Genomic DNA, 113,488 nt, shown 5'->3' on the forward strand with positions numbered 1-113,488 from the left:
TGCTCGTTTAGCAGGTGCAGTGAACACGCTTTGGATGCGCGACGGAAAAATTTACGGCGATAACACTGATGGTGCAGGTTTAGTGCGCGATCTGTTGGCGCAAGGTATTGCACTTGAGCAGGCACGTATTTTGCTGATTGGTGCTGGCGGAGCCGCGCGTGGTGTTATTGGACCTTTGCTAGAACAGTCTCCAAAATGTTTAGTCATCGCAAATCGTTCCAGCGCAAAAGCAGATGAATTAGTCAAATTGTTTGCTAACCTTGCGGCTAGCCAAGAGGTTGCCTTGGAGTCGCGCACGTTGGCTGATTTGGAGGATGTCAGCAAAACGCCTTATCCATTTGACGTGGTGATTAATGCAACTGCTGCTGGCTTGTCAGGGGAGTCTCCTTTGACCACAAAAGCGGTGAGCAATATTTTCACACCAAGTTCATTTGCTTATGACATGGTTTACGGAAAGACCACGGTCTTTATGCAGCAGGCATTGCAACGTGGTGCGCGTATCAGCGATGGTCTTGGCATGCTGGTTGAGCAGGCGGCAGATGCATTTTTGCTTTGGCGTGGCGCAAAGCTCGCATCTTGCATTGATCCCCGCGCTGTACTGGCTAAATTACGCAGTTAATTGACGAGATCCTGTAGATGCGTTGGCTTCTATATCCCCTGAAGTGTTTCTTATGTGGGATTGTGGTTATGCAGCTCTACTTTGCTATTCAGATTGCTTTGTGGATTAGCCTAGATCCCAGTAGCACGGCATTTCAGCGGGCTGAGCATTGGCGTCTTTGTAGTTGGCATTGGTCCTGTGCAGTGGAATCCTCGTGGACGCCTTATAGCAAAATTTCCAATAACCTCAAGCGCGCTGTTCTTGTTAGCGAGGACGATATTTTCTTTCAGCATAAAGGCGTGCGGGTAGAGGATATGCAAAAGGCTTGGGAAAAGAATCAACAAAAACTACAATCGAGTGGTAAGCCCAAAACAGCATTGCGAGGTGGCTCAACCATTACCCAGCAATTGGCGAAGAATTTATTTTTATCCTCCGAGCAAAATTATTTTCGCAAAGGGCAAGAGCTCATCATTACTGGTCTTCTAGAGCTCATCCTATCTAAGCAAAGACTCTATGAGATTTATCTCAATTCAGTAGAGTGGGGCGAGGGCATTTTCGGAATTGGAGCAGCAGCAAATCATTACTATGCGACCAGTCCTGCAAACTTAGACCGAGATCAAGCCGCTGCCTTGGCTTCCGCTTTACCTGCGCCCAAGTGCTTTGATAAGCAACACTATTGTTTAAGAGGTAGTATTAATTACACCGCGCGCCAAGAATTTATTTTGGACAATATGGAGCGCGTCGCTTTAGCGCCCATACCCAACCCAAGCAAGAAATCTAAATAGCGGCCCTCAGGGCATCGCGTGTAGTTTGGGTAACTGCTCTAGCGGCTTGCGCGAAATCATTGCCGGAGCTGGCATACAAAATCGCGCGAGAAGAGTTGATGATCATGCCGGTGCCTGGTTTTCCCGGAACACTGCCAGCTTTCACTGTGGCCTCGATATCTCCACCTTGAGCCCCGATGCCAGGAATCAATAGAGGCATCTCACCCACAATTGCTCGCACCTTGGCAATTTCCTCTGGAAAGGTTGCTCCCACCACAAGCCCAATTTGACTGGATGCATTCCATTGGGTAGCTGCCAGTTTCGCAACATGTAAGTAGAGCGGTTCGCCACTTGGAGCAATATTGAGAAATTGCAAATCCGAGCCGCCAGGATTAGAGGTGCGACAGAGAACAATGACGCCTTTACCTGAATGTTTGAGGTAAGGCTCAATGGTATCAAAGCCCATATAGGGATTGACGGTAATAGCATCCGCACCATAGCGTTCAAAAGCCTCTAGAGCGTAGTGGTCGGCTGTGCTGCCGATGTCCCCCCGCTTGGAATCGAGGATGACCGGGATATGGGGATACCGATCTTTGAGGTGACGGATCAATTTCTCCAGTTGGGCTTCGGCTCTTTGTGAGGCAAAGTAGGCGAACTGGGGTTTAAAGGCGCAAACCAAATCCGCAGTGGCATCAGCGATATCACGGCAGAATTCAAAGATTCCTTCAGGCCTACCTTGTAGGGGTGTGGGTAGACGCTGAGGATCTGGGTCAAATCCTACGCACAGCATGCTGCCTTGGGAAGCCCATGCAGACTGGAGTTGCTGGTTAAAGGTATTTGAGCGTGAGTTCATTGGATTTGGCTTATTTTAGTGAAACTGACATGTTCTATAGGATAAACTAGCGCACATTCCTAAGGAGTTCACCATGATCAACTTGTTCGTCCTGCAAAATGGCCGCCTCTCTCAAGAGCAAGTAGAAGATCGCAATGAATTATTGCAATACGCCAATCCTATCTGGATTGACGTAGTTGATCCAGAGGAAGAAGAGCTTATTTGGATTAAAGAGGCGTTTGGCGTGCTTTTGCCCGAGTTGGATGACTTGGGTGACCTAGAAGCTTCCGCGCGTTATTTTGAGGCCGATGATGGCCACCTCCATATTCGTACTGATTTCTTATTGGATGAGGAAGAAACCTCTCGTAACGTACGAGTTGCATTTGTGCTCACCAAGCAAGTCTTGTTTTCGATCCATGACGAAGATTTACCAGTATTCCGTTTGGTGCGCTTGCGGGCGCGCTTGCGTCCGGGATCAGTCAGTAATGCAAAAGATGTGTTGCTCGATTTGTATTCAACCGACGCTGAATATTCTGCTGATGCTTTGGAAGAGGTTTATGAAAACCTGGAGCAGGCTGGAAAACGTGTTTTGCAAGACGACATTAATGATGCTGATGCTGAGCAAGTGCTCGAGACAATTGCAAAAGAGGAAGACACGAATGGGCGTATTCGTCGCAATGTGATGGATACCCGCCGAGCCTTATCTTTCCTGATGCGTAGCAAGCTCTTGTCGGATGAGCAACAAGAAGAGGCGCGTCAAATTTTGCGCGATATTGATTCTCTAGAAAACCATACTGCATTCCTGTTTGATAAGATCAACTTCTTAATGGATGCAACGGTCGGTTTTATTAATTTGAATCAGTCCAAAATTATTAAGATCTTCTCGGTGGTATCTGTCGCCTTAATGCCGCCAACCTTGCTGGCAAGCGTATGGGGCATGAACTATAAACACATGCCAGAGCTAGATGCGACTTGGGGTTATCCAATGGCCATCATTGCGATGGTGATTTCCGCCATCATCCCGCTGTGGTACTTCCATCACAAAGGCTGGATGAAATAATTTAGTCTTCGAGAAGCTTTGCCAATTCAGACAGTACGTATTGGCAAGCCTGCTCGCGAATCGCTTGGCGATCTCCTACAAAGTGCATTGTTTTGCTGAGTACTCTGTTTTCGCCCGCATCATTTTGAATAGCCCAAGCAAAACAGACGGTACCCACCGGTTTTTCTGCTGACCCACCGCTTGGGCCAGCAATGCCCGTGATGGAAATGGCCGCATTCACCCCGGCATTGAGTTGAGCCCCTTTAGCCATGGCTTGGGCTACTTGCTCGCTAACAGCCCCAACAGATTCAATCAGCTCGACTGGTACGCCCAAACTATCTGCTTTGGCTTCGTTGCTGTAGGTGATAAAGCCACGCTCAAACCAATCGCTTGATCCCGGTAGTTCAGTGAGTGCTGCGCAGACTAGTCCACCGGTACAGGATTCAGCTGCTGCCATCTGCCAATGTTTAGCGCGCAGAATTTCCGCTAAGGTTTTGACGGTATCCATAGAAGTCATCATGCGCCCCAACCCAGTTGTTGCATCAGCACTTGCGCGATCGCGATGAGCAAGAGCGTGAAAAATGCTGCCGCAAGATCGTCAACCACTATGCCAAATCCACGCCACAGTATTTGGAGCAGACTCGATGGGGTATTGGCACCCTCTTGTTTTTTAAAATGGCGATCAATTATGCCAATCGGGCCTGGCTTTAGAGCATCAAAAAAACGAAAGAGCAAAAAGGCAGAGACTTGCAACCAAATGCTGGATGGTGTGATGAAGACAAGTACTAGCCAAAATGCAACCATCTCGTCCCAAACAATGCCACCAAAATCTTTTTTCCCCAATTCTTCACTGACATGTCCGCAGATCCAGCAGCCCAAGAAAATGCCGCCGCCGATGATCCACACAAAATCTTCCGTACTTAAAAAATATTCGCCAATCAAAAATGCTGCCCAGGCCCAGAGGGTACCAGCTGTACCAGGTGCGACGGGGCTTAGACCACTACCAAAGCCAAACGCCAGGGTACGGCTGGCTGTTTGAAACATCCACTTTAGGTTTGGCTGGGTTTCGATAGGGGCGTTGGTAGTCATTTTGCAAAGTGATCAAATGATTTCATGAGGGCAGCTGTCTCAGATTCGCTTAAGTAATGATCGTCATTCTTCATGAGGCGCACCTGAGGCAGATGATGTCGTTTTGGGGTAATGCTACCAATACAAGTGAGTGCAAGATGGATGGATTGACTAATTGCGAGGATGGCGCCCCGTTGATTTTTGGGTGCAGTAAAACACAGCTCATAATCATCACCACCGCTAGCAGCAAACAAATCTTGAATGGCAACACTTTGTTTTTGTAAAACACTCGATTTGGGGAGAAGGTCTAAAGCGATTTCTGCATCGACTTGAGATTGATCTAGGACGTGTTGCAGATCACCCAAGAGACCATCGGAAATATCTAAAGCAGCCGTGGCGATTCCTCTGAGCTGGAGCCCAAGTTCAATCCGCGGAGTGGGTTGATGCATGCGGTGACCAATGTCTTGTAGATCGTTTTCTGACAAAGAAAGTTCATGACGCAGTGCAGCAAGAGTGAGCCTGGCATCCCCTAATGAACCGGAGACCCAAACATCATCTTCGGGTTTTGCCCCTGATCTGCGAATGGATTTTCCACTCGGTACCGAGCCAATCGCGGTAATAGAGAGTGTGAGTGGGCCGGCGGTAGTATCGCCACCAATAAGGGGGCATGAATACTGATTTGCAAGGCTAAATAAGCCCTTGGAGAAGCTTTCTAGCCACTGGGTATCAGTTTGAGGAAGTGCAATTGCTAAGGTGAATCCGAGCGGTTTGGCCCCCATGGCAGCTAAGTCTGAAAGATTGACTGCTAGGGCTTTACGGCCTAGTGCTTCGGGATCTGTGCCAGCGAAAAAATGCCTGCCTTCCACCAACATATCGGTGGTGATGGCCATTTCTTCGCCAGGATTTGGATTTAGGAGTGCACAGTCATCTCCTATCCCCAGGCTAATCGCTGGATTGGGGTGAGAGCCTGTTTTGAAAAAACGTTCAATCAGGTCAAATTCGCCTAGAGGGTTGCTGTGAGATTGCATACCCCATTTTATGGCTCTTGGGATCCCAATGTCTGAGAGGAATAGAATAAATGTCTTATAAGTCTTAGATAAAACGAATTAGCGAGCGAGTGAATGAGCAAAGAGAATAGTAAAGAACAGCAAATTGCAGCCCTCAGAGAGGCCGCCCTTCAGTATCACGAGTTTCCTGTTCCTGGAAAAATCGAAATTGCGCCAACTAAGCAATTAACAAACCAGCGCGATTTAGCGCTTGCTTATACCCCCGGTGTTGCAGCGCCTTGCGAAGAGATTGTTAAAGATCCAGCTAACGCATTTAAGTACACTGCTCGTGGAAATTTAGTCGGTGTGATTACAAACGGCACTGCTGTGCTCGGTTTAGGAAATATTGGTCCATTGGCAAGTAAGCCGGTGATGGAAGGTAAGGCAGTTCTCTTTAAGAAATTTGCAGGCATTGATGTTTTCGATATTGAAGTCAATGAAAACGATCCCGATAAATTAGTGGAAATTATTGCCGCACTTGAACCCACTTTTGGCGGTATTAATTTAGAAGATATTAAAGCGCCAGACTGTTTCGTTGTAGAGCGTAAGTTGCAAGCGCGCATGAAGATTCCAGTCTTTCATGATGATCAACACGGTACAGCGATTGTGGTTGCAGCCGCCATCCTTAATGGTTTAAAGGTCGTTGGTAAAGAGGTTGGTGATGTAAAGCTGGTGACCTCTGGTGCTGGTGCAGCTGCTTTAGCTTGCTTGGATTTATTAGTCGATTTAGGTATTGCGCGTAAAAATATCTGGGTAACAGATTTAGCTGGTGTTGCCTATAAGGGCCGCAAAGAATTGATGGATCCCGAGAAAGAGCCATTCTGTCAGGAAACCGATTTGCGCACTTTGGATGAGGTGATTGCAGGAGCCGATATTTTCTTGGGCTTATCTGCTGGCGGCGTCTTGAAGCAAGACATGGTGAAAAAAATGGCAGACAAGCCATTGATCTACGCCTTGGCAAATCCCACTCCAGAAATTTTGCCGGAAGAGGTCAAAGCAGTTCGCCCAGATGCGGTGATGGCTACGGGCCGCACTGATTATCCAAATCAAGTGAACAACGTTTTGTGTTTCCCATTTATTTTCCGTGGTGCTCTAGATGTTGGTGCTACGACCATCACGCGTGGCATGGAAGTCGCTGCCGTGAAGGCGGTTGCGGAGCTGGCGCAAGCAGAGCAAAGCGAAGTAGTGACTTCAGTCTATGGAATAGAAAACCTATCCTTTGGCCCTGAATACTTGATTCCAAAGCCGTTTGATCCTCGTTTAATTACCGTGATTGCTCCGGCTGTTGCAAAAGCAGCAATGGATGATGGTGTTGCTTCTCGCCCAATTAAAGATTTCGATGCCTATCGCAATCAATTGCAACAATTTGTGTACCACTCTGGTACTTTGATGAAGCCACTCTTCAGTATTGCGAAGAGAGTCCCTGCAAATCAAAAACGCATTGTGTTTGCTGAAGGCGAAGATGAGCGCGTCTTGCGTGCGGTCCAGATCATTCTTGATGAACATCTAGCAACCCCAATTCTGATTGGCCGCCCAGCAGTGATTGAGCATCGCATTGAAAAATTTGGCCTGCGTATGAAAGCGGGTGATGACTTTGAGATCGTTAATCCCGAGAACGATTCTCGCTTCCGTGACTTCTGGCAAACCTACCTCGGACTCACAGAGCGTAAGGGCGTCACCCAATCATTCGCTAAGCTGGAAGTACGTCGCCGCAATAGTTTGATCGGCAGCCTCTTGATTCAAAAGGGCATGGCTGATGGCATGATTTCTGGCACGGTAGGCAATTTAGCTACGCACCTCAAGTATGTCGATGAAGTGATTGGCCGTGAGCCGGGTGCTAATGTTTATGGCGCAATGTCTGGTTTGATTCTTCCAGGTCGCCAAGTGTTCTTAGTCGACACTCACATCAACATTGATCCAACTGCAGAGCAATTGGCCGAGTTAACTTTGATGGCTGCTAGCGAAATGCGTAAATTGGGACTCGTTCCTAAAGTTGCGCTCTTATCGCACTCAAACTTTGGCTCAAGTAATGCCCCATCGGCAGTCAAGATGCGTGAAGTGTTGGCTTTATTGAAAAATACCGATCCAACCCTCGAGGTGGATGGTGAGATGCATGGTGATAGCGCATTGGACGCAAGTATTCGTGAAGGTGCCGTATCTTCATCCTCCCTGAAGGGTGATGCCAACTTATTGGTATTGCCGAATATTGATGCGGCCAACATTTCCTACAACTTGTTAAAAACTGCTGCAGGAAATGGAATTGCGATTGGGCCACTCCTTTTGGGCGTTGCTAAACCAATTCATATTTTGACTCCGGCTGCGACTGTTCGCCGGATTGTGAATGTGACGACTTTGGCCGTTGTTGAGGCTGCAAGCAACGCCAGAGGCATTTCTTAAGTCCTGTTAATTTCTGTAAGTTAGTAATAACTTACAGAAATTATTCCTATATAAATCAATGATTTATATAAAATGCACTGTATTTGGGCTTGATTTGATGGCGTGTTAAGGGTAACCTAGCACCCATCATGAATAATCGCTCTGAAAACACCAATACAGCCAGCTTCGATGAACATAGCCGCGCTGAAAGTTGGGACAGCAATGATCGTCTAGAAACCGAATCTTCCGCTGCCAACGTTTACGCTCAGGGCGGTTTATCTCGTTTACAAACCTATGCAGCAAATCAAGTTTCGGGGAAAAAAGTGACAGCTTCTTGGCGTGCCGCTTTGGCCGTTCGCGATGCCGGACCGCCGGCTATGTTGCGCAGTGTGCGCACGAACATCGTGCAATCAATCCGTGCTTTCCGTACTCCAGACTTACAGGAGGCGGCTACTGAGCTAGGTCAGCATTTTATTTATGCCAATTGCGTGAATGCAACGACTAAGGGCGAGGTTTTGGAGGCGATTGCGATTGCTTACTCCTTTACTAAGCAGCAAGCTAAAAACTTTGATCCACTTTTAGATGCCCTCACAACTACTACTGATAAGGCGGGTCAACAGCCTGGATTTGTTGTTGTGCTCGAAGGTTTGCCTTGCACTCAGAAGTTTGACAAGGAAGCACGCGAAACATTGTTGGATGTTTTCCGTGATGCTGTAGATTACTGGGCTGAGCGTCGCACACCCTATCGTGTGTTCTACTCTTTTGCTTAAGTCTTAAGACTCGCAGTCCCTCTAAATCGCCTCTATCTGAGGCGATTTTGCATTTCAGGATTCCAGATGCTGTGTACTGCTGTAATGGCGACCACGCCAGCAGTTTCAGTGCGCAGCACTCTCTCCCCGAGGGACACCAGTTGGTAGCCAGCAGCCTGTGCTTGCGCCTCTTCTTCGGGTGAATGGCCGCCTTCGGGTCCAATCATCAGAACGATGTCTTGAGGATCGGATTGGATTAATACTGAATACATACTTTTTGTAGCATCTGGACTGAGGAGTAGTTTGAGTCCTGGTTTGGTGGTTTCTTTGAGGTAGGCCTCAAAAGTTTGAATCGGTTCCAATTTAGCCAGAACAGTTCGATCACATTGTTCGCACGCTGCCTGAATAATTCCTTCCCAGTGCGCAAGTCGTTTTTGCGCTCGTTCCTGGTCGCTGGAGCGGGTTAATTTCAGAATAGAGCGTTCGCACTGCATCGGTGCAATGATTTGAGCGCCGGTTTCCACAGCTTTTTCCACAATCCAATCCATTTTGTCGCCGCCAGCAAGTCCTTGAGCCAAAGTGATTGCATAAGGGGTCTCTCGATGGATATCTGTGCGGATATTGCTCAGTTGGGCCAAACCGCTTTTTCCGCTCAAAGAGAGGAGCTCGGCATGGGCAACCTGGCCTTTTCCATCAAATACGGGGAATGATTCCCCGGCTTGAATACGCCTAACGCGCAAATGATGGGCTACCTCGGGAGTGAGGGCTGTTGGCTTTTGGGACTCCCATGGTCCGGGAAGATAAAATTGAGGCATTACTGAAATATAGTCAATTAATTTTCCAGAGACCACTTTTACGATGTCAAACCTTCAAATTCGTATGGCCAATGCCATTCGTGCCTTATCCATGGATGCTGTTCAGCAGGCAAATTCAGGTCACCCTGGTATGCCAATGGGCATGGCAGATATTGCTGTTGGATTATGGAATGAACATTTAAAACACAACCCCACCGATCCACATTGGATCGATCGTGATCGTTTTGTTTTGTCCAATGGTCATGGTTCGATGTTGCTGTATTCCTTATTGCATCTTTCTGGCTATGACTTGCCGATTGAGGAATTAAAAAATTTCCGTCAACTGCATAGCAAGACTCCAGGACATCCTGAATATGGAATCACGCCTGGCGTTGAAACCACAACAGGCCCACTTGGTCAGGGAATTTCGAATGCCGTAGGTATGGCATTGGCAGAAAAACTACTTGCCGAAGAATTTAATCGCCCTGGCCATAACATTATCGATCACTACACCTATGTTTTTCTAGGTGATGGTTGTTTGATGGAAGGCATTAGTCATGAAGTATGTTCTTTGGCTGGAACACTCAAGCTCAACAAGTTGATTGCACTCTGGGATGACAATGGCATCTCCATCGATGGCAAAGTGGTTTCTTGGTTTAATGAAGATACGCCAAAGCGTTTTGAGGCCTATGGTTGGAACGTCATTCGTGCAGTAGATGGACACGATGCAGAGGCGGTATCGGCTGCGATTACAAAAGCGAAGAAGAGCGATAAGCCAACCCTAATCTGCTGTAAGACCGCGATTGGCCAAGGCTCGCCCAATATGGCTGGTAGCGATAAGGTTCATGGTTCACCACTAGGTGCTGCTGAAATTGCTGCTACCCGTGTCGCTTTAAATTGGCCGTATGCGCCATTTGAAATTCCAAAAGATATTTATGCGGCTTGGGACTTTAAAAAGCGTGGTCAAGCAGCTGAGCATGATTGGAATAAAGAGTTCCAGAAATACAAAAATAAATTTCCGCAGCTCGCTTCTGAGTTGCAACGCCGTATGCAGGGCGACTTGTCAGAAGATTTTTCAAGCACGCTCAATGCCTATCTCAAAACTTGCCAATCAAAAGCAGAAACAGTGGCAACTCGTAAAGCCAGTCAAAATGCGATTGAGGCACTGGCCCCAGCATTGCCAGAATTTATGGGCGGCTCTGCAGACTTAACGGGTTCTAACTTAACCAATTGGTCAGCATGTAAGGCGGTTCGAGCAGACCAATGGGGTAACCATATTAATTATGGTGTGCGTGAGTTCGGTATGAGCGCCATCATGAATGGCATTGCGTTGCATGGTGGTTACATTCCATTTGGCGGCACTTTCCTAACTTTCTCTGATTACAGTCGCAATGCAATTCGCATGGCCGCTTTGATGAAGTTACGCAGCATTTTTGTCTTTACCCATGACTCTATTGGTTTGGGTGAGGATGGTCCAACCCACCAATCTATCGAGCATGTGGCCAGCCTGCGCTTGATTCCTAATCTGATGGTCTGGCGCCCGTGTGACACCACGGAGAGCGCTGTAGCCTGGGGCGCGGCGATTGAGCGTAAGAATGGCCCAAGCGCCTTAATCTTTAGTCGTCAAAATTGTCCATTTGTTCCTCGCAATAGCCAGCAAATCAAAGATATTGCCCGTGGTGCTTATGTATTGCGCGAGCCTGCGTCTGGTAAGTTCAATGCAGTGATCATGGCAACCGGCTCTGAAATTGCTTTGGCATTGCAAACTGCTGAACGTCTGGAGAAAGAAAGTTCAGGCAAGGTTGGTATTCGCGTTGTCTCCATGCCATCAACAACGGTTTTTGATCAGCAAGATGCTGCTTATAAAGCAAAAGTATTGCCACCCAATATTCCGCGCATTGCAGTTGAAGCGGGTGTGACCGATTTCTGGTGGAAGTATGGTTGCGCTGCGGTACATGGTGTGGATACCTTTGGTGAGTCCGCGCCTGCAGGGGTGTTGTATGACCACTTTGGTTTAACGGTTGATGGCATTGCTAAAACGGTTCAGAAATGCATCGCGCAGAAATAAATTCAATATTAGTAAGGGGAAATAAATGACAATTCGTGTCGCAATTAATGGTTATGGACGTATTGGCCGCATGGTATTGCGCGCCTTGTATGAAGATCAAGTCAATGGCAAGCCACGCCGTGATATCAAGATTGTCGCGATTAATGCGATGGGTGATATCGCCATCAATGCGCATCTGACGCAGTATGACTCTGCGCATGGTCGCTTTCCTGCAGAGGTTTCTGTAGACGGCGATTGCATGGTAGTAAATGGCGATCGCATCAAAATGTTCTGCACTCGTAATCCAGCGGAAACCCCATGGGGTGAGTTGGGCGTTGATTTGGTTTTGGAGTGTACTGGTAAGTTCACTTCAAAAGAAAAGGCGATGATTCATATTCAGCAGGGCGCAAAGAAGGTATTGATTTCTGCTCCTGGTGAAAAAGATGTGGATGCCACTATTGTGTATGGCGTCAATCAAAATGTATTGAAGCCAAGCGATGTAGTGGTATCAAATGCAAGTTGCACCACAAACTGTTTGGCGCCATTGGTAAAACCATTGCTCGAAAAGATTGGTATTGAGTCTGGATTAATGACTACCATCCATGCGTTTACAAACGATCAAGTATTAACGGATGTGTATCACAAGGACATGCGTCGTGCGCGTTCTGCTGTAACCAGCATGATTCCTACTAAGACTGGTGCTGCTAAGGCGGTAGGTTTGGTATTGCCAGCATTGGCAGGGCGCTTTGATGGCTTTGCAATGCGCGTACCCGTGATTAACGTTTCTGTAGTGGATCTCACATTTGCAGCTAGTCGTGCTACCAGCGTAGATGAAGTGAATGCGATTTTGAAGACAGCCAGCGAAGGTGAGCTTAAAGGTATCTTGGGATTCAATACTCTCCCGCTCGTGTCAATCGACTTTAACCACGATCCTCGCCCAAGTATTTATGACGCCTCACAGACCCGCGTTTCTGCTGATGGCAAACTAGTCAAAGTATTGGCTTGGTATGACAACGAATGGGGCTATTCAGTGCAAATGCTCAACGCAGCAGAAGCATTAATGGCTGTAAAGTGAGTAAAAGTTGTTAAAAGTGGCTAAATGTCACTAAAAAGTAAAAAAGACCTCAATTTGAGGTCTTTTTTATTGCTCTGCAAAGATCAATATTCACTAAATTACTCTAAAAAGCGATAACTGCGCTTATTTTTGTTTATTTCGACAGTTTTTCTTCTGGCAATGGCCGTACATCGCTAAAGCATGCTCTTGGAGCTTAAATCCTAGGGATTTAGCGATATCTCGCTGCCTTTTCTCAATGGCTTCATCCACAAACTCCTCCACATGGCCACAATCAAGGCATACCAAGTGGTCATGGTGCCGACCCTCGTTTAGTTCGTAGATTGCCCTGCCATCGCCCTTGCTTGACTCAAAATGGCTGCGCAGGAGAAGTCCAGCCTGTTCAAACTGGGTAAGGACTCGGTAGACAGTTGCCAGGCCAATCTCTTGGTCATCCTTGGCCAGGGCCATAAAGACATCCTCAGCGCTAAAGTGAGTGCCCCCGTTTTGATGAAAAAAATCCAGGATTTTCATACGAGGACCGGTAGCCTTGAGGCCAATATCGCGCAAATTTTCAGGAGTGGGGTTTTGGTTCGTATTCATGGCTTTGGGAGCTAAAATCAATGTCTTAATGATACGGCCAGCCATGCAAAATTGCCTTGAACTTTTTAGTCGTTTTTTTCGCCCGCTTTTGAAGGGGGTCTTGACTCCTTCCAGGGGTGGAATACTGGCCATTGTGGCGTTTGGCTTATTGGGCCTTAGTGCCTGCTCTACCGCTGTTGACAATACGCAGCGCGCCTGGATGAACAAAATCTTTAGACCTTATGTTCCAGATGTAGTGCAAGGCAACTTCATCTCAAGTGAGCAATACGCAAAATTAGAGTTGGGTATGACTCGTGAGCAGGTACGTCAAATTTTGGGCACACCCTTATTGGCTAGTTATTTCCACGCCAATCGTTGGGACTATGTATTTGAATTTAAACGCTCTGGCCAAAGAGTGGGCAAAGAGCGTCATGTCACCGTTTATTTTGACGGCGATAAATTGGTGAAGTTTGAGGGCGATGCTCTCCCAACAGAAGTGGAGTTGGTTGCTGAGATTGATAACTACTCCAAAACCAAGCGTTCATTCTGGGATGTTGTAACCGGCTCCAATAAGCCGCCAGAGACCCCGCCTTTGCAACAGCCAGAGTTAATGGTGCCAAGCAAAACAGATAATTTGCCGGCAGGAGCGCCAGTGCCTCCAGTGCCAGCTGCAAGCAAAAGTTCCTTTTGGGACTTCTTTAGTTTTTCGAATAAATCGTCCGATGGCGTACCCACTCCTCAAGCAGAGACTCTGGGGCCTGGTGCTTTGAATGTCCCACCGGCTAGCGAGACTAAGCAGTAATAGTGATTTTGGTGCTGATGTCTAAAGAAGTTCTAGGCATCTCAAGTAAATTTAATTTGAAGCGAAGAAATACATGATGAAAATTGCAATTGCTGGCGCTACTGGCCGTATGGGTAAGATGTTGATTGAGACGGTACTCAATACGTCCGACGCACAATTAGTGGGTGCGCTTGAGCATTCCGCTTGCCCTCAGTTGGGTGAAGATGCAGGCGCATTCTTGGGTAAGAAAACAGGCGTATTGATCTCTGCTGATGTCGCTGCAGTATTGGCGCAAGCAGAATTTCTGATCGATTTCACAAGGCCTGAAGGAACCATGGCGCATTTAGCGGTGGCAGAAAAAACCGGTACCAAAATGATTATTGGTACTACTGGCTTAAGCCCTGAGCAAATTGCTAGCCTCAAAAAAGCTTCAGCTTCATTAGCGATTGTTTTTGCGCCAAATATGAGTGTTGGCGTAAATGCGACCTTTAAGTTGCTAGAAATTGCCGCCAAGATGTTGAACCAAGGTTATGACATCGAAATTATTGAAGCGCATCACAAACATAAGGTAGATGCACCTTCCGGTACCGCACTCAAGATGGGTGAAGTCATTGCCCAAGCGTTGGGTGAGAAGTTGGATGATGTAGCAGTCTATGCCCGCGAAGGCCATACAGGTGAGCGCAAAGAGGGCTCTATTGGTTTTGCAACGATTCGTGGTGGCGATATTGTGGGTGACCACACTGTCTTATTTGCAGGCGATGGCGAGCGTATTGAAATTAGCCATAAATCCTCGAGCCGTCAGTCATATGCGCAGGGATCTTTGCGCGCAGCCCGTTTTTTACAGCAACAAGCGTCTGGCCTTTTTGACATGCAAGATGTTCTTGGCTTACGCAAATAATCATTTTGCTTTCAATCACAGAAATAGAAGAAAAGAGTTGTCTTGGATGAGTAAGGATTACGACTACCGCGGTATTGAAGCGGCAGCGCAAGCTGATTGGGAAAGTGCGCAAGTCTATCGCGTAACAGAAAATACAGTCGATGCTGCGGGCAAGAAAAAACCCAAGTACTACGCCTGCTCTATGTTGCCTTACCCTTCAGGTAAGTTGCATATGGGGCATGTTCGTAACTACACGATTAACGATGTGATGGCACGTCAGTTGCGAATGCAAGGTTATAACGTACTGATGCCAATGGGCTGGGATGCTTTTGGTATGCCTGCCGAAAACGCAGCGATTCAGAATAAAGTGCCACCAGCAAAGTGGACTTACGACAACATCGCTTACATGAAAAAGCAGATGGCGGCGATGGGCTTGGCGATTGACTGGTCACGCGAAGTCGCTACATGTAGTCCTGATTACTATCGTTGGAATCAATGGTTGTTTTTAAAGATGCTAGAAAAAGGGATTGCGTATCGCAAGACCCAAGTAGTGAACTGGGATCCGATTGATCAGACCGTGCTAGCAAATGAGCAGGTGATTGATGGCCGAGGTTGGCGCTCTGGTGCTTTAGTTGAAAAGCGCGAGATTCCTGGCTACTACTTCAACATTACCGCTTATGCAGAGCAATTGCTCTCTGGTTTGGATGGTTTGGGTTGGCCTGAACGCGTTAAAACCATGCAGCAAAATTGGATTGGTAAAAGTCGTGGCGTACGTTTTGCTTTTAAGCATGAGATTGCAGATGCGCAGGGTAAATTTATTCAAGATGGTTTCTTATATGTTTTCACTACTCGTGCCGATACCATTATGGGTGTTACTTTTTGCGCAGTAGCGGCTGAACATCCATTGGCAAGTAAGGCTGCTGAAAACAATCCAGCATTGGCCGCTTTTATTGAAAAATGTAAAACCGGTAGCGTGATTGAGGCGGATTTAGCGACCCAAGAAAAAGAGGGTATGTTTACCGGCCTCTATGTGACCCATCCACTAACGCATGAACCGGTCCCCGTTTGGGTTGGTAATTATGTTTTGATGTCTTATGGCGATGGCGCTGTCATGGGCGTGCCTGCGCATGATGAGCGTGATTTTGCCTTTGCTCTTAAATACGATTTACCGATCAAACAAGTAATTGCCCTCAAAGGCGAGTCTCCCATGTTTAATGCGACCCATTGGGAAGATTGGTACGCGCAAAAAGAAGATGTCGTTTGTTTCAATAGCGCTCAATACGATGGCCTATCGCATGATGAGGCCGTCAGTGCGGTTGCAAAAGATCTAGAGAAGCTCGGTATCGGTGAAATTAAGACGACCTATCGTTTGCGTGACTGGGGTATCTCTCGTCAGCGTTATTGGGGCACGCCGATTCCGATTATTCATTGTGGCGATGAAAATCACCCGGGTTGCGGTGCCGTCCCGGTTCCTGAAGCCGATCTTCCAGTGGTGCTGCCAGAGGATTGCGTACCAGACGGTAGTGGCAATCCATTAAATAAGCGTGTTGACTTTTTAAACGTGAAGTGTCCGAAGTGTGGCAAGCCTGCGCGTCGTGAAACTGACACGATGGATACTTTCGTAGATTCTTCTTGGTACTTCATGCGCTATACAGGTCCCAATGCCAAGACTATGGTGGACGAGCGTAATGAATATTGGATGCCAATGGATCAATACATTGGCGGCATTGAGCATGCGATCTTGCATCTGCTCTATGCGCGCTTCTGGACTAAGGTGATGCGTGATCTCAATTTGATCAAGTTTGATGAGCCTTTCCAAAACTTGCTTACGCAAGGCATGGTGCTCAATGAAACGTATTACACCGAAGAAGCCTCAGGCAAAAAAACCTGGCTCAATCCATTGGATGTCGAATTAGATTTAGATGAAAAAGGTCGCCCTCAAGGCGCCAAGCTCAAAGGGGATGCTTCTGGTGCGCCAGTCATGATTGGCGGCGTAGAGAAGATGTCCAAGAGTAAAAACAATGGCGTTGATCCCCAGGCGTTGATTGATCAATACGGTGCTGATACTGCGCGTTTATTTGTGATGTTTGCTGCTCCTCCTGAACAGCAATTGGAATGGTCTGGTGCTGGGGTTGACGGCGCTTCGCGTTTCTTGCGTCGCGTATGGATGTATTCCAGCAGTCAAGCAAATGCGATTCGTGAGGCGCAAGATACATTGCCTGGCAATCTGAATGAGGCCGAGCAAGAATTGCGCCGCGAGGTACATACGATTTTGAAGCAGGCCAATTTCGATTACCAGCGTCGTCAATACAATACCGTTGTCTCTGCCGCGATGAAGATGCTCAATGTGCTTGAGCCAATCAAATTGGATCAAGGTGCCGCTATTAGCGCACCGGTCTTACGTGAGTGTCTGAGTATTTTGCTACGCGTTTTGTATCCAGTAGTGCCTCATTTAACCCATGTACTTTGGAAGGACATGGGTTATGCCAAGCGCTTTGGTCCTTTATTGGATGCGCCTTGGCCGCAAGTGGATGAAGCTGCATTGGTGCAGACAGAAATCACTTTGATGCTACAAATCAATGGCAAGTTGCGTGGCGATATTAAGGTTCCTGCAGAAGCCAATAAGGAGCAAGTTGAAGCCTTAGCCTTACAGAGCGAACCAGCAATGAAGGCTTTGAATGGCGGCACACCTAAAAAGGTGATTGTTGTTCCTGGTCGTTTAGTGAACATCGTTGCTTAGTTAACAGAGATCATCACGATATGAGCGTAAATTCACTGCGACGTACCCTTCTAGGCTTCATGGTCAGTGCGCCATTGAGTGGTTTACTCGCCTGTGGCTATCGCATGCGTGGCATGGTGGACTTACCATTTAAGGCAATTGCAATTACCGGCAGCCCATCGCCTCCACTGCGTGCAGATATTCAAACGGCTATCTTGACTGGTACAGATGTAAAAGTGGCAATTAATCCTAAAGATGCTGACTTAATCCTAGAGGTCACCAATGATTTAAGTGGTCGAGAAATCTTGGCATACAACTCCGCCGGTCAGGTATCAGCGTATCGTTTGAATATCCGGGTTGGATTCAGGGCTTACGATACTTCCGGCGCAGAAATTGTTCCTGATAGTGAAATCTACATGACGCGCGACATGGACTTCTCCAATACCACTGTTTTGGCAACCGATGTTCAGCAGCAACAATTCGTATCCTTGATGCGCAAAGATTTGGCTGTACAAATTTTGCGTCGTGTTTCTGCGGCTGCAAGAGCCCCACAAACCAAAGCGTTCTAAAAAGAGATCTAGACTCGCATGGTTAAAGTAGATGCCCTGCAAGCGCACCTCAAATCCTTAAGCTCTGGCAATGCAATGTCACCCCTCTATGTATTTAGTGGGGATGAACCTCTTTTAATGATGGAGGCCATGGATCAGTTACGTTTAGCAGCCAAGAAGCAGGGATTTACTGAGCGCGAGGTCTTATTGCAAGAGCGCGGATTCGATTGGAGCGCCCTGCTTAATGCAGGTCAAACCATGTCTTTGTTTGGTGATAAGCGCTGGGTTGAGTTGCGTATTCCGACTGGTAAACCTGGGCGTGATGGTGCAGATGCTCTAAAACAATTTGCAGCTCAAGTCGCCTCTCAAATGAGTGGACCTGATGGTCCTGATACTGTCGTGTGTATTGTCTTGCCGCGCCTAGATGGCAAAACTAAAACTTCTGCTTGGTTTAGCGCTTTGGATGAGGCGGGTATGGCGATTCAGATTGATTCTTTGGACCGTAGCCACTTGCCCCATTGGATTGCTGCGCGCCTAAAAAAACAAAACCAAGAAGTTGAAGCGGGGCCGGGTCATCAGCGCGCTCTGGAATTTATGGCAGACCAAGTAGAGGGCAATTTGATTGCGGCTCACCAAGAAATTTTGAAGCTGGGTCTGCTGTATCCCACTGGTGTGTTGACTGAAGAGCAAATTCGCACCTCAATTTTGAAGGTGGCTCGCTATAACGTATTTGAGTTAACCGAGGCGATGCTTGCCGGTGATTTGCCACGATTAAATCGAATGCTCGATGGCTTGAAGGGCGAAGGTGAGCCTTTGGTCTTAATTCTCTGGAGCGTGACAGAGGAGCTTAGGCTACTATCTAAATTAAAGGCCGCCAGTGATGCGGGTGAGTCTGTGCAGCAGTTGATGCGTGCCAATCGCATATGGGGCAATAAGGAACGGCTGTATCCAAATGCTCTAAGGCGTGTACAGCCTCTGAAATTGCGTAGAGCTATCCAGGTAGCCGCAGGCTTGGATCGCCAAGTCAAAGGCTTATCGGCCGCTGAATTACCTGCAGACCCATGGGATGGCCTGCGTTTAGTTGGAAATTTATTGCGTTAAGAACACAATAGTGAATTAGAGAACCAAAAAATGAGTACAGAGATTCAGAAAATGATGCAAGACATTGGCCAGCGAGCGCGCAGCGCATCGCGCGCAATGGCGCGGGCATCTAGCGAGCAGAAAAATCAAGCGCTATTACATATAGCTAAAGCCGTACGTCAACAAGCAGCGCAAATCCAAGCAGTGAATCAAATTGATGTAGAGCGTGCAAAAGCCAATGGTCAAGATGCCGCCTTTGTTGATCGCTTAACGATGACTCCTAAAACCATTGAAACGATAGCATTAGGTTTAGAGCAAATTGTGAGCCTAGAAGATCCTATTGGGAAAATAACGCCTCTACAAAAACAAGCCTCTGGTATTGAGCTCGGGCAAATGCGTGTGCCATTGGGTGTGATAGGTATCATTTATGAATCTCGTCCAAACGTCACGATTGATGCAGCAGCGCTTTGCTTGAAATCAGGCAATGCTGTTATTTTGCGTGGTGGTTCAGAAGCGATTGATTCCAATACTATGTTGGCCAAAATTATTCAGGAAGGGCTGGCTGCTGCTGGCTTGCCTCAGGATGCAGTACAAGTGGTTACCACTACAGACCGAAGTGCTGTCGGAGAAATGATCACCATGACGCAATATATTGATGTGATTGTTCCTCGTGGTGGTAAAAGCTTAATTGCCCGTCTAATGGCAGAGGCTCGGGTACCAATGATTAAGCATTTGGATGGCATCTGCCACACCTATATTGATGCGGATGCAGATGTTGCTATGGCAATCAAGGTGTGTGATAACGCCAAGACCCAACGCTATGCACCTTGTAATGCGATGGAAACCTTATTGGTCAATCAGGCAATTGCAGCTCAGGTATTGCCAAGCCTGTGCCAAATTTATCAAGACAAAGGTGTAGAGCTTCGTGTAGATGCATTAACGCGCGCTACGCTCGAGGCCAATGGCTTTAAAAACTTGGTTGATGCAACCGAGGAAGATTGGCAAACGGAGTACCTTGCCCCAATCCTATCAATTAAGACGGTTGCCGATATTAATGAAGCAATGGACCATATCGAGCGCTACGGTAGTAAGCATACCGATGCCATCATTACAAATAACACGTTACAAGCCAATCGTTTCTTGCGTGAAGTGGATAGCGCTAGTGTGATGGTGAACGCCAGTACACGGTTTGCCGATGGTTTTGAATACGGTCTTGGCGCAGAAATTGGTATTTCAAACGACAAGTTGCATGCGCGTGGCCCAGTTGGCCTTGATGGCTTAACTTCTTTGAAGTATGTGGTGATGGGTCACGGCGAGATTCGTACTTAAACAATGATCATGGTATCTAAGGCAAACAATTGATGACGAACGCTTACCTTTGGGTAAAAACCTTTCACATTGTGTTCATTACCTCCTGGTTTGCGGGCTTGTTTTATCTGCCTCGCATCTTTGTGAACTTGGCCGATGAAAAGCATCCCGAGGCTTTAGTGCGATTACTCGGTATGGCCGATCGCCTGTTTCGATTTATGACGATTCTGGCGGTACCTGCAATCTTGCTTGGCCTAACACTCTGGCAAGTTTTTGGTGTTGGCGCCGGAGACATCTGGATGCACGCCAAATTATTCTTAGTGGTGCTAGTGATCGGTTATCACCATGCATGCTGGAGCTTGCTCAAGAAGTTTCGTGCTGGTGTCAATACCAAATCCGGTGTTTGGTATCGCTGGTTCAATGAGGTTCCTGTTATTTTGTTGATCGCTATTGTTGCTTTGGTGATTTTGAAGCCATAGGCCTCGCTGATTTATTCCCCCTTTCCCTTTTAAGACTGTTAGCCCCATGAGATTTTTTGTTGTTTGCCCAGGCGGTTTAGAGATTCCGCTCGCACAGGAGCTCGCAGAGATTGCTGGGCGCCCAGACGCTAAGGCGCTAGGTACTTGGGTCATTGATCCTACTCCTACTAGCCCTACAGGCGGCGTTGGATTAGCAGGACCATTGTCTGCTGCAATGGCGCTCAATCTCCACTCGAGAACGGCTAGTCGCGTCTTATTGCAAATGGCCCAGGGACCTTATCGTCAAGAAGATGACTTATATAAGCTCGCCAGTGGTCTCGCATGGGAAGATTGGTTTACCTCAAAGCAAACCTTGCGCGTCGATGTAACTGCACATCGCTCACCGTTAAAAAGTTTAAATTTCGCTACCCTCAAAATTAAGGATGCGATTGTCGACCGCTTACGTGATGTGACTGGCGATCGTCCTAGTATTGATACCGCATTTCCAGATGTCCGGGTACAGGCGCATTTAACTGCAACCCAAGTCACCATTTATTTGGATACCTCCGGTGAAGCCTTATTTAAACGGGGCTGGCGCGATGAAAAAGGTGATGCTCCTCTAAAAGAAAACTTAGCTGCTGGTATTTTGTCGATTACAGGCTGGAAGCCGGGGCAGACTTTATTTGACCCGATGTGTGGCAGCGGTACATTTTTAATTGAGGCTGCCCAGAAACTCTTGGCAATTCCTCCGGGGGCCATTCGCGCAGGCATGTATGGCGATGATGCAAAGCCCAGTAGATTGGCCTACCGCCCATTAGTGACCTCAGCACATGGCTTTGGTTTTCAAAGGCTCAAGCCATTTAATGAAGCGGCCGAACAAAAACGTTGGGCTGCACTAAAAGAGTCCTCGCTCAATGAGATTCTAGAAAAGCGTAAGCGCTATCCCAATGTCGAGGCGTTGGAGATTAGTGGCGGTGATATTAATGAAAAACTAGTCTCGATGTGTAAAGGTAACTGGCAGCGGGCGCAGTTGCCTGACCAGCCAGCAGTTCGTCAGATTGATGCCTTGGCTAGTAAGCCGCCTGCTAATACCAAAGAGGGCGTAATGTTATTAAACCCCCCTTACGGAGAGCGCTTGGTCATTAAAGGTGGACGGGGGCAAGATCGCTCCTCACGGGATTCGAACGATGCTAGCTATGAAACAGAAGAGCCTGAAAATCGCTTTGAGCTCAATTTAGAAACGGGACGCCAAAGCGCCAAACGCTCTAGCCGTGAGTCTCTTAAAAAGCTACAGGCTCAAGAAGAGCAAGATCCAAAATTTATCGAGTTCTTACGGCAGTTTGGTCAGCATTTGAAAGATACGTTCGGTGGTTGGAACGTTTTTGTTTTGACGGCAGACATGGCTTTACCTGGGCAACTCAGAATTAAAGAATCCAAGCGCACACCTTTATTTAATGGCCCCTTAGAGTGTCGTTTATTTAAGTTTGAGATCCATGCAAAACGTGCGCCCGAGAATGAGTCGAAAAACCCATAAGCGTTTTAAAATGAACCCATGAGTTCAATGTAGCAATACAGCGGAGAATCAAGCAATGGAATTTAAAACCTATATGTGTCTAATTTGCGGTTGGGTGTATGACGAGGCCGCTGGCTTGCCCGATGAGGGTATTGCACCCGGAACACTGTGGAAGGATGTCCCAATGAATTGGACATGTCCTGAGTGTGGTGCTCGTAAAGATGATTTTGAAATGATGGCAATTTAAAAGACGATTGAGGCAAAAGTGAATCAAAACGACGTTTTATTTGAGCGTGCACAAAAGACAATTCCCGGAGGTGTGAACTCTCCAGTACGCGCATTTCGTCAAGTAGGCGGGACGCCTCGTTTTGTTACTAAAGCTAAAGGCCCATATTTCTGGGATGCTCAGAATCAGCGTTATATCGACTTAATTATGTCGTGGGGCCCTATGATTGTTGGGCATGCCCATCCAGAGGTAGTGGAGGCCGTCCAAAAAGCTGCCGAAACCAGTTTTAGTTATGGCGCCCCTACAGAAGGTGAAATTGAGTTAGCTGAGCGCATTTGCGCTTTGATGCCTAGTGTTGAGCAAGTGCGTATGGTCTCGAGTGGTACTGAGGCAACCATGAGTGCTTTACGTTTAGCGCGTGGCTATACCGGCCGCGATCTGATTATTAAGTTTGAGGGTTGTTATCACGGCCATGCGGATAGTTTGCTGGTTAAAGCAGGCTCTGGCTTGCTCACATTTGCAGACTCAACGCAAAACGCACCCTCTTCTGGCGGAGTTCCTCAGGATTTAGTGAAGCACACCTTAGTGTTGCCCTATAACGATGTGGCTGCTATTGAAGCCGTGTTTCAGCAGCAGGGTGATCAAATTGCTGCTGTGATTCTGGAACCTATTGCAGGCAATATGAACTTGATTCAACCGTCCAAAGCATTCTTAAGTGCGATACGCCAGCTGACTACTCAATATGGAAGTGTATTGATTTACGACGAAGTAATGACGGGTTTTAGAGTCGCTCTAGGCGGCGCACAATCATTACAAGGTATTACCCCAGATTTAACGTGCTTAGGTAAGGTGATGGGTGGCGGTATGCCGATGGCTGCATTTGGTGGCAAAAAAGAAATCATGTCTAAATTGGCTCCCCTGGGTAATGTCTATCAGGCGGGAACTTTGTCTGGTAATCCGGTAGCGGTGGCTGCTGGCTTAAAAACCTTAGAGATTATTTCTAGGGAAGGCTTCTATGACTGCCTTACGAAACAAACTCAAAAGTTGATGGCTGGTTTACAGCAGGCTGCAGATAAAGCAGGCGTTCCATTTGCAGTCGATAGTGTTGGCGGGATGTTTGGTTTTTATTTTGCCAATGCTGTTCCGACCTCTTTTGAAGCCGTAACCAAAACAGATATCGAGGCGTTCAAGAAATTCTTTCACCTCATGTTGGATCAAGGCGTGTATCTTGCGCCGTCAGCGTACGAGGCAGGCTTTACTTCCATTGCACACGATGATGAAGTACTTCAGGCAATTATTGCTGCTGCAGAAAAATCATTTCAGCAATTAAAGTAAACAAAAACCAATAGAGTTTTTTACATTCTCAGTGGGTGGTCATAACCATCCACCTGAATAATCTCTAACTTATTGGAGTCTTTATTCGTTTCGGAGACTTCCATTGCAGTGAGTTTTCCGCCCCAGACGCAACCAGTATCAAGGCTAATGACGTTTTGCTCTCTCAGTAAGCCCAAAGTGGACCAATGCCCAAAGTAGATTAAAGTGTCGCGGGTTTTGCGCTTAGTCACTTTAAACCAGGGAATATAGCCTTTAGGACCATCCTGCAAACCCTCTTTACTTTCAAATTCCATACGCCCGCCTGGAGTGCAAAAACGCAATCTGGTGAGCGCATTTGTAATCACTCGAAGACGCTCATACCCTTTTAGCGTATTACTCCATTGGTTGGGAGTATTGCCATACATGTTGCCTAAAAATTCTTTATACGATTTTTTGCGCAGTGCTTTTTCTACTTCCTGGGCGCATTCAATGGTTTGTTGTAAATCCCACTGAGGCAGTACGCCAGCATGCACTGTTAATACTTTGCCATTACTTAAGGCGAGTGGGCGATGACGCAGCCAGTCAATTAATTCGGCACGGTCCGGGGCCTTCAAGATATCTTGAACAGTATCGAGCCCTTTTGTTTTTCGAATGCCTGCATCAATGGCGAGTAGGTGAAGATCATGGTTGCCCAAAATACATTCAGCACGTCCAGACTCTTGCAGTTTTTTGAGTTGCCTTAGGGCGCCAAGCGAGTTTGGTCCGCGATTGACGAGATCTCCCAAAAAAATCATCTTCGATTCTTTCGGAAGCTTCTTGACGAGGTTTTTCAGTGAGGGCGCACATCCTTGAACGTCCCCTACAGCGTAGATCTTGCTCATGCCCTATCTTAAAACGGATTGTTGGTAGATAAGCCTGGTCTAAGCGATTTTTTTAACAACGCTGTAACGCACTAAGGTTTTCTTGCGGGCTTCATCATGATCTACGATTGGCAGGGGGTAGTCCTTGCCGAGGGTGATGCCTGCTGCCTCAAGCTCAATATGCCCCGCCGTCCAAGGGGCGTGAATGGTTTTTTTGGAGAGCTTTTCTAATTGGGGTAAATAACGTCGGATAAATTTACCTTCGGAATCAAATTTTTCCGACTGGGTGATGGGATTAAAGATGCGGAAATAGGGCTGTGCATCGCAGCCAGAAGAAGAGGCCCATTGCCAGCCGCCATTATTTGATGAAAGCTCAAAGTCATTGAGATGCTCAGCAAAGTAGGCTTCGCCCCAGCGCCAGTCAATTCCTAAATCTTTCGTTAAAAAGCTCGCTACGACCATCCGTAGGCGATTATGCATATAGCCACTTTGATTGAGTTGATGCATGGCTGCATCGACAAGTGGGTAACCCGTTTTACCTTCGCACCAAGCGGTAAATAATTTTTTGGCTTGGGCACCACTTTCCCAAGCAATATTGTCATAGTCAGGCTTGAAGGAGACGCCATCTGCTAAGCGAGGATGGTTTGACAAAATCATGAAGTAAAAATCACGCCAGATGAGCTCGCTTAACCAAATGGTTGCGCCCATACTGCCTGCCAACATGCGTCGATGTGCTTCTCGTACCAAACCTCGAATTGACAACATGCCAAAGCGTAGGTGGGTTGATAAATAGCTGACACCTTTGATGGCTGGAAAGTCCCGCCCAATTTGGTATTGATCAATGCGCGCCAGAAAGTCCTCTAAAAAAGCTTGACCACCCTCAGAGCCTGGTGGGAGGTAGCTTTCAATACCGGTAGAGCAAAAACCCATGGAATCCAATGAAGGAAATGCTAAATCCAGCTTCTTGGGAATTGGAGTAAATTGCCCTGGTTTAGCAGTGCACTCGTATGCAGCAAGATCCTTTTCTTGAAGTGTTTTGAGCCAGTTATTTTTATAAGGGGTGAAGATCGAGAAGACGGTATTGGAATTGGTGAGAATTTCTTTTTTCTCAAAAATCACTTGGTCTTTAAAGCTTTCAAATGCAATGCCTAATTTTTCAAGTGCATTGCTCACTTTTTGATCTCGTGCAATCGCTGAAGGTTCGTAGTCATGATTGGTCAATACCGCCTCTGCACCCAGCTCTTGAGCAATCTTCGGAATGCATTCAATAGGTTTTCCAAAGCGCACGATCAGGCCACCGCCTTGTTGGCGCAGGGATTGATCAATCTGAGCTAGACCTTGCCAAATAAAATCGACTCGGCGATCATGTTTTAAGCCATTTGCATCGAGTTCACCCTTCAATAAAGGCTTAAGGATATCGGTATCAAAAACAAAGGCAAGCCAGACTTGCTTGCTCTCTTTGAGGGCGTGGGAGAGTGCCGCTTGGTCATAGAGGCGGAGGTCACGACGGAGCCAAACAAGTGCTTTTTGCATAGGCCCTATATTAAGGTCAATTGCAAGATTATGTTGAAGGCGCTTGGCACAAACCGGTTAAGATCTTGACTCATGACCGATACGATCTTTTTTATTCTTTCGAAGTTCATGCAGTTCTGCATTGAGCCCCTCAATTGGGTGATCATATTTGTAGTATTTAGCCTTTTATTTTTGTCTCTGCGCAAGCCAGCACTGTGCAAGCGCTTTTTAATTCTGGCGTTGATTGATCTCTTGGTGGTCGGATGGTTACCCACATCCCAAGTGGTGTTGAGGGTCATGGAAGAGGCTGTCCCTAAAACCAGTATTGCTACGATTCCAGAGGGCGAGCTTGGCGGCATCATTATTTTGGGCGGTGCGATTGAAGGTGGGCAGATTTCAGTTGATAGAGCTGAAGTTTCGCTTAGATCCTCTGCGGAGAGAGTCACCAAAGCGTTCGAATTAATACGCAAGTACCCAGATTTACCATTTATTTTTAGCGGTTACTCAGGCCGCATTAATCCCAAGGGGATTTCAGAAGCGGATGCATTTAAGCAATTGCTGATCGAGCAAGGCTTTGATGAAAAAGCGCAGCTACTAGCGCATTATGAAAACCAGTCGCGCAATACTTATGAAAATGTTCTGTATATGAAGCCGATGATTGCAGAATACGGCCTGAAATCCGATGCAGGAGCGCAAAAGCCATGGTTGCTCATTACCTCCGCTAGTCATATGTATCGCTCTGTGAAAATCTTCCAAAAGCAGGGTGTTGAGGTAATAGCGGTGCCGGTGGACTATCAGACAGGCCATCACTTGCAGTGGACCTCGTTTGATCTAGAAGATGGGGCTTACAACTGGAATCGTTTGGTCCATGAGCTAGTTGGCTTGCTGGCATATTGGATTACCGGAAAAATCTAGATATTCGGTAAAATGGGGTGATATGACTACGGCCAATAAAGCCCCCCATGATTCAGACTCCGGGTCTTTGATTTCCTATTCCGCCGATCATTTAGCAAATCAATTTCTCATTGCCATGCCAGGCATGGTAGATCCTAATTTTGCTGGTTCAGTCATCTATTTGTTTGAGCACAATGAGCGCGGGGCAATGGGCCTCGTCATCAATAAGCCTACTGAAGTTAATCTCGGTAAATTATTTGAAAAGATTGATCTCAAGCTGGAGATTGCGCCATTGTTAGATCAGCAAGTCTATTTTGGCGGCCCAGTGCAGATTGAGCGTGGGTTTGTTTTGCACGAATCTAACTCCCAACTTTCTTATAGCTCCTCTTTGATTATTCCTGGCGGCCTGACGATGACGACCTCCAAAGATGTGCTCGAAGCGGTAGCGATTGGTAATGGCCCCAGAAAGTTCTTAATGACGCTGGGCTATGCGGGCTGGGGTGCTGGCCAGCTCGAGGAAGAGATCACCTTAAATGGTTGGATGAATGTTCCCATGTCGCGCGAACAAATGATGGAGATCATTTTTAATACGCCCTCTAGTCAGCGCTATGAGAGGACGATGCGGCATTTGGGTTTTGATTTATCGGATTTATCGGGAGAGGCGGGGCATGCCTAGTTCAAGCCCGATATCTGGTGAGCGATCCATTACGGTAATGGCTTTTGACTATGGAACGCGTCGCATAGGCGTGGCTGTTGGTAATTCAGTGAGTAGATCAGGACAAGCATTAAAGACTATTGCTGCCCCCAATCTCGACATGCTCTTTCAGGAGATTGCGGCTTTAATACAGGAATGGCAGCCCGATCAGTTGGTGGTGGGGCGTCCGCTACACCCCGATGGTACCGAGCATGATATGACTGCAAAAGCGACCCGATTTGGCAATCAACTTCATGGACGCTTGCATTTGCCGGTCGCATGGGTAGATGAGCGTTATTCCTCGGTGGTTTTGGAGGGTGATGCCAAGATGCACGACAATCTAGATGCGCATTCTGCAGCCCTGATTTTGGAGCAATTTTTTGCAGAACTCGCATCACCAAAATCAGATGCAACAAGAATGTAATGAAGTGTTGGAACTAAATCATGAATGCTGAATTGTTATACGGAAAATTGCTAGAAGCCTTGCGCAAAAGAGTGCAAGAAGGCAGCTTTGAGCTTGCGGGCTTGGCTATGGGTGGCGCGTGGATCGCCGAGCGTTTAGCGCATGATTTGAATCTTCCGCACTATGGTGTGATTAACGTTGCCTTTCATCGTGATGATTACGCTGAAAAAGGCATGACGGCTTTGCGAACTGCAAGCACGATGACTACACATTTACCTTTTGAGGTAAATGGAGCCAATATTATTTTGATTGATGATGTTCTATTAACCGGTAGAACCGTGCGCGCAGCGTTAAATGAGTTATTTGATTTTGGTCGTCCCGCACAAGTGGAGTTAATGGTGTTGGCCGATCGTGGTAACCGCGAGTTACCGGTTGCCGCTAACTTTGTAGGTGAGCAAGTCCAAGTTCCGGATGACCAGGTGCTGGTCTTAGAAAAAGATGCCGCTGGAAAATTCAGTTTTCAGCTTGAGGAGCGTGAATAATGAGTTCTGGAGCAAATGTAGTGAACCAATTTAATGCTGCCGGCGAGCTAACGCATTTATTGACTCTGGAAGGCCTTCCTAAAGAGCAGATTTTGCATATTCTCGATACTGCGCAGCAATTTGTCAGCGTGACTGATCCCGCAAGAGAGGTTAAAAAAGTTCCTTTATTGCGGGGTAAGAGTGTTTTTAATCTCTTCTTTGAAAACTCTACCCGCACTCGAACGACTTTTGAGATTGCTGCTAAGCGTTTATCTGCAGATGTGATCAATTTAGATATTTCTACCTCCTCTACTGCTAAAGGCGAGAGCTTGCTAGATACGATTGATAATCTGGTCGCCATGCAAGCGGATATTTTTGTGGTGCGCCATAGCGTTTCTAGGGCGCCAATCGAGATTGCTAATCATGTTCCCGCACACGTACACGTAGTAAATGCGGGCGATGGTAGTCATCAGCATCCCACGCAAGGTTTACTAGACATGTACACCATGCGTCACTTCAAACAACACTTTAAAGGCTTAAAAGTGGCGATTGTTGGTGATATTGTGCATAGTCGAGTTGCAAAATCCAATATTCATGCCTTGACGACTTTAGGTTGCGAAGATATTCGTGCAATTGGTCCAGAAAGCTTGTTACCGAGCGATCTGGATATGTTGGGTGTCAAAGTATTCCACAGCATGGAAGAGGGCTTAAAAGATGTAGATGTTGTGATGACCTTGCGCATACAAAAAGAGCGCATGGAAGCCGGACAGGTTCCAGAAGGTGATGCATTCTTTAAGCAATATGGCCTAACGCCATCACGTTTAGCCTTAGCAAAATCAGATGCGATTGTGATGCACCCAGGCCCCATGAACCGAGGGGTAGAGATTGATTCAATCGTTGCCGATGGACCGCAATCAGTCATCTTGAATCAGGTAACCTTTGGCATCGCAGTGCGTATGGCAGTGATGTCGATTGTTGCTGGTAATTAACTGAGCCTATTGGATTTCTGAGTGAGCATCGATATTCCCAAGGTAGCGGATAAGAAGCGTTGGTTGATCATTTCACACGCTTTTAATATGGATGGTCGTGCTGCTAGTCTGACAATTACCGACAAGATTCCTTATTTCCTCGAGGCTGGGGTTGAGCCTATCGTATTTAGTGCGATTACTGGTCTAAAAGACCAGCGTTTTCCACATTACCAATTTATTGCCTGGGGCCCATCTGGATTTCGATTTGATTTCCGGCATTGGATTGCCAACAAATATGGTCGTGGCTGGTTTTACAAAGTCACTACGCGTTCTGTTTCAATCCTGTTGGCTCCGCTGATTGCTATTGAAAAATTGTGCCTGGGTTATTCCAGTCAATGGTCATGGGCGTTACCTGCTTTTTTGCACGGCTACCGAATGATTCGTGCGGGCAAGGTCGATGTCGTACTATCGGTCGGAAGTGCATGGTCGGCACACTTGGCGGGTGTATGGCTCAAGCGCGCCACAGGAATCGAATTGATCTCAGAAGTGCATGATCCTCTGGTGATTCGTAAGGACCCCAATGATCAAGGATTTGAGAAGCCGAAAAATCGGGATGCGCGTTTCAGACACTATTTAGAAAATCAACTGACTCGTTACTCTGACAAAGTATGGTGGTTTACAGATGGTGCTTTGCATTACGCTAAGGTGCGCAATCCTAATCTCAACACTCCAGACAATGCCCATGGTTTTGTAGTGACCCCAGGCGCTCACCCGCCAGGGAGTTTGGGTGCCAATCGGGCGCATCAATATACGAATCAATTAAATCTATGTCACTTCGGCTCCTTGGCTAATGATCGTTCACTCTCTACGATCTTAAAAGCCTTAGTGCCGCTGTTTAAAAAGTATCCACAGGCGCGCGAATTGATTCGTGTTCATGCTTATGGTGCGCCATTGGATTCTTTGTCGCTAGAAGCTATTGAGAAGCTCGGATTTGCCGATGTACTCTTGGCGCATGGACGCCTGGAGATTGATCTAGTCACTGGAAAATCCGGTCGCCAACGTGTCGCAGAAAAAATGCAAGAGGCAGACGTATTGATTCTGCTGCATGGTAACGATGAATGGTGCGCTGAATACATTCCCTCCAAGTTTTACGATTATCTTTGGACAGGCAGGCCTATTTGGGGCATTACCCATCGCAATCCGCAATTGGATCAAATGCTACTTGACCGAGGAGCCTACTTAAGCGCAGAGGGCGATTCTGAGGGGATTGCCATGGCCTTAGAGAGAATTTGGTTAGACTGGCAGTCAAAGCGGCTGATTGAGCCTATTTGGAAGCCAATTGGCGTGGACCAGGCAGTAAATACGATATTGACTCAAGTGCAGGCGCGCACAAAGTAATTACAGGAATTCATTTGAAAGATTTTGTTCTCTATTGCAAATCCTACTCCAGGGATTTTTTGCGCCTCAAGCGCCTACTAGAGTCCATTCGTCAATTCAATGTCGACCAACTCGATTTTTATATTTCCACTCCCGCATCAGAAAAGACGCTGCTGATCGAAGTCTTGGGGGGTGAAGGCTATCGTTGGGTTGCAGATGAGGATATTGTGGCTGCTAACCCTCGTGCAAATGTAGTTCAATACCAAGCGATGCCCGGTGGTTTGTCTCAACAAATCATTAAGTCAGAATTTTGGCGTCTTGGAATTGCAGAAAATTATTTGTGCCTTGATTCCGATACCCTCTTTATTCGCAAGTTCTTTAAGTCCGATTTCCTGATGTCTGATGGTGTGCCTTATACGGTTCTCCATCAAAATAAAGAATTATTTCAGTTAGCCATTGATCGTGGCCATGAAAAATTCGTACATGAATTAAAAGCTGAGTCTGAGCGCGTGAAAGCCGTCTTTGGTCGTCAGGGGCCTAATTTTTATTGTGCCCCGGCACCATTTATCTGGTCAGCGAAGGTCTGGCAGTCTTTGGATACGCAGTATTTGCAGCCTCAAGGCATCAGTTTGTGGGACCTTATTAGCCCAACACTGCCTGAGACTTTGATTTACGGTGAGGCGCTCCTAAAATACCGCGCTATCCCTTTAATAGCGATTGAACCCTTGTTCCGGACCTATCATTACGACTGGCAGTATTTCTTGATGAAACGCTTAGGTGAGACTGAGCCCAAGGTGGCGCAAAACTATTTAGGCATTATTTATCAGTCAGCTTGGGAGTCGGAGCTCACTCTCGGTCAATCTCATAAATCGATCCCCTCACAATTGCTAAAACGTTTGAAGCGCTTTGGTCGTTACTTGCAAAGCTTTATTTGATGACTCAGATTGCATCAAGCCTTGCAGTTAATTCTATGACCAAGCCTCTCATTAGCGTCTTAATGCCCGCCTTCAATGTTGAAAAATACATTGCTGCTGCGATGGATAGTATTCTGAATCAAAGCTATAGCAATTTTGAATTCATTGTTTTAGATGATGGTTCTGCCGATGGAACTGCACAAATTATCGAGGGGTATTCAGACCCGCGTCTTAAGAAAGTGATGTTGTCTGAGAACAAGGGTCTAGTCAGCGCCAGAAATACTCTGGTGGGGATGGCACAAGGGGAGTACATTGCCTTTTTAGATTCGGACGACTTGGCGGATCCAAGGCGTCTAGAGCTCCAACTCCAGTACTTACAAGCAAATGGCTTGGACCTTTGTGGAACCGACCATTGGGTATTGCATCAGAGCTCTGGCAAACGGAAACGCTCGAAGCAGCGTCATTCTGATGCGGATATTCGAGCGATGATTTCAGTATGTAGCCCGTTATGCAATCCCTCAGTCATGGGGCGTACAGCAGTATTTCAAAAGGTTCCCTATCTACCGGGTAATGATGGCGCAGAAGATTATGTGATGTGGGTGAATCTCGCAATTGCAGGGTGTAAATTTGGCAACGTTCCGCAGAACTTAATTACTTATCGCGTCCATGACAGTCAAATTAGCCAAGTACAAAACTCAAAAGTAAATCATATCTTTGATGAGCGTAGGGCAATGTATCTGATTGCACTGGGAATCGATAGCACCCTCATCCCGAGAAGACTGGGGTGGATACAAAGACTGAAAATAGGTAGCGATTTTTTATTGACCCTGAATAAAAAGATCCCCGGTATTTCGGTCGGAGCCAACTATCAAATCTATTCGCGTTTTCAGTTTCGCGGCAATGGAATTTGGACGCCGCTAACACGTCTGGAGCGCTTGTTGATGGCGATATTCGCCTCCCTGCGCGGTCAATTCGCTCGTTAAATTCTTTGCCATTGGGGCGGCAGCAGATCATCCCAGGATTTATCGCGATCATTGGTCCAGTTCTGGGGCGCAATCACCTGGGGGTTGGAGCTCTTGCTGAGCCATGCCCCCCACCAGCTTAATGAGCTATTGGCAATCAGGTGCTTTTGACATTGCGACATTAAAAAGAGTTCCTGTACCGGTGCACTCTTCTCGCTAGCGCTTTCGATAAAGCAGATTCTTTCAGGGTAGGGGAGATTAGCCTTGGCCCACTCAAGATCGTCTGAGAAAACATAAAATCGAATGTCTGGATTTGTTTCTAGGAGCAAACGCATGCCCTGTTGGTAATACTCTAGACCTAAAAAGCCATGCACTTTAGCGGCAACGGGTAGATGTACATAATCCCCTCGGCGTACGTGCACCATGGCAGAGACGTTGTTCTGAATCTGATGGAGGTAGTCTTGATAGTGAGCGGATATCAGAGTCTTGGGTTTGATTTCATTGAGTAATTCAGTACGAATGGCATCAAGGTAACGATAGGATTGCCAATAACCCATTAAATAAACGTCTTGACTGGCATAAGGCGTGAATTGATTGAGTTGAGCATTAAAGCGAAATGGCCTATCACTAAGGATGTAGGGGTTTAAGGGTAGAAGTGCTTGCGCGATACGACGCCAACGCTTAGGAGATTTCGTTATTGGAGCATTTGCGCTGACTTGGTAGTGAAGAGCAAGCTCAGGCAATAAAAAGTGTCTTGGTGTGACGTCTTCCCAGCCGTGATTAAACCAGTCGATATCCAGCTCTAACGACCCTTTTAGGCGAGCGCTAAGGGCTTTTCCAGTGGCGTATTGGAAAAGTTGATTTCCGAGGCCGCCTTGGATTTGGGTCGTAATCTTCATATCCCTATAATTAAAGCATTAGATGGGAAATCACTCCCAATTTGTGTGAAGAGTCCAGCATCTGGACCTTACCAAGCTTTGCTGAATGGGTAATTTATGCTGACTGGCAGTATTTATGGGTGGGAGAACGGCAAGGACGATATTTTTAATCCGCTGAGCCTTCGCAACCGTGATGATTGCTTGGAGCCTATGCGATTAATGGAGGTCCTTGGGCGACAGCATGGCATCGCACTACATACTGCCGATGTCAATGAAGATCAACATGTAAAGCCCGATTTCTCTTTGTACGTTGAATCGATTGACTTTGTACCCAGTGGCGCCCAAAAAAATTACCTCATCCTATACGAGACCCCCTTAACTGTTCCAAGAAATCTAGATCTAAGTTACTTAGCGTATTTCGATACGATCTTCACTTGGAATACAGAATATGTTGAGCATGGTCTAACGGATGCACAAGGCAAGCATCTTTCTGCAGGCCACTTTACTAAAATTTGGTACCCCAATCCTATTCCCCAGGAGTGCGGCGCTGCTTTTCAAAGCCCGACTTTTGATCGGCGACCAGATAGGGTGTGTTTAATTGGCAGCAATCGTCATGCCAATGTATTTGATGGTCGTGAGCTGTACTCAGAGCGAGTCAAAGCCATTCGCTGGTTTGAAGCGCATGCGCCACAGGACTTCAAGCTCTATGGCAATGGTTGGAAAGTGCCGCAAAAACGTTTGGGCTCACTCGGCAAACTCCGTTACCGTCTTGAAAAGATCTTACCCTGGATCTTAGGTAAGCCAGTGTTTACAAGTTATCAAGGGCCTGCAAAAACGAAATATGAAGTTTTGAGTAAAACCCAGTTTTGCATTTGTTTTGAAAACGCACGCGATATTCCAGGCTACATCACTGAGAAAATCTTCGATTGTTTTTTTGCAGGATGTATACCCATTTATTGGGGGGATGCCGATATTGCGCAATCTATTCCGGCAGAATGCTTTATAGACTTTCGCCAATTTGCTTCCTATGAAAAATTGCATCAATACCTATCGTCACTGACTGCGGAACAATTTGCAGCTTATCAAGCGGCAGCGCGTCAGTTCTTAATGGGCCCCCAGTTTGCCCCATATAGCTCTCAGAACTTTGCTGCTACGGTAGTGCAGAAAATTTCTCGTGATTTTGGCTTAGCTTAGCCATTGTTTGAGCGAAAGTTCCGTGTAAGATGTCTGTATGTCCTTAATTAATATACTAAAAAAGTCCAGAAAGCCAATTGCTGACTCAAGCGTTTTATTGGCGGGACCTGTTCGAAATGCCTCTGCGCAAATCGAAAATGACTTTGGCAAGCTGCTAGCAAGCTTGGATCAGTTTAAGCAAGTGCATTGCTTGGTGATCGAGAGTGACTCTAGTGACGATACCCTCCTCAGGCTCGAGAAATTCTCTCAACAGTTTCCGAATTTTTCATATGTGAGCGTGGGGCAACTGAGTAAAACGATGCATAAGCGGACTGATCGGATTGCGTATTGCCGAAATCTGATTATTGATGCAGTAGCTAATGATCCAAAGTATCGAGATGTTGATTACATCGCGATGGCTGATATGGACGGCATGAATGGACTTGTAACGCGTGAAAAAATTGCCCAGTGCTGGGAATTGAAAGAGCCTTGGGATGTGGTGACTGCCAATCAACTGGGTGAGTACTACGATGTATGGGCATTGAGTCATCCCTACTGGAATCCGATTGACTGCTGGGAGCAAAAGCGTCAATTGGAAAACATCTTGGGCGATAAGACGGCGCAAAATATTGCTGTAGGTTGCAAGCAAGCAGCCATTGATCCCCGCGCAGATTTGATCGAGGTGGATTCTGCTTTTGGCGGCCTTGGAATCTATGCCCGCGAAGCTTTTTTAGCCGGTAGGTATGCAGGCACCGATGATCAGGCTGGCGGTATTGATGTGGCCGACCATATTCCATTTCATCGAGACCTACGTCAAAAGGGCTACCGTATTTTTATTAACCCAGCGTTGATTAATTGCGATAAAACTCCTGGCGGCACTGTGGAAGAGGCGCCACTGCCTAAGCCTAGGGGTGCGCTAAAATTAGTACAAAAATTTGGAATCTTTTTATTCGGTAAAAAGCGCTTCAATAAATATCTTCAATTAATGCAAACGCCCTAATTACTTGGGTGTAATAGAAAACGATAGAACAATGATCTTGGTAACTGGTGGCGCAGGCTTTATTGGAGCCAATTTTGTATTAAATTGGCTCGCCGACTCTGGCGCAGAAGGGATTGTGAATATCGATAAGTTGACCTATGCAGGCAACTTAGCCAATCTACAAACATTACAAAATGACGCTAGGCATATTTTTGTGCATGGCGATATTGGTGACAAGGCGCTGATTGCAAAAATATTGGTTGAATACCGTCCGCGTGCCATTGTGAACTTTGCAGCGGAGAGTCACGTAGACCGCTCGATTCATGGTCCGGCAGAGTTTATTCAAACCAATATTGTGGGCACCTTTAATTTATTGGAATGTGCTCGTGAGTACTGGGGTGCTTTGCAGGGCGGTGATAAAGAGCGGTTTCGCTTTCATCATGTCTCTACTGATGAGGTCTACGGCTCACTGTCTTTAGCGGATCCCGCGTTTACGGAAACCAATCCCTATGAGCCCAATAGTCCTTATTCGGCGTCTAAGGCAGCTTCAGACCATTTGGTCCGCGCTTGGTTTCACACTTATGGGTTCCCGGTAGTCACCACCAATTGCTCTAACAATTATGGTCCTTACCATTTCCCGGAAAAGTTGATTCCATTGGTGATTTTGAATGCACTCAATGGCAAGCCATTACCAGTCTATGGCGATGGTCAACAGATTCGGGATTGGTTATATGTTGGCGATCATTGCTCGGCCATTCGTGAAGTATTGGATAAGGGGCGCCTCGGCGAGACATACAACATTGGCGGTTGGAATGAAAAAGCAAATCTGGATGTCGTGAAAACGATTTGCGGTATTTTGGATGAGCTCAGACCGCGGGCCGATGGCAAACCATATGCAGAGCAAATTACATTTGTTACGGATCGCCCTGGTCACGATCGCCGCTATGCCATTGATGCCAGCAAAATTGAAAAAGAGTTGGGTTGGCGTCCTGCAGAAACGTTTGATACGGGTATTCGTAAGACGGTGCAGTGGTATCTCGATCAACCAGAGTGGGTTGAGGGCGTCGTCACCGGTTCTTATCGTGACTGGCTTGAAAAACAATACCGTCATTGATTCGAGACTAATTAATCTATGAATATTCTGGTCTTTGGAAAAGATGGTCAACTTGGCCGTGCGTTTCAGGATCAGCTTCTGTGCGCACCTTTTCAGAATGGCAACACCATTACTTTTGTTGGGCGCAATGAATGTGATTTGAGTAATGCAGAGCAGCTGCGCGATATCTTAAAAGTACATTCCCCCAAGCTGATTATTAATGCTGCTGCATATACTGCCGTCGATCAGGCGGAATCTGAGGCAGACTTGGCATTAGCTATTAATGCCACCGCCCCAGAATTAATGGCCCAGTACGCTGTCGCACAAGGCGCAACTTTGCTACATTTTTCTACCGATTATGTTTTTGATGGCAGTAAGCAAGGCATCTATCAAGAGAGTGACACTTGCAATCCATTGGGTATCTACGGCAAAACGAAGGAAGCGGGGGAGCGCGCCATTACCCAAGCGTTCGCAAATAGTATGGATGCTCGTTATGCTATTTTAAGGACGAGCTGGGTCTATGGCGAAGGCGCTAACTTCATCCGCACAATTTTGCGATTAGCCAAAGAGCGTCCCACTTTGCGAGTGATTGCCGATCAATATGGTGTGCCTACTAGTGCGAATTGGTTAGCAGAGCTAGGCCTGCAATTGGTTTTGGATGGTACCCAGTTGCGCCCCTTGACTTCAGGTATTTACAACGCAGTGCCCCGTGGTGAGACCACTTGGTATGGTCTGGCCTCTTTAGCTGTGCAGGCAGCTGTTGATTCGGGTGCAGTGTTGCAGGTTGATCCCAATGCCATCACCCCCATCTCCGCAGCCGAATACCCTTTACCGGCCCCAAGGCCAATGAATTCCCGTTTATCGACTCAAAAGCTGCAATTTGAGCTTGAGCGTTTGGGTCTTGTGTCAAAATTGCCCCATTGGAATACGCCATGGGATGAGCAAGTGATTGCTTACGTTAAGCGCCTGACAGCAAGTTAAGGTTTCGCTGCATCCCGTTAAATAAGGGTAAAGATGGCAAATAGTCTTACAAAAAATCGCAAAGGCATTATTTTGGCTGGCGGGTCTGGTACTCGTTTGTATCCAGTCACCCAAGCGGTTTCTAAACAACTCATGCCGGTATATGACAAACCGATGGTCTACTATCCATTAACGACCTTAATGTTGGCCGGTATTCGGGATATTTTGTTGATCTCCACTCCCCATGACACACCGCGCTTTACGGAGTTGTTGGGTGATGGTTCACAGTGGGGTCTTAATATTGAGTATTGCGTACAACCTTCGCCTGATGGTTTGGCGCAAGCATTTACTTTGGGCAAAAACTTCATCAATGGCCATCCAAGCGCCCTGGTATTGGGCGACAATATTTTCTATGGCCATGAGTTGGTAGCCAATTTAGAAAGTGCCGATGAGCGCGCTAGTGGCGCAACCGTATTTGCGTATCACGTTACCGATCCAGAGCGCTATGGCGTTGTAGAGTTTGATAAAAATTACAAAGCAGTATCGATTGAAGAAAAGCCGCTTCAGCCTAGAAGTAGTTATGCGGTTACGGGCTTATATTTTTATGACAATCAAGTGTGCGATATTGCAAGCGCAATCAAACCTAGCGCGCGAGGCGAGCTCGAGATTACCGATGTTAATCGCATCTATCTTGAAAAAGACCAACTCAGTGTCGAGATCATGGGTCGTGGCTTTGCCTGGTTAGACACTGGTACGCATGATTCTTTATTGGATGCTGCTGGCTTTATTGCTACCTTGCAAAAGCGCCAGGGCTTGATGGTAGCGTGCCCAGAAGAAATTGCTTATCGGCAAGGTTGGATCGGTGCTGAGGCTGTGCAAAAAGTAGCGGCTCAGCTTTCTAAGAACAGCTATGGCCAGTACTTAAATAAAATTCTCAATGAGATGAAGACAGGTTCACAGCCGATTTCTTTGTCATCTAAGAAGGCGGGTTAATGTCTAGTTTAAAACCGCACCCAAAACTCACTGTAACGCCTACAGCAGTTAGTGGTGTTTTGATTGTTGAGCCTAAAGTCTTTGGTGATGAGCGCGGCTGGTTTACCGAAACCTTTAATGCACAAGATTTTGCTCAAGCGACTAGTTTGGATGTGCGGTTTGTACAAGATAACCATTCATTTTCACGTCAAGCCACTTTGCGCGGCATGCATTATCAGTTAGAAAAAACACAGGGTAAGTTAGTGCGCGTAGTTGCTGGCAGCGTATTTGATGTAGCGGTAGATTTGCGCAAAGATTCTTCGACTTATGGCAAATGGGTTGGCGTGGAGCTGAGTGCAGAAAATCACAAGCAATTGTGGATCCCTGCAGGAATGGCCCATGGATTTTTAGTGCTCACGCCAACCGCAGAATTTTTATATAAAACTACTGATTACTATCATCCTCAAAGTGAGGTTTGTTTGGCTTGGAATGACCCAGTCGTGGGAATTGAGTGGCCTTTGGGATCTGGTGTCACTCCCAATCTCAATGCAAAAGATGCTGCAGGTCTATCTTGGGAACAAGCCCCAAAGTTTTGATGTCGAATACCAACGCAACCCCCAAAATACTCTTAGTAAAACTCTCCTCCTTGGGAGATGTGCTGCACAACTTACCGATTGTTTGGGATATTCGCGCACGTTTGCCCGAGGCACAGATTGATTGGGTGGTTGAAGAGGGCTATGTCCACCTACTCAAGCCCTTGCTGAGTAGAGAGGGTTTTCGGGGAATCGATCGCATTATTCCATTTGGCTTGCGTCGTTGGAAAAAATCCTTATTTGGTAGTCAGACTTGGACTGAGTTTTTTCAATTTAAGAAAGATCTTCAGCAAGTTTCTTACGATGTCATCATTGAGACCCAAGGTCTATTGAAGTCCGCATTGGTTTGTGCTCTTGCTAAAAAGAGTTCTGATGCAGTGGTAGCTGGACTGGCTAATGCGACCGAATACTCTGGTTATGAACCTGCAGCGCGATCGTTTTATAACCAGTCAGTTCAGGTTCCATTCCATTGCCATGCAGTGGATCGCTCGCGCTATGTCACCTCTTCCGCCCTAGATTGGCCTTTGATTGCACGATCTGAAGGTTTGCAGTTTTATCCGGCTTCCTATGTCAATTCAATTGCTGCTCCTAGTGTTGCTGGCTTAAACAATCCCTATATTGTTTTCTTCCACTCCACTGCGCGCGAAGCCAAACGTTGGCCTAAGGCCGATTGGGTCAGCTTAGGCGTGTCCTTAGCAAGTCATGGGTATCAGATTGTGCTTCCCTGGGGAAGCGCTGCAGAGAAGGCGATTAGTCAAGAGTTGGCGACGCAGATTCCGGGAGCGCTGGTCCCGGCGGCATTTAGCATTGAAGAGGCATTTTCAGTCGTAGCCCATGCCGCCTTGATAGTCGGTGTGGATACCGGACTTACCCATTTGGCAGCCGTGCTCAATCAGCCTACCGTGGAAATCTATTGCGATTCCCCGCGTTGGAAGACTGAGGGGTATTGGTCAGAGCGTATTCGTAACGTCGGTGATATTCAGGCTTCGCCTACTACAGCCCAAGTGCTGGGTGCCGCTACTGAATTACTTAACGCAATAAAGAATTAATCGCAAGCAAGTCTTCGTCTGATAAAGACGCAGCGTGTGCTTTCAGTTTGATGGCGTTTAGGATGGTGTTGTAACGCGCCTGCTGCAATTGAGAGCGGGTAGTGATTAAAGTATCCAAGGCAATCAACACATCAATATTAATTAAGGTGCCTACCTGAAAACCAAGTTTGCTTGATTCGAGTGCAGAATTTGATGAACGTTCAGCCGCCTCAAATGCTTTGACGCTAGCAAGTCCACCATAAAAACCAGTAAAGGCAGCGCGGGTGTTCTGTGCTGCGGTACGACGCGCATTGTCGTAGTTGGCTTTGGCTTGATCAACCAAGGCAGCATTTTGACGAATGACTGAGCTATTGAAGCCGCCTGACACTAACGGGATGGAGAGCTGCAAAGCAACAGTATTGTTATAAACGTTGGTATTTGCTGGCTGATAGCTATTTGGCGTGCCATTGGAAGTGTTATAGCCACTGGTGCCAATAAAATTTAATGAAGGATAGTTTAGGGCTTGGGCAGCACGATAGGTGCTCTCTGCAAGACTGACGGTTAGCTGCCCAGCAAGCACATTAAAGTTTGCTGCTTCTGCTTGGTTAATCCAGTCCTCCAAGGTTTGCCCTGGGGGCAATTGGGGGTTCACGCTGTCTGCAATCGGATTGCCCTTAGCATCTTTGGTCTTGGTGCGCGGATCTTTTAAAACACCATCAATCTTGGCTTCTTTGACGAGGGGACGCAATGGACCAACCGGGCGGCCAACCAATTGTTCCAAAACGCCACGTTTCACAACGAGATCGGCTTGGGCTCCAATTTCTTGTGAGTTAGCCAAATCCAGCGCTGCTTGAGCGGTATTCACATCCACAATCGTAGCTAGACCAGCATCAAATTTAGCTTGGGCAGCATCGAGTTGTTGCTTGATCAAGCCTTTTTTATTGCGATAGAGCTCAACGTTATCTTGGCTAGTCAGTGCATCAAAGTAGGCTTGTGAGACTCGAATAATTAAATCTTGTTGCGCTAAGTAAAAGCGCATATCCGCAATTTTGGTATTGAGATCACCTTGTTTGAACGCTTCGAAAGCACCCACATTAAATACTGGCTGGGTCAAAGTCACGGTGTAATTCTTTTGATCAAAGACACGTGAGTTACCAGGACCCGCCGCGACAACTGTTTGGCCAACGCCGTGCTGGTAGTAGCGAGTACCTCCAGGTGTAGCATTAGCCTGAGGAAGCAGGAGGGAGAGACCTTGCCAATAGAGCTCTTTGCTGGCTTGGTAATTAAAGCGCGCTGCATTGAGCACGGGATCACTAAAGGCTGCTTCTTGGTAAAGCTGGAGCAAATCAGTCAATTGAGCTTTTTGATCATTAGCGCTGCCGTTCACGCTCGAAGGTGCGGCGGTGCTCGGCAGGGCTTGCTTGACTGGTAGTGGGGCAATTTGCGGCGGCTGATCCAGCCCTGTCAGTGATGAAGGGCTAACGGGGGTAGGCAAGGCAGGCTTTGCGCCGTTCGGGCTCTGGGCAAAAGCATCCGAATGCCATGAATTGAGGCCGAGCGCCTGCCCAAGGACCAAACCCAGGATGGTCAGTCGTGACAGGCGAAAACGGGCTGGATTCATCAAATTCATCTATTTTTTAAGTGCATGAAGTTTAAGGCCAAATTCCATTTGAGGGGAATTTGAGTTCAATTTTGCCAAATAAGCTCCCAGGCTTCAGAAGCCTATAAAATTTGCCCCATGGATCTTATATTGTTGCTAAAAGCAGTCATTCTGGGCGTAGTGGAGGGCTTAACCGAGTTTTTGCCAATCTCCAGTACGGGGCACCTGATCTTGGTTGGGGATTTGCTCGATTTCAACGATGATCGAGGCAAAGCCTTTGAAGTCATTATTCAGTTTGGCGCTATCTTGGCCGTTTGTTGGGAGTTCCGCGCCAAGCTGCTTAAGGTGGTCTGCTCTCTAACTGCCAGCGCCAGCTCGCGACGCTTTGTTCTCAATCTCATCATCGCCTCGATTCCCGCAATGGGTTTGGGCTTTGTATTTGGCAAACACATTAAAGCGGTCTTGTTCTCGCCGATTCCAGTTGCTAGTGCGTTCATTGTGGGCGCTCTGATTATTTTTTGGGCAGAGCGACGTCAAGAAAAAGCCAGTACTGTAAATACGCGTATTCATTCCGTAGATGACCTTTCTTATCTGGATGCCTTGAAGGTTGGTATAGCGCAGTGTGCTGCTTTGATTCCGGGCACCTCTCGTTCAGGTGCCACCATCATTGGCGGTATGTTGTTTGGTTTGCCGCGTGCTGTGGCAACGGAGTTTTCTTTTTTCCTGGCGATCCCTGTGATTGGAGGTGCAACCGCTTATGAGTTACTCAAGCTTTGGAAAAACCCCGTCACGATTTCAGGAGAATTTAGTCTTGCTATTGTGATCGGCTTTATCGCTGCTTTCATTTCTGCTTTTATTTGTGTGCGCTGGTTGATTCACTATGTGGCGCATCATAACTTCGTGCCTTTTGCCTGGTATCGGATTGTTTTTGGCCTGTTAGTGCTGATCACTTCCTATAGCGGTTTAATAGCCTGGTCACATTAATTCTTTAAAAGATTTAGGAAGCTGCATATGGATGTCTCAATCGACGCGATTACTAACAACATTCAGTTGGCGTTGGCCCCCGTCTTTTTACTCACGGCAGTTGCCACCTTGATTAATGCGATTTCTGGGCGCTTGGCGAGAACAGTCGATCGCATGCGCTCGATTCAGAAGGCGTTGTATGAGGGCGGAGTCAAAGATGAAGAAGCACTCCAGCACATGCAAATCGAGGCCAATGAAGCCATGATTCGGGGTCGTTTGTGTACGGCCGCCATCTTTTTTGACGTACTGAGTGGGGTATTTATTTCCTTAACGGTACTAGAACTCTTTTTCTTTCAGGCGGGAGCGGTCCGCTCTCTACAAACAACTTATGTTATTTGGACCTTTGTATTGGGTCTGATATCCTTCATGACATCTTTATCTATTGTTCTAGCCGAAGTGGTTTATGCCTATCGATCAGCCGGCTGGAGAGCCCCTAGAAATTACTAATACATCTACATTTTCAATCTAAAAATATGAACAAAATCCTCATTACTGGTGGCGCTGGTTTCTTAGGTTCACACCTGACCGAAAAGCTGCTCAAAGAAGGCAATGATGTATTGGTAGTCGATAACTACTTTACGGGCTCTAAAGCAAATTTGGCGCACTTATTGCCTAATCCTAACTTAGAGTTAATGCGTCACGATGTGACCTTCCCGCTCTATGTAGAGACCAACCAGATTTATAACTTGGCTTGCCCAGCATCTCCAGTGCACTATCAATATGATCCGGTGCAAACCACCAAGACTAGCGTTCATGGTGCGATCAATATGCTCGGTCTTGCCAAAAGAACACGTGCCCGTATTTTGCAAGCCTCTACTAGTGAGGTGTATGGTGATCCAGAAGTGCATCCTCAGCCTGAAGAGTATTGGGGTAAGGTCAATCCTATCGGCATTCGCTCTTGCTATGACGAAGGTAAGCGTTGTGCAGAAACCCTCTTTTTTGACTACAACCGTCAACACAATCTCGATATCAAAGTAGTGCGCATCTTTAATACCTATGGCCCCCGTATGCACCCGAATGATGGACGCGTAGTGAGCAACTTTATAGTGCAGGCACTGCAAGGCAAAGACATCACGATTTATGGTGATGGCCAGCAAACCCGTAGCTTTTGCTATGTGGATGATCTGATTGATGCGATGGTGCGGATGATGAATTCTGAAGCAGGCTTTACTGGACCAGTCAATATTGGCAATCCAGGCGAGTTCACCATGCTCCAGTTAGCAGAGACTATTCTTAAACTGTCTGGTAGCAAATCGAAAATTATTCACCAGGCTTTGCCGTCGGATGATCCAAAACAACGTCAACCGAATATTGAATTGGCTAAAGCAAAATTAGGTTGGCAGCCTAAAGTCAACTTGGAGGATGGTCTTAAAGAGACTATCGCTTATTTTAAAAAGGTTGTAGCTTAAGTTGTCTGTGCAGGGCGAGCAAACTGGCAAGAGCGAAAAGCGTTTTGAGCGCATTCGCTCTTTTGTCTTAAGGGCCGGCAGAACCACTGCAGGGCAGCAGCGTGCGATCGATGAGTTAGGCCCGCGCTTTCTGATTCCTTACCAAGCTAAAACGCTTGATCTTGTAGAGGCATTTGGAGGCTCCAAGCAGCCGAAGATTTTGGAGATCGGCTTTGGGATGGGCGAGACCACTGCCAAGATTGCTGCCTTAAGACCTGCCGATGATTTTTTGGCCATTGAAGTGCATCCCCCTGGAGTGGGTGCTTTATTAAAGCTCATCGGGGAGAATCAGCTTACTAACTTGCGCCTCATGCGACATGATGCAGTAGAAGTTTTAGAAAACATGTTGCCAGCCAATAGTCTTGACGGTATTCATATTTATTTTGCTGATCCTTGGCACAAGAAGCGCCACCATAAGCGTCGTTTAATTCAGGCGCAATTTGTAAAGCTACTGGTCTCGCGTTTAAAGTCGGGTGGATATTTGCATTTGGCAACCGATTGGCATAACTATGCTGAGCAAATGCTCTTAGTCCTCAACGCTGAAGAGTCTCTGAAAAATACCTCTACCAACTTTGTGAAGGTAGAGACCTTTACTGCAGAAGATGTTGCCAAGCCTGAAGCACTTGCAAAAGATTTAAATGAATTCAAACCCAGTCTTGCGCAACTCAGTGCAGAGCATCCGGGTTATGTAGATCGCCCAGTCTATCGTCCAATTACTAAATTTGAGAACCGTGGTGTCAAACTAGGCCACGGTGTGTGGGATTTGGTTTATCAAAAGCGCTAGCTGTATGCCTGGGGATACTAGGCATACAGGTTTGTTTTATAAACCTACGCAGACATATTTCATCTCTAGGTATTCATCCATACCGTAGACGCTACCTTCACGGCCAAGGCCGGATTGTTTAATACCGCCAAATGGCGCCACTTCATTGGTGATCAGACCGGTATTGACCCCGACCATGCCATAGTCCAAAGCTTCTGCTACTTTCCAGATGCGGCCAATATCGCGGCTATAAAAGTAAGACGCTAAGCCAAATGGGCTGTTATTGGCCATCTGCACGACTTCCTCATCACTATCAAACGGAATCACTGGTGCAACGGGGCCAAAAGTTTCCTCTTGGGTAATGAGCATTTGGCTAGTGACATTTGCTAGGATGGTTGGCTCATAAAAGTTTTTTCCTGCAATTGTTGGCTTGCCACCAGCGACCAATGTGGCACCTTTACTGAGAGCGTCAGCCACATGTTTTTCTGCTTTTATAAGAGCGGCAGTTTCGATCAGGGGGCCTTGAGTAACCCCAGCCTCCATACCATTGCCGACTTTAATTTTAGTGATGGCCTTGGCAAACTTTTCTACAAATACATCATGCACTTTTTTGTGGACATAAAAACGGTTAGCGCAAACACAGGTCTGACCTGAGTTTCTAAATTTGGACGCTAGTGCACCGCTCACGGCTGCATCAATATCGGCATCCTCAAACACAATAAAAGGTGCATGGCCGCCAAGCTCAAGTGCCAGTTTTTTCACAGTTGGGGCGCATTGCGCCATTAGGATGCGCCCAACCTCAGTAGATCCAGTGAAGGAGAGATGACGTACTACGGGTGAAGCGCACAAAGTTTTACCAATCGCGATCGATTGTTCGGAGTCAGCCGTTAAGACATTGATCACTCCAGCGGGAATGCCAGCGCGAATAGCCAATTCCGCTAACGCTAAAGCGGAAAGTGGCGTGAGTTCAGCAGGTTTAATCACGATGGTGCAACCTGCAGCTAGTGCAGGGGCAATCTTGCGAGTAATCATCGCGATTGGAAAGTTCCAAGGGGTAATCGCTACGCAAACACCGATGGGCTGCTTGAGCACCATCATGCGTTTATCTCCCCAGGTGGTGGCTGGAATGGCACCAGCTACCCGTTTAGCTTCTTCTGCAAACCATTCAACAAAGGAGGCTCCATAAATCACTTCCCCGGTAGCTTCAGCAAGGGGCTTGCCTTGCTCTAGTGTCATTAAGGTAGCAAGGTCAGTAGTGTTCTCGGTAATGAGGTCAAACCATTGGCGCAGAATGTGCGCACGCTCTTTGCCGGTTTTATTGCGCCATGCTGGCAGGGCGGCTTCAGCGACTGCAATCGCTAGCTCTGCTTCGGCGCTTCCAAGATTGCTAACCGTCGCAATGAGTTCATCCGTGGCAGGATTGTTTACGGAAAACTGCTTATCTGAGGCAATCCATTTTCCATTGATGAGGGCCTGCTCTTGGAAGAGCTTGCTATCTTTTAAGAGACCGCGAATATCGATTTTTTGCATAAGAAACGTTACCAATCAGAAAAATGGAATTCAATAGGAATTCAGGGATAGCGCAATGACTATCAAAATGATTTTATCCCCGGAAAGCAAAAAGCCCCAGAGCGTTGTAACTTTGGGGCTTTCAAGCAAAAGGGAAGGTAAAGGCTAAGGCCTAGGGATTAGTTTGCCTGAGTCTCTGTAGTTCTGAGTTTTTGCGCCAACAGGTCTAGAACGCCGTTCACGTATTTATGGCCATCGGTACCACCAAAGGTTTTAGCAAGTTCTACAGCCTCGTTAATGGCAACCTTGTAAGGTACGGACGGGTCTGCAGCCAATTCATAGGTGCCGATTAATAAAGCAGCGTGCTCAACGGGTGACAACTCATTAATGGGGCGATCTAAGGCTGGGGTAATCAGCGCCTCTAGTTCATCAGTGCGCTCTAGAACACCTGCAAAGATTCCCTGAAATAAATCCAACTGGCAGCGCTTAAATGCCGGATCCTCGGCCAATTGTTTTGCAATGGCAGCAGCATTCGGTAAGCTGCCAGCACGACGCACTACCAGGCTTTGATACACGCCTTGTAACGCGTACTCACGGGCGCGACGTCGCGGTGTGAGTGAACGTTTTGGCGCAGCCGCTTTTGCTTCGCCTTCTTTGGCTGTACCGGTGTTGTTTGGAGGGCTAGATTTAGACATGGTGTGAATTCTTTATTCTTTGCTAGCGTTGTATTCGATATCAATATCAGGTGTCAGGGCTAAAGCCAGATTAGCCATTTCGACCACGGCTTTGGCGCAGTCAGCACCTTTAACCTCTACGCGAACTTGGGCTTGCTCGTCAGTGTCGCAAGTCAGAACGCCGTTGGCGATCGGTAATCCAGAATCAATGGAGATGCGGGTAATGCCAGCAGCAGATTCGTTGGAAACCAATTCAAAGTGATAGGTTTCACCGCGGATCACGGCGCCCAAAGCGACGAGGCCGTCAAACTCGCCAGTCTCAGCAAGCTTTTGCAATGCAAATGGAATTTCGAGTGCGCCTGGTACGGTCACCAATTTAATATCTGCTTGAGAAACACCCAAAGCCAATAATTCAGTGATGCAGGCATTAGTCAGTGCAACACAGTGATCTTCATTAAAGCGTGCTTGCACAATACCGATGCGTAAATCTTGGCCATTAAGGTCTGCTTCTAATACGCCTACGAAGTCATTATTGGAGTTGCTCATGATGTTTTCAAATGAAGGAGGTAATTAGGTTGCTTGATAAGGAGTGTAGCCAGTTACTTCTAACTTGTAGCCAGACAAACTTGGTACAGGGCTAGGATTGGCTAATAGGCGCATCTTACCTACGCCGATATCTTTCAGGATCTGCGCGCCAATGCCGTAGCTTCTAAAGTCAGTTTTGCGAGCTAAAGGCTTTTTAGCCTCTTCCTGAGATTGATTAAGTTTTTGAAATTGCGCTAACCAGTCAGCATCATTGGGGGCTGCAATACCAGCTGCATTGAGCAAGACGGCAACACCGGCTGGAGCTGCTGCAATTTTCTGCAAGGCTTGTGCGAGTGGCCAGGAATGCGTGCTGACATTAGAGTCTAAGAAATCGAGCACTGTGACAGGCTCATGTACACGTACCAAGGTTTCTTGTGCCTCAGAGGGCTTACCGTGAATAAGCGCAATGTGAATACAGGAGCTTGGTGTATCACGATAAATAATGCCTTCGAACTTGCCCCAGGGCGTAACAAATTCACGTGTACCTTCGCGCACCACAATACTTTCGTGTTGGCTGCGATATTGAATAAGGTCAGCAATGCTGCCAATTTTGAGTTGATGGGTTTTGGCAAACTCGAGCAAGTCTGGCAAGCGCGCCATGCTGCCATCGTCTTTCATGATTTCACAAATCACGGCGGTGGGAGAGCAACCTGCCATCGCGGCAAGATCGCAGCCTGCTTCGGTATGGCCTGAGCGAATGAGGACGCCACCGGGTTGTGCCATTAACGGGAAGATGTGACCTGGTTGGACTAGATCGCTGGGTTTAGCGTTTGGTGCAACAGCAGTTTGAATCGTCAGCGCGCGATCGGCCGCTGAAATACCGGTCGTCACTCCAGTTGCAGCTTCAATCGACACCGTAAAGTTGGTTCCCATGGAGGTACCGTTATCTCGCACCATGAGTGGCAGGTTGAGTTGCTGGCAACGTTCACGGGTAAGCGTCAGGCAAATGAGACCCCGACCATGCTTGGCCATAAAGTTCACTGCCTCAGCAGTAACGTGGTCAGCTGCGAGAACGAGATCACCCTCGTTTTCACGATCTTCTTCGTCGACAAGAATCACCATCTTGCCGGCGCGCATGTCAGCAATGATTTCTTCGGTAGAGGCAAGCGTATTTGGCATAGCCCTCTATTTTAAGCTGAGGAGGCCAATATCGTGCCTTGCCTTCAGCAATATTCCGCCTTTCTGACAGCAAGAGCCTTGGCGCTGTGTTTTCAGTCTCGCAAGAGGCCCGGAAAATGCTGTATGCGACCCTTAAACCCCAATGGATTCATTTTGCTAGAGGTATTGGTGGCCATGAGCCTCATTTTGGGCGCCTGGATGGCTTCGCTCGCTAGTTATCAGGGCATCGCTCTGCGCCACGGTCAGCAAGCGAGTAAACGACAGATCTTGCGCTTGCAATGGGATCGGCATGAATTACAAGAACAAGCTCGATCCCAGGGTTCACTAAGGCAGGTTCCCAATCAATCCCATGTTGTCAATAAAGGTAAGAAGAATGAGTCTGCTCGAATGCCTGGTCGGAATCGCCCTGTGCGTGCTATTGCTCAATCCGCTATTGCACACCAGCGCTAATTTGGTGAAACAACAAATTGCGTATGAAAAAACCCAATTGCTAGAGTCAGAGGCAGAGCGTGCTTTGGAATTAATGGCGCGCGCGATTCGCATGGCAGGATATCGCAAAGTACAGAACATGCAAGCGCATTTACAGCAAACTGCTCATCAAAATAAACGGCCACTAGAGATTCATCAAAAATCGGGCTACCGCGGATCAGATGGTTTGACAGTGCGCTATGCTTTATCAGGTGAAACCGATTTTGATTGTCTTGGAAATCACTTAACGAGCGAGCGTACAAATCATCACTTAGCACTACAAGGTTTTTCAGTAGATAGACAGGCAAGTGCGCCTAAGGGTGCGAGAGTCAATGGAGGTTCTCTCATCTGCCATTCGCTTGATCGCCAAGGGCGCATCCAGAAAACTTCCTTGATGAATGGCGTCAATGGCTTGTGGATTGAAGAGTTGAAGGCGCCGTTGAGCCAGAGCCAACGAGCCTTCCAGCTGCGCCTCGAGATGACCGATGGGGCTTACATTCAAAAGGAGTTCTCGCGTACTGTGAGCACGAGGAATCTTTTGTGATTTTGGCTTGGGTAATTTCTTTATTGTTGTTGTGCACTTCTTTAGTAATGTATTTAGAGCGCTTAACCGTGCTAGGCATCATTGAGGCCAACACAATTGAACTCGCGCAAAATCGTTTTATAGAAGCAGAGCATTCTGTCTTGGAGTGTGAACATCATCTGACAAATTTAAGTGCGCTTGAATCACCCAATTGCAACATTCAATCTGTTGGTAAAAATTACTGGCGCATTACCAGTAAAACGAAGCCTGCTATTGAGGTGCATGTATCGGTTGATGAAAAGACAGGTTTGATAAAACGAATCAATTGGCGACAAGCATTTGAATAAATGTCACGATTCACAAATCGGGGCAAGTTTGTTAGAACTCATGGCAGTATTGTTGATGATTGCCATTCTGGCGACGATCACCATGCCGCTATTGCAAGAGCAAATCGCCATTCGAGAAATCGATACCCTGGCAAGACGCTTTATTGCCCACGCCCATTTTGCTCGGCAGCAAGCACTGCATTTAGGGGGGTCAGTACGAATGATCCCTAATCAGGATCACAGTTGGGATGATGGCTGGATAGTTGTCAGTGGTCAGCAAAATAAGCCTTGGATTTCTCAGGGCAAGATAGAGCCCCTATTCTTTCGGGGTGGCGGTAGGCAATTAATTGATCCACATACCAAAAAGTTAGGCCTGGGCTTTAACGCTGCCGGCGCAGCCAAGAGTGCTCAGGGCGGGTTTATTGCTAACCGGATGATCTTGGGTCACAGCAGGGTTCTTGGTCTTGAACGCCAGTTAATTTTGGGTAGCGGTGGTCGATGGCGGATCTGCGACCCTGCTAGAGATGCCAAGCGTTGCCATTGAATGGTTTAATAGACCCATGTACACCGCGGTTGATCACCACTGGATGGGCGAGGCACTAGCCGAAGCTCAAAAAGCACTCTATTTAGCCAACCCAAATCCCCGGGTGGGATGTGTCATTGTTAAAGATGGGAAATTGATTGGGCGCGGCCATACTCAGCAAGTGGGTGGACCTCATGCAGAGATTCAGGCATTGGCGGATGCTAAGGCCACCGGTCAAGATTGCGCAGGCGCCACAATCTATGTCACCCTAGAGCCTTGTAGCCATACTGGCAGAACGCCGCCATGCGTAGATGCTCTGATTGCGGCCAAACCCGCCAAAGTCATCGCGGCGATGTCAGATCCCAATCCATTGGTTGCTGGCAAAGGCCTAGAAAAATTAAGGGCAGCTGGTATTGAAGTCTTGTGTGGACTTATGTCTTCTGAAGCTCATGCTATCAATCGGGGTTTTATCTCGAGAATGACGCGGGGCTTACCTTGGGTGCGCCTCAAGATCGCAGCCAGTCTGGATGGCAAGACAGCATTGCCCAATGGGCAAAGTCAATGGATTACAGGCCCTTTAGCTCGGGCTGATGGCCACCATTGGCGTGCTCAAGCCTGTGCCATTGTGACGGGCGTTGGCACTGTTAAAGAAGATGACCCTACACTCAATGTGCGTGAGGTACAAACTCAGCGCCAACCTTGGCGCATTATTGTGGACTCTAAATTAGAGACGCCTAGCAATGCCAAAATCTTGAATGATGTTGATCAATCTGGGGTCATCATTGTTTGTGCTCATCTCAATGATCCAGTTCAGCAGGAAAAAGCCAAGGCCTTTGAAGCCCGCGGCATAGAAGTGCTCGCCCTAGCTAACCCGTCCGGAAAAGTAGACTTACCTAAACTGTTTTCTTATTTGGCAACCGAGCGTGAGATGAATGAAATCCATGTCGAGTCTGGCTTTAAGCTCAATGGTTCAATGCTGAGAGAAGGCTGCGTGGATGAGCTCTTGCTCTACTACGCCCCCTTCTTAATGGGGAATGGCATTGGGATGGCCAATGTGTCTGATCTAGCCTCCTTGCAGGCTCGGCAAGATTGGCAAATCATTGATCAGGGTTTGATTGGTGGCGATTTACGCTTACGGCTCATCAAGCACTAAAATCACACGATGTTTACAGGAATCATTACTGCCGTAGGTCAGATTAAAAGCGTTCAAGCGAAGGGCGATGGTCTGCATTTAATTGTTGAGGTGCCCGCAGGCTATCTCGATGATGTGGCCTTGGGCGATAGCATTGCTATCCAGGGAGCTTGCATGACGGCCACCCAGTTGGATGGCAATACCTTTGCCTTGGATATTTCGCGCGAGTCTCTAAATAAGACGGTAGGTCTTGATCAAGTGGGCCCAGTGAATTTAGAAAAGGCCTTGCGACTCAATGATCGACTTGGCGGTCATTTGGTTAGTGGTCACGTGGATGGTGTTGGCAAGGTTGCGCACTTTGCACAAATTGCGCAAGATGCTTATGGCTCTTGGTTGCTCAGAATCGAGGCGCCCAAATCCTTGGCTCCATTTTTGGCCTACAAGGGTTCGATTGTGGTCAATGGCGTATCACTGACCGTCAATAACACTGAAGACACTGCTCATGCATGTGTTGTCGATATCAATTTGATTCCGCATACGCTGCAAAGTACTACCCTTGGCAGTCTGAAGCAGGGTAATCCTGTGAATTTAGAGATTGATTTAATTGCGCGTTATGTTGCGCGGATGCTCGAGACCCAAGCAAAAACTCACTAAATCAGATTGATTCAGTTTGATGAAGATTTGCGATAGCGGGTTGGGTCGCTGATCTTAGCTTGTGCAAAGCCAGCTTTTCGGAGGCGACACGATTCACATTCACCACACGCTTCACCTAAATCATTGGCTTGATAGCAAGACACAGTTTGTGAGTAATCTACACCTAGCGTGCTACCCAGTTCAATAATTTGTGCTTTCGTGAGGTTGATGATGGGGGCATGCACTCGGAAGCGATTTTCATTATTGACTGCTTCAACCCCTGCTTTGGTTGCAAGGTTAGCCATGGTTTCAAAGGACTGCACATACTCTGGGCGGCAGTCAGGGTAGCCGGAATAGTCTACGGAGTTTGCGCCATAAAAAATATCGAGACCACCCAGTGCTTCTGCCCAGCCTAGGGCGAGCGATAGCAAAATGGTGTTACGCGCAGGCACATAGGTCACCGGAATTTCTGCTTCTGTACCTGGCGCAGTCGGTACGGCAATAGAGGAATCCGTTAAAGCCGAGCCGCCAAAGCGCGTGAGATCGAGATTGACAACTTCGTGACGAATGACGCCAATTTGCTTAGCAATGTGTTTTGCTGCTGCCAATTCAGAAGAGTGGCGCTGACCATAACCGACAGAAAGTGCGTAGGGTGTGTAGCCTAAGTCTTTGGCCAGTGCGAGCACTGTGGTGGAGTCCAGGCCGCCAGAAAAAAGAATGACAGCAGGCGCGCCTGGGGTACGCGGAGCGAGATTCTGAAATGCTGCAGACAAGAAAGACATCGATTACTTCGTCGCAGCGATCAGTTGCTGGGCATCTTTAGCAGCTTCAGTATCGGGATATTTAGCAATAATTTCACTGAAGGTTTTCTTGGCTGCTGCTTTGTTGCCGCTCTCTAGTTGAGAGTTACCCAAGGTCACCATTGCCGCGGCAACACGGGGATGATTCGGATACTTGCTAATTAGACTTTGGAGTTGCTTGATCGCGCCAGCGTAGTCCTTGTTAGCGTATTTACTGTTACCACCCCAATACAGCGCAAGCGGTAGGTATGGGCTCTTAGGATATTTTGCTGCGAAAGCAGAAAATCCCTCATCGGCTTTTTTCAGATTACCCGCCTGAAATGCCTTCAAGGCATCGTCGTACGCTTTTTTCTCGCCCGGTTGAACGGTGCCACTAACGCCTTCAATCGTCGTAGTGCGGGGCTCAAAATTTCCTAAGCGAGTATCTAAATCTTGGTAGTAGGTTTTCTGACTATTGGAAATGTCTTCACCTTGCTTTTCCAAGTTCTCAATTTTGCCGCGTAACTCGGCATTGTCAGATTTGAGCTTGTCGATCTCCCCTTGAAGCTCGAGCTGTGTGGTAGCCAAAGACTTGCGCAGATCCAAAATAGCCTTGCGGGCCTCATCATCTGAGAACAACGCCCAGGCGCTATTAGAGGCCCCTAGGCAAACTAGGAAAGTACTTAAACAAAACGCTCGTGAGAGCGTTTGTTTAACAGCGTGAGAAGAGATCTTCATTTAGTTTGTGATGTAAACAATGTCAGCGCGGCGATTTTCTGCCCAAGCTGCTTCAGTATCGCCCTCAGCTTTAGGTTTTTCTTTGCCAAAGCTGACTGCTTCCATCTGATCATCAGAAACACCCATCAAATTCAAAGATTTACGCACTGCATCAGAACGACGTTGGCCTAAAGCCAAGTTGTATTCAGCGGTGCCGCGATCATCCGTATTGCCTTGAATAATGATCTTCTGTTTTGGATTGGCTTTTAAGTAGCTGGCGTGTGCAGACAACATCTTTTGATATTTAGTTTGAACGGTGTACTCATCAAAACCAAAGTAAACACTTTTCTCAAAGAGCGGGCTCTTTGGGTCGTTCCAGGGTTGTGAACCGAAGTTGCCGCTACCACCGCTACCATTAGCGCCATCAACATCATCCAATTTCACGCTGGAGCAGGCGGCCATCAAAAACGCTGTTGCGCCAATAAGGGCCAATGTAGCAGCACGACGTGCGATAGAAACTTTCATGTTTTTTCCTTTTCCCTGCGAACTCAATAAGCTATCGATTTGGCAAAGTGCCAATAGCAATATTATGCCCCTAAGAGCATCAAAAGTGCGTATTTCAATCCGAAAAAGGGGTGTTTAGTCCATGAAAGGACCCCAGGATGGCTGACGTACATCAGACCCTGGGATGCTCAGCACCTGCTTCGAGTTGCCGTCTACAGAAACTGCAGCCAAGACGCGCTTACCGCCCACTTTTGTGGAGTAGAGCACGTAGCGACCATTGGCCGCAAAAGAAGGGGACTCGTCACTACTGCCATCGGTGAGTGCCTGCGCATCACCAGTAGCCAGATTCAAAATGTAAAGGCGATATGCGCCCCCAACGTTGGCAATGTAAGCCAAATATTTACCATCGGGAGAAATGCGTGGCGAAGTTACAAAACCTTGTTTGAAAGTAACGCGTTTGGCGCCTTCCACTTGTTCGCCATCAGCACTCATGCGATAAATCTGGGGATTGCCACCACGATCGCTTGTGAAATAAATATAGCGACCATCGGCGGAGTATTGGGGCTCTGTATCAATCGTGCTGCCGCGGGTTAAGCGATGCAAACCAGTGCCATCGGCATTGATGCCATAGATTTGGGTATTGCCATCTTTAGATAAAGAGATCGCCAATTTTTTTCCATCAGGTGACCAGGCCGGTGCGCTGTTATTGCCCTTTTGATTTGAGAGTGAAATACGACGCCCTGTAGCCAACTCATGAACATAAATGACAGGCTTGCGATCTTCAAAGGAAACGTAAGCCACCTTCTTGCCATCAGGCGACCATGAAGGAGAAATAATCGGCTCGGCACTGTTCATTGCGTTGCGAATGTTTTGGCCATCTGCATCAGAGATCACGAGGCGATAACGCTTGCCTTCTTTGATGACATAGGACAGGCGGGTAGAGAATACGCCGCGCTCACCAAGGAGTTTGAAGATAATGTCATCAGCAATCTTGTGGGCTACAGCGCGTAAGTTATCCGCGCTAGAGTCGAGCTTGAGACCGCCTAAACTTTCGGATTTCCGAATATCAAACAATTTGTAGGTAATCGTAAATTGACCATTACCAGTTTGCACTACCGAGCCAACCGCAAGTGCATCTGCACCCCGCGCTGCCCAAGATTTGTAATTTGGTGTGCCTTCATCGCTTTCAACAGCATTACCGTTTTCAGTATTCTTAAAGTAACCACTGCGTGCTAAATCTTGACGAATAATTTCAGTAACGCTAGTGGGTAATTTGTTTTCATCTTTAAAGCGCATGACTGCGATCGGATAGAGAGACTGGCCAACGCCGGTAATCTCAATATTCATTTGCGCAAGTGCGGGGGTTGCAAGACTGATACAGAAAGCAATCAGCACCAATTGAAAAGCCTTGAGTGTTGATACCATTTTTCTTGCTTGTTGCAACATGCATTAATCCTTGGGTTTAAAGGTCAGTTTGACTTCGCGTTGAGGAATTTTGCCATTGTCATCCTTTGGTAGACTTTCTGCGCGTGAGAGTGCAAGCAGCACCGCACGATCCCAGCCGGTATTCCCGCTGGATGACAAAATGCTGGTGCTCAATATGGCTCCATCAGGTGCTAAGCTCACCTGAATGACGGCAGCCGGATTGCTACTAATGGATTCAGGGTTAAACACAATGAGTGGCTTAACCTTTTTCACAACTTTATCCGTCCAACCTGGAGGAGCGTTGCCACCACCGCCTACGCCGCTTCCAACTGTGCCACCACTACCGCCTTCGGCACCAGCCGCTGCCCGCAGACGCGCGAGCTGATCCGCGCGCACTTTTTCTGCGGCAGAATTCGCTTTGGTTTCTGCTGGAGCCTGGGCTTTAGGTGCTTCTGCTTTCTTAGGCTTCTCTTTTTCCTTCTCTTTCGGTGGCGGCGGTTTAACTGCCTTTGGCGTTTCTTTCACCACCTCTTTTTTAGGAGGCTCTTTTTCAACTTTCTTTTTCTTTACAGCGATATCCGCAGCCTCTTCTTTGACTACGGTTTTGAGTTCAGGTTCTGGGGTGGTGTCAACTTGCGGAGTCGAATCCCAAAGCTCCACTTCAACGCCAGCGGGAGTGTGGTTATTCCAACTGATACCAATCACTAAAAAAGCAAATAAGCCTAAATGCGCAATTAAGGAGAACGTAAAGGCGCGTTTGGTGCTCTCTTCTTTAGTGAGACGACCTCGCTTAAAAGGAGTTAGTGGAGATTGAAAAGTCGATGCGCTATTCATGAGCAAATAGATGCGTGCGTCTTTACCTTATTGGCTCTTGACTGCAAGACCAACACGCTTCACGCCATTCTCTTTGAGTTTGGACATGACATTCATGACGGTTTCGTATTTGATCGATTTGTCTGCTGCAAGCACTACCGGTTGGTCTGCAGACTTTTCTGCTTGGGTGCGCGCAAAGGCACCAAGCTCAAAGGGGGTGAGGGTTTGGACGGGCTCACCATCTTTGCGAACGATGACATTCTCGTTCGCGTCAATCGTTAAAAATACTGGTGGCAGTGATTGCACTTTTGCGCCGCCCACGGTCGGCAAATTCACTACACCGGGATTGACCATGGGTGCTGTGACCATAAAGATCACTAGTAATACCAACATCACGTCGATATACGGAACGACGTTAATGTCGGCCATTGCCCGACGTTTTGATTTGCGTAATGAAGAAGCGGCCATATTGTATTGCTCCGATTAACGGCCTGCAGTTTGACGTTGCAAGATATTAGTAAATTCTTCAATGAAGGTTTCAAAGCGAATCGCCAAGCGATCCACATCAGTTGCTGCGCGGTTATAGGCAACCACTGCCGGAATCGCAGCAAACAAACCAATTGCAGTGGCAATCAATGCTTCAGCAATACCCGGGGCAACCGCGGAGAGTGTGGCGTTTTGAACGTTTGCTAAACCGCGGAAGGAGTGCATGATGCCCCAGACGGTTCCAAAAAGACCGATATAGGGAGAGACAGAGCCTACTGAGGCTAAAAAAGGCAAGTTAGCTTCGAGGGCATCCATTTCACGCTGGTAGGTGGCTTTCATGGCGCGACGGGCAGCATCGATTTCTCGCACTTTCATGAACTCCTGCATGCCAGCCTCAAAGATGTGTTCTAGGACGGCGTCGCTGCGGGTATTGCGCTGGGCGGCCTCCAGAAGGGTATTGAGGTCGCCGCCAGACCAAAAGTCCCGCTCAAAGCGCTCGGTATCTTGTCTGACACCCCGTAAAACAGCGGTTTTTTTGAAAATAATGGTCCAGGAGGCAATGGACATCCCCAGTAATAACAACATTACCAACTGTACTAATAGGCTGGCATTGAGGACTAGGGAGAGGAAGGAGAGGTCTTGTGTAGTGGTCATGGTGGATTTTGTATGATGTAGGTTGATTTTACTAAGTTAATCAACTCAGCAATCCAACTTTTTCAGGATTATTACCATGTTTGACCGTCAGAACACTTTAGCCAAAACCGACCCCCAATTATGGGAAGCCATTCAGAACGAAAATCAGCGTCAAGAAGACCATATTGAGCTGATTGCTTCCGAGAACTACACCTCACCAGCGGTGATGGCTGCGCAGGGCTCTCAATTGACCAATAAGTACGCTGAAGGTTATCCAGGCAAGCGCTACTACGGTGGCTGTGAATTCGTAGACGTTGCTGAGCAATTGGCCATTGATCGTGTGAAGGCTTTGTTTGGTGCAGAAGCAGCAAACGTACAACCGCATTGTGGAGCCTCTGCTAACCAAGCAGTTTTCTTAGCCTTCTTAAAACCCGGTGATACCTTCATGGGAATGAGCTTGGCTGAAGGCGGTCACTTGACCCATGGTATGGCATTGAATATGAGCGGTAAATGGTTTAATCCAATCGCTTATGGGTTAGATAAGAACGAAGAAATTGATTACGAGCAAATGGAACGTTTGGCGCGTGAGCACAAACCTAAACTCATCATTGCGGGTGCCTCTGCTTACTCCAAGAAAATTGATTTTGAGCGCATCGGTAAATTAGCCAAAGAAGTGGGCGCGATTTTCATGGTGGACATGGCGCACTATGCCGGCTTAGTTGCTGCTGGTGTTTATCCAAACCCAGTGCCACACGCAGATATCGTTACCTCCACAACCCACAAGAGTTTGCGCGGCCCACGTGGTGGCATCATCTTGATGAAGGCTGAGCATGAGAAAGCCATTAACTCTGCAGTCTTCCCAGGCTTACAGGGCGGTCCTTTGATGCATGTAATTGCAGCTAAAGCGGTTGCGTTTAAGGAGGCTGCAGAACCTAGTTTCAAGGATTATCAAAAGCAAGTAGTAGCCAACGCCAAAGCATTGGCTGAGACATTAATTTCTCGTGGCTTGCGCATTGTTTCTGGCGGTACAGATTCGCATGTGATGTTGGTAGATTTGCGTGCAAAGAAAATGACTGGCAAAGAAGCGGAGCGCGTCCTTGGTGAAGCACATATCACTTGCAACAAAAATGGTATCCCGAACGATCCAGAAAAACCGATGGTGACTAGTGGCATTCGTTTGGGTTCACCTGCGATGACAACGCGTGGTTTTAAAGAAGCGGAAGCACGTCAAGTCGGTAATTTCATTGCGGATGTTTTAGATAACCCTAATGATGCTGAGAATATTGCTAAGGTGCGTGCACAAGTAGCGGAACTCACCAAGCGTTTCCCGGTTTACGGTTAACTCGCTCCGCAGAAAAGAGAACGGATTGCGCTGCCCTTTTTGCCATAACGACGATACCCAGGTACTCGATACCCGGGTATCGGACGAGGGCGATACGATTCGCCGTCGTCGCCGTTGTGCCAAATGCGATAAACGCTTTACAACTTACGAGCGGGTTGAGCTGGCGCTTCCGGCGATCGTCAAAAAGAATGGTAGTCGGGTGGAGTACAGCCACGATAAGCTCGCTAGCTCCCTGAAATTGGCCCTCAGGAAGCGCCCCGTGTCCTCGGATTCAGTGGATGAGTCAATTGCCCGCATTGAAGAAAAACTCCTGAGCCTAGGCGAAAAAGAGATCCCGAGTGAGCGCGTAGGGGAGTTGGTGATGCGAGAGCTCAAACGCCTCGATAAAGTCGCCTACATTCGTTTTGCTTCTGTTTATCGAAGCTTTGCCGACATTGAATCTTTTGAAAGCGCTCTCAAAGAGCTCAAGTAAGTTGCATGCCGCCTTTGGCGGTGTTTACTACTGAAATTTCTTGGACTGTTCAGCGCACATCATCTTGATGACGCCATCAATGTCTGTAGGTTTTTTCCAGCCTAAGGTTTTGATTGCCTTTTCTGGGTTGCCTACGCTGGCAACAATTTCATTTGGGCGGAAGAAGCTCTTTTCAATCTCGACATACTTTTGCCAATCCAAATCAAAATATTCAAAGGATTTAGCAACGAAGTATTTGAGCGATTCTTTTCTGCCTGTGGCAATGACAAAATCATCTGGTTTATCCAGCTGCATCATTAGCCACATCGCTTCGACATACTCTGGAGCCCAGCCCCAGTCGCGAGAAATATCTAAATTGCCCAGTTGCAATTTGTCGAGCTGACCAGCCTTAATCTTGGCGGCGCCAGCAATAATCTTTTGCGTAACAAAGCGTTCTGGACGCAATGGCGATTCATGATTGAAGAGGATGCCCGTGCAGGCATATAGGCCATAAGATTCGCGATAGCTATTAATGAGCCATTTAGCGGTGGATTTGGCTACTGCATAAGGGCTGCGCGGTGCAAAGGGAGTCTGTTCGTTGGCGGGTGTATCGCCGGTATCGCCAAAACATTCACTTGAGCCAGCATTGTAAAAACGCACTGGCTTATTGAGCAGGCGAATGACTTCCAAAATATTTAAAGTACCAATCGCAATACTTTCGATCGCTTCGACGGGTTGATCAAACGAGAGGCCCACCGAAGTTTGGCCGGCCAAGTTATAGATCTCATCGGGATCGGCTTCTTGAATGGCATTGAAAACGCTTCTAAAGTCATTGATCGAAACGGAAATCAGTTTGACCTGAGAGCGAATGCCCAAGGTATTGAGGTTATTGAAGGATGAGGCCATCACATCACGCGATGAGCCTGTTACTTGATAGCCTTTAGATAAGAGGTGCTTTGCTAAATAAGCACCATCTTGCCCGGTAATGCCAATAATGAGTGCTTTTTTGGATGCCAATTTACTTCAGAACAGCAAAGATAGAAGCAGTAATGTCTTCAACGCTACCAGTACCGCTAACCTTGCGGTAAGCAGGCGCTTTTACTGTGTCGCTGGGGCTTGCTTGAGTAGCCCATGTAGAGTAGTACTCAACCAATGGACGAGTTTGATCGTCATAGACCTGTAAACGCTTGCGGACAGTCTCTTCTTTGTCGTCATCGCGCTGAATTAAGTCTTCGCCAGTCACATCATCTTTGCCCGCCACTTTTGGTGGGTTGTATTTGATGTGATAAGTACGCCCTGATGCAGGGTGAACGCGACGACCACCCATGCGATCAATAATGGCATCAAATGGCACATCAATTTCTAAAACGTAATCGATTGGAACGCCAGCATCTTTCATGGCTTGCGCCTGGGGAATTGTTCTGGGGAAGCCATCAAATAAATAACCCTTGCTGCAATCAGGTTGGGTTAAGCGGTCTTTAACTAAGCCAATAATGATGTCGTCGGACACAAGGCCGCCGGCATCCATAATTTTTTTAGCTGCAATACCCAGTTCAGTTCCTGCTTTCACGGCAGCGCGCAACATATCGCCAGTCGAGATTTGTGGAATAGCAAATTTTTCGCAAATAAACTGAGCTTGTGTGCCTTTTCCAGCACCAGGTGCACCGAGCAGAATCAACCGCATTGTATTTCCCCTTAGAAGAGCTGTAATTGTCCCGTATTTTGTCGGGATCCTTTATATCTAATCCCTAGGATTATCCCCGAGAAAAGCCAATCTTCTCCTGAAATGCTAGGCCTAGGCCAATAGGCGCCGAATACGCTCTAAATCTTCCGGGGTGTCTACCCCAGCAGGAGGTGCTTTTGCTGCGGTATGAACCGCAATACGATAGCCATTCCAGAGGGCGCGCAGCTGCTCTAGGGCTTCAGCTTGCTCTGGTGGAGCTGGTTCTAGACGGGTGTAGGCCTGCAAAAACGCTGCACGATAGGCATAAATGCCTAAATGGCGTAAGTGCCCAGTCTGGGTTGCAACATCTGGGTCGCGTACAAAGGGGATCGGTGCGCGGGAAAAATACAGCGCTTCTCCTACACGATTGAGGACTACTTTGACCACATTCGGATTGGCAATTTCACGCACATCTTCAATAGGTACCGCCACAGTAGAAATCGCGCACTGTCCATGATTGGCTAAGGTTTGTGCCACTTCATTAATGAGTTCTGGTGGAATGAGTGGCTCATCACCCTGCACATTCACTACTAATGCGTTATTTGGAAGCTTGAGTAGTTGAGCAACTTCAGCAAGGCGATCAGTTCCAGTGGGATGATCGGCGCTGGTTAATAAACACTCAATACGGTGCTCATCACATGCTGCTTGAATTTCCGGTGAGTCAGTTGCAACGACGACGCTTTGCGCCAAAGATTTTTTGGCTTGCTCAGCAACGCGGACCACCATAGGCTTGCCGCCGATATCTGCTAGTGGTTTACGTGGCAGGCGTGTCGAACCCAGTCTTGCAGGGATGACTACTAAAAAATCAGGGGCGCTATTACTCATGCAATCTAGAAATTAAAGAACTTCATCTGCGCTTAAGCTGCGCGCTTCTTCAACCAGCATGACTGGCACATCATCGCGAATCGGGTATGCAAGGCGATCTGCTTTGCAGATGAGTTCGTTCTTGCTGGCATCCAAATGCAAAGGGCTTTTGCACAAAGGGCAAACCAAAATATCGAGTAAACGTTTATCCATAGTGTTATGAGGCGCTGGCAATTGAAATAGTAAATTGGGAATACAGACAGTGTAGCCGTTTAAGGGTGAAGAGGTGAGGTTTAGAGGTTGTAGCGATAGGGGTCTGGTCGCTGCAAGATCGATTGCAGCCATTCAACCAAGTTATCTGGAAGTTGTAAAGACATCGGCACTACCCAAATTCGCTCATCATTAATGCCCGTGCATTTAACCGCATCTTTTTCGGTAATCAAAATGCACTGGGTGTGGATACCCTTAAAAAACTCTGGGGTGTAATCCACATGGTCGGGTAATGGGTAATGTTTGCCACTCACTCCATGTTTAGCAAGGTCATCAAAAAAGCGTTGTGGATTACCCAGGCCTGCAACCATCGCAATATTCTTTGGTAAATATTGTTCGGCAATCTGGGTCAGTGATTGGGTATTGGCTTGATTGACTAACTGGTACGGGGTATCTAAGTGAGCACCCAAAGTAAATGCGCGCCGACCCAAAAAATATTCATCCAAAATCCCGCTCTTGGAGTTCTTGGGCGCGCCAGTCAATAGGGTGGCATCACGTCCACGTGTTGCAGGCTCGCGGAGCGGACCGGCAGGTAGCAAAAAGCGGTTACCTTCACCGCGAGCATCGCGGACAACAAATTCAATATCGCGTCCACCTTCGCGTGCAGGCCAGCGCACTAGGCCACGATGTTGCAGGCCATCGTCACTAATAATCACATCGACTTCAGGTGAATGCTTTAGCAAAGCGCGAATACTTTGCTGGCGTTTTGGAAAGACCCAGAGTGGAAATTGATTGTGGGTACGCTTAGCAATTAGGACCGGCTCGTCACCCGCTAATGAGGGATCGGAATCACTGCTTACTTGCATCGGTGAAGTTTGGGATGCTGAACCATAGCCACGGCTAATAATTCCTGGCTTCCATCCGAGGCGGCTTAAGCGCTCTGCTAGCGCAATCACAATCGGTGTCTTACCAGTCCCACCTACCCGAATGTTACCCACAATAATGATGGGTACCGGAGCTGGCTGTGATCGTGTGAGATCTAGATCTGCAATCAGTTTGCGCAAACGCAGTACACAACCGTATAGCCAAGAGAGCGGCCACAGGATCAAACTAGTCGGGCCACGTCTTTCCCAAAACTTCGGGGCTTTGCGAAATAAGGAGAATGCCATGCTGATCTTGGAGCCCGTGATTACTTTTTGGTCTGACTACTAAAAACAATATTACTAAGATTGGCATCACGCGCAGCTTCGAGCGCAGTCATGACGGCTTGATGGGGTGCTTTGGCATCGGCATCAATATTGACTTGGAGGGTGTTCGCCGATGCACCCGATTGCGTGCTAAGTTGAGTTAGGACGCTACTTAATTGTGTACGGTCAGTAACTTTGCCGTTAATCGCAAAGCGACCATCACGACTGACTGCAATATGAATTTGTTTGCTCTCCACTTGTGCTTCGCTACCATTGGCAGTAGGTAAGGTGATGGCCAATTCTTGGTAGCGTGTAAAGGTAGTGGAGATCATTAAAAAGATCAGTACCACTAAGAGCACATCAATAAAGGGAATGAGATTAATTTCAGGTTCAGCAGAAACTGCACCACTGCCTAATGAGAATCGATTTCTCTGTGCGGAGTGAGTATCAAGCCAACTCATTTTGCTGATTCAGTGGGGTAGAGTTTTTTGAATAATTGGCGAGTGAACTCTTCACATTCGCGTTGACGTTGATTGGCCATCGCCCGCAACCCTCTCCAGGCAGCTAGTGCTGGTATTGCAATGAGCAAGCCAAATGCAGTGTTGTAGAGTGCTACCGAAATACCGTGTGCCAGTTGCTGAGGGCTACCTGCCGCACCATTAATAGCACCTTGGCTTCCAAAGATTTCAATCATGCCAACGACGGTGCCAAATAAGCCCAGCAATGGCGCTACCGTAGCAATCGTTGCGAGGGCGCCTAAATAACGATCGAGTTTTTGCCAGACGTTTTGTGCGGTGGCTTGGAGCTCTTCTAAGGCCGCCGCTGAACTACTACCCGCTACCTTCTCTTTAAAGACGCAAGCAAATAAGGAGGTTGCTGGTGAGAGTTGCGCTAATTGACTAATTTGCTCTCCAGCAAGCGTGTGTTGGTTTTGGAGTTGGTTAGCCAAGGTAAAAGTGGTCTCAAGACTGCCAACCGGAAAAATATGGGTTTGGCGCAAATACCAACTACGCTCAATCACAATGGCTAAGCCAATAATGGAGATGATGAGTAAAGGCCAAATAGGCCAGCCAGCGGATAGTAAGATGGAGTACATAAGCTCAGTACTTTAGCTGAATTAAAAAGCCCGTTTCGGAAAGATTGCCTGTGGATAACTCTGTGCAAAACTTTTCTATAGGGGCGCGCTAAGTCCTTGATCGATGGTAGAGGGTCTGGGCTAGCCCCCAAATGAGCTCAAAATACTGTTATAAATAAGCTATACAAATCAAAGGCTTATAGTTTTACTGTAGTATTTATGAGACGTTTTGGGTCAGTGATTACTTACTTATAAGCATTAAACCCAAGGCCAATAGGCCTCTGTGGATATTTATTGGCCCCCAGGCCTGATCGTTTGAAGAGTAAAGAGAATAAATGTCGGAAATATCAAGGGAAATCCTGTCAGTTGGCGATCTAAACCGCGCTATTGCGGCCTCATTAGAGGATCGCTTTGATACTGTTTGGGTCAGCGGGGAGATTTCCAACTTCAAGGCTTATGACAGTGGACATTGGTACTTCTCATTAAAGGATGAAGAGGGTCAAATTCGCTGCGTCATGTTCCGTGGCCGTAATGGCCAAGTGGGCTTTATGCCGCAATCGGGGGATTTGGTTGAGGTTAGTGCCAGCCTCGGTATGTATGTTCCCAGGGGCGATATTCAGCTCACCATTCAAACACTGCGCCGTGCAGGCATGGGTGGATTGTATGAAGCGTTTTTAAAACTCAAAGCCAAACTCGCTAAAGAAGGCCTGTTTGATGAAGAACGCAAACGTGACATTCCAACGCACCCGCGATCGATTGGCATCATTACTTCACCACAAGCAGCAGCGCTCAAAGATGTATTGAGCACCTTGGCAAGACGTGCACCGCATATTCCGATTGTGATTTATCCAACGTTGGTACAAGGTCCTGATGCACCTGCAGGAATTATTGCTGCACTTAAGGCGGCAGAACAAGAACACGCAGTCGATGTGATTTTGTTAGTGCGTGGCGGTGGCAGTATTGAAGATCTGTGGGCATTTAATGATGAGCAATTGGCTTATGCCATTGCAAGCTCACCGATACCTGTAGTAAGTGGCGTAGGTCATGAAACCGATTTCACGATCGCTGACTTTGTGTCGGATTTACGTGCGCCAACCCCCACGGGGGCTGCAGAGCTGGCTGCCCCAAGGCGCGATCAAATGCTGCAAGAGTTGGATGCCATCATGCAGGCACTCTTGCAACAGATACGCCAACGCGTTGAGCGTGAGGCACAAACGCTCGATCAATTAGCGCTCAGACTTGGTCATGCATTACCAAATCCTGATCGCATGCGCGAACAAATCACGAGTTATCAGCAGCGACTTACACAAGCATGGTCAGTGCGTGTCGAAAATTGGAAGCGCAATCAATCGCACTATCAATCGCAATTAGAAATGCTCAACCCACAAAGAACTTTAGAGCGGGGTTATGCAGTGGTTCTGAATGTGGGTGAGGGTTTTCATGCAGCACGTAAGCCAGGCGATTTGCATACTCATGCTGAATATGAAATTCGATTAGCAGAAGGCGCTGCTACTGTGCAGTTTGAAAAAGTCACCACAATCAAAGACGCTAGCTAAGCGTTAAAGACTAGGGGCTTTGCCCTATTAAACGCTTTATAAGATATTGGGTTCTATTTCTAGACTGACACCAAACTCTTTGCGCACTGCCTCTTGAATGCATTTGGCTAAACCCAAAATATCCTGGGCTGTGCCTTCCCCATGATTGACGAGTACTAGGGCTTGGTTTTCATAAACACCCACATGACCCATGCGCTGGCCCTTAAAGCCGCATTGATCAATGAGCCAGCCAGCAGCCAATTTACGCTTGCCAGAGCGGTCTGGGTAGGAGATCAGCCCTGGGTATTTATGTAGCAGGGTTTCGTATTGCTCGTTGGGAATAATAGGGTTCTGAAAGAAGCTACCAGCATTGCCAATCACCTTAGGATCTGGGAGTTTGTGAGTGCGAATTTTGCACACCGCTAAAAAGATCTCTTCGGCGCTGGGCTTGGGATTGGATTCAAACTGCTTTGCCAGATCCGCATAGTGAATACGTGCTTGCCAGTGTTTAGGAGTTTTAAAAACGACCTTTGTCACGATAAACCGTTGGGGATTTTGTTTGAAGTAGCTATCGCGATAAGCAAAACAGCAGGCATCTTTATTCAGAGTGACAAAGGCTTGGTCTTTTGTATCGTAGGCTTGTACGCTCTCGATAAACTCACCCACCTCTAGTCCATAGGCACCAATATTCTGAATGGGCGCAGCGCCTACAGTGCCCGGGATGAGCGCTAGGTTTTCAAGTCCCGGAAAATTATTCTCTAAGGTCCAGGCAACAAATTCATGCCAGTTCACGCCACCACCAACGGTAATGCGCGTGAATTCGCCAGCGTCATCTACCTTGATTCCTGAGATATTCATCAGTAGGGTAGCGCCTGGTAGAACCTTGGGCAAAATGACATTACTGCCGCCACCTAAAACCCGCCATGGCAGTTTTTGCTCTGCAATCTGCTGCATGATCCCCGGAATTTGCTCGGCGGTATCAATTTCAAAAGCCCATTGTGCAGTAGCGTCAAACCCAAAGGTGTTGCGATCCTTGAGCCCAAGATTTGGGTGAGATTTGGGGCTGGGGGGCGCAGATGAGGCAAAGTTCATGCCACAATCTTATTCGAATGCGCGCCAAATGCGCAGATAATCCAGAGATAATTGGGTGATTGCTCGCATGTGAGCTACAAAAACCGATAGATTACAAAAGGAGTGAAAAATGCCCTCATTTGACGTTGTATGCGAACCCGATATGGTTGAGCTCAAAAATGCGATTGAGCAGTCCAATAAAGAGATTAGCAACCGTTTTGACTTTAAGGGCTCTGATAGCCGTGTAGAGCAAAAAGATGAAGCCCTCATTTTGTTTGGTGACGATGACTTTAAATTGGGTCAAGTGCGCGATGTGCTCATTAACAAAATGGCCAAGCGCAATGTGGATGTGCGCTATCTCAAAGATGACAAAACTGAAACCATTGGTGGTGATAAGCGCAAACAAACCATGAAGATCCAAAAAGGGATTACTTCAGATCTGGCAAAAAAAGTCGTACGCATTATTAAAGACAGTAAGCTCAAAGTGCAAGCGAGTATTCAAGGGGATGCCGTACGTGTCACCGGCGCTAAGCGTGATGACTTGCAAGAAACCATGGCACTTCTGAAAAAAGAAGTGACTGAAGCGCCATTGGGCTTTAATAACTTCCGTGACTAATGCTGCAGCAAAGATAGCTCCAGCAAGCCAAGAGGCGATTGAACGCTTTTGTGATGCTTGTTGGCTAGAGGATGGGCTGGCACAAAACAGTTTGTCAGCCTATCGCCGAGACCTGCTATTGCTGGCCCAGTGGTTGTATCAGCAGTCAGGTGCTGACCTCTACTCCGTAACGGAAAAAGACCTGACAGCCTATATAGCCTATCGTCGCGCCGATAAGGCAACAACTGCCAATCGCAGATTAACGGTATTTAAGCGTTTTTATCGACACGCACTACGAATCAACTTGGTCAAAAGCGATCCGTGTATTGGCTTGCGTGCTGCTAAGCAAGCACTGCGTTTTCCAAAAACATTGAGTGAAGATCAAGTAAGTGCATTACTCAAAGCGCCGGATGTGGAAACGCCATTGGGTTTGCGCGATCGCACGATGTTAGAGCTCATGTATGCCAGTGGTTTGCGCGTCTCAGAAATTGTGGCACTCAAAACCGTAGCGCTCGGGCTGAATGAAGGTGTTGTGCGAGTAGTCAATGGCAAAGGCGGCAAAGAGCGCCTCGTGCCTTTTGGTGGGGAAGCGGGGCAGTGGTTGCGGCGCTATCTTGCGGAAGCGCGCACCCCTTTGTTGGAGGGTAAAACGAGTGATGCAGTGTTTGTGGGGCGCCATACTGGCACAGGTTTAACTCGGCAGGCCTTTTGGGCGCTTATCAAGCGCTATGCCACCGTGGCTAATATTCCTGTGGCCCTATCACCGCACACCTTACGCCATGCCTTTGCAACCCATCTGTTAAACCATGGGGCCGATTTGCGGGTGGTGCAGTTATTGCTGGGCCACGCAGATATTTCCACTACCCAGATTTACACCCATGTTGCCAGAGAGCGACTCAAGTCTATCCACCAGCAGCACCATCCTCGCGGTAGCTGATTAAAACCAATAAAAGTGTTTAAGATGACGTTATGACCTTGACCCTCGATCTTTTGCTCATTCCGATTGCTTATTTGATTGGCTCCATTTCCTTTGCGGTAGTTGTCAGTAAGTGTATGAATTTGCCTGACCCCCATTCTTATGGCTCGGGTAATCCGGGCGCTACCAATGTGTTGCGTACGGGCAATAAATTGGCTGCCGTACTCACGCTCATTGGCGATGCCTTAAAGGGTTACTTGGCAGTTATGTTGGCTCGCATCATCTTGGGCGATCAATCTTTAACTGCTTCCTTAAATTCTTGGTTGTTGTGCGGTGTAGTGCTCGCTGTTTTTCTGGGGCATTTATTTCCAGTGTTTCATGGCTTTAAGGGTGGCAAAGGCGTTGCTACTGCCTGCGGTATTTTGTTTGGCGTGAACGCCATACTGGGAATGGCAACCTTGGGCACCTGGATTATCGTGGCGCTCTTCATGCGCTACTCTTCCTTGGCTGCATTGGCAGCAGCTATTTTTGGCCCGATCTATTTTGTCTTCTTATTTGGTTTTCAGCCTATGGGTATTGCGCTCTTGATTGTGTGCTTGCTGCTGATCTGGCGCCACCGTAGCAATATTCATAATTTGCTCAATGGTACTGAGAGTCGTATTGGCTCCAAAAAGAAGTCAACCTAAACACTCTTTAGAAAGTACTTCATGACTATTGCTTACGCCTGCATTCTGTTTATGGGTTTATTTCCTTATGTTGCCGCAGGCATTGCTAAAAAAGGGTTTGAGCAATATGACAACAGCATGCCCAGAGCGTGGCTAGCTAAGCAAACGGGATTTAGAGCAAGAGCCAACGCAGCCCAAGCCAATCTTTTTGAATCCTTACCTCTCTTTTTTGCTGCAGTGATCATTGCTCAGATACAACAGGCGCCGCAATTTAAAATTGACCTACTGGCAATTGGCTTTGTTATTGCCAGAATTGCTTACCTGATTTGCTACATCTCCAATTGGCCCACCACGAGATCGATTGTTTGGATGGCTGGCTTAGCTTGCGTCGTAGCGATCTTTTTCCAGATCTAGTCCCATAAAAATATATTCAAGCAATTAAAAAGAGGCTACCAACACCAACATAGCCACATCTACAGAGACACTTAATACAATGCCCACTAAAAAAACATCAACCTCTTCTAAAGTTGCAAAAAAAGCACCGACTAAAAAAGTAGCCATGAGTAAAGTAAGTTCCAAAAAAGTAGCAATTAAAAAAGTATCAAATAAAAATGACGATGGCTTGCCACTCTCGGTGGTGATTCGTAAGCGTATCGAGGCAGAAAATGCTCGCTTTCACGCAAATGACAATATTGCCGCTTACATCAAGCCTGGTGAGCTAGAGCGCCTGGTTGAAGAAGTCGCTGAAAAAATGCAGGCAGTGCTCGAGAGCTTGGTGATTGATACTCAAAATGATCACAATACCCAGAACACCAGTAGGCGCGTTGCCAAGATGTATGTCCAAGAAGTCTTTAATGGGCGTTATGTAGAGCAGCCAGCGCTCACCAAGTTCCCGAATGTGAGCCGCTTAAATGAGCTCATGATCATTGGCCCAATCACAGTGCGTAGCGCTTGCTCGCATCACCTATGCCCCATCATGGGCAGAATTTGGATTGGGGTATTGCCAAGTAAAGAATCTGCCTTGATTGGTCTGTCTAAGTACTCTCGTCTGACCGAGTGGGTGATGTGTAGACCCCAGATTCAGGAAGAGGCAGTAGTTGAGCTAGCAGATATGCTGGAGAGAAAGATCAAACCCATTGGGGTAGCCGTGGTGATGGATGCCGATCACTTCTGTATGCAATGGCGCGGGGTAAAAGACCGAGACTCCAAGATGATCAATAGCGTCATGCGTGGTGCATTCCTCAAAGACTCTAATCTGCGAAGAGAATTCTTGGCTTTGATTGACCGGAAGTAAGTGGGCGCTCTATAAAGCTAAAAAGAAGCCTACTTGTTCACAATAGATATGCATTCAGGCAATTGAGGGGTATTTTTCTTAAATGCCACATCTTGAATGTTGTAAAAGTGATACAACCACAATAAGTAATGGCGCAGGGTATTTATAAGTTCAATATCATTCTTCTAGAACTCAGGGTGTATTGGTAAATAGAAAAATAAGGGAAAAGAATGAAAAAGACATTACTCGTTGTAGTTACTTCGTTAGTACTAACAAATTCTGCTATGGCAGCAGGTTCATTTGATGGAATCAATACTCAATTGGGAGTTGGGTTTGGCCAACTTTCGTCAAACTCAGATAGCTTCACTGACAACTACAGCGACCCAGGCAATAGCTATACATCGCGGGGCACTCAAAGTTACAACACTTCTGGCAATGCCAATGTCTTTGGTACGGCCTCTATCGGATATTCCTATGGATTTACTAGTAAGTTCAACTTGGCCGCTAATGCATTTTATTTAGGCGGCTCTAGTAATGCGGGCTCCAGCACCTATCTCAGTACAACTAACTATCCAACAACTTCATCCGGCTCAAATAACGTTACCCTGAAAAATATTTTTGGTGTCGTAGTTGAGCCAGGATATTATTTCGGCGATAAGAGCCTCGCTTTCTTAAAGGCTGGCATAGCTCAGGCTACAGCAGGCATTAATGGTTTTCAAAGTTATAACTACTCTAATAACAGCGGCCCAATTGGTTCAATTAACTACAATGCTTCATCAAATGTGCAGGGTGTTCTATATGGCCTGGGCTTTAAACAGTTAATAACAGAGCAAGTTTATGTTGGTTTTGAGGCGTATCAAATTCAATTTGCCAACAAGTCTTTTTCAACGGCTTACAGTGACAGCATGGGTAAAGGCACTCAATCAACCACAATCAAACCATTGGCATCATTTGCTGGCGTGACTTTGGGATATAAGTTCTAATTTTTTATTTAAAACTGCTTTTTCAAAAGCCGCTCCTTGTGAGCGGCTTTTGTTTGATAGGCAGACCTTTAGTCATTGGGGCCGGCATATTGGGTGGTTGAAATCCCCATCTCAATGCTTCATTTGCGGTGTTGGTTAAGAAAGTGTCGTAACTTTGCAACAATTCTAGAAATTAGTTATAAATTCCATATAATCGTCTCGATCCCCAAAAAGGGGCAAATTTTAATAATTACAAGGGATTAAAGAATGAAAAAGAAATTACTAGTAGCCGTTGCTACAGCAGTAGTTGCAAGTTCCGCAATGGCTCAGTCAGCTTTTGAAGGCGCATACGCTCAGATCGCTACTGGCTACGAAAACAACACCCTGACTTCCTTAGGTGGTCCTTACTCTGGTGTTGATATCAGCAATAACAAGTTTTCTGGCAATATCAGCGGTGGCGATCAAACTGCTTCTGGTGTTCCTTTGGTTTTAGGTTTGGGTTACACATTCCAGGTTACCGGACCTTGGACGGTAGGCTTAGGTGCGGATTACTCTGCTCTTAGTCAAAAAACAAACACCTATACTTTGAATAACTCTAACGGTGTTCCGCTTGCTGGGAATCAAGGTCAAATTTCAAACCGATTCAACGTTTATGTAACGCCAGGTTTCGCTATTGATAAGGACAAGTTGGTTTATGTAAAAGCTGGTTACTCAACACAGCAGCTCAAGATGACTACCAACGCAAGCGGTACAGATCCATCCTTGAGCAATACAAGCACAATGAATGGCTACATTGCAGGTATTGGATATAAACAAATTATCACTGGTGGCATCTATGGTTTCGTTGAAGGTAACTATATGAGCTATAGCCATACTGGCTATACGAACTCATGGACTTCTACAAATGGAAACTATAAGAATTCCTACAATGGCAATCCTGCAGCAAGCGCTTACAACCTCCTCGTTGGTGTTGGCTACAAGTTCTAATTCAATATAGTCCAGTTGTAATAAAAAGCCGCTCCTTGTGAGCGGTTTTTTATTACCTAAGCTTTATCCTCAAGATTACCTATTCACTAGCAATGTTTGTTAAGCTGGATCCCCTTAATAGAAAGTGCGAGAGCTTGCTCATGTTGCGGATTATTTTCTTCATTGTTTGTATTGGCTCTCTTGGCGCCTGTAGTGTCATCCCTGACAAAAACCAAGATCCCGCCAAAAATAATGTTGCCACTTATCGCAAGGACTTTAAGGAGTGCCGGGAAGATTACCCAGAGCAACAAGGGTCCGGAGTGCACATTCGGCAATGGGAAGGTTGTATGAATTTAAAGGGCTGGAAATAATCTATTTCTGATTTTGCTTTTAGTGAGAACAGTTCTCATCTATATTTGTATATAAATCAAATGCTTACGCTACACCTAGCAAGCGTAAATCATCTCCACTATGATCGGTTCTAGTTTTGAAAGCGCGTACTAAGTGTTGGTGCGTTTGCATATTGTTAGCTGTTTTATTTTTTGGAGAATCCATGAAAAATAGTCGTCGCCAATTTATGATTTTGTCTGCTGCTGGTGCCTGTACTTTGGCTTTGAACGGTAAAGTTCAAGCTCAAGCCATGGTTGCTGATACTGATCCACAAGCTGCTGCATTGGGATACAAATCTGACGCCACTAAAGTGGATAAGGCTAAGTATGCTAAATACGCTGCTGGTCAAGAGTGCGATAACTGTGCGCTTTACCAAGGTAAGGCTGGCTCTGCTGCTGGTGGTTGCCCATTGTTTGCCGGCAAACAAGTCGCGGCTAAAGGCTGGTGCTCTGCCTACGCTAAAAAGGCTTAAGCCCTTTCTAGCAATTGGGGCCAAGTCCTCAAACAACAAAAAAGACTGCTGCGGCGGTCTTTTTTGTTGGGTCTGACTGGCTCCGTCGATTTATTGCTTTCGCTTTATGATGATTTGCACTAAATAACGAAAAATAAACTATGAGACACACCGCTAAATACCTGATCAAGCGCTATTCATTTTATTTTGGGGGCGACCAACCTGAGGTGGCATGGGCAGAGCGTTTGCGTTCCTGTGCTGGGGCTTTGGTAGGTTTGATGTTGGTGTTTACGATCGCCAAATTACTCGGTGAGCTTGCAGGTATTGACGAGTGGCTGATGGCTTCTTTGGGGGCTAGCGCCTTACTGGTGTTTGCTTTACCCGGTAGTCCCATGGCCCAGCCGTGGGCGGTGATTGCTGGCAATACGCTTTCAGCACTCATTGGCATCACAGCAGTAATCCTGATTCCTGAGCCTTTACTGGCTATGCCAATAGCAGCTAGCCTGTCGATTATGGGAATGTTTATTTTGCGCTGCCTACATCCACCTGCAGCTGCGGTAGCGTTGATTGTGGTGTTGGGCCATGTCACCCATTACCGCTATGCCTTATTTCCAGTAATGGTCGATTCCATCTTGTTGATTGTGGCTGGGGCTATTTATAGCAATTTGACGGGAAAAGTCTACCCAAATAGGCCTAAATGAAGACAGTTCCTATAACTGCCCTTAAAAATTAATTATTTAGGCCTATTTTCTTCTATCTGTAGCTATCTTTTGATAAATCAGCTTATTTGATTTTTGTTGCTGCAATCGAGGCGATGCAGTCTTTAATGCCGTAGTTGTGGTATTTGCCGGCGTTTTCCTTTTTAAGGGATTGGGCGCACTCCACTACAGAATTGCGAACGTTGATTTTTGGGGTGTTAGCTGTGCTCATATTGACTCCTGTATGTTTCTAATGGGTTTGTGATTGAACTCATTTGGCTAAATTTACAAACTAAGCGCTATATTGCGCCCTTTATCTGGCCAGCACCTATTTTATAAAAGATTTTCACCCTATATAAAGCGATAAAATCTAGAGCTATTGGGCTAAATTCAATATAAGACCCAAATTGCACAATATATTCAAAAGGTTGGCTATTTGCTTATGACGCAAGTTTTGCCCGTAATTCTCTGTGGGGGGTCTGGAACTCGTCTTTGGCCGCTTTCCCGCTCTGGATTCCCAAAGCAATTCTTGGTGCTTTCTGGCGATGGCTCAAATCAAAGCCTCTTTCAACAGGCGATTGGCCGCATTCATTCGGTTGCTGGCAAAGACATTAGCCTAGGTAAGACAGTCATTGTTACCAATGAAGAACATCGCTTTTTAGCGCTCGATCAACTGCGTGAATTAAAAGCAGTTGAGGCCACTTTATTGTTAGAGCCTTCTGGTCGTAACACTGCTCCTGCATTAACGCTGGCTGCACTATACGCACAAGAGCAAGGCGGCACAAATAGTGACCCGATTTTGGTAGTGACGCCTGCAGATCAAACCGTTACCAATCCTGCGGCATTTACAAAGGCATTGGCTCAAAGTATTGCGATTGCCAAAGAAGGTGCCATTGCTATTTTGGGTATTACACCAACCGCTCCTGAAACAGGGTATGGCTACATCAAAGTTAGTGGTGATACTGGTGATGCAGGTCTGGTAGTGGAGCGTTTTGTAGAGAAACCAAACGAAGCGACTGCGAAGCAATACTTGGCTGAAGGTGGCTACTACTGGAACGGCGGCATGTTTGTTCTCAAGGCTAGTGTTTGGTTAGCTGCATTAAAAGAATACCGTCCTGATATTTTGGCTGCAACCGAAAAAGCATGGCAGGGCAAAGCAAGCGATGCCTCTGGTGATGCTGTGTTTATTCGTCCTGCAAAAGAATTGTTTAATGCCATTCCAAGTGAGTCAGTTGACTATGCCGTCATTGAAAAATGTCCAGGCAAGTTGCCCATCAAGATGGTAGAGCTTGATGCAGGCTGGAATGATTTAGGCGCATGGGATGCCGTGTGGCAAGTTGGCAAGCAAGATGCCAATGGCAATGTCACTAATGGCGATGCCTTGCTGACTAACTCTAAGAATTCACTCATTCATGCAAGTAGCCGTTTAGTCAGTGCCGTGGGCGTAGAAAATCTGATCATCGTAGAGACTGCGGATGCCGTTCTGGTGGCCGATCGCAAAAATAGCCAAGATGTTAAAAATATTGTTGGCCAGCTTGAGACGCAAAAGCGTGAAGAAAAGAATTTGCATCGCAAAGTGTCCCGCCCCTGGGGCTGGTATGACAGCGTGGATGAGGGCGAGCGTTTTAAGGTAAAGCGTATACAGGTAAAACCTGGCGCGAGTTTGTCATTGCAAATGCACCACCACCGTGCTGAGCATTGGATTGTGGTCAAGGGTACTGCAGAGATTACCAACGGCGATCAAGTACTTTTACTCACGGAGAATCAAAGTACCTATATTCCTCAGGGCCAGACGCACCGCTTGGCCAACCCGGGTAAGACTCCACTAGAAATCATTGAGGTGCAGTCCGGCAGCTATTTGGGTGAAGACGACATTGTGCGTTTTGAAGATACCTATGGCCGCAGTTAATGAATCATCATTATTTAGTAAATATTCAGTAAAAATAGAAGAGTCAATATATGAGTAAGCAAAAAGTCGCGTTAATCACTGGTATCACTGGTCAAGATGGTTCTTATCTTGCTGAGTTCCTTTTAGAAAAAGGCTACATTGTTCATGGCATTAAGCGTCGCGCCTCTTCTTTTAATACCGAGCGTATTGATCATATTTATCAAGATCCGCACATTAATCACCCCGATTTGATTTTGCATTACGGCGATTTAACGGATACCAGTAACTTGGTACGCATTATTAAAGAGTGCCAACCGGATGAGATTTACAACTTAGGCGCTCAGTCTCATGTAGCCGTCTCTTTTGAGTCGCCAGAGTACACGGCTGATGTCGATGCGATTGGCCCGTTGCGCATGTTAGAAGCCATTCGTATTTTGGGTCTAGAAAAGAAAACCCGCTTCTATCAGGCGTCGACTTCCGAGCTTTATGGATTGGTGCAGGAGATTCCACAAAAAGAAACGACCCCGTTTTATCCTCGTAGCCCATATGCAGTAGCAAAAATGTACGCCTACTGGATTACTGTGAACTACCGTGAGGCTTATGGCATTTATGCTTGTAACGGCATTTTGTTTAACCATGAGTCTAAGCGCCGTGGGGAAACTTTCGTGACTCGCAAAGTCACCCGCGGTTTGGCCAATATTGCCCAAGGTCTTGAGAAGTGTCTTTATATGGGCAATATCGATGCCTTGCGTGACTGGGGTCATGCCAAAGACTATGTGCGTATGCAGTGGCTGATGCTTCAACAAGATAAGCCAGAAGATTTTGTGATTGCTACTGGTGTGCAGTTTACCGTTCGTGAATTTATTATTCGTAGCGCCAAGCAATTGGGCATTACCTTGAAATTTGAAGGGGCTGCCGAAAATGAAAAGGCTATTGTTGCCTCGATTGAAGGCGATAAGGCTCCAGCATTAAAAGTAGGTGATGTGATTGTGCAAATTGACCCACGCTACTACCGTCCAACGGAAGTGGAAACGCTCTTGGGTGATCCAACAAAGGCAAAAGAGAAGCTTGGCTGGGTCCCAGAAATCACTCTTGATCAAATGATCGTTGAGATGGTGGCCAATGACTTAGACAAGGCCAAGCAACATGCGCTATTGCTCAAGCATGGTCACTCTGTAGCTGTTGGTAAAGAGAATTAATTAAAAAATGGCCCTAGATTTAAATCAAAAGATATATGTAGCTGGTCACCGTGGCATGGTGGGTTCTGCCATTGTGCGCAACCTTAAGGCCAAGGGTTATACCAATATTGTTACTCGCACCCATGCCGAGCTTGATCTCACCAATCAGGCGGCTGTTGAAGCCTTTTTCAAAGCGGAGAAGCCAGATCAAGTTTATTTGGCCGCTGCGAAGGTAGGGGGTATTTATGCCAATAATACTTTTCCGGCAGAATTTATTTACGACAACCTCATGGTGCAAAACAATGTGGTGCACCAGGCTTTTGCCCATGGCGTTAAAAAGTTGCTATTTTTAGGTTCAAGCTGCATCTATCCTCGCATGGCTCCGCAGCCAATGAGTGAAGATGCCCTCCTGACTGGAAAGTTGGAGCCAACCAATGAGCCGTATGCGATTGCCAAAATTGCAGGCATTAAATTGTGTGAAAGCTATAACCGCCAATATGGCCAGTCTCACGGTGTGGATTACCGCTCAGTGATGCCAACTAATTTATACGGTCCAGGTGATAACTATCACCCTGAAAATAGCCACGTCATCCCAGCACTCATCCGTCGTTTTCATGAAGCAAAAGTGGCTAATGCGCCAGAGGTGGTGATTTGGGGAACGGGCACTCCGAAGCGTGAGTTTTTGTATGTTGATGATATGGCGGCAGCTTCCGTGTTTGTAATGGAGTTGGATAAATCAGCTTACGATGCCCAAACTGAGCCCATGCAAAGTCATATTAATGTGGGGTATGGGGATGATGTCACGATTGCCCAGCTTTCCTCTGCTGTGGCTAAGGCTACCGGCTATCAAGGCAATATTGGTTTTGATACTTCCAAGCCTGATGGCACACCGCGAAAGTGGATGGATTCCAAACGTCTTAATAATTTAGGCTGGAAGCCACAAGTTGATTTAGAGCGCGGTCTTGCTTTAGCTTATGCGGACTTTTGTAAAGAAGTTGCCTGATCGTTCATGATCAATGGGTAAGCTGGCTAACTGGACTCTAGCGCTTGCGCAAAAGACGGTCACTCGCCTAGATCGTCAGCAAGAGTCGGTCAAAGTATTTCTAAAGCATGATTACGAGTTTTCAATAGCCAATACACGCCTTGTCTCTAGTCGGGGTTTATTGGCAAACTGCGACGTGAAGTCATCAAACCCGATTTCTTCTGAAGTCGATCAAACTTACTTGGACAGCATCCCTCGGCAAGTCGGTGCTTTAGAGCACCTAGATCGACCAGTCAGTATTTATGTTTGCTCGGATGGACTCTCTTATTTTGCTCAGAACATACTTCCCAAGTTGCAGCAAGTATTTGTACTGGTCAGTGGGGATAGCGATTTGGCAATTTCCGCCAAGACCTTAGGTGGTGATTTTGAGGCAATTGCAAATCATCCTTTATTAAGCGTCTGGTTTGCACAAAATACAGATGAAACCCACGCCAAAGTGCATCCACTGCCTATCGGCTTGGATTTTCATTCGCGCTGGAGAGATGCTCAGATTTGGGGTGGTGGTTTTATTCTCCCGTCGATGCAAGAGGCGGAGCTACGCCACATCTTGAGTCAATCGCCACCATGGACGAAACGAAAAATGCTCGCGTATTGCAATTGGGGGGTATCTGTTGATCGTGGTGATCGCATGCAATGCAAAGAGCAAATGCATCCTCAAGCCTACTTTTATCAAACCCAACGCTCAAGTCGAACTGATACGTGGGTAGAGCAAGCCCAATATGCTTTTGTTACTAGTCCAAGTGGTGCTGGTTTAGATTGTCACCGTACTTGGGAGGCTTTAGCCTTAGGTTGTGTGCCTATTGTGAAGCGCTCGCTGATGACTGAGGTATTTGAGCAATTGCCGGTAATGGTTGTAGATAATTGGGCGCAAGTCAACCCGCAGTTATTGCACAGTGAAGCAGCACGTTTAAGTGCCCAAACCTTTGACTTCTCAAAGTTGTTGTTAAGTTACTGGATTCATCGAATCCATCAGGCAGATGTTATGCCTTCACTATGCTTGACACTAAATCAGACTCAAAACTTATTGATATGAGTGCTTCCTCACTAAATACCCTAGTGCCTATTACTCAAGCGACCGTATTGCTTGCTGGGACAGCTCGTGATGTTGCTGCCCATATTGGCTCTGAAATGAGTCATTTAATTGCGGCTACAAAGCAATTTAAACAAGTCTTTGTATTGGTAGTGGAAAGTGACTCTTCTGACAATACGGTATCAGTATTGGAGGATTTAAAGAAGAGTATCCCCAACTTTGATTACTTGGCTTTGGGTAAGTTATCGGAGCATATTTCAAGCAGAACCGAGCGCCTAGCGCATTGCCGCAATCAAGTTATTGAAGCTGTTCGTAATAATCCCTTGTATGCAGCAGTCGATTATGTGATGCTGGCCGACCTAGATGGCCTGAATTCTGAATTAACTGCCTCGGCGATTACCAATTGCTGGAGTGGCGCCACTCCTTGGGATGTGGTGACTGCGAACCAGCTTGATTTTTACTACGATGTCTATGCACTACGTCATCGTGACTGGTCACCTAGCGATTGCTTGTCCCAGCAGATTCGCTTGGAGCCTGTATTGGGTCATGATGCTTCGATTAATTTATCCGTTTGGGCTAAGCAAGTGAAGTTACCACCCGAGCGCGGTTATATTGAGGTCGAATCCGCTTTTGGTGGTTTTGCAATTTATAAGAGGTCAGCTTTTTTAGCTGGCACTTACATTGGTCGCATGATCGATGATGGTCAAGAAAAAGATGTTTGTGAGCATGTGGCTATGCATGCTGCTATTCGCAAAGCGGGATATCGAATTTTTATTAATTGCGCTCTAATCAATTGCAAGAGACCAGCAGATCCAAATCAAAAGCAGAAACAATCTGGCTTAATGATGAGCGGTATTAGAAGCTTGGGCATCATCTTGTTTGGCAAGAAGCGCTTTAAAAAGTATCTCGATTTACTGGCGCCATAATTCTCGACCTGATGATTGATTACCCAATAATTTTTTTGAGTTTTCGTTTTAAAGACTGTTTACGCTTCTCAATATATTGCTGAAAAGCATATGGCGCATAAGCCCAATAGGTTATTTCGTTTGTTTTTAAAAAGGTTGCCATACAGGCCTTGGCAGTTCCTTGAAAATGCAAGGCCGCCACTGGAATTGCTGTATTCGAGCTGCCGAGATAGGCTTGGTACTGCCCGTTCTGAGTGGTGATCTTCTTAAGGTGAACATTGCTTACCATCTCAAATTCATGATCAAAACAATTTCCAGTTTGATTCAGGTTGTTATCAAACAGAGGTAATCCGTAAAGATGGGCATCGGCTAAATTCAAAATATTCAGGTTAGTTCTTTGCCATAGATAAAGTGCAGTCATATCGCAAATACCGCCAGGGATTTTGTGTATTTGGTGGTAAGTGTATTTTTCATCAAGCAGGCGCCTGCTATCGCCCTGGTAGAGTTGACCTAGAAATAGAATGAATTGCTGCAGGCCACTCAAGGTCCAATAAGAGCAATGTGGAGAAGATGCGAGTACATAGTCTTCTTGATGGGGCGTTGAAAAGGCAGCTTCACTTTTTTGAATTAATGGATGCCCTTGTACTTTGGATAAGTCGGCAGTTAATACCAGGTCACTATCGATCATCCAGAAATGATCAAGCCCTAATTGTTTAGCAACTTCGTACAGATAGAAGTAGCGTTTAAAGCATAAGAGCTCAAATTCCCGGGTCGCCGTCGACATATGTACATAATGGCGCTCAAATTCCTCATAAAGTGGCAGTGAAATCTGACTATCTTCATAGAATTGATCACAGATTTGGCCTGTAGCCGCATCATTGCCAATCAGGATGGCCTGGTTGCCAAATTTTTTGACAAATTGAGCGGCAATCTTGAGGTAATCCTGTGATCCATGGTGAATCACGAAGACGGTTGCGGGGGTTGGGTGTGGCATCAGTAAATTTAGGGGCTGTAGGCTGCTATTAGGGCTCAATGTACTGCTATTAATCGATTAAAATCAAGACATTATGCCAATCTAGTGTGGGTTGGCGACCTTTATGCCTTTATGAACCTTCAAGACCGCCAAATTCTGTTTCGCTTACTGAGCTATTTGCGGCCCCATTACAAGCTCTTTATTGCCTCGATTTTGGCAACTGTGGTGGTAGCGGGTTCTGAAACCTCGATTCCGGCACTCATGAAGCCACTCTTGGATGATGGCTTCACCGGGAAAATGAACCATACCCTCTGGATGATTCCTTTCCTTTTAGTCGGTTTGGCTATGGTGCGAAGCTTGTCACAGTTTGCATCCAATTACTTGCTGACTCGCATGACCAACAACATCCTGCTTACCTTACGCGAGCAAATGTTTAGTCGTTTAATGCATGCAAAGTCAGATCTTTTTTTAAAGAGCACAGCATCAAATTTAATTAATGCTGTGGTCTTTGAGGTGGGTAATGCACTTTCAGTGATGGGCAGTTTATTAATTAATCTTTTGCGTGATGCGCTTACGGTAGTTGGATTATTGGGTTACTTGCTTTACTTAAATTGGCGCCTCACATTCTTGGTGTTAGCAATTTTTCCAGTTGTAGCATTTCTATCAAACAAGATTAATAAGCGCCTAAGAAAAATTAATCGACAGCAACAAGAGATGACAAGTGAGCTCGCTTATATTGTTGAGGAATCTTCTGCCGGCCATAAATTAGTCAAGCTGCATGGTGGGCAGGCTTATGAGATGCGGCGCTTTATGGATCGCGCAAAGACTCTCTATCAGTTCTCTATGAAATCTGCAGTAGCAGGGGGCATGAATCAACCGGCAACCCAATTAATTGCCTCTACAGCACTCTCGCTGGTATTGGTTGTGGCGCTGATGCAGTCGTCCTCTCAAGGCACTACGGTAGGAGAGTTCGCTTCCTTCATTACGGCAATGATGCTCATTATTTCCCCCATTAAGCATATTGCAGATGTGGGTCAACCGCTGCAACGGGGTTTTACTGCGGCTGAGATGGTCTTTGAATTAATGGATCAAGAGATGGAATCGGATCCCCAGAAAAAAGACCAAGAGATATCTTTAGAAATTGCTAAGGGAAAAATTCGTTTTGATGATGTTTCATTTTCTTATCAACAAAGCGATGATCGTGCAGCAGCCATACAGCACTTTGACATGACTATTGAGCCAGGTGAAGTAATTGCTTTAGTGGGGCCGTCGGGCGCTGGTAAAACAACGCTAGTAAATTTGTTGCCCCGTTTCTTAAGACCCAGCTCTGGGAGCATCTATTTGGATGATATTGGCTTAGACAATCTTGCATTAAAAGATTTGCGTCGTCAGATCTCCTTTGTCGGCCAAGATGTCGTCCTGTTTAATGATTCCATTGCAGTGAATGTTGCGTACGGTGTATCGCCAGAGAAAATTGATCGAGCAAGAGTTACGCAAGCGCTAGAGGCAGCTAACCTCACCAATATGCTTGCTGAGTTGCCAAATGGTATCGATACCGTTATTGGCGATAACGGCAATCAGTTCTCTGGTGGACAGCGTCAGCGTTTGGCCATTGCTAGAGCAATTTATAAGAATGCCCCCATCCTTATTTTGGATGAGGCTACTTCAGCCCTAGATTCCGAGTCAGAACGTCAGGTTCAAGCTGCCATGGATCGATTAATGGCTGGCAGAACTACGATTGTGATTGCCCACCGGCTATCAACCATTGAGCATGCGAATCGTATTGTGGTGATGGAAAAAGGCAAGATTGCTGAATTGGGCACCCATGAGCAATTAATTGCAAAAGATGGGCTTTATGCACATCTGCATCGCTTACAATTTTTAGAAGCTTAACTAGGTCGCAATTGTGAATATTCTTCTAACGGGTGGTTTGGGTTATATCGGTAGCCATGTGGCTGTGGTATTAACCGAGGCCGGCCATCAAGTGACTATTTTGGATAATCTTTGCAATTGCAAGATTGAGGTGTTAGATCGCTTGGAAAAGATTCTGGGGAAGGCGCCCGCATTCACTAAGGGTGATATTCGGGATCAGGCGCTCCTAGAGTCGATCTTAAAACAAGAAAAAATTGAGGCAGTCATTCATTTTGCTGGGTTAAAAGCAGTTGGAGAGTCTGTAAAAGAACCCCTCATGTATTACGAGAACAATGTTGGTGGAACAATTTCGCTTCTGCAGGCAATGAAAAATTGCTAAGTAAAGACCATTGTTTTTAGCTCCAGCGCTACAGTCTACGGAACACCTCAATATCTGCCCCTAGATGAGGAGCATCCAACCAATCCAGAAAGTCCTTATGGGCAGACAAAATTACAAATCGAAGAAATCCTAAGGGATTTGGCGAAATCCGATCCGAGTTGGAAAATGATTGCTTTACGTTACTTTAATCCAGTAGGAGCGCATGAGTCAGGTCTTATTGGCGAGGAGCCCAATGGCATTCCAAACAACTTGATGCCTTATGTTTCTCAAGTTGCCGCAGGAGTCTTGCAGCAACTCAAAATATTTGGCGACGATTACCAAACACCAGATGGCACTGGTGTTCGTGATTACATTCATGTCATGGATCTTGCTGAAGGGCATGTTTCAGCACTCGAGTATCTATCAAAGGGTGCCCCTGCATTTTCAATTATGAATTTAGGTACTGGTGGCGGTTGTAGTGTTTTAGAGCTTGTCAATTTGTACGAAAAAGCCTCTTCTCAAAAGATTGCCTATGAGATAGCCCAAAGAAGAGCGGGTGATATTGCCTCTTGCTATGCTAATGTAGACAAAGCAGCCGCCCAAATGGGTTGGAGGGTAACGCGCTCTTTATCGAAAATGTGTGAAGATTCGTGGCGTTGGCAAAGTCAAGCTAAGGCGCCAGGCAAATGAGCATCAACATAGTAACCCAATCTCAACAAAGCGCTTTATCCAAGACCCCTAATTTAGTAACGCTTTGCTTATGCTGGAACTTTGTAGTTTTGTATGGCATTTGGTTGCAGCCGCATACAGTATTTGTTCGTCATACCAGCTTGATCATCGGCGCATTGTTGGGCTGCTGGGTTATTTCACAGAACTGGAAATTGTTTTTTCAGATCAAAGCTTTGCCGATTTGGCTCATCGGCCTACTTTTGGTTTGGGTCACTATTCATTTGTTGTTCATTGGCCAGGATCATAGTGCTCAACTATTTGAGTACACGCGTATTTGGAAAAAGATAGCCTTGAGTATTCCTTTTGGCATTGGATTGGGAATTAGTCTGCTTAAATGTTCGGATGATTTTGAGAAAACTAATAAATATTGGCGCATTATTTATTTTGGATTTTTGACGCCAAGTATTGTTTACTTTATTAAGCTCTTGGCTACCAAATTTGCTGTGGTGTTGGGATACCAAACCCCTGCATACTTAATTCTTTCGCCAGATCATATGAGTGATATCTGGGGTGTATCAAGAGCAGCCTATGTTTTTTTCTGCTTACCTGCTTACTTTGTAGCAATATCTCAGCTATCTAAGGTGCTTACTCAGCATTGCTGGGAATTTAAGAAAAACATCTTGTATTGGATTGCATTGGTTTTGGTCCCTGCGATTATGTTTATCGAAAATGACCGTACAGGAGTGCTTTATTGCGCCTTGGGTATTCTTTTCGAACTCTTTCTTTTTTTAAAGAACTCTAAGTTCAATGCAAAAGGTGCTAAACGCCTGCTAATTTCTTTGGCACTTGTAACTGCTTTGATCTTATTTGTCGCATCAAGTCTTCAGAGAAATCCCTTGTGGAGCACTCTCATAGCTGATGCTAAGCTAGCCGTTCAAGTTGATAAATATGACTACTGGAAACATTTAGAAAGTACTGCTAATGTACCGCCACTTCTCAATGAGTTAGGTGTTCCTATAGCTGAATCAAATTTTGATCGAATTGCATGGGGTATTCGTGGAGGTCAATTAATTCCTCAACATCCACTTGGATACGGTTTAATGACGCTCTCTTTTGGCCGTTTAAATGCCATTGACTTCCCTGGCTCTCGAACCAATATGAGTCACAGTGCTTGGCTCGACTTTACATTGGGCTATGGAATCCCAGGCTTCTTACTTTTATTTGGGGCTGCTTGCTTAGTTCTCAAAAATGCAAAAAACACCCCTTTACCTTGGCAGACCCTGATCTACTGGACCCTAGGATTTATGACCTTGCTATTTTTTACTAAAGAGCTTTCGTCAGAGATATTTATGAATGCCTTTATTTTTTTGCTAACCATGTTTTCATCTTTGTCTCTAAAAATTAAGCCGACTAATTAGCTTCAAAGAGATTATTCCTTTTGCGCCTATCTCTAGCGATAATTTAGGGTATAGACTGTTAAATATTGGCGAGTTTTATCGAAATTCTCGGTGAGTACCTAATATAATTAGGTATATATGGACGAATTCTAAATTAGATTTTTAATTAGGGATGTAGCTTAATTTTATATTTAGATATTCTCTATTCGCTTTGTAGATAAGAAAAATTCCGATACTTTAGGATTTTTGTTATTCACGGGCCATCAGAAGTATTCATAATGATTAATTTTTTTGAAGATGGGCATTTTATGATCCCTTATGGCAAGCAAAATATTTCTGATGAAGATATTCAGGCTGTTGTCGATGTCTTAAGGTCTGACTATTTAACTCAGGGTCCAATGGTCCCTGAGTTTGAAAAAAAGGTTGCATCATACTGTGGGGTTAAGTATGCAGTAGCGGTGAACAGTGCTACGAGCGCTTTGCATATTGCCTGCTTATCTTTAGATGTTGGGGCCGGGGATATTGTCTGGACAAGTCCTATTACCTTTGTTGCTAGCGCTAATTGCGCCATCTATTGCGGTGCACAAGTTGATTTTGTGGATATTGATCCGCTGACCTACAACATGAGTATTGACTCCCTAGTCAAAAAACTTGAGAAGGCCAAAAAGAGTGGCACCCTTCCAAAAGTTGTTATACCCGTACATCTGGCTGGACAGTCATGCGATATGAAAGCAATTCATCAGCTATCGGAGCAATACGGCTTTAAGATTATTGAGGATGCTTCGCATGCGATTGGCGGCTCTTATCACGATACAAAAATTGGCAGTTGCACTTACAGTGACATTACGGTTTTCAGTTTTCATCCAGTGAAAATTATCACCACAGGGGAAGGCGGTATGGCCTTGACAAATAATCAATCCCTTGTCAAAAGAATGGCTAGATTGCGGAGCCATGGCATAACACGTTACCCGGAGGAAATGACTCATATTCCTGATGGACCATGGTATTACCAACAAATAGAGCTTGGGTTCAATTATAGAATGACTGAAATTCAAGCGGCTTTAGGGTTTAGTCAAATGAGTCGTTTGGATAGCTTTGTTTCAGAGCGCCATGAGGTTGCAAAACGCTATGATCAATTGTTAAGTAATTCTGGTATTAAGTTGCCCTGGCAGGATTCTCAGTCAGTCTCCGCATTTCATTTATATGTTGTTCGTATACCGGTTGACCATGCAAGTCTTAATCGTAATGCTGCCTTTGATAATTTGCGTATTGGTGGCGTTGGGGTCAATCTACATTACATACCCGTGTATAAACAGCCCTATTATCAAGCGATTGGATTTGATGAGCGTGATTTCTCAGAATCTGAGCGGTATTACGAGGAGGCAATTAGTTTGCCAATGTACCCCGGACTAGAGTTAATTGAACAAAAAGAAGTGGTTCACTTGTTGACGGGTTCTGCCGGATATCAGACCATCTTCTAAGTATGCTTTTCCTTCTAAATAATTCCTTGAATGGTTAATAGGCCCTCAATTTTATTGACGCTTAGGCGTCTTTGGGCTCATCTGAGCGCTAGACGCCACACGCAATTTGGTTTGTTATTGCTACTTATCATTTTGGCCTCTCTCATGGAGGTATTTAGTATTGGTGCAGTTTTGCCTTTTTTGGGGGTTATGACTGCTCCAGAATATATTTTTAATCATCCTCGCGCCCAATGGTTTATTCATTTTTTCCATATCGGCGATGCTCGAGATCTCCTGCTTCCGATTACGCTCGGCTTTGTGGTGCTGATTTTGATGTCTGCTTTGACCCGCTTATTATTGGTATGGGCTACCGCACGTTTAACCTTTGCGGCTGGCGCTGATTTGAGTATGGCTATTTATAGGCGCACCCTTTATCAGCCTTATACCATTCATATCTCCCGAAATAGTAGTGAGGTAATAACGGGCATTACCGCTAAATCATACCGATTGATTCATAACGCGCTATTTCCTGCCACTATTATTTTGAGTTCGACCGTAATGATAGTCATAGTGTTATCGATTTTGATAGCGTTTAAGCCAATTATCTCTCTGGCAACATTTGGCGGCTTTGCTGCAATTTATTTGGGCGTCATACTCTGTGTTAAGCGTCGTATGTATCTTGATAGCGAGCTTGTTGCGCGAGAATCAGTTCAAATCGTAAAAGCTTTACAAGAAGGATTGGGTGGAATTCGCGATGTATTGATAGATGGGGCACAAGAGCAGTATTGCAAAATATATCAGGATGCTGATCTTCCGTTGCGCCGCGCACAAGGAAATAATGCATTTATTGCTTTGAGTCCACGACTTTTAGTCGAGGCTATTGGAATGGTATTGGTAACTGGGATAGCTTATGTGTTAAGCCAGCAGCCTGGCGGCCTAGCCATTGCTATTCCTATCCTTGGAGCGCTTGCAATAGGTGCACAACGACTTTTACCAGTATTGCAACAGGCTTATGGGGCTTGGGCATCATTACAGGGTGAGATGGTATCTGTGAATGACGCCATCAATCTTCTTGATCAGCCGCTCCCCAGGTGGTCGACGCTACCCAAGCCTTTACCCATTAGTTTTAAAAATAAGATTGAACTGCAAAATATTTTTTTTCGTTACAACGATTCGGAGCCATGGACTCTAAGAGATATTACTCTTGCGATCCCTAAGGGATCACGCATTGGTTTTATGGGCTCTACTGGCAGCGGCAAGAGCACGTTATTAGATCTCATAATGGGCTTGCTGCATCCTACGCGGGGTGAGCTATTGGTTGATAACCAATCAATCACTGTATCCAATATGCGTGCTTGGCAAGCTGGTATTGCTCATGTTCCTCAAGCAATTTTTTTGGCAGACTGTAGCGTTGAAGAAAATATCGCTTTTGGGGTTCCTAAAGATCAAATTAACAAGGAACGCGTTCGCAGTGCGGCTTTGATGGCTCAGGTTGCTGACGTTATAGAGGCATTGCCACATGGATACGAAACCTTAGTGGGTGAGCGAGGTGCTAGACTTTCGGGAGGGCAGCGGCAACGCATTGGAATTGCACGCGCTTTATACAAAGAGGCATCGGTTATTATTTTTGATGAAGCCACAAGTGCTTTGGACTCGGATACTGAATCTGCCGTTATTTCATCCATCGATCAATTTGGTGCAGATGTTACCGTACTCATGATTGCACACCGCCTCACCACATTATCCAGTTGTGATCATATTGTTGAATTAGCTAATGGCGCTATATTGCGACAAGGTTCTTATAAAAATATGGTTGAGGAAATTTAGTGGGCTCAATTAATCGCCTTGCTATTGGCACAGTGCAGTTCGGCATTCCATATGGAGTATCAAATGCAAACGGAAAGGTTGATATAGCAGAGGCTGACCGCATACTTAAGTATGCAAAATTACATGGTATTGATACTTTGGATACGGCTATTGCCTATGGGGAGAGTGAGACTGTACTGGGTAGGCTTGGGGTAGATAACTGGAATGTGGTTTCTAAACTTCCATGCATCCCTGAAGATGTTCTAAATGTGCAGGCGTGGGTCGAGCAAGAAGTGTTTGCCACCCTGGAGCGCCTCCGCATTCATAATTTGTATGGCTTGTTACTTCATTACCCTAATCAGCTGACCGATGCTTTAGTGGGGGACGAGCTCTATAGCGCACTTCGATCTCTTAAGGAACGGGGGTATGTTCAAAAAATTGGCGTATCGGTGTATTCTCGCAATGAAATTTCCTCATTGATGAGAGGAAGAGAGTTTGATCTGATTCAAATACCGCTTAATATTATTGACAGATCCTTTGTGGATTCTGGATATGCAAAAAATCTAAAGGCTAGAGGTATTGAGATACATGTCCGCTCAATATTTTTACAAGGTTTATTGCTGATGGGTGGCAAGCGCCCCCAAAAGTTCGATTGTTGGCGCTCCCTTTGGCAGCAGTGGGAAGAGTGGCTTTTATCAAATGCAATTACGCCTCTTGAGGCTTGCCTTCGCTATGCTATGTCTGTATCAGAAATCGATCGCGTTGTGGTGGGTGTTGAATCCTTAGAGCAACTAAAGGAGATTGTGAATGCTGTAGATGGTAGCTTGCCGACTTTACCCAATTGGGGTATGCCAATTGATGAGGATTTATTGAATCCTGCTCGCTGGAGTTTATTATGAAAATTGTTGCCATTGTTCAGGCTCGCATGGGATCTACTCGATTACCAGATAAAGTCATGAGACTCATTCAGGGTCGTCCGATGATTGAATTGTTGCTCAGTAGGCTTTCAAAGTCTGCTGAGATTACGCAAATTGTAGTGGCCACTTCTGATGATCCAAAAAATCAATCTTTAGTCGATCATGTCCGTAATTTGGGTTATTTGTGTGTACAAGGCAGCGAGAATGATGTTCTTTCTCGCTACATGAGAGTTGTTGATCTGGTGGATCCGGATATCATTATTCGAATCACTGGGGATTGTCCATTGGTTGATCCGCAATTGGTGGATGAGTTTATTCGTGCTTATAGAGTTGGGCAGGTAGATTATTGCTCAAATGTAAACCCGCCCTCATATCCGGATGGTCTGGATATCGAAGTATTTTCAGCCTTAGCTTTGCGGCAAGCGGCCTTAGAAGCGAAAGACTCATTTGATCGGGAGCATGTTACTCCGTACTTAAGGCGTTCTGAGGACTTTAAGAAAATCAACTTATCTCAATCTGAGGATCTTTCAGATCTTCGTTGGACTGTTGATGAGGCGCCAGATTTAAAGGTTATCACCTCCGTCTTTGATTATTTTTCTCCAAATATACATTTTGGATGGAGGGAGGTCTTTGAGCTACAGCGCGATCATCCTGAGCTATTTGTTGCAAATCATCAACTAACAAGAAATGAGGGGGCCGTCATGGGCACAGGTCAAAAACTTTGGAAACGCGCTAAGAACATTATTCCCGGCGGCAATATGTTGCTTTCTAAGCGCGCGGAAATGTTTTTGCCTGATGGGTGGCCCGCTTACTTCAGTAAGGCTAAGGGGTGTGAAGTGTGGGATTTAGATGGCAATCACTATACCGATATGTCAATTATGGGAATCGGCACAAATACGTTAGGCTATGGGCATCCTGAAGTGGATGCAGCAGTGCGTAATGTGATTGATCTGGGCAACATGTCTACACTCAATTGCCCGGAAGAGGTTTACTTGGCTGAGCGCCTAATTGAAATTCATCCCTGGGCCGACATGGTGCGCTTTGCCCGCTCTGGTGGCGAGGCGAATGCAATTGCAATTAGGATTGCGCGAGCTGCTTCGGGTAAAGATAAGGTGGCTGTGTGTGGATATCACGGATGGCACGATTGGTACCTTTCGGCTAATTTAGGTGACGGTGAAAATCTTGCTGGGCATTTATTGCCAGGCCTTGAGCCCAAAGGCGTGCCAAGTAATTTGAGAGGAACTGTTTTCCCATTTAACTATAATAATTTTGCAGAGCTTGAGGCGTTAGTTAATCAGCATGATATTGGTGTAATTAAAATGGAAGTTGTAAGAAATAAGGGGCCTGAAGATAACTTCTTGCAAAAGGTTCGCCAACTTGCAACAGATCGTGGCATCGTCCTTATATTTGATGAGTGCACCTCAGGCTTTCGAGAAACCTTTGGCGGGCTTCATAAAAAATACGGTGTAGAGCCTGATATGGCCATGTTTGGTAAAGCAATGGGTAATGGCTACGCTATTACCGCTACCATCGGGCGTCGTGAAATTATGGAGGCGGCACAAAGCACTTTCATTAGCAGTACATTTTGGACTGAACGTATTGGCCCCACTGCAGCGCTAAAAACTCTTGAAGTGATGGAGCGAGAAAAATCTTGGGAAACCATTACGTCTATAGGTAAAGATATTCGTGAGCGTTGGCAAAAACTTGCGGATAAGCATAATTTAAATATTGAGCATTGGGGACTACCTGCTTTAACTGGATTTAGCTTTAAAGGTGAAGATGCCTTGGCTTACAAAACTCTTATCACTCAAGAAATGCTTGCGAAAGGTTTCCTAGCCAGCAATTGTGTTTATGTATGTACTGAGCATACGCCTGATGTAGTGGAGGGGTATTTTGATGCTTTAGCCCCGATTTTTGCAACTATTAAAGAATGCGAAGAGGGAAGAGATATTCTATCTCTATTAAAGGGCCCTGTTTGTCATGGCGGATTTAAAAGGTTGAACTAAAGATTGTCAGCAAGTTTAGCTTTACATAAGGAAGGCATCTATCGACCTGATATTGATGGCTTAAGGGCAGTTGCTGTTCTGCTTGTTATTGCATTTCATGCCTTCCCCTCATATATCCATCATGGATATATTGGAGTCGATGTATTTTTTGTTATCTCCGGCTACCTGATTACGGGAATACTGTTGCAGGGTAGATCTAAAAATTATTTTAGCCATTTAACTGAGTTTTATGGCCGCCGTGTAAGGCGGATATTTCCAGCCCTATTAATAGCGCTTATAGTTACGGCTCTTGCTGGCTATATGGTGCTTTTGCCAAGTGAGTTTAAGTCCTTAACGAGTTATTTGATCGCAAGTTCAGCATTTGTTACTAATGCAGTTTCATGGATATCTTCAGGTTATTTCGAAAAAGCAGCTGAAACTAAACCTCTATTGCATCTATGGTCACTAGCTATTGAAGAGCAATTTTATATATTTTGGCCATTACTACTGCTTTGGTTAAGTCGCCAAACAAAATCCATAAAGCTTCAACACTGCATTCTGATGCTATTTGTCATGTCTTTTGTCTTTGGCTTGTTTCTTACTTATATAGACCAGCCTCTAGCTTATTTTCATCCGCTATCTCGTACATGGGAGTTACTTGCGGGTGCATGGCTCGCAACTCGCACTCAAAATTTAAGTCCCCCTCTGGGGGCAATTGGCGTTAATTTAGTTACAGCTATAGCTGTCGCTACGCTATTTTTTGCCGGAGTCTTTGTGGGAAATTCAGGAGCATTTCCGGGATTTTGGGCTTTGATTCCAGTAACTTCTTCAGTTCTTCTTCTTGCGTTTGCTCCACAAAGCTGGCTGGGAAAATATTTTTTATCAAACCCCTTAATGGTTTATGTAGGTCGAATTAGCTATCCATTGTATTTATGGCACTGGATAGTTCTAGCATTCTTGCGTATTGAGCATCCCAGTCCTTCGCGATTCTTAACTATTGGGGCTATAACTATAAGTTTTATTCTTGCCTCAATTACTTATCATTTTATAGAGTACCCATTACAAAAAAAGCCTTTGAGACGAGTGGCCCCAGTATTGGCCTTATCTATGTTTGTATTGTTTATTTGTAGCGGGTTAGATTATATTTTTAACTTTTCTAACAAACGACTTACACCGCTTCAAATTGCTCTTCAAAGTGAGTATGACCCTCGACCCGCCTATCGATATCGTAATTGTTTCTTGGATAGCTCAACCCAAGAATCCACAGCATTTTCTCGGAACTGTATGGTGCAGAGAGATGGTGACAAAGTAAGCATTCTATTGTGGGGTGATAGTCTTGCGGCTCAGCTATATCCGGGACTTTCTTTATTGCAAGAAAAGCATTCCTTGGCAATAAGTCAACTAACGGCAACTTCTTGCCCTCCATCAATATCAAGTCGCTATCCTGAGCGTGGGCATTGCGACGAAATTAACGCAGCCTCTGTCAAAATTATTAGCAACCTACATCCAGATATAGTAGTAATAAATGGGCGTTGGGATGATGAGGCCCAAAAGCAAATCACACAAGTTGTCGAGTTTCTCAGATCAATTGGTATAAAAAAAATAATCTTAGTAGGGCCTACCCCCGACTGGGCTCCCGACCTTCGGGCCATTCTGTCGCGCATGAATTTTCTTGATGGAGTATTGCCGGAATATTTGAATGCTCCAAGCGGTTCTTGGTCGAAAACCTTATCCCAAACTAAAAATTTACAGGGCATAACCCATGCCCTTGGAATTAATTTCTTTGCTCCAATTGATATCTTATGTCAGGATAAGATGTGCAGAATCAAGATTGCAAATACGTTGCCAGATGGCCTAGTGGCAAGTGATCATGATCACTTAACTGCCTTGGCATCAGAGTTTTTATTAAGAGATCCTCGCGCTACTGAATTATTTACGAGAAAGGAATGATATGTCAGTAGACAATCTGCAGCATATGCTTGAAAGTAATTTTTTGGAGTGGATTTCAAATTTATCCAATCAACGTCGAATTGATGCTTTATCGACTAATTCAAAAAAAGCGCTAAGTCGATTATTAAAAAGCGAAATAAATAGTACCCCAACCTTTGATCTACGGGATAAATTTGAAAAAGACTTATACGCATTTGATATAAATTTAAATCAAATCGTTTCTGAAATTCTTGCAACTAAGTTTGGAGTCAATGGTGTAGATAGCCTGCATAAAGCTGACGTTGGTTTTTTTGCTTGCAGGCCCTCGATTTATGAGCTTGAAAATATTCAGGAAACATTGCAAAAAAATGGCTATTGCTCGTCACCTATTTTTTTAGATCATGAACAATTAGATCTTTTGGTTGATGGTCTGAAGAAGCAGATTTTTAAAACAAAAGGAATTCAAAAATATGCGTTGACGGGAAACCAGATTTTTGAATCTAGCTCAAAAAAGGGGTCTCCACCAACGGATGATGGTGATACCTATTGGCTGGATGATATGGATCAATTGGCCCGCGACCCTCTTTTTATAAAACTTGCATTTGATCCATATATTATCGATGTAGCAACACGCTACTTGGGTTGTCCACCTATTCATGTGCAGACTAATGCATGGTTCAGTTTTCCTGGGAAAGTCTCAAAAAATAATCTCTCTATGAATGGGCAACTCTTTCATCAAGACAAAGAGTTTGTGAAGTTTTTTAAAGTATTTATTTATCTTAGCGATGTTAAGCCTGCTCAAGGACCGCATTGTTATATTGAAGGCAGTCATCACGATGAACTTCATTTAAAAGGTGTTCCACTTTCGGGTAGAGTTAGTGATAATGACATTGGAAAGTATTATGATAAAAATCGCATCAAAACTGTGGTTGGGAGTGCGGGGTCAATCCTTTTTGGAGACACCTCATGCGTGCATAAAGGATGTGCTGTAACTAGCGGGATGCGAGTAATGCTTCAACTTGAGTATGCTTCATCCCTTTATCTATCGCCGACCACACCCTTTTCGGATTTTAATGATCCAGAAGGCGTTTTAGATCAATATCCATCACAATTTAGTCATCGTTTAATTAGCTCTTACAATTCAGAGCATAGAAAGCTCTTTCAAAAGTATCATGAGTTGCGTTTAGAAGATAGAAAGAAAATTACTTTTAAGGGTAGACTTGCTAAACTCAAGCAATATTTACTTAAATGATTTTGTATAACCTCATTGCAGGGCTTAGGTGTTTAAATGTCTTTAAGTGTTGCCTTCAGAGTTGATGCCTCTAGTCAAATTGGGACTGGCCATGTAATGCGTTGCTTGACATTGGCTGCCCATCTTAGGAGAGGTGGGGCTAATGCGACATTTGTCATGCGGCAGCATGAGGGTCATCTTGGGGCAATGATCAAAGCCAATGGTTATGAAGTTATACAACTCCCAAAAGCGCCCACCCAAACTAGGGTTAGCTATACCCAAGCATATGAGGCCTGGCTTGGGACCACTTTCGATGTTGATGCCGATGATTTTATTAATGCTACGAAGGATAAATGTTATGACTGGATTATCGTAGATCATTATGCGTTAGATTATCGCTGGGAGTCTAAAGTTCGATCTAAAGCTGGACATCTTATGGTAATTGATGACTTAGCAAATCGTAAGCATGATTGCGATTTATTGTTGGACCAAACTTATGGAAGGGTTGCTCATGACTATGAGAGTTTGGTGGGCGAGTCTTCAAAAATTTTGACGGGATCTGAGTATGCTTTACTGCGACCTGAGTTTTCAGGGCTGCGCCAAAAATCTTTAGAGAGAAGAAAAGATGGAAATATTTCAAGAATATTAATTAGCATGGGTGGAATTGATTTTCACAACTCAACCGTTGCAATATTGGATGCGTTAGCAAAAGAACCATTGTCGGACGAAGTTGAAATTTTAGTGATTATGGGGCGCAATGCTCCTTGGATTGATTCAGTTAACGCTAGGGCCTCTACCATGCCTTTTTGTACAAAAGTTGAGGTTGATGTTGCTGATATGGCTGAGAAGCTATATCGCTGTGATCTAGCTATCGGAGGTGGCGGTGCGACTGCATGGGAGCGTTGTTGCTTGGGGGTGCCAACAATTTTGGTCATCTTGGCTGAGAACCAGCAATTTGTAGCTCGATCATTGTATGGCGCTAGAGCCGCTCTAGTTGTCAATGATGTGGAATGCATCCCTCATAAATTGCCCCAATATTTAAGTATCTTAAGTGATAAGTGGGCCATTCAAAAGATGCAAATAGCCGCTAGCTCAATAGTTGATGGGGTGGGTGCGGAGAGGGTTATAAAAGAGATGTATAAAATTCATGGGTCATAATGCTCAAATTCAATCTTCTCTTAGGGGTATGAACGATGCGGATCTTGATATGGTGTTGAGCTGGAGAAATCATATTGAGGTCCGATCTTTTATGTATACGCAACATGAAATTAGCCGAGAAGAGCATCTCCAGTGGTATAAGCGAGTCATAATGGATTCGAGTAAGCATCTGCTTATATATGAGGAGGATGGTATTCCTCTGGGCTTTGTTAATTTTTCAGCAGCCCCAAACAAGCAGGAGTCGCTTTGGGGGTTTTATGTAAAACCAGGCTGCTCAAAAGGCTTGGGGCGTCGAATGGGTTTATCTGCATTAAGATATGGTTTTGATGTCGCTATGTTTCACAAAATAATAGGCCGCTCATTAGTAGAAAATCAAAAATCTATCAGATTTCATCTTTCTTTAGGTTTTAAAAGTGACGGGGTGATGCAGGAGCGGGGGTCGAATGAATTACCAATGAATATTCATCAGTTCAGCTTGCTGTGCGATGACTGGAAGCTGCTAACACCATAAACTCGATGATGAAAAATTTATCTATAGCCGGTCGATTAATTAATTTAAACTCACCACCCTATGTAATTGCAGAGTTATCAGCAAATCACAATGGGAGCTTTGAGACGGCGTTGCGTATGGTAGAAATGGCTAAGCAAGCTGGCGCCGATGCAATAAAGCTACAGACTTATAAGCCTGATACCATTACCCTAAATGCTGATGGGGATGAATTTAAAATTCGCGGCGGCTTGTGGGATGGAAGAACACTACATGATTTGTATGATGAGGCCCACATGCCATGGGAATGGCATGCTCCACTTTTTGAGCATGCTCGTAACTTAGGCATTACCATTTTTAGTTCTCCCTTCGATAACACAGCAGTTGATCTTTTGGAGAATCTTAATGCACCAGCGTATAAGATTGCTTCATTCGAAGCAATTGATTTACCGCTCATAAAATATGTTGCGAGTACCAGGAAGCCGATGATTATTTCTACCGGCATGGCGAATCAGGAAGAGATTGAGGAGGCTGTAGACGCAGCGCTTACTGGCGGTTGTAATCAATTGGCGTTGCTTCATTGCGTTAGTGCATATCCAGCATCACCCAAGGATTACAACCTAAAAACCATTCCCGACATGATGGAGCGTTATGGTGTAGTTGTTGGTCTCTCTGATCACACCCTGGATAATACTACCGCTATTGCTAGTGTTGCCCTAGGGGCGGTCATTATTGAAAAGCACTTTACTCTTAATCGCAATGGCGGCGGCCCGGATGATAGTTTTTCACTTGAACCAGCCGATCTGATGGATTTATGTCGAGGAGCACGCATAGCTTGGGAGTCGCTCGGTAGAGTTGACTACGGACTGAAATCGTCGGAGCAGGGTAATATCCAGTTTCGGCGTTCTCTATATTTTGTCAAAGATCTGCGGGCTGGGGATGTTATTACTGCCGATGCAGTGCGTAGCGTAAGACCTGGATTTGGTTTGCCACCCAAGTTTCTAGACGCGGTGATTGGTCGACGCGTTTTAGTAAATGTTGCTGCTAACTCCCCTGTTAGCCTAAATTTGCTTGATAGCTAGCAATATCAGCGTTCTAAACCTATTGCTAGGATATTCTGAATATTTAACTAAGAGTGTGCAATGAGGATCCCAAAATTAATTAGGTCTTTTTTCCCAAAAGAGCGCACACAATTATAAAAAGGAGTATTTTGCCCTTATCTTTTAAGTCGCAGCTGGATGTTTAGAAAAGTCTCTTTAACGAATAACCATTTGGCGGCTTGCTGGTTCGCAGAAAGCTAGCCAAATAGAAAATAGCTAATTGCAATTTTGAAAATAGCATATAAAAAACCATGATTACTAATTAAGATAATGGAAAATAATCAGGATACATTACCCTCAGTCCTTACAGTTGGTTTTGACAATGAAGTGCTTTTAGCGCTCAAAACTAAATTCAATGTTGCTTTTTCTATCGCAGATAGTGTGAATGCTGATTTGAATTGGCATGAATTTCATGAGCTCGATATAGATTATGCTAAGCCTTTCATTGATTCCAAGATGCAGGCCTGCCTTCAAAATATCCGGCAACATTACTTACAATTTGTTGACATTAACTCTCGTCGTCACTATTACATACCTGGTCGTGAATCTGAGACATATAACGGATTCCTCATTACTTTTTATAAGGCTTATCAATTACTTACTGAGAAAAAAATTGAACTTATATTGCACGCCAATATTCCTCACGAGGGATTCGATTTCATCATTCATAAGATAGCCTGCCATCTTGGGATCCCAAGTGTGCTCTGCTATCAAAGCCTGATTCCGAATCGATTTTGGTTAACTTCAACAGTTTCAGAATTTGGCTGTCATAGCACCGCCCCAGATCTTTTTGAATTTGAGCCATCGGGCTATAAATTGCCCGATACTTGGTTTTATATGCGCGGAAGCGAGCGAGATTCGTCATACGGTATTGGGGATTTATTCTTTGAGGTTTTGCGTCGCCCTTATCGCTTGCCTCCAGCTTTAGTTCGATTTGCTTATGCATATCAGTTTAGGCGTAATGTGCAAAGACTTACCACCAATTTTATTAAGGGTAACCCATTTATTTATTTTCCACTTCATCTCCAGCCTGAACTGACAACCGCTGCCATTGGAGGAATTTATGCAGATCAAATATTGGCTTTAGAAACTTTAAGTTCTTTATTGCCCTCAAATTATTTAATTTATGTAAAAGAAAATCCGAAGCAAACAGAAAAACAGCGTGGCCCCTTTTTCTATAAAAGGCTTGCTACACTTAAAAATGTTCGTTTGCTCTCTAAGCATGAAAATTCAATTAATCTTATTAGATCAAGTGCCGGCATTGCGACCATTACTGGTACGGCAGGTTGGGAGGCGCTGTTTTATGGAAAGCCAGTCTTAGTTTTTGGAGCTGCATGGTACAGAGAGTTTACGGGTGTAACAATGTTTGGCGATGGGTTTAACATTCAGCATTTTCTAAATTCGGCACCTTCAGAACCAACTGAGTTGGTGGCTGAATTGGATCGCGCATTAAAAAAATCCGGCAAAGGAGTTGTTGATCCTGCTTATCAGGAATTGATTCCTGGATTTGATAAGTTAGAAAATGCTCAATTAGTTGCGCAAAGCATTTTTAAATTTATTCAAGCTCGTACTAAGACTTTGTATAAGTAGATCATGTTTAGTAATATTTTGCTCATAATATTGCCTAAAAGCTTGCGTTTGCGTTGGGGGCTTGATGAAAGCGAACGCAAATTCATTAAGCAATTAAAGCCACACTTAAAAGCGGCAACGCGTACAACAGGCCCTAGATTGCTTGTACAGATGCCACCAGATTATTTTTGTTTAGCCCTTTTTTCTTTGGCCATAAGTTACTTGCGCCCATCCGTTATTCGGGGTTTATGGCACCAAAGTATTGTATCAAGCCCAAGACAAGAGACTTTTAGTCCATTGCGTTATTTTGGCAGAAATTTTGCACGTTTTTTTGATCAGAGAAAATGGTCACGATTGTATAAAGCGTTAGGCATTAATTCTTTTTTTAATTTAGAGCCCATTTTTTGGTCAAAATTTTTAAATAGGATTGAAGCTCGACGAATTTTTTTGAAACTTGCAACTAAACAAGATTTGCTTGATCTGCGATTAAACGGATTGGCTTGCGGAGACTTAATCTATGACACCTATTTGCGTTATCGGGTACAGCCAACGGTTGATGTCAAAGATCCCTATTTGCGTCATCTCATCGCTAAGGCGCTTGATGCGCAACTAGCCGCAAATAAAATATTTCAAAGAGGACGCTTTGAAATATTTCTAACAAATTACACTAGTTATATCCAGCATGGAATCCCAGCTCGCGTTGCATTGGAGTGCGGGGTACATGTTTATTCGGCAGGTAATCTTTCGCAGTTTTTTAAACGACTATCTTTGGAAGATAGTCTACACACAACTGAGCACTGGAGTTATAAGGAGCGCTTCGCTAAGCTAGAGGATCAAGGCTTGGCGCGAAGCCAGGCTAAAAATATGCTCAAGACTCGATTTGCTGGCGGCGTTGATAAAGCCACCTTGTATATGAAATCAAGCGCATTTACAAACTCCAAAGCTTCTATGCCATCGGGAATTGAGGGTGTAGTCTTTCTCCATGATTTTTTTGATTCCCCTCACTGCCACCGTTCAATGCTATTCCCAGATTTTCTAGATTGGATACGTTATACCTTGGGTGTTATTGAGGAGTATCGATTGCCAATTGCAGTGAAACCACACCCCAATCAACTTGCTGAAAGTAGGGAGGTTGTAGCAAAGCTTCAAGAGGAATTTCCTAGCATTTGCTGGCTGCCATCTAATCTTTCAAATAGAGTAATTTTTGACTCTGGAATTCGATGCGGGATCTCAGTTTACGGAACTATCCTACATGAGTTAGCTTTTCATGGTATCGCCGCACTAGCAGCAGGAGATCATCCCCATAGTGCGTTTGATATTGCCATCACACCTAATACAATTGAAAAGTATCGACAGTGCTTGATTCATTTTAGAGAACTCCGCTTAAGTGATAATGTTCAAGAAGAAGTTTTATCGTTTTATTACATGCATAATATTCATAAAAATGAAGTCATAGATATAAATTTTGATCAGTGGGATCTTCGTGGTATTGGGCCCAATGATAGCAAGCGTTTAGGGATTTTTTTAAACACTCACCCTGATTACCCTAGCCTTGAAAGTTGATCGATATGAAGGTGCAGACCAAAATAGATGGTGAAATAGAGCGCTATTTAAGTGGCGATCAGCTCTATGGGGATAATTTGACCTTGCCGGAAATTGAGGCTTGGTATGCTGATGAGGGCGAAGGATATGCGAATTTAGGTTCATTAAATAAATCCTCTTATCGCTATGTTTATCACGCCCTAAATTGGCGCCATGGATTTAGCAAAGTCAATCTCAACCCAGGCCTGAATATATTGGGTTTTGGAAGTGCTTATGGCGAGGAATTGAAGCCGGTCTTAGCAAAGGCGCGAAACATTACCATCATAGATCCTTCTGATGTATTCGTAAGCAAGGCTATTGGTGGGATACCGTGTTCTTATGTTAAGCCAATTGCTAGTGGCAAATTAGAGTTTCAAAATAGCACTTTTGATTTAGTTACAGCATTTGGAGTTCTGCACCATATCCCAAATGTATCAACCGTGCTTCGTGAAATTTCTCGTGTTATGAAACCTGGCGCCACTTTATTATTGCGTGAGCCAATAGTTTCAATGGGGGATTGGCGCTTTCCACGACCAGGTCTAACCCGTCATGAGCGAGGGATACCAATCAAACTACTTCGGGAATTGGTTTTGGCATCAGGTTTAAAAATTCAGTCGGAAGAATTGTGCGTCTTCCCGCCCCTCACTACCGTACTTAGAAAAATTCAGCCAGAAGTTTATAACAATTCACTTTTAACGGCTATAGATCAAATTTTGTCGAGAATATTTAGCTTTAATGTGTCATACCATGCATTTTCATGGTGGCAAAAAATTCGCCCAAGCGCAGTTTTTTTCGTTATAGAGAAACCTGAAAATGTCGATAAAGAGATGCGAGCAGCTTTATGAGACTCTGTATTATTCAATCAACGTTGCCCCTGTATTCAATTTCTTTCTTTAATCGGATACGCAAATTAAATCCAGAAATTGAGTTAGTTGTTTTAGCAAATCTAAAGAGCGATGATTCACTGAATCAATATCATCCGGAAATTTGTGAATTTGCTGTGCAACATCTTAATAGCGTTTCTTGGGGTGGCGTGTTTATCCGACCAGGAATTTTAAGAGCCTTACAAAAAATTAATCCCGATGTAATCGTTTTTAGTGGATCACCGCGTGAGTGGAGTCAACTTATAGCCTTGTGCTGGTGGCGCCTAAGTGGGGGTAGAGTTATTTCTTGGGGCATGTTTCATAGAATTGGAGCTCCAAAAGTATTTACTAATGTATATTTTCGTCTAGTTGGTTATTTGTCGCAAAGATGCTTCACCTATACCCGTACTGGGGCCATTATGATTTCGCACCTAGGCACCCCCAAAAATAAAATTCGCGTAGTTGGTACGGCAATAGATGAGCAGATTCCATTCAAAGAATCTTCCGCATTAAGCGCTGAAGCTTTGCAAAATTTCAAGACAATGTATCAGATTCAGGGCAAAAAATTAATTCTGCAGGTAGTACGCCTCAATAGAAGTAAACGTCCTGAACTATTGATATATGCCCTTAAGAAAATTCTGACAAAGCGGAGTGATGTCATGGTTGCTCTAATTGGTGACGGAGAAATGAAGTCTGAGTTAGAGTTGCTTGCTGTCAAGCTGGGAGTGGCGTCCAATATTTTGTTTTTGGGTGCCATATATGATGAAAAACTACTTTGCCCGTGGTATCTTAGTGCGCAGGTTTTTGTAACCCCCACCTTTTTAGGTTTGAGTGGACATCATGCCATGTCTTATGGATTGCCGGTGGTTACGGACGACAGTCTTGATCATCAAGGATCAGAATTTGAGATTCTATCTGAGGGCTTGAATGGATTAACTTACCGCGAGGGTGATATAGATGACCTTGCGAATACATTGCTACGCGTTCTAGATGATAGTATGTTGCAGAATTTTATGGCTATTAATGCGCGCAAGACGATTGAGAATGTACATAATTTAAATCGCAAGACTCAGAGATTTATTCGAGAGGTAAAAAGTCTCATGGCGGAAAGCTAAGATGTCATATTTGTTATATGCATCAAACCTTCATATCGGAGGTGCAGTTCAAGTTGCAGCATCAGTAATTTCTGAGCTATCACAGGCGCAGGGCGACTATCGTGATCTTTCTGTTTGGGTGTCTACTGAGGTAGATCAAAATTTAAAAGATCTTAAAGTTGACACTACCCTTTTTATTGAATATCGAATAGTCAATCATTGGGGAATTAGGGCTCTCTTTTCCCCTGATCGCAAGCTTATGGAGGCTTTTTCTTGTATTTTGGTTTTATTTGGCCCTCTCTATTTTCCTAAATTAAAAACAAAAACAATAGTTGGATTCGCCCAGGCGTGGATCATTAATCCAGCAACAGAGGCTTATGACTCACTTTCGTTAATTCAGCGGATGATTTCAAAAGTGAAGTTCGGGATTCAAAAATGGTTTTTCATGAATGCAGATCAATTTGTGGTTGAGCTGCAACATGTGAAAGATGGGTTGATGCATTTGAAGCTTGGGGACACTGAAAACATTCATGTAGTGCCAAACTGTGTAAGCTCTGTATATCTTGACCCATCCTTGTGGCGACCTATTGATTTATGGCCCCAAGGATCGATGCTCTATCTTGGCTTTTTGGGCAGAAATTATTCTCACAAGAACACCCATATACTTCCCGAGATAAAGAGGGTATTGATGGATGTATATGGGATTCATAGTCAAATTTTCGTTACCTTTACAGATGACGAGTGGTTGCATTGTGATGAATACTTTAAAAAAGAGATTACTAATATTGGGCCATTGTCTATAGCCCAATGCCCTATTTTTTATCAAAAACTAGATGGGGTGATATTTCCAAGCCTTTTGGAGTGCTTTTCAGCAACCCCCTTGGAGGCCTTGGCTATGGAAAGACCCTTGTTTGCCTCAAATCGCCCGTTTGTTTGGGATATTTGCGCTGATTTCGCAATATACTTTGATCCATTGAGTCCTATGGATGCTGCAGCAAAAATTGCCAAGTATTTTCAAGGTTTTCAGGATAAAAAAGATTTGAGTGGAGGGAAAAAGCATGCCCTCAATTTTTCATCTCCAAGGTCGCGCGCATTTCGCTACCTAGAGCTTCTTAAGCATGCTGGATAGAATGGAACCTAATTTTCAGGTATTTAATAATGGCATTTGATAAAAAAATTCTTGTAATTACTGGCGGTACAGGATCATTCGGCTCGGCTGTACTCAGAAGATTTTTGGATTCTGATATCAGTGAAATTCGTATTTTTAGTCGAGATGAAAAAAAGCAGGATGATATGCGCAAGCGGTTTGCAAATCCCAAGCTTAAATTTTATATTGGCGATGTTCGTGATAGTCGCAGTGTGTCTAACGTAATGCGTGGAGCGCATTATGTATTTCACGCTGCCGCTCTTAAGCAGGTTCCATCATGCGAATTTCATCCTATGGAGGCTGTCCGAACAAACGTACTGGGAACAGAAAATGTTTTGCTCGCAGCAATTGATGCGGGCGTAAATCGTGTGGTATGCCTTAGTACTGATAAAGCTGTATATCCCATCAATGCAATGGGAATAAGTAAGGCAATGATGGAAAAAATAATGGTGGCTACCAGTCGTAATTTAGAGGGCGCCGGTACTGTTATTTGTGGAACTCGGTATGGTAATGTGATGGCTTCGCGTGGATCAGTAATACCGCTATTTGTGGACCAGATTCGTGAGGGTCGCGAGATCACTATTACCGACCCAGAAATGACTCGATTCATGATGACTTTAGATGATGCTGTTGATCTAGTTCTTTATGCATTCAAGCATGGAAATAATGGCGATATTTTTGTTCAGAAAGCACCAGCTGCCACTATTGACGTTTTAGTAAAAGCAATTTTAGATTTGATGGGAAAGAAAGATTACCCCGTCAATATTATTGGTACCCGCCATGGCGAGAAACTCTTTGAGGCCTTGTTGGGGCGAGAAGAGTTGGCCTGTGCCGAGGATTTGGGGGACTATTACAGGGTACCACCAGATGGCCGCGATTTGAATTATGGAAAGTTTGTGGAGTGTGGCGAGAAGCGACTGACTGCCAGCACTCATGGCGAAGATTACAACTCCCATAACACTACGCGCCTAGACGTTGAGGGCATGAAAACCTTGCTCTTAAAGTTGGATTTTATGAGACGCATTGCGCGAGGAGAAAATGCAATTGCAGAGGGGTAAAAAAACTCGCGTCCTGATAACGGGCCCAGATGGGTTCTTGGGCAGGAATTTACTCTTGCGTTTAAGCGAGCTAAACAATGTGGATTGCCTATTTTTTAGAAAAAGCGATAACCCCAGGGATCTCCCGAGTCTTGTTCGTAGCGTTGATTTTATATTTCATTTGGCCGGCGTAAATCGACCCGAAAACCCATTAGAGTTTCAGGAGGGCAATGCTGAATTGACGCGTTCGCTAATTAGTGCGGTAGAAGAGGCTTCACTAAAGTCATTAATACCACCCACTATTATTTTTGCATCATCTACTCAAGCTGAGTTGAATAACCCCTACGGTGAGAGCAAGAGATGTGCTGAGGATTATTTATTTAAATTTTCCAAAAGAACGCAAGCAAAAGTTTTTGTATTTCGCTTTCCCAATATTTTTGGTAAGTGGGCTCGGCCAAATTTCAATTCAGTAGTCGCTACTTTTTGCCATAATATTTCAAGAGACTTACCTATCCAAGTTAATAATCCTGATGCATTGCTGTCACTGGTCTATATTGATGATGTCATGGATATCTTCATGAGTTTATTGCGTTCCGAAGAATTTACTTTAGGTGAGGATGGTTTTGCGCCGTTGCCGCAGACATACCAAACAACTGTTGGCGAGCTCTCTAGGCACCTAATGAATTTTAAGGAGGGTAGAGATTCCCTCTTGATTGAATGCGTTGGCAGTGGGTACTTGCATGCACTCTATGCTACTTATATAAGTTATTTACCTGTAGAGAAATTTGCTTATGAAATTCCGGCGCATAGTGATTCACGGGGGGTTTTTGTAGAAATGCTCAAGACGCCTGATTGTGGTCAGTTTTCTTTTTTTACTGCCCACCCAGGGGTCACAAGGGGCGGTCATTACCACCATAGCAAAATTGAAAAATTTCTGGTGATTAAGGGGAGGGCATTATTTAGATTTAGGCATATGCAAACTGGTGAAACATATCAGCTAGAATCTATGGGAGGACAGCCTAAGGTCGTGGAAACTATCCCGGGCTGGACCCATGATATTACTAATATAGGCCCTGATGAGATGATCGCGATTCTTTGGGCTAATGAGATATTTGATCCGCAAAGACCGGATACTCAGAAGTCCCTCATTCAATAAAAATGGTTTCTATATGAAAAAACTTAAGGTAGCAACCGTCATTGGAACCCGACCCGAGATTATTCGACTCTCTCGTGTGCTGGCTCGACTGGATCAAACCTGCGAGCACGTCTTAATTCACACGGGACAAAACTACGACTATGAGCTTAATCAAATTTTCTTTGACGATTTGGGGCTTAGAAAACCAGATTATTTCTTGGATAGTACAAAGGGCTCAAATAGTGCAGCTCAGACAATTGGCAATTTAATTGGTGCTGTAGACGGGGTTTTGGATCAAGTGAGGCCTGATGCATTATTGGTTCTGGGCGATACCAATAGCTGTTTATCTGTAATTCCTGCGAAGCGAAGAAAAATCCCTGTTTTTCACATGGAGGCTGGTAATCGTTGCTTTGATGAGCGCGTTCCAGAAGAGATCAATCGGCGCATCGTAGACCATACTGCAGACATTAATATGCCTTACAGTTCTATAGCTCGCGAATATCTTCTTCGTGAAGGTTTACCGCCGGATTCAGTAATTAAGACCGGCAGCCCTTTATATGAAGTATTAAGCTTTTACAGGCCAAAAATTGATGTATCCAATGTTATCACCCGCTTGCAGTTAAAGCCTAAAGAGTATTTTTTAGTTAGCGCCCATAGAGAAGAGAATATTGATAATCCAAAACTCTTTCAGCAGTTCACTGAAATGCTAAATGGCTTGGCCAATAGCTTTGATCATCCTATTATCCTGTCTGCTCATCCCAGAACCCAAAAAAGAATCACCGAGTCAGGGCTGTCGCTAGATCCAAGGGTGAGCATATTAAAGCCACTGGGTTTTTTTGATTACGTGAAGTTGCAGCTAAATGCCCGTGTTGTTTTATCTGATAGTGGTAGCATCAGCGAAGAGGCTTCTATTTTGAATATTCCTGCGCTCAATATACGTGAGGCGCATGAACGACCTGAGGCAATGGAGGAAGCTCCCGTCATGATGGTGGGTCTAAACCCAGAAAGAATCTATCAGGCGATTGAACTCCTCGAACAAGATGGCGGCTCTGGACAAAAAGATTTGCGCATTGTGTCTGACTATCAAATGCCAAACGTTTCAGAAAAAGTTGTCAGGATTTTGCATAGCTACACAGATTATGTGAATCGTACGGTTTGGAAGAAATACTGATTTCCAATCTATGCGTATCACTATCATTGCTGATTCATTTCCGCCGCTAAAAAATTCTGCAGCAGTGTTGGTATTTTCCTTGGCTGAGGCATTGGCTGCTTTAGACCATGAGGTCCTTGTTATTACCCCATCATCAGGTATAGAAGATCCTTCTCTTGAGGAGGATTTTGGCGCATTCAAAGTTTTAAGATTGCGTTGCGGTGAAATTAAGTCTCAGATTAAATTGTTGCGCGGTATTGAAGAACTTAGTTTATTTTTTAAGCTACCTCGAGCACTAAAAAATACAAGTTATAAATCCTATGTTCCAGATTTAATTATTTGGTATTCACCTTCGATATTCTTTGGCGGACTTGTTAAGAGTTTAAAGCATGCTAGCAATACTAGCTATTTAATCTTGCGAGATATTGTTCCCCAGTGGCTAGTTGATCTTGGCCTGATGAGAAAGGGGCTAAGTTACTACTTGTTAAGATGGTTTGAGCTCTATCAGTACCGTCAGGCTGATTTTATTGGGGTTCAATCATCCGGCAATCGCATTTATCTTGAGAATTTAGAATTACCTAGCCTGCAAAAGCTAGAAGTTTTACCAAATTGGATGCCATCAATTTCTACTCAATTTAAAATTTTAGATTTAGAAAATTCTCATACCAATCTCAGCCGAACTAAATTGGCCGGAAAAAAAACTTTGATTTATGCGGGTAATTTAGGCGAAGCGCAGGGGGTTAAAAATCTAGCTCAACTGCTTTCTTGCTTACGCAATAATGATCAAATCGGTTTTTTGATCATTGGCCGTGGCTCTAAGAAGGTTTGGTTACAAGAATTCATTGATTTCAATGACTTGACTAACGTTTTGATGTTGGACGAGATGGATTTGGTCACTCTTAATATGTACTATCAACAGTCCGTTGCCGGCTTGGTCTTTTTGGATTTAAGTCACCAGAGCCATAATATCCCAGGTAAATTCATTTCTTATTTGGAGGCTGGGCTACCGGTTGTCGCATGTGTAAATGCGAATAATGATTTGGTGGGCATTATTAATAATTCTGGTCTCGGATTGGTTGGAAATAATCCAGTTGCGCTAGCCAAAGAGTTAATTTCATTTGTGGATAAAATTCCCGAAAATTCATCAATACTGGCAAGAAAATACTATGATGAAAACTATCAACCTCAAGCTATTGCCAAACAAATATTGAAAACAGTGAAGATGTCTAAAGAATTGAGTAATTAATATGCTGACAATTTTCTCTGCTTTTATTGTTTCCTTGGTTACTGGATTTTTTGTTCTGCGTTACCAAGAAAAACATCAAAGTGTTACGGGTGATCTCGATTTAGTTGGTATTCAGAAATTTCATACCACTGTTGTGCCTCGAATTGGCGGCGCCCTTGTTTTTTTGGGAATAATTTCAGGGATACTGATTCGATATTTCAGTCCAGATGATAAGGCTTTTAATGTAGGCGTAATTTTGACATTCGCTGCATTACCGGCTTTTATAGGTGGTTTTATTGAGGATCTGACTAAGAAAGTCGGAGTAAAGACGCGGCTTTTTTTAACTTCGCTTTCAGCGGGGTTGGCAGGCTTTTGGCTTAATGCATGGTTAACGGATATTCAAATAGTTGGCCTTGATTTCTTTTTGGCTATCCCCATCATTTCTGTTGTCTTCACGTGTTTTGCAGTAGCCGGGGTAGCAAATTCATTTAACCTAATTGATGGGTTTAATGGTCTTGCAAGCATAGTTTCGTTAATGATTTTGTTTTCCATCGCCTATGTTGCATATCAGGTAAGGGATTACGGTATCTTATTGAGTAGTTTTGCAGCGATAGGAGCAATCGCTGGTTTTGTATTTTGGAACTACCCTAAGGGATCTATCTTTTTAGGTGATGGCGGCGCTTATCTCATCGGGTTTTGGATTGCTGAGCTTTGCGTGCTTTTAGTTACGCGCAATCCATCTGTATCTAAATGGTTTCCAGTACTCATTTGCATTTATCCAATATTCGAAACGATTTTCACAATCTATAGAAGACTTGTAAAACGCCTTCATCCTGGAATGCCTGATGCTAATCACTTGCACCAAATGATATTTCGTAGGGTTGTATGCGACCCAACAAGTGAGAACGAGGAGGATTTATTGAGGGAAAATTCAAGAACCTCACCGTATTTATGGGTTTTGACTAGCTTGGCTATCATGCCCGCAATCTTATTTTGGCAATCAAAAGTGCTTTTGCAGTTATCAACGCTCCTATTCTGCATTACATATCTATGGCTATATTGGGCGATTGTTCGATTCAAAACACCAGGCTGGCTTGGTCGCTAGAGTGGCGTATTTGGGGTTGCCTGTTTGTAAGCGATAAACGGTATTAGCAGTCCTGCTCCCTAAAATAGTGGGATTTACTGTGAATTTGTTCGGATAAGTACTAAGTTACCCCCCCAATCGTTATAATTGCCATATATAAATAGGGTCAAATCCCTTTGGAGCGGCTTTGTTGTCAATAAATTGGTCAAAATTGGGTGAAAATTGTCGTAAATGACTGATTTTATTGAAAAAAAATCCAATTTGAGCTCTGTTTCCGATATACCGTTGGTGGCTATATTGCTATGTACCTATAACGGGGCACGGTTTTTGGCTGAGCAGCTCGATTCTTTGGAAAGCCAGACTCATCAAAATTGGATAGTTTTTGCCAGTGATGATGGCTCTACTGACCAAACCCTAGAAATACTGCAGCAATATCAAGCTAAATGGTCTTCTGGAAAACTCACTATTCGCAGTGGCCCTCAAAAAGGCTTTTGCCAGAATTTTTTATCCCTTGCCTGTGATCCACAAATTAAAGCAGATTACTATGCTTTTTGTGATCAAGATGATGTGTGGTTGCCTAGCAAGTTAGAGGTTGCACTTACCAATATTATTACCAATCAATCTGCCGAGGTGCCTTACCTCTATTGCGGCCGCACTAAATACGTTACCGAGAATCTAAAACCATGTGGTGTGTCACCGCTCTTTGTGTTTCCGCCGAGCTTTCGAAATGCCTTAGTACAAAGTATTGCTGGCGGTAATACGATGGTTTTTAATCAATCAGCAAAAGATTTAATTGAAAAAGTGGGAGCGGTTGATGTGCCATCTCATGACTGGTGGCTATACCAGCTCATATCAGGGGTTGAGGGGGTGGTTTTTTACGATAACGTACCGCAATTGCTTTATAGGCAACATGAATTTGCTTTAGTGGGTGGTAATAACTCGTTTCCGGCGAAGATGGAGCGGATATGGATGTTGTTACGGGGGCGCTTTCAGGGGTGGAATACGCAAAACATTGAAGCGCTAAAACAAGTGAATCACTTGCTCGTGAGAAATAATAAGGATACTTTAAAAATGTTTGTATTGTTAAGAGAAGCTCGACTCATAGATCGGATTCGCTTGATGCAAGTTTGCGGTTTGTATCGCCAAACGAGGCGTGGAACCTTTAGTTTGGTTTTGGCCGAATTGATTAAGAAAATCTGATGCAAATTTTTCCAACTTCTCCAAAAGAAATGGTCCTTAGTTTTTGGAAAAACCGGTTACTTATAAAATCCTTAGTCATGCGAGAGGTTCAGGGTCGATATCGAGGATCCTTTGGCGGTATATTTTGGTCAATTTTTAATCCGATAATACTTCTATTAATTTATACATTCGTATTTAGTGAAATTTTTAAATCTCGTTGGGAAGGGGGGGGTGACTCTAGAACAGAATTTGCCTTAGTGCTATTTGCGGGATTGATAGCATTCAACTTTTTTACTGAATGTTTTTTGCGAGCGCCAGGATTAATATTGTCAAATGTAAATTACGTAAAGAAGGTAATTTTTCCCCTCGAAATATTGCCCTGGGTAAGCATAGGCTCATCAATATTTCATGCAATCATTAGCTTTATTGTTTGGTTGGCCGCCTATTTTATTTTATTTGGTTTGCCACCGTACTCTATATTTTGGGTGCCAATAATTATCTTGCCTTTGATATTTTTTAGCGTTGGCGTAGGATGGATATTCGCTTCTCTTGGAGTTTATATTCGAGATATCTCACAAGCAGTTGGTATTATTACAACTGTCTTGATGTTTATAACCCCAATTTTTTACCCAATTACCGCTATTCCATTTCAGTATCGATTTTTTTTGGAATTTAATCCTTTGGCTTATGAGGTGCAGCAGCTACGGGGGGTTATGTACTGGGGTGATACGCCCGACTTAAATAGCTTCTCAATTTGGCTGTTTCTATCTTTTTCTTTTGCCTGCATTGGATTCTTTTGGTTTCAAAAAACCAGAAAAGGATTTGCTGATGTTCTCTAGTGTTGGAATGGCAATTGAAGTGCGTGGCCTCAGTAAGCTATATGAAATTTATCGCAAGCCTTCTGACAGATTAAAGCAATTCCTGATCCCAAAATTATTGTCAATCGTAGGGCTCGGAGAAGGCATTAGCTACTTCAATGAATTTTGGGCCCTGAAAAATGTAAGTTTTGATATAAAAAAAAATGAGACATTGGGAATAATTGGACGCAATGGTTCCGGTAAGTCAACTTTACTTCAACTGATTTGCGGAATTATTAACCCTACTGATGGGCACATATTTACTCGCGGTCGAATTGCGGCTTTACTTGAATTGGGGTCCGGATTCAATCCTGAATTTACTGGAAAAGAAAATATTTTTCTAAATGCCAGCCTCTTAGGACTAACTAAGACACAGATTGAAGATCGATATGGCGATATCATCACGTTTGCAGATATTGGTGAATTTATTGACCAACCTGTAAAAACTTATTCAAGTGGAATGATTGTCCGCTTGGCCTTTGCGGTTATTGCTCATGTCGATGCTGATATTTTGATTATTGACGAGGCGCTTGCAGTAGGGGATGCAATTTTTACGCAAAAGTGCATGCGATTTATTAGAAAGTTCAGAGAAACTGGAACTTTGATTATTGTAAGTCATGATATGGCCTCAATCCAAAATTTATGCGGGAGAGTCATATGGCTTGAGGATGGCATTATTAGGAGTGAGGGTCCATCACGAAAAATTGCAGAAGAATATTTAGAGCACTCTTTTCGAGAAACCCTTGCTGATGAGTGTGGAGCTCATACATCCATTAAGCCCAACCGCAAGGCCTCCAAGATTGATGCAGCAGAAGATAAATATCTTTCTATGTATGAAAGCATTTTTTCTCCATACAACAATTTAAACGAATCTAATGGATGGAAAACTGGTTGTGGGGAAATTACCGAAGTTGAATTTATACCAAGAGAATTTATGCATGGTTCAATTTTCAGGGGCGGGGAGGTTGTGAGATTAAGAATTCGCGCAAGGATATATCAAGAAATGGAAAGCCCAATTATTGGGTTTTTAGTAAGAGACAGGCTCGGCCAAGATTTATTCGGCGAGAATACTTTTACTTGCACCATGGAAAAGCCGATTCAGGCAGTTAAATCTGGTGATTATATAGAGGCAGAATTTATTTTTAAGTTGCCGATGCTTCCCGATGGAGACTATACGGTAATGACTTCTTTGGCAGATGGAAATTTACAGAATAATATTCAACATCATTGGCTTCATGAGGCCGCAATACTTAGGGTTTCCAGTCAAAATATTCGTTATGGATTAGTCGGTATTGCTTTTATTGATATTGGAATGAGGAAAGTTTAATGGCGTCCTATGTTGATTTGGTAATGTCCCATCATGGTAAGGTTTCGGATAAGTGGAGTTCATACTTGGCTGAGTACGAAAAATATTTTTTACCATACAGAGATTTAGATATTAACCTGTTAGAGGTTGGAGTTCAGAATGGTGGCTCATTAGAAATTTATTCTAAATATTTTAAAAGAGCAAAAACCATAATAGGCTGTGATGTTAATAATAAATGCTCAGAGCTAATATTTTATGATTCTAGAATTAGCGTAATAATTGGGGATATAAATTTAGAATCAACAAAAGCCGCCCTTTTTAATAAGAG

General features: G+C 45.3%; 117 protein-coding genes and 1 pseudogene (2 of these 118 only partly in view). 86 read left to right on the forward strand and 32 right to left on the reverse strand.

The genetic code is table 11. The annotated features are described in order from the left end of the window. Together aroE and mtgA are read left to right on the forward strand one after the other, a co-directional pair. Positions 1-619 carry the 3' portion of a shikimate dehydrogenase gene (aroE, locus tag ICN24_RS02400; RefSeq protein ID WP_216221100.1) on the forward strand. 287 nt of this gene lie to the left of the window's left edge, so only the last 619 of its 906 coding nucleotides appear in the window; its start codon lies beyond the left edge, outside the window; the stop codon is at positions 617-619. A 17-nt stretch (positions 620-636) separates the two neighbouring features. Next, positions 637-1,383 (forward strand): monofunctional biosynthetic peptidoglycan transglycosylase, encoded by a 747-nt coding sequence (mtgA, locus tag ICN24_RS02405; RefSeq protein ID WP_216221102.1) that lies wholly within the window; start codon positions 637-639, stop codon positions 1,381-1,383. Here the strand turns inward: mtgA and pyrF are convergent. Beyond that, the gene (gene pyrF / locus ICN24_RS02410) at positions 1,376-2,215 is read right to left on the reverse strand and encodes an orotidine-5'-phosphate decarboxylase (RefSeq protein ID WP_216221103.1); all 840 of its coding nucleotides are present in this window, start codon (positions 2,213-2,215) and stop codon (positions 1,376-1,378) included. The genes mtgA and pyrF overlap by 8 nt on opposite strands. Before the next feature lie 73 nt (positions 2,216-2,288). On the opposite strand from pyrF, the gene corA reads away from it, so the two are divergent. Next, positions 2,289-3,254, forward strand: a complete 966-nt coding sequence (corA, locus tag ICN24_RS02415; RefSeq protein ID WP_216221105.1) for a magnesium/cobalt transporter CorA — start codon at positions 2,289-2,291, stop codon at positions 3,252-3,254. Position 3,255: 1 nt separating this feature from the next. Here the strand turns inward: corA and ICN24_RS02420 are convergent, their stop codons facing one another. Genes ICN24_RS02420 through thiL form a run of 3 tightly spaced genes read right to left on the reverse strand, consistent with a single transcriptional unit; the run spans position 3,256 to position 5,329 of the window. Next, positions 3,256-3,750, reverse strand: coding sequence for a CinA family protein (locus ICN24_RS02420; RefSeq protein WP_216221107.1), 495 nt, complete (start codon positions 3,748-3,750; stop codon positions 3,256-3,258). Then, complete coding sequence (locus ICN24_RS02425; protein WP_216221108.1) at positions 3,750-4,322, reverse strand: phosphatidylglycerophosphatase A; 573 nt, start codon at positions 4,320-4,322, stop codon at positions 3,750-3,752. The genes ICN24_RS02420 and ICN24_RS02425 overlap by 1 nt, the downstream gene beginning before the upstream one ends. Then, entirely contained in the window at positions 4,319-5,329 is a 1,011-nt protein-coding gene (thiL, locus tag ICN24_RS02430; RefSeq protein ID WP_216221109.1) for a thiamine-phosphate kinase, read from the reverse strand. The genes ICN24_RS02425 and thiL overlap by 4 nt, the downstream gene beginning before the upstream one ends. Before the next feature lie 93 nt (positions 5,330-5,422). Here thiL and ICN24_RS02435 point away from each other — a divergent pair, with 93 nt between their 5' ends. Continuing rightward, positions 5,423-7,744 carry an NADP-dependent malic enzyme gene (locus ICN24_RS02435; RefSeq protein WP_216221110.1) on the forward strand — a complete coding sequence of 774 codons (2,322 nt, stop codon included), beginning with the start codon at positions 5,423-5,425 and terminating at the stop codon, positions 7,742-7,744. Positions 7,745-7,872: 128 nt separating this feature from the next. Continuing rightward, a complete protein-coding gene (locus ICN24_RS02440) occupies positions 7,873-8,493 on the forward strand; it encodes a barstar family protein (RefSeq protein WP_216221111.1) in 621 nt (206 codons plus the stop codon). A gap of 32 nt (positions 8,494-8,525) precedes the next feature. Here ICN24_RS02440 and ICN24_RS02445 read toward each other — a convergent pair whose 3' ends face one another. Continuing rightward, positions 8,526-9,287: a 16S rRNA (uracil(1498)-N(3))-methyltransferase gene (locus ICN24_RS02445; RefSeq protein WP_216221112.1), complete on the reverse strand. Its 762-nt coding sequence runs from the start codon at positions 9,285-9,287 to the stop codon at positions 8,526-8,528. A gap of 43 nt (positions 9,288-9,330) precedes the next feature. On the opposite strand from ICN24_RS02445, the gene tkt reads away from it, so the two are divergent. Together tkt and gap are read left to right on the forward strand one after the other, a co-directional pair. Then, positions 9,331-11,334 carry a transketolase gene (gene tkt, locus ICN24_RS02450; protein WP_216221113.1) on the forward strand — a complete coding sequence of 668 codons (2,004 nt, stop codon included), beginning with the start codon at positions 9,331-9,333 and terminating at the stop codon, positions 11,332-11,334. Between the two features lie 25 nt (positions 11,335-11,359). After that, the gene (gene gap / locus ICN24_RS02455; RefSeq protein WP_216221115.1) at positions 11,360-12,388 is read left to right on the forward strand and encodes a type I glyceraldehyde-3-phosphate dehydrogenase; all 1,029 of its coding nucleotides are present in this window, start codon (positions 11,360-11,362) and stop codon (positions 12,386-12,388) included. 123 nt (positions 12,389-12,511) lie between these two features. Here the strand turns inward: gap and fur are convergent, their stop codons facing one another. Further along, on the reverse strand, positions 12,512-12,967 hold the full coding sequence (gene fur, locus ICN24_RS02460) for a ferric iron uptake transcriptional regulator (protein ID WP_216222177.1): 456 nt from the start codon (positions 12,965-12,967) through the stop codon (positions 12,512-12,514). Positions 12,968-13,067: 100 nt separating this feature from the next. Between fur and ICN24_RS02465 the strand changes: the two genes are divergently transcribed. From ICN24_RS02465 to hemL, 10 genes are all read left to right on the forward strand, one after another. Further along, entirely contained in the window at positions 13,068-13,748 is a 681-nt protein-coding gene (locus tag ICN24_RS02465; RefSeq protein ID WP_255532536.1) for an outer membrane protein assembly factor BamE, read from the forward strand. Positions 13,749-13,824: 76 nt separating this feature from the next. Continuing rightward, positions 13,825-14,625: a 4-hydroxy-tetrahydrodipicolinate reductase gene (gene dapB / locus ICN24_RS02470; RefSeq protein WP_216222179.1), complete on the forward strand. Its 801-nt coding sequence runs from the start codon at positions 13,825-13,827 to the stop codon at positions 14,623-14,625. 46 nt (positions 14,626-14,671) lie between these two features. Beyond that, positions 14,672-17,344, forward strand: a complete 2,673-nt coding sequence (gene leuS, locus ICN24_RS02475) for a leucine--tRNA ligase (protein ID WP_216221118.1) — start codon at positions 14,672-14,674, stop codon at positions 17,342-17,344. A gap of 20 nt (positions 17,345-17,364) precedes the next feature. Then, positions 17,365-17,892 carry an LPS assembly lipoprotein LptE gene (lptE, locus tag ICN24_RS02480; protein ID WP_216221119.1) on the forward strand — a complete coding sequence of 176 codons (528 nt, stop codon included), beginning with the start codon at positions 17,365-17,367 and terminating at the stop codon, positions 17,890-17,892. Between the two features lie 18 nt (positions 17,893-17,910). Continuing rightward, positions 17,911-18,972, forward strand: coding sequence for a DNA polymerase III subunit delta (gene holA / locus ICN24_RS02485; protein WP_216221120.1), 1,062 nt, complete (start codon positions 17,911-17,913; stop codon positions 18,970-18,972). A 30-nt stretch (positions 18,973-19,002) separates the two neighbouring features. Beyond that, complete coding sequence (locus ICN24_RS02490; protein WP_216221121.1) at positions 19,003-20,280, forward strand: glutamate-5-semialdehyde dehydrogenase; 1,278 nt, start codon at positions 19,003-19,005, stop codon at positions 20,278-20,280. A 32-nt stretch (positions 20,281-20,312) separates the two neighbouring features. After that, positions 20,313-20,738 carry a CopD family protein gene (locus ICN24_RS02495; RefSeq protein WP_216221122.1) on the forward strand — a complete coding sequence of 142 codons (426 nt, stop codon included), beginning with the start codon at positions 20,313-20,315 and terminating at the stop codon, positions 20,736-20,738. 46 nt (positions 20,739-20,784) lie between these two features. After that, the gene (locus tag ICN24_RS02500; protein WP_216221123.1) at positions 20,785-22,251 is read left to right on the forward strand and encodes a class I SAM-dependent RNA methyltransferase; all 1,467 of its coding nucleotides are present in this window, start codon (positions 20,785-20,787) and stop codon (positions 22,249-22,251) included. A 55-nt stretch (positions 22,252-22,306) separates the two neighbouring features. Beyond that, the gene (locus ICN24_RS02505; protein WP_068947854.1) at positions 22,307-22,477 is read left to right on the forward strand and encodes a rubredoxin; all 171 of its coding nucleotides are present in this window, start codon (positions 22,307-22,309) and stop codon (positions 22,475-22,477) included. A gap of 18 nt (positions 22,478-22,495) precedes the next feature. Continuing rightward, complete coding sequence (hemL, locus tag ICN24_RS02510; RefSeq protein ID WP_216221124.1) at positions 22,496-23,791, forward strand: glutamate-1-semialdehyde 2,1-aminomutase; 1,296 nt, start codon at positions 22,496-22,498, stop codon at positions 23,789-23,791. Between the two features lie 20 nt (positions 23,792-23,811). On the opposite strand, the gene ICN24_RS02515 is transcribed toward hemL, so the two are convergent. Both ICN24_RS02515 and ICN24_RS02520 read right to left on the reverse strand, forming a co-directional pair. Beyond that, entirely contained in the window at positions 23,812-24,651 is an 840-nt protein-coding gene (locus ICN24_RS02515) for a symmetrical bis(5'-nucleosyl)-tetraphosphatase (protein ID WP_216221126.1), read from the reverse strand. 39 nt (positions 24,652-24,690) lie between these two features. Then, a complete protein-coding gene (locus ICN24_RS02520; RefSeq protein WP_216221128.1) occupies positions 24,691-26,163 on the reverse strand; it encodes a deoxyribodipyrimidine photo-lyase in 1,473 nt (490 codons plus the stop codon). A 72-nt stretch (positions 26,164-26,235) separates the two neighbouring features. Here ICN24_RS02520 and ICN24_RS02525 point away from each other — a divergent pair, with 72 nt between their 5' ends. From ICN24_RS02525 to ICN24_RS02560, 8 genes are all read left to right on the forward strand, one after another. Then, positions 26,236-27,057 (forward strand): YdcF family protein, encoded by an 822-nt coding sequence (locus ICN24_RS02525; RefSeq protein WP_216221129.1) that lies wholly within the window; start codon positions 26,236-26,238, stop codon positions 27,055-27,057. A gap of 115 nt (positions 27,058-27,172) precedes the next feature. Further along, entirely contained in the window at positions 27,173-27,712 is a 540-nt protein-coding gene (locus ICN24_RS02530; protein WP_255532586.1) for a YqgE/AlgH family protein, read from the forward strand. Then, complete coding sequence (ruvX, locus tag ICN24_RS02535; protein WP_216221133.1) at positions 27,705-28,154, forward strand: Holliday junction resolvase RuvX; 450 nt, start codon at positions 27,705-27,707, stop codon at positions 28,152-28,154. Before ICN24_RS02530 ends, ruvX begins: the two co-directional genes overlap by 8 nt. A gap of 20 nt (positions 28,155-28,174) precedes the next feature. Next, positions 28,175-28,675, forward strand: coding sequence for a bifunctional pyr operon transcriptional regulator/uracil phosphoribosyltransferase PyrR (pyrR, locus tag ICN24_RS02540; protein ID WP_216221135.1), 501 nt, complete (start codon positions 28,175-28,177; stop codon positions 28,673-28,675). After that, a complete protein-coding gene (locus tag ICN24_RS02545) occupies positions 28,675-29,643 on the forward strand; it encodes an aspartate carbamoyltransferase catalytic subunit (RefSeq protein WP_216221136.1) in 969 nt (322 codons plus the stop codon). The genes pyrR and ICN24_RS02545 overlap by 1 nt, the downstream gene beginning before the upstream one ends. A gap of 21 nt (positions 29,644-29,664) precedes the next feature. Then, entirely contained in the window at positions 29,665-31,020 is a 1,356-nt protein-coding gene (locus tag ICN24_RS02550; protein ID WP_370623090.1) for a hypothetical protein, read from the forward strand. Between the two features lie 14 nt (positions 31,021-31,034). Continuing rightward, on the forward strand, positions 31,035-31,934 hold the full coding sequence (locus ICN24_RS02555) for a DUF6492 family protein (protein WP_216859877.1): 900 nt from the start codon (positions 31,035-31,037) through the stop codon (positions 31,932-31,934). A 35-nt stretch (positions 31,935-31,969) separates the two neighbouring features. Continuing rightward, on the forward strand, positions 31,970-32,896 hold the full coding sequence (locus ICN24_RS02560) for a glycosyltransferase family 2 protein (RefSeq protein WP_216221137.1): 927 nt from the start codon (positions 31,970-31,972) through the stop codon (positions 32,894-32,896). Here ICN24_RS02560 and ICN24_RS02565 read toward each other — a convergent pair. Next, entirely contained in the window at positions 32,893-33,774 is an 882-nt protein-coding gene (locus ICN24_RS02565) for an alpha-1,2-fucosyltransferase (RefSeq protein ID WP_216221138.1), read from the reverse strand. The two genes, ICN24_RS02560 and ICN24_RS02565, sit on opposite strands and share 4 nt — an antisense overlap. A 96-nt stretch (positions 33,775-33,870) precedes the next feature. Between ICN24_RS02565 and ICN24_RS02570 the strand changes: the two genes are divergently transcribed. The 7 genes from ICN24_RS02570 to waaC are packed head-to-tail and all read left to right on the forward strand — an operon-like array spanning position 33,871 to position 40,572. After that, positions 33,871-34,947, forward strand: coding sequence for a glycosyltransferase family 10 domain-containing protein (locus ICN24_RS02570; protein ID WP_216221139.1), 1,077 nt, complete (start codon positions 33,871-33,873; stop codon positions 34,945-34,947). A gap of 37 nt (positions 34,948-34,984) precedes the next feature. After that, the gene (locus tag ICN24_RS02575; RefSeq protein WP_216221140.1) at positions 34,985-35,926 is read left to right on the forward strand and encodes a hypothetical protein; all 942 of its coding nucleotides are present in this window, start codon (positions 34,985-34,987) and stop codon (positions 35,924-35,926) included. A 31-nt stretch (positions 35,927-35,957) separates the two neighbouring features. After that, positions 35,958-37,019, forward strand: a complete 1,062-nt coding sequence (gene rfbB, locus ICN24_RS02580; RefSeq protein WP_216221141.1) for a dTDP-glucose 4,6-dehydratase — start codon at positions 35,958-35,960, stop codon at positions 37,017-37,019. Positions 37,020-37,037: 18 nt separating this feature from the next. Beyond that, on the forward strand, positions 37,038-37,979 hold the full coding sequence (gene rfbD, locus ICN24_RS02585; RefSeq protein ID WP_216221142.1) for a dTDP-4-dehydrorhamnose reductase: 942 nt from the start codon (positions 37,038-37,040) through the stop codon (positions 37,977-37,979). Between the two features lie 33 nt (positions 37,980-38,012). After that, positions 38,013-38,951: a glucose-1-phosphate thymidylyltransferase RfbA gene (gene rfbA, locus ICN24_RS02590; RefSeq protein ID WP_216221143.1), complete on the forward strand. Its 939-nt coding sequence runs from the start codon at positions 38,013-38,015 to the stop codon at positions 38,949-38,951. Further along, positions 38,951-39,526 (forward strand): dTDP-4-dehydrorhamnose 3,5-epimerase, encoded by a 576-nt coding sequence (gene rfbC / locus ICN24_RS02595; RefSeq protein ID WP_216221144.1) that lies wholly within the window; start codon positions 38,951-38,953, stop codon positions 39,524-39,526. Before rfbA ends, rfbC begins: the two co-directional genes overlap by 1 nt. Then, complete coding sequence (gene waaC, locus ICN24_RS02600; protein ID WP_216221145.1) at positions 39,526-40,572, forward strand: lipopolysaccharide heptosyltransferase I; 1,047 nt, start codon at positions 39,526-39,528, stop codon at positions 40,570-40,572. The genes rfbC and waaC overlap by 1 nt, the downstream gene beginning before the upstream one ends. Here the strand turns inward: waaC and ICN24_RS02605 are convergent. Continuing rightward, complete coding sequence (locus ICN24_RS02605) at positions 40,553-42,172, reverse strand: TolC family protein (RefSeq protein ID WP_216221147.1); 1,620 nt, start codon at positions 42,170-42,172, stop codon at positions 40,553-40,555. The two genes, waaC and ICN24_RS02605, sit on opposite strands and share 20 nt — an antisense overlap. A 117-nt stretch (positions 42,173-42,289) precedes the next feature. Between ICN24_RS02605 and ICN24_RS02610 the strand changes: the two genes are divergently transcribed. From ICN24_RS02610 to trmB, 4 genes are read left to right on the forward strand one after another with little or no spacing between them, the layout of a single operon-like run. After that, positions 42,290-43,135, forward strand: coding sequence for an undecaprenyl-diphosphate phosphatase (locus ICN24_RS02610; RefSeq protein WP_216221148.1), 846 nt, complete (start codon positions 42,290-42,292; stop codon positions 43,133-43,135). A gap of 27 nt (positions 43,136-43,162) precedes the next feature. Continuing rightward, positions 43,163-43,621, forward strand: coding sequence for a DUF2721 domain-containing protein (locus ICN24_RS02615; protein ID WP_216221149.1), 459 nt, complete (start codon positions 43,163-43,165; stop codon positions 43,619-43,621). Between the two features lie 26 nt (positions 43,622-43,647). Further along, entirely contained in the window at positions 43,648-44,583 is a 936-nt protein-coding gene (locus ICN24_RS02620; protein WP_216221150.1) for a UDP-glucuronic acid decarboxylase family protein, read from the forward strand. A gap of 7 nt (positions 44,584-44,590) precedes the next feature. Then, positions 44,591-45,406, forward strand: coding sequence for a tRNA (guanosine(46)-N7)-methyltransferase TrmB (gene trmB / locus ICN24_RS02625; protein WP_216221151.1), 816 nt, complete (start codon positions 44,591-44,593; stop codon positions 45,404-45,406). A gap of 36 nt (positions 45,407-45,442) precedes the next feature. Here trmB and ICN24_RS02630 read toward each other — a convergent pair whose 3' ends face one another. The 4 genes from ICN24_RS02630 to ribBA form a co-directional block, all read right to left on the reverse strand. Then, the gene (locus ICN24_RS02630) at positions 45,443-46,915 is read right to left on the reverse strand and encodes an NAD-dependent succinate-semialdehyde dehydrogenase (RefSeq protein WP_216221152.1); all 1,473 of its coding nucleotides are present in this window, start codon (positions 46,913-46,915) and stop codon (positions 45,443-45,445) included. Between the two features lie 158 nt (positions 46,916-47,073). Beyond that, the gene (gene nusB / locus ICN24_RS02635; protein WP_216221153.1) at positions 47,074-47,589 is read right to left on the reverse strand and encodes a transcription antitermination factor NusB; all 516 of its coding nucleotides are present in this window, start codon (positions 47,587-47,589) and stop codon (positions 47,074-47,076) included. Between the two features lie 12 nt (positions 47,590-47,601). Next, positions 47,602-48,114: a 6,7-dimethyl-8-ribityllumazine synthase gene (ribH, locus tag ICN24_RS02640; RefSeq protein WP_216221154.1), complete on the reverse strand. Its 513-nt coding sequence runs from the start codon at positions 48,112-48,114 to the stop codon at positions 47,602-47,604. A 24-nt stretch (positions 48,115-48,138) separates the two neighbouring features. Then, positions 48,139-49,272 carry a bifunctional 3,4-dihydroxy-2-butanone-4-phosphate synthase/GTP cyclohydrolase II gene (gene ribBA / locus ICN24_RS02645; RefSeq protein WP_216221156.1) on the reverse strand — a complete coding sequence of 378 codons (1,134 nt, stop codon included), beginning with the start codon at positions 49,270-49,272 and terminating at the stop codon, positions 48,139-48,141. A gap of 123 nt (positions 49,273-49,395) precedes the next feature. On the opposite strand from ribBA, the gene ICN24_RS02650 reads away from it, so the two are divergent. The 6 genes from ICN24_RS02650 to ICN24_RS02675 are packed head-to-tail and all read left to right on the forward strand — an operon-like array spanning position 49,396 to position 52,898. Next, positions 49,396-49,722: a hypothetical protein gene (locus tag ICN24_RS02650; protein WP_216221158.1), complete on the forward strand. Its 327-nt coding sequence runs from the start codon at positions 49,396-49,398 to the stop codon at positions 49,720-49,722. Continuing rightward, entirely contained in the window at positions 49,646-50,284 is a 639-nt protein-coding gene (locus ICN24_RS02655) for a hypothetical protein (RefSeq protein ID WP_255532537.1), read from the forward strand. The genes ICN24_RS02650 and ICN24_RS02655 overlap by 77 nt, the downstream gene beginning before the upstream one ends. Next, the gene (locus ICN24_RS02660) at positions 50,281-50,610 is read left to right on the forward strand and encodes a hypothetical protein (protein WP_216221161.1); all 330 of its coding nucleotides are present in this window, start codon (positions 50,281-50,283) and stop codon (positions 50,608-50,610) included. The genes ICN24_RS02655 and ICN24_RS02660 overlap by 4 nt, the downstream gene beginning before the upstream one ends. After that, positions 50,603-51,133 carry a Tfp pilus assembly protein FimT/FimU gene (locus ICN24_RS02665; RefSeq protein WP_255532538.1) on the forward strand — a complete coding sequence of 177 codons (531 nt, stop codon included), beginning with the start codon at positions 50,603-50,605 and terminating at the stop codon, positions 51,131-51,133. Before ICN24_RS02660 ends, ICN24_RS02665 begins: the two co-directional genes overlap by 8 nt. Positions 51,134-51,149: 16 nt before the next feature. Continuing rightward, a complete protein-coding gene (gene ribD / locus ICN24_RS02670; protein WP_216222185.1) occupies positions 51,150-52,265 on the forward strand; it encodes a bifunctional diaminohydroxyphosphoribosylaminopyrimidine deaminase/5-amino-6-(5-phosphoribosylamino)uracil reductase RibD in 1,116 nt (371 codons plus the stop codon). 9 nt (positions 52,266-52,274) lie between these two features. Beyond that, entirely contained in the window at positions 52,275-52,898 is a 624-nt protein-coding gene (locus ICN24_RS02675; RefSeq protein ID WP_216221162.1) for a riboflavin synthase, read from the forward strand. An 11-nt stretch (positions 52,899-52,909) separates the two neighbouring features. Here ICN24_RS02675 and queC read toward each other — a convergent pair whose 3' ends face one another. From queC to tolQ, 7 genes are all read right to left on the reverse strand, one after another. Next, entirely contained in the window at positions 52,910-53,659 is a 750-nt protein-coding gene (gene queC / locus ICN24_RS02680) for a 7-cyano-7-deazaguanine synthase QueC (protein ID WP_216221163.1), read from the reverse strand. Between the two features lie 3 nt (positions 53,660-53,662). Next, positions 53,663-54,394 carry a tol-pal system protein YbgF gene (gene ybgF / locus ICN24_RS02685; protein WP_216221164.1) on the reverse strand — a complete coding sequence of 244 codons (732 nt, stop codon included), beginning with the start codon at positions 54,392-54,394 and terminating at the stop codon, positions 53,663-53,665. Continuing rightward, positions 54,395-54,898, reverse strand: a complete 504-nt coding sequence (gene pal / locus ICN24_RS02690) for a peptidoglycan-associated lipoprotein Pal (RefSeq protein ID WP_216221165.1) — start codon at positions 54,896-54,898, stop codon at positions 54,395-54,397. Between the two features lie 114 nt (positions 54,899-55,012). Beyond that, a complete protein-coding gene (tolB, locus tag ICN24_RS02695) occupies positions 55,013-56,323 on the reverse strand; it encodes a Tol-Pal system beta propeller repeat protein TolB (protein ID WP_370623091.1) in 1,311 nt (436 codons plus the stop codon). Between the two features lie 3 nt (positions 56,324-56,326). Then, positions 56,327-57,136 (reverse strand): cell envelope integrity protein TolA, encoded by an 810-nt coding sequence (gene tolA / locus ICN24_RS02700; protein WP_216221166.1) that lies wholly within the window; start codon positions 57,134-57,136, stop codon positions 56,327-56,329. 27 nt (positions 57,137-57,163) lie between these two features. Beyond that, positions 57,164-57,583 (reverse strand): ExbD/TolR family protein, encoded by a 420-nt coding sequence (locus tag ICN24_RS02705; protein WP_216221167.1) that lies wholly within the window; start codon positions 57,581-57,583, stop codon positions 57,164-57,166. A 15-nt stretch (positions 57,584-57,598) separates the two neighbouring features. Then, the gene (tolQ, locus tag ICN24_RS02710; RefSeq protein WP_216221168.1) at positions 57,599-58,255 is read right to left on the reverse strand and encodes a protein TolQ; all 657 of its coding nucleotides are present in this window, start codon (positions 58,253-58,255) and stop codon (positions 57,599-57,601) included. Between the two features lie 76 nt (positions 58,256-58,331). Between tolQ and glyA the strand changes: the two genes are divergently transcribed. Together glyA and nrdR are read left to right on the forward strand one after the other, a co-directional pair. Next, positions 58,332-59,576 carry a serine hydroxymethyltransferase gene (gene glyA, locus ICN24_RS02715; RefSeq protein WP_216221171.1) on the forward strand — a complete coding sequence of 415 codons (1,245 nt, stop codon included), beginning with the start codon at positions 58,332-58,334 and terminating at the stop codon, positions 59,574-59,576. Between the two features lie 25 nt (positions 59,577-59,601). Next, positions 59,602-60,048: a transcriptional regulator NrdR gene (gene nrdR, locus ICN24_RS02720; RefSeq protein ID WP_068320514.1), complete on the forward strand. Its 447-nt coding sequence runs from the start codon at positions 59,602-59,604 to the stop codon at positions 60,046-60,048. Between the two features lie 27 nt (positions 60,049-60,075). On the opposite strand, the gene ICN24_RS02725 is transcribed toward nrdR, so the two are convergent. From ICN24_RS02725 to ICN24_RS02755, 7 genes are all read right to left on the reverse strand, one after another. Next, positions 60,076-61,044, reverse strand: coding sequence for a GDP-mannose 4,6-dehydratase (locus ICN24_RS02725; RefSeq protein ID WP_216221172.1), 969 nt, complete (start codon positions 61,042-61,044; stop codon positions 60,076-60,078). A 1-nt stretch (position 61,045) separates the two neighbouring features. After that, entirely contained in the window at positions 61,046-61,711 is a 666-nt protein-coding gene (gene adk / locus ICN24_RS02730) for an adenylate kinase (protein ID WP_216221173.1), read from the reverse strand. A 111-nt stretch (positions 61,712-61,822) separates the two neighbouring features. Beyond that, positions 61,823-62,575, reverse strand: coding sequence for a 3-deoxy-manno-octulosonate cytidylyltransferase (gene kdsB / locus ICN24_RS02735; RefSeq protein ID WP_216221174.1), 753 nt, complete (start codon positions 62,573-62,575; stop codon positions 61,823-61,825). Positions 62,576-62,587: 12 nt separating this feature from the next. Then, the gene (locus ICN24_RS02740; protein ID WP_216221175.1) at positions 62,588-62,767 is read right to left on the reverse strand and encodes a Trm112 family protein; all 180 of its coding nucleotides are present in this window, start codon (positions 62,765-62,767) and stop codon (positions 62,588-62,590) included. 80 nt (positions 62,768-62,847) lie between these two features. Further along, positions 62,848-63,933 carry a tetraacyldisaccharide 4'-kinase gene (gene lpxK, locus ICN24_RS02745; protein WP_216221176.1) on the reverse strand — a complete coding sequence of 362 codons (1,086 nt, stop codon included), beginning with the start codon at positions 63,931-63,933 and terminating at the stop codon, positions 62,848-62,850. A gap of 20 nt (positions 63,934-63,953) precedes the next feature. Next, complete coding sequence (locus ICN24_RS02750) at positions 63,954-64,412, reverse strand: biopolymer transporter ExbD (RefSeq protein ID WP_216221177.1); 459 nt, start codon at positions 64,410-64,412, stop codon at positions 63,954-63,956. Then, on the reverse strand, positions 64,409-65,047 hold the full coding sequence (locus ICN24_RS02755) for a MotA/TolQ/ExbB proton channel family protein (RefSeq protein WP_216221178.1): 639 nt from the start codon (positions 65,045-65,047) through the stop codon (positions 64,409-64,411). The genes ICN24_RS02750 and ICN24_RS02755 overlap by 4 nt, the downstream gene beginning before the upstream one ends. A gap of 314 nt (positions 65,048-65,361) precedes the next feature. Between ICN24_RS02755 and xseA the strand changes: the two genes are divergently transcribed. Next, on the forward strand, positions 65,362-66,582 hold the full coding sequence (gene xseA / locus ICN24_RS02760) for an exodeoxyribonuclease VII large subunit (RefSeq protein WP_216221180.1): 1,221 nt from the start codon (positions 65,362-65,364) through the stop codon (positions 66,580-66,582). A 36-nt stretch (positions 66,583-66,618) separates the two neighbouring features. On the opposite strand, the gene murB is transcribed toward xseA, so the two are convergent. Then, positions 66,619-67,653, reverse strand: a complete 1,035-nt coding sequence (gene murB / locus ICN24_RS02765) for a UDP-N-acetylmuramate dehydrogenase (RefSeq protein WP_216221182.1) — start codon at positions 67,651-67,653, stop codon at positions 66,619-66,621. A 109-nt stretch (positions 67,654-67,762) separates the two neighbouring features. Between murB and ICN24_RS02770 the strand changes: the two genes are divergently transcribed. From ICN24_RS02770 to ICN24_RS02785, 4 genes are read left to right on the forward strand one after another with little or no spacing between them, the layout of a single operon-like run. Next, positions 67,763-68,248, forward strand: coding sequence for a YajQ family cyclic di-GMP-binding protein (locus tag ICN24_RS02770; RefSeq protein ID WP_216221184.1), 486 nt, complete (start codon positions 67,763-67,765; stop codon positions 68,246-68,248). Next, positions 68,232-69,164 (forward strand): site-specific tyrosine recombinase XerD, encoded by a 933-nt coding sequence (gene xerD / locus ICN24_RS02775; RefSeq protein WP_370623109.1) that lies wholly within the window; start codon positions 68,232-68,234, stop codon positions 69,162-69,164. The genes ICN24_RS02770 and xerD overlap by 17 nt, the downstream gene beginning before the upstream one ends. Positions 69,165-69,196: 32 nt before the next feature. After that, positions 69,197-69,829: a glycerol-3-phosphate 1-O-acyltransferase PlsY gene (gene plsY / locus ICN24_RS02780; protein WP_216221187.1), complete on the forward strand. Its 633-nt coding sequence runs from the start codon at positions 69,197-69,199 to the stop codon at positions 69,827-69,829. 21 nt (positions 69,830-69,850) lie between these two features. Then, positions 69,851-70,222, forward strand: coding sequence for an MAPEG family protein (locus ICN24_RS02785; protein WP_216221189.1), 372 nt, complete (start codon positions 69,851-69,853; stop codon positions 70,220-70,222). Between the two features lie 24 nt (positions 70,223-70,246). Here ICN24_RS02785 and ICN24_RS10330 read toward each other — a convergent pair whose 3' ends face one another. Beyond that, positions 70,247-70,369, reverse strand: a complete 123-nt coding sequence (locus ICN24_RS10330; protein WP_255532539.1) for a hypothetical protein — start codon at positions 70,367-70,369, stop codon at positions 70,247-70,249. On the opposite strand from ICN24_RS10330, the gene folE reads away from it, so the two are divergent. The 6 genes from folE to ICN24_RS02815 all read left to right on the forward strand — a co-directional run bounded on the left by folE (position 70,368) and on the right by ICN24_RS02815 (position 74,551). After that, a complete protein-coding gene (gene folE / locus ICN24_RS02790) occupies positions 70,368-71,102 on the forward strand; it encodes a GTP cyclohydrolase I (RefSeq protein WP_255532540.1) in 735 nt (244 codons plus the stop codon). The two genes, ICN24_RS10330 and folE, sit on opposite strands and share 2 nt — an antisense overlap. Before the next feature lie 209 nt (positions 71,103-71,311). Continuing rightward, positions 71,312-72,064, forward strand: a complete 753-nt coding sequence (locus ICN24_RS02795) for a hypothetical protein (protein ID WP_216221193.1) — start codon at positions 71,312-71,314, stop codon at positions 72,062-72,064. Positions 72,065-72,310: 246 nt separating this feature from the next. Next, positions 72,311-73,030 (forward strand): outer membrane protein, encoded by a 720-nt coding sequence (locus ICN24_RS02800; protein WP_216221195.1) that lies wholly within the window; start codon positions 72,311-72,313, stop codon positions 73,028-73,030. Positions 73,031-73,170: 140 nt separating this feature from the next. Next, the gene (locus ICN24_RS02805; RefSeq protein WP_255532541.1) at positions 73,171-73,380 is read left to right on the forward strand and encodes a hypothetical protein; all 210 of its coding nucleotides are present in this window, start codon (positions 73,171-73,173) and stop codon (positions 73,378-73,380) included. 182 nt (positions 73,381-73,562) lie between these two features. Next, a complete protein-coding gene (locus ICN24_RS02810; protein ID WP_215393821.1) occupies positions 73,563-73,871 on the forward strand; it encodes a high-potential iron-sulfur protein in 309 nt (102 codons plus the stop codon). Positions 73,872-74,011: 140 nt separating this feature from the next. Then, positions 74,012-74,551: an HPP family protein gene (locus ICN24_RS02815; RefSeq protein ID WP_216221197.1), complete on the forward strand. Its 540-nt coding sequence runs from the start codon at positions 74,012-74,014 to the stop codon at positions 74,549-74,551. An 82-nt stretch (positions 74,552-74,633) separates the two neighbouring features. Here ICN24_RS02815 and ICN24_RS02820 read toward each other — a convergent pair whose 3' ends face one another. Next, on the reverse strand, positions 74,634-74,780 hold the full coding sequence (locus ICN24_RS02820) for a hypothetical protein (RefSeq protein ID WP_216221200.1): 147 nt from the start codon (positions 74,778-74,780) through the stop codon (positions 74,634-74,636). Between the two features lie 210 nt (positions 74,781-74,990). Between ICN24_RS02820 and ICN24_RS02825 the strand changes: the two genes are divergently transcribed. The 5 genes from ICN24_RS02825 to ICN24_RS02845 are packed head-to-tail and all read left to right on the forward strand — an operon-like array spanning position 74,991 to position 80,612. Further along, positions 74,991-76,457 (forward strand): mannose-1-phosphate guanylyltransferase/mannose-6-phosphate isomerase, encoded by a 1,467-nt coding sequence (locus ICN24_RS02825; RefSeq protein ID WP_304609770.1) that lies wholly within the window; start codon positions 74,991-74,993, stop codon positions 76,455-76,457. 50 nt (positions 76,458-76,507) lie between these two features. Continuing rightward, positions 76,508-77,635, forward strand: coding sequence for a GDP-mannose 4,6-dehydratase (gene gmd, locus ICN24_RS02830; RefSeq protein ID WP_216221204.1), 1,128 nt, complete (start codon positions 76,508-76,510; stop codon positions 77,633-77,635). 7 nt (positions 77,636-77,642) lie between these two features. Beyond that, positions 77,643-78,617 (forward strand): GDP-L-fucose synthase, encoded by a 975-nt coding sequence (locus ICN24_RS02835; protein WP_216221206.1) that lies wholly within the window; start codon positions 77,643-77,645, stop codon positions 78,615-78,617. 13 nt (positions 78,618-78,630) lie between these two features. Then, on the forward strand, positions 78,631-79,689 hold the full coding sequence (locus ICN24_RS02840; protein WP_216221208.1) for a hypothetical protein: 1,059 nt from the start codon (positions 78,631-78,633) through the stop codon (positions 79,687-79,689). Continuing rightward, on the forward strand, positions 79,686-80,612 hold the full coding sequence (locus ICN24_RS02845; RefSeq protein ID WP_216221209.1) for a hypothetical protein: 927 nt from the start codon (positions 79,686-79,688) through the stop codon (positions 80,610-80,612). Before ICN24_RS02840 ends, ICN24_RS02845 begins: the two co-directional genes overlap by 4 nt. A 19-nt stretch (positions 80,613-80,631) precedes the next feature. Here ICN24_RS02845 and ICN24_RS02850 read toward each other — a convergent pair whose 3' ends face one another. Further along, positions 80,632-81,585: a hypothetical protein gene (locus tag ICN24_RS02850; protein WP_216221210.1), complete on the reverse strand. Its 954-nt coding sequence runs from the start codon at positions 81,583-81,585 to the stop codon at positions 80,632-80,634. 111 nt (positions 81,586-81,696) lie between these two features. Here ICN24_RS02850 and msbA point away from each other — a divergent pair, with 111 nt between their 5' ends. The 26 genes and pseudogenes from msbA to ICN24_RS02980 form a co-directional block, all read left to right on the forward strand. After that, positions 81,697-83,457 carry a lipid A export permease/ATP-binding protein MsbA gene (gene msbA / locus ICN24_RS02855; RefSeq protein WP_216221211.1) on the forward strand — a complete coding sequence of 587 codons (1,761 nt, stop codon included), beginning with the start codon at positions 81,697-81,699 and terminating at the stop codon, positions 83,455-83,457. Positions 83,458-83,470: 13 nt separating this feature from the next. Beyond that, positions 83,471-84,484 (forward strand): annotated as a pseudogene (galE, locus tag ICN24_RS02860) (UDP-glucose 4-epimerase GalE). A gap of 329 nt (positions 84,485-84,813) precedes the next feature. Further along, on the forward strand, positions 84,814-85,881 hold the full coding sequence (locus ICN24_RS02865; protein ID WP_216221212.1) for an O-antigen ligase family protein: 1,068 nt from the start codon (positions 84,814-84,816) through the stop codon (positions 85,879-85,881). A 257-nt stretch (positions 85,882-86,138) separates the two neighbouring features. Further along, the gene (gene pseC / locus ICN24_RS02870; RefSeq protein WP_370623092.1) at positions 86,139-87,341 is read left to right on the forward strand and encodes a UDP-4-amino-4,6-dideoxy-N-acetyl-beta-L-altrosamine transaminase; all 1,203 of its coding nucleotides are present in this window, start codon (positions 86,139-86,141) and stop codon (positions 87,339-87,341) included. Between the two features lie 189 nt (positions 87,342-87,530). Beyond that, positions 87,531-89,147 carry an ABC transporter ATP-binding protein gene (locus ICN24_RS02875; protein WP_216221213.1) on the forward strand — a complete coding sequence of 539 codons (1,617 nt, stop codon included), beginning with the start codon at positions 87,531-87,533 and terminating at the stop codon, positions 89,145-89,147. Then, positions 89,147-90,025 carry an aldo/keto reductase gene (locus tag ICN24_RS02880; RefSeq protein ID WP_370623093.1) on the forward strand — a complete coding sequence of 293 codons (879 nt, stop codon included), beginning with the start codon at positions 89,147-89,149 and terminating at the stop codon, positions 90,023-90,025. The genes ICN24_RS02875 and ICN24_RS02880 overlap by 1 nt, the downstream gene beginning before the upstream one ends. Further along, positions 90,022-92,049 (forward strand): aminotransferase class III-fold pyridoxal phosphate-dependent enzyme, encoded by a 2,028-nt coding sequence (locus ICN24_RS02885; RefSeq protein ID WP_216221214.1) that lies wholly within the window; start codon positions 90,022-90,024, stop codon positions 92,047-92,049. Before ICN24_RS02880 ends, ICN24_RS02885 begins: the two co-directional genes overlap by 4 nt. A gap of 3 nt (positions 92,050-92,052) precedes the next feature. Continuing rightward, on the forward strand, positions 92,053-93,978 hold the full coding sequence (locus tag ICN24_RS02890; RefSeq protein ID WP_216221216.1) for an acyltransferase family protein: 1,926 nt from the start codon (positions 92,053-92,055) through the stop codon (positions 93,976-93,978). A 1-nt stretch (position 93,979) separates the two neighbouring features. Continuing rightward, complete coding sequence (locus ICN24_RS02895) at positions 93,980-95,209, forward strand: phytanoyl-CoA dioxygenase family protein (RefSeq protein WP_216221218.1); 1,230 nt, start codon at positions 93,980-93,982, stop codon at positions 95,207-95,209. Between the two features lie 36 nt (positions 95,210-95,245). Beyond that, on the forward strand, positions 95,246-96,346 hold the full coding sequence (gene pseG / locus ICN24_RS02900) for a UDP-2,4-diacetamido-2,4,6-trideoxy-beta-L-altropyranose hydrolase (protein ID WP_216221219.1): 1,101 nt from the start codon (positions 95,246-95,248) through the stop codon (positions 96,344-96,346). 28 nt (positions 96,347-96,374) lie between these two features. Continuing rightward, the gene (gene pseH / locus ICN24_RS02905; RefSeq protein WP_216221220.1) at positions 96,375-96,857 is read left to right on the forward strand and encodes a UDP-4-amino-4,6-dideoxy-N-acetyl-beta-L-altrosamine N-acetyltransferase; all 483 of its coding nucleotides are present in this window, start codon (positions 96,375-96,377) and stop codon (positions 96,855-96,857) included. Between the two features lie 8 nt (positions 96,858-96,865). Further along, positions 96,866-97,915: a pseudaminic acid synthase gene (gene pseI / locus ICN24_RS02910; RefSeq protein ID WP_216221221.1), complete on the forward strand. Its 1,050-nt coding sequence runs from the start codon at positions 96,866-96,868 to the stop codon at positions 97,913-97,915. Positions 97,916-98,203: 288 nt separating this feature from the next. Then, positions 98,204-99,523: a capsular biosynthesis protein gene (locus ICN24_RS02915; protein ID WP_216221222.1), complete on the forward strand. Its 1,320-nt coding sequence runs from the start codon at positions 98,204-98,206 to the stop codon at positions 99,521-99,523. A 3-nt stretch (positions 99,524-99,526) separates the two neighbouring features. Further along, positions 99,527-101,065 (forward strand): hypothetical protein, encoded by a 1,539-nt coding sequence (locus tag ICN24_RS02920; RefSeq protein ID WP_216221223.1) that lies wholly within the window; start codon positions 99,527-99,529, stop codon positions 101,063-101,065. A gap of 5 nt (positions 101,066-101,070) precedes the next feature. Beyond that, a complete protein-coding gene (locus ICN24_RS02925) occupies positions 101,071-101,928 on the forward strand; it encodes a class I SAM-dependent methyltransferase (protein ID WP_216221224.1) in 858 nt (285 codons plus the stop codon). Continuing rightward, positions 101,925-103,061 carry a glycosyltransferase family 4 protein gene (locus ICN24_RS02930; protein WP_216221225.1) on the forward strand — a complete coding sequence of 379 codons (1,137 nt, stop codon included), beginning with the start codon at positions 101,925-101,927 and terminating at the stop codon, positions 103,059-103,061. Before ICN24_RS02925 ends, ICN24_RS02930 begins: the two co-directional genes overlap by 4 nt. A gap of 1 nt (position 103,062) precedes the next feature. Beyond that, positions 103,063-104,169, forward strand: coding sequence for a glycosyltransferase (locus ICN24_RS02935; protein ID WP_216221227.1), 1,107 nt, complete (start codon positions 103,063-103,065; stop codon positions 104,167-104,169). Between the two features lie 29 nt (positions 104,170-104,198). Next, positions 104,199-105,245, forward strand: coding sequence for a polysaccharide biosynthesis protein (locus ICN24_RS02940; protein ID WP_216221228.1), 1,047 nt, complete (start codon positions 104,199-104,201; stop codon positions 105,243-105,245). After that, positions 105,226-106,380, forward strand: coding sequence for an NAD-dependent epimerase/dehydratase family protein (locus tag ICN24_RS02945; RefSeq protein WP_216222191.1), 1,155 nt, complete (start codon positions 105,226-105,228; stop codon positions 106,378-106,380). Before ICN24_RS02940 ends, ICN24_RS02945 begins: the two co-directional genes overlap by 20 nt. Positions 106,381-106,393: 13 nt before the next feature. Further along, positions 106,394-107,530, forward strand: coding sequence for a non-hydrolyzing UDP-N-acetylglucosamine 2-epimerase (gene wecB / locus ICN24_RS02950; protein ID WP_216221229.1), 1,137 nt, complete (start codon positions 106,394-106,396; stop codon positions 107,528-107,530). A gap of 10 nt (positions 107,531-107,540) precedes the next feature. Continuing rightward, the gene (locus ICN24_RS02955) at positions 107,541-108,755 is read left to right on the forward strand and encodes a glycosyltransferase family 4 protein (protein WP_216221230.1); all 1,215 of its coding nucleotides are present in this window, start codon (positions 107,541-107,543) and stop codon (positions 108,753-108,755) included. A 1-nt stretch (position 108,756) separates the two neighbouring features. Further along, positions 108,757-109,839 carry a glycosyltransferase gene (locus ICN24_RS02960; protein ID WP_216221231.1) on the forward strand — a complete coding sequence of 361 codons (1,083 nt, stop codon included), beginning with the start codon at positions 108,757-108,759 and terminating at the stop codon, positions 109,837-109,839. Between the two features lie 210 nt (positions 109,840-110,049). Then, positions 110,050-111,018 (forward strand): glycosyltransferase family 2 protein, encoded by a 969-nt coding sequence (locus ICN24_RS02965; protein WP_216221232.1) that lies wholly within the window; start codon positions 110,050-110,052, stop codon positions 111,016-111,018. Continuing rightward, entirely contained in the window at positions 111,018-111,836 is an 819-nt protein-coding gene (locus tag ICN24_RS02970) for an ABC transporter permease (RefSeq protein ID WP_216221233.1), read from the forward strand. Before ICN24_RS02965 ends, ICN24_RS02970 begins: the two co-directional genes overlap by 1 nt. Continuing rightward, positions 111,826-113,181 carry an ABC transporter ATP-binding protein gene (locus ICN24_RS02975; protein WP_255532543.1) on the forward strand — a complete coding sequence of 452 codons (1,356 nt, stop codon included), beginning with the start codon at positions 111,826-111,828 and terminating at the stop codon, positions 113,179-113,181. The genes ICN24_RS02970 and ICN24_RS02975 overlap by 11 nt, the downstream gene beginning before the upstream one ends. Continuing rightward, positions 113,181-113,488: the 5' portion of a glycosyltransferase gene (locus ICN24_RS02980; RefSeq protein ID WP_216221234.1), read on the forward strand. The gene runs 3,718 nt beyond the window's last position; 308 of the gene's 4,026 nt are visible here — the first part of the coding sequence; the start codon lies at positions 113,181-113,183; its stop codon lies off the right edge, out of view. Before ICN24_RS02975 ends, ICN24_RS02980 begins: the two co-directional genes overlap by 1 nt.

Source organism: Polynucleobacter sp. UK-Kesae-W10, assembly GCF_018881575.1.
Classification (GTDB): Bacteria; Pseudomonadota; Gammaproteobacteria; order Burkholderiales; family Burkholderiaceae; genus Polynucleobacter.

Excerpts from the sequence above, each read along its gene's own strand:
- mtgA (WP_216221102.1), top strand. The coding sequence starts at position 637 with ATGCGTTGGCTTCTATATCCCCTGAAGTGTTTCTTATGTGGGATTGTG.
- pyrF (WP_216221103.1), bottom strand. The coding sequence starts at position 2,215 with ATGAACTCACGCTCAAATACCTTTAACCAGCAACTCCAGTCTGCATGG.
- corA (WP_216221105.1), top strand. The coding sequence starts at position 2,289 with ATGATCAACTTGTTCGTCCTGCAAAATGGCCGCCTCTCTCAAGAGCAA.
- ICN24_RS02420 (WP_216221107.1), bottom strand. The coding sequence starts at position 3,750 with ATGACTTCTATGGATACCGTCAAAACCTTAGCGGAAATTCTGCGCGCT.
- ICN24_RS02425 (WP_216221108.1), bottom strand. The coding sequence starts at position 4,322 with ATGACTACCAACGCCCCTATCGAAACCCAGCCAAACCTAAAGTGGATG.
- thiL (WP_216221109.1), bottom strand. The coding sequence starts at position 5,329 with ATGCAATCTCACAGCAACCCTCTAGGCGAATTTGACCTGATTGAACGT.
- ICN24_RS02435 (WP_216221110.1), top strand. The coding sequence starts at position 5,423 with ATGAGCAAAGAGAATAGTAAAGAACAGCAAATTGCAGCCCTCAGAGAG.
- ICN24_RS02440 (WP_216221111.1), top strand. The coding sequence starts at position 7,873 with ATGAATAATCGCTCTGAAAACACCAATACAGCCAGCTTCGATGAACAT.
- ICN24_RS02445 (WP_216221112.1), bottom strand. The coding sequence starts at position 9,287 with ATGCCTCAATTTTATCTTCCCGGACCATGGGAGTCCCAAAAGCCAACA.
- tkt (WP_216221113.1), top strand. The coding sequence starts at position 9,331 with ATGTCAAACCTTCAAATTCGTATGGCCAATGCCATTCGTGCCTTATCC.
- gap (WP_216221115.1), top strand. The coding sequence starts at position 11,360 with ATGACAATTCGTGTCGCAATTAATGGTTATGGACGTATTGGCCGCATG.
- fur (WP_216222177.1), bottom strand. The coding sequence starts at position 12,967 with ATGAATACGAACCAAAACCCCACTCCTGAAAATTTGCGCGATATTGGC.
- dapB (WP_216222179.1), top strand. The coding sequence starts at position 13,825 with ATGAAAATTGCAATTGCTGGCGCTACTGGCCGTATGGGTAAGATGTTG.
- leuS (WP_216221118.1), top strand. The coding sequence starts at position 14,672 with ATGAGTAAGGATTACGACTACCGCGGTATTGAAGCGGCAGCGCAAGCT.
- lptE (WP_216221119.1), top strand. The coding sequence starts at position 17,365 with ATGAGCGTAAATTCACTGCGACGTACCCTTCTAGGCTTCATGGTCAGT.
- holA (WP_216221120.1), top strand. The coding sequence starts at position 17,911 with ATGGTTAAAGTAGATGCCCTGCAAGCGCACCTCAAATCCTTAAGCTCT.
- ICN24_RS02490 (WP_216221121.1), top strand. The coding sequence starts at position 19,003 with ATGAGTACAGAGATTCAGAAAATGATGCAAGACATTGGCCAGCGAGCG.
- ICN24_RS02495 (WP_216221122.1), top strand. The coding sequence starts at position 20,313 with ATGACGAACGCTTACCTTTGGGTAAAAACCTTTCACATTGTGTTCATT.
- ICN24_RS02500 (WP_216221123.1), top strand. The coding sequence starts at position 20,785 with ATGAGATTTTTTGTTGTTTGCCCAGGCGGTTTAGAGATTCCGCTCGCA.
- ICN24_RS02505 (WP_068947854.1), top strand. The coding sequence starts at position 22,307 with ATGGAATTTAAAACCTATATGTGTCTAATTTGCGGTTGGGTGTATGAC.
- ICN24_RS02515 (WP_216221126.1), bottom strand. The coding sequence starts at position 24,651 with ATGAGCAAGATCTACGCTGTAGGGGACGTTCAAGGATGTGCGCCCTCA.
- ICN24_RS02520 (WP_216221128.1), bottom strand. The coding sequence starts at position 26,163 with ATGCAAAAAGCACTTGTTTGGCTCCGTCGTGACCTCCGCCTCTATGAC.
- ICN24_RS02525 (WP_216221129.1), top strand. The coding sequence starts at position 26,236 with ATGACCGATACGATCTTTTTTATTCTTTCGAAGTTCATGCAGTTCTGC.
- ICN24_RS02530 (WP_255532586.1), top strand. The coding sequence starts at position 27,173 with ATGCCAGGCATGGTAGATCCTAATTTTGCTGGTTCAGTCATCTATTTG.
- ruvX (WP_216221133.1), top strand. The coding sequence starts at position 27,705 with ATGCCTAGTTCAAGCCCGATATCTGGTGAGCGATCCATTACGGTAATG.
- pyrR (WP_216221135.1), top strand. The coding sequence starts at position 28,175 with ATGAATGCTGAATTGTTATACGGAAAATTGCTAGAAGCCTTGCGCAAA.
- ICN24_RS02545 (WP_216221136.1), top strand. The coding sequence starts at position 28,675 with ATGAGTTCTGGAGCAAATGTAGTGAACCAATTTAATGCTGCCGGCGAG.
- ICN24_RS02560 (WP_216221137.1), top strand. The coding sequence starts at position 31,970 with ATGACCAAGCCTCTCATTAGCGTCTTAATGCCCGCCTTCAATGTTGAA.
- ICN24_RS02565 (WP_216221138.1), bottom strand. The coding sequence starts at position 33,774 with ATGAAGATTACGACCCAAATCCAAGGCGGCCTCGGAAATCAACTTTTC.
- ICN24_RS02570 (WP_216221139.1), top strand. The coding sequence starts at position 33,871 with ATGCTGACTGGCAGTATTTATGGGTGGGAGAACGGCAAGGACGATATT.
- ICN24_RS02575 (WP_216221140.1), top strand. The coding sequence starts at position 34,985 with ATGTCCTTAATTAATATACTAAAAAAGTCCAGAAAGCCAATTGCTGAC.
- rfbB (WP_216221141.1), top strand. The coding sequence starts at position 35,958 with ATGATCTTGGTAACTGGTGGCGCAGGCTTTATTGGAGCCAATTTTGTA.
- rfbD (WP_216221142.1), top strand. The coding sequence starts at position 37,038 with ATGAATATTCTGGTCTTTGGAAAAGATGGTCAACTTGGCCGTGCGTTT.
- rfbA (WP_216221143.1), top strand. The coding sequence starts at position 38,013 with ATGGCAAATAGTCTTACAAAAAATCGCAAAGGCATTATTTTGGCTGGC.
- rfbC (WP_216221144.1), top strand. The coding sequence starts at position 38,951 with ATGTCTAGTTTAAAACCGCACCCAAAACTCACTGTAACGCCTACAGCA.
- waaC (WP_216221145.1), top strand. The coding sequence starts at position 39,526 with ATGTCGAATACCAACGCAACCCCCAAAATACTCTTAGTAAAACTCTCC.
- ICN24_RS02605 (WP_216221147.1), bottom strand. The coding sequence starts at position 42,172 with ATGAATCCAGCCCGTTTTCGCCTGTCACGACTGACCATCCTGGGTTTG.
- ICN24_RS02610 (WP_216221148.1), top strand. The coding sequence starts at position 42,290 with ATGGATCTTATATTGTTGCTAAAAGCAGTCATTCTGGGCGTAGTGGAG.
- ICN24_RS02615 (WP_216221149.1), top strand. The coding sequence starts at position 43,163 with ATGGATGTCTCAATCGACGCGATTACTAACAACATTCAGTTGGCGTTG.
- ICN24_RS02620 (WP_216221150.1), top strand. The coding sequence starts at position 43,648 with ATGAACAAAATCCTCATTACTGGTGGCGCTGGTTTCTTAGGTTCACAC.
- ICN24_RS02630 (WP_216221152.1), bottom strand. The coding sequence starts at position 46,915 with ATGCAAAAAATCGATATTCGCGGTCTCTTAAAAGATAGCAAGCTCTTC.
- nusB (WP_216221153.1), bottom strand. The coding sequence starts at position 47,589 with ATGTCTAAATCTAGCCCTCCAAACAACACCGGTACAGCCAAAGAAGGC.
- ribH (WP_216221154.1), bottom strand. The coding sequence starts at position 48,114 with ATGAGCAACTCCAATAATGACTTCGTAGGCGTATTAGAAGCAGACCTT.
- ribBA (WP_216221156.1), bottom strand. The coding sequence starts at position 49,272 with ATGCCAAATACGCTTGCCTCTACCGAAGAAATCATTGCTGACATGCGC.
- ICN24_RS02650 (WP_216221158.1), top strand. The coding sequence starts at position 49,396 with ATGCGACCCTTAAACCCCAATGGATTCATTTTGCTAGAGGTATTGGTG.
- ICN24_RS02655 (WP_255532537.1), top strand. The coding sequence starts at position 49,646 with ATGAGTCTGCTCGAATGCCTGGTCGGAATCGCCCTGTGCGTGCTATTG.
- ribD (WP_216222185.1), top strand. The coding sequence starts at position 51,150 with ATGTACACCGCGGTTGATCACCACTGGATGGGCGAGGCACTAGCCGAA.
- ICN24_RS02675 (WP_216221162.1), top strand. The coding sequence starts at position 52,275 with ATGTTTACAGGAATCATTACTGCCGTAGGTCAGATTAAAAGCGTTCAA.
- queC (WP_216221163.1), bottom strand. The coding sequence starts at position 53,659 with ATGTCTTTCTTGTCTGCAGCATTTCAGAATCTCGCTCCGCGTACCCCA.
- ybgF (WP_216221164.1), bottom strand. The coding sequence starts at position 54,394 with ATGAAGATCTCTTCTCACGCTGTTAAACAAACGCTCTCACGAGCGTTT.
- pal (WP_216221165.1), bottom strand. The coding sequence starts at position 54,898 with ATGAAAGTTTCTATCGCACGTCGTGCTGCTACATTGGCCCTTATTGGC.
- tolB (WP_370623091.1), bottom strand. The coding sequence starts at position 56,323 with ATGTTGCAACAAGCAAGAAAAATGGTATCAACACTCAAGGCTTTTCAA.
- tolA (WP_216221166.1), bottom strand. The coding sequence starts at position 57,136 with ATGAATAGCGCATCGACTTTTCAATCTCCACTAACTCCTTTTAAGCGA.
- ICN24_RS02705 (WP_216221167.1), bottom strand. The coding sequence starts at position 57,583 with ATGGCCGCTTCTTCATTACGCAAATCAAAACGTCGGGCAATGGCCGAC.
- tolQ (WP_216221168.1), bottom strand. The coding sequence starts at position 58,255 with ATGACCACTACACAAGACCTCTCCTTCCTCTCCCTAGTCCTCAATGCC.
- glyA (WP_216221171.1), top strand. The coding sequence starts at position 58,332 with ATGTTTGACCGTCAGAACACTTTAGCCAAAACCGACCCCCAATTATGG.
- adk (WP_216221173.1), bottom strand. The coding sequence starts at position 61,711 with ATGCGGTTGATTCTGCTCGGTGCACCTGGTGCTGGAAAAGGCACACAA.
- kdsB (WP_216221174.1), bottom strand. The coding sequence starts at position 62,575 with ATGAGTAATAGCGCCCCTGATTTTTTAGTAGTCATCCCTGCAAGACTG.
- ICN24_RS02740 (WP_216221175.1), bottom strand. The coding sequence starts at position 62,767 with ATGGATAAACGTTTACTCGATATTTTGGTTTGCCCTTTGTGCAAAAGC.
- lpxK (WP_216221176.1), bottom strand. The coding sequence starts at position 63,933 with ATGGCATTCTCCTTATTTCGCAAAGCCCCGAAGTTTTGGGAAAGACGT.
- ICN24_RS02750 (WP_216221177.1), bottom strand. The coding sequence starts at position 64,412 with ATGAGTTGGCTTGATACTCACTCCGCACAGAGAAATCGATTCTCATTA.
- ICN24_RS02755 (WP_216221178.1), bottom strand. The coding sequence starts at position 65,047 with ATGTACTCCATCTTACTATCCGCTGGCTGGCCTATTTGGCCTTTACTC.
- xseA (WP_216221180.1), top strand. The coding sequence starts at position 65,362 with ATGTCGGAAATATCAAGGGAAATCCTGTCAGTTGGCGATCTAAACCGC.
- murB (WP_216221182.1), bottom strand. The coding sequence starts at position 67,653 with ATGAACTTTGCCTCATCTGCGCCCCCCAGCCCCAAATCTCACCCAAAT.
- ICN24_RS02770 (WP_216221184.1), top strand. The coding sequence starts at position 67,763 with ATGCCCTCATTTGACGTTGTATGCGAACCCGATATGGTTGAGCTCAAA.
- plsY (WP_216221187.1), top strand. The coding sequence starts at position 69,197 with ATGACCTTGACCCTCGATCTTTTGCTCATTCCGATTGCTTATTTGATT.
- ICN24_RS02785 (WP_216221189.1), top strand. The coding sequence starts at position 69,851 with ATGACTATTGCTTACGCCTGCATTCTGTTTATGGGTTTATTTCCTTAT.
- folE (WP_255532540.1), top strand. The coding sequence starts at position 70,368 with ATGAGTAAAGTAAGTTCCAAAAAAGTAGCAATTAAAAAAGTATCAAAT.
- ICN24_RS10330 (WP_255532539.1), bottom strand. The coding sequence starts at position 70,369 with ATGGCTACTTTTTTAGTCGGTGCTTTTTTTGCAACTTTAGAAGAGGTT.
- ICN24_RS02795 (WP_216221193.1), top strand. The coding sequence starts at position 71,312 with ATGAAAAAGACATTACTCGTTGTAGTTACTTCGTTAGTACTAACAAAT.
- ICN24_RS02800 (WP_216221195.1), top strand. The coding sequence starts at position 72,311 with ATGAAAAAGAAATTACTAGTAGCCGTTGCTACAGCAGTAGTTGCAAGT.
- ICN24_RS02805 (WP_255532541.1), top strand. The coding sequence starts at position 73,171 with ATGTTGCGGATTATTTTCTTCATTGTTTGTATTGGCTCTCTTGGCGCC.
- ICN24_RS02810 (WP_215393821.1), top strand. The coding sequence starts at position 73,563 with ATGAAAAATAGTCGTCGCCAATTTATGATTTTGTCTGCTGCTGGTGCC.
- ICN24_RS02815 (WP_216221197.1), top strand. The coding sequence starts at position 74,012 with ATGAGACACACCGCTAAATACCTGATCAAGCGCTATTCATTTTATTTT.
- ICN24_RS02820 (WP_216221200.1), bottom strand. The coding sequence starts at position 74,780 with ATGAGCACAGCTAACACCCCAAAAATCAACGTTCGCAATTCTGTAGTG.
- ICN24_RS02825 (WP_304609770.1), top strand. The coding sequence starts at position 74,991 with ATGACGCAAGTTTTGCCCGTAATTCTCTGTGGGGGGTCTGGAACTCGT.
- gmd (WP_216221204.1), top strand. The coding sequence starts at position 76,508 with ATGAGTAAGCAAAAAGTCGCGTTAATCACTGGTATCACTGGTCAAGAT.
- ICN24_RS02835 (WP_216221206.1), top strand. The coding sequence starts at position 77,643 with ATGGCCCTAGATTTAAATCAAAAGATATATGTAGCTGGTCACCGTGGC.
- ICN24_RS02840 (WP_216221208.1), top strand. The coding sequence starts at position 78,631 with ATGGGTAAGCTGGCTAACTGGACTCTAGCGCTTGCGCAAAAGACGGTC.
- ICN24_RS02845 (WP_216221209.1), top strand. The coding sequence starts at position 79,686 with ATGAGTGCTTCCTCACTAAATACCCTAGTGCCTATTACTCAAGCGACC.
- ICN24_RS02850 (WP_216221210.1), bottom strand. The coding sequence starts at position 81,585 with ATGCCACACCCAACCCCCGCAACCGTCTTCGTGATTCACCATGGATCA.
- msbA (WP_216221211.1), top strand. The coding sequence starts at position 81,697 with ATGAACCTTCAAGACCGCCAAATTCTGTTTCGCTTACTGAGCTATTTG.
- pseC (WP_370623092.1), top strand. The coding sequence starts at position 86,139 with ATGATTAATTTTTTTGAAGATGGGCATTTTATGATCCCTTATGGCAAG.
- ICN24_RS02875 (WP_216221213.1), top strand. The coding sequence starts at position 87,531 with ATGACTGCTCCAGAATATATTTTTAATCATCCTCGCGCCCAATGGTTT.
- ICN24_RS02885 (WP_216221214.1), top strand. The coding sequence starts at position 90,022 with ATGAAAATTGTTGCCATTGTTCAGGCTCGCATGGGATCTACTCGATTA.
- ICN24_RS02895 (WP_216221218.1), top strand. The coding sequence starts at position 93,980 with ATGTCAGTAGACAATCTGCAGCATATGCTTGAAAGTAATTTTTTGGAG.
- pseG (WP_216221219.1), top strand. The coding sequence starts at position 95,246 with ATGTCTTTAAGTGTTGCCTTCAGAGTTGATGCCTCTAGTCAAATTGGG.
- pseH (WP_216221220.1), top strand. The coding sequence starts at position 96,375 with ATGAACGATGCGGATCTTGATATGGTGTTGAGCTGGAGAAATCATATT.
- pseI (WP_216221221.1), top strand. The coding sequence starts at position 96,866 with ATGAAAAATTTATCTATAGCCGGTCGATTAATTAATTTAAACTCACCA.
- ICN24_RS02915 (WP_216221222.1), top strand. The coding sequence starts at position 98,204 with ATGGAAAATAATCAGGATACATTACCCTCAGTCCTTACAGTTGGTTTT.
- ICN24_RS02920 (WP_216221223.1), top strand. The coding sequence starts at position 99,527 with ATGTTTAGTAATATTTTGCTCATAATATTGCCTAAAAGCTTGCGTTTG.
- ICN24_RS02925 (WP_216221224.1), top strand. The coding sequence starts at position 101,071 with ATGAAGGTGCAGACCAAAATAGATGGTGAAATAGAGCGCTATTTAAGT.
- ICN24_RS02930 (WP_216221225.1), top strand. The coding sequence starts at position 101,925 with ATGAGACTCTGTATTATTCAATCAACGTTGCCCCTGTATTCAATTTCT.
- ICN24_RS02935 (WP_216221227.1), top strand. The coding sequence starts at position 103,063 with ATGTCATATTTGTTATATGCATCAAACCTTCATATCGGAGGTGCAGTT.
- ICN24_RS02940 (WP_216221228.1), top strand. The coding sequence starts at position 104,199 with ATGGCATTTGATAAAAAAATTCTTGTAATTACTGGCGGTACAGGATCA.
- ICN24_RS02945 (WP_216222191.1), top strand. The coding sequence starts at position 105,226 with ATGCAATTGCAGAGGGGTAAAAAAACTCGCGTCCTGATAACGGGCCCA.
- wecB (WP_216221229.1), top strand. The coding sequence starts at position 106,394 with ATGAAAAAACTTAAGGTAGCAACCGTCATTGGAACCCGACCCGAGATT.
- ICN24_RS02955 (WP_216221230.1), top strand. The coding sequence starts at position 107,541 with ATGCGTATCACTATCATTGCTGATTCATTTCCGCCGCTAAAAAATTCT.
- ICN24_RS02960 (WP_216221231.1), top strand. The coding sequence starts at position 108,757 with ATGCTGACAATTTTCTCTGCTTTTATTGTTTCCTTGGTTACTGGATTT.
- ICN24_RS02965 (WP_216221232.1), top strand. The coding sequence starts at position 110,050 with ATGACTGATTTTATTGAAAAAAAATCCAATTTGAGCTCTGTTTCCGAT.
- ICN24_RS02970 (WP_216221233.1), top strand. The coding sequence starts at position 111,018 with ATGCAAATTTTTCCAACTTCTCCAAAAGAAATGGTCCTTAGTTTTTGG.
- ICN24_RS02975 (WP_255532543.1), top strand. The coding sequence starts at position 111,826 with ATGTTCTCTAGTGTTGGAATGGCAATTGAAGTGCGTGGCCTCAGTAAG.